At 63.7% G+C, this 102,702-nt stretch carries 87 protein-coding genes, 1 pseudogene and 1 riboswitch; of the genes and pseudogenes, 44 read left to right on the top strand and 44 right to left on the bottom strand.

Features of this window, described 5'->3' with window-relative positions; genetic code table 11:
* Positions 1–7: 7 nt before the first annotated feature.
* Entirely contained in the window at positions 8–1,747 is a 1,740-nt protein-coding gene (locus ET21_RS0109055) for an amidohydrolase family protein (protein ID WP_030539414.1), read from the bottom strand.
* Between the two features lie 193 nt (positions 1,748–1,940).
* Here ET21_RS0109055 and ET21_RS27625 point away from each other — a divergent pair, with 193 nt between their 5' ends.
* From ET21_RS27625 to ET21_RS0109085, 6 genes are all read left to right on the top strand, one after another.
* Complete coding sequence (locus ET21_RS27625) at positions 1,941–2,816, top strand: LysR substrate-binding domain-containing protein (protein WP_051585266.1); 876 nt, start codon at positions 1,941–1,943, stop codon at positions 2,814–2,816.
* Between the two features lie 105 nt (positions 2,817–2,921).
* Complete coding sequence (locus tag ET21_RS0109065) at positions 2,922–3,908, top strand: NADPH:quinone oxidoreductase family protein (protein WP_030539416.1); 987 nt, start codon at positions 2,922–2,924, stop codon at positions 3,906–3,908.
* Positions 3,909–3,926: 18 nt separating this feature from the next.
* On the top strand, positions 3,927–6,011 hold the full coding sequence (locus tag ET21_RS0109070; protein WP_030539417.1) for a 3-hydroxyacyl-CoA dehydrogenase NAD-binding domain-containing protein: 2,085 nt from the start codon (positions 3,927–3,929) through the stop codon (positions 6,009–6,011).
* On the top strand, positions 6,008–7,210 hold the full coding sequence (locus tag ET21_RS0109075) for an acyl-CoA dehydrogenase family protein (RefSeq protein WP_030539418.1): 1,203 nt from the start codon (positions 6,008–6,010) through the stop codon (positions 7,208–7,210). Before ET21_RS0109070 ends, ET21_RS0109075 begins: the two co-directional genes overlap by 4 nt.
* Complete coding sequence (locus tag ET21_RS0109080; RefSeq protein ID WP_030539419.1) at positions 7,203–8,246, top strand: phosphotransferase family protein; 1,044 nt, start codon at positions 7,203–7,205, stop codon at positions 8,244–8,246. The genes ET21_RS0109075 and ET21_RS0109080 overlap by 8 nt, the downstream gene beginning before the upstream one ends.
* Positions 8,233–9,132, top strand: coding sequence for a TIM barrel protein (locus ET21_RS0109085; RefSeq protein WP_051768077.1), 900 nt, complete (start codon positions 8,233–8,235; stop codon positions 9,130–9,132). The genes ET21_RS0109080 and ET21_RS0109085 overlap by 14 nt, the downstream gene beginning before the upstream one ends.
* Here the strand turns inward: ET21_RS0109085 and ET21_RS0109090 are convergent.
* On the bottom strand, positions 9,092–11,536 hold the full coding sequence (locus tag ET21_RS0109090; RefSeq protein WP_162180693.1) for an alpha-L-rhamnosidase C-terminal domain-containing protein: 2,445 nt from the start codon (positions 11,534–11,536) through the stop codon (positions 9,092–9,094). The two genes, ET21_RS0109085 and ET21_RS0109090, sit on opposite strands and share 41 nt — an antisense overlap.
* 102 nt (positions 11,537–11,638) lie before the next feature.
* Positions 11,639–12,802: a ThuA domain-containing protein gene (locus ET21_RS0109095; protein ID WP_237751529.1), complete on the bottom strand. Its 1,164-nt coding sequence runs from the start codon at positions 12,800–12,802 to the stop codon at positions 11,639–11,641.
* A gap of 135 nt (positions 12,803–12,937) precedes the next feature.
* On the opposite strand from ET21_RS0109095, the gene araD1 reads away from it, so the two are divergent.
* The 11 genes from araD1 (at position 12,938) to ET21_RS0109150 (ending at position 25,398) form a co-directional block, all read left to right on the top strand.
* A complete protein-coding gene (gene araD1, locus ET21_RS0109100) occupies positions 12,938–13,915 on the top strand; it encodes an AraD1 family protein (RefSeq protein ID WP_030539423.1) in 978 nt (325 codons plus the stop codon).
* Positions 13,916–14,033: 118 nt separating this feature from the next.
* A complete protein-coding gene (locus tag ET21_RS26525; protein WP_030539424.1) occupies positions 14,034–14,705 on the top strand; it encodes a TetR/AcrR family transcriptional regulator C-terminal domain-containing protein in 672 nt (223 codons plus the stop codon).
* A 223-nt stretch (positions 14,706–14,928) separates the two neighbouring features.
* Positions 14,929–17,421, top strand: a complete 2,493-nt coding sequence (locus tag ET21_RS0109110; protein WP_030539425.1) for a TonB-dependent receptor — start codon at positions 14,929–14,931, stop codon at positions 17,419–17,421.
* A 133-nt stretch (positions 17,422–17,554) separates the two neighbouring features.
* The gene (locus tag ET21_RS0109115; RefSeq protein ID WP_030539426.1) at positions 17,555–17,860 is read left to right on the top strand and encodes a high-potential iron-sulfur protein; all 306 of its coding nucleotides are present in this window, start codon (positions 17,555–17,557) and stop codon (positions 17,858–17,860) included.
* 1 nt (position 17,861) lies between these two features.
* Positions 17,862–19,007, top strand: coding sequence for a hypothetical protein (locus ET21_RS0109120; RefSeq protein WP_030539427.1), 1,146 nt, complete (start codon positions 17,862–17,864; stop codon positions 19,005–19,007).
* Positions 19,004–20,674 (top strand): DUF1592 domain-containing protein, encoded by a 1,671-nt coding sequence (locus ET21_RS0109125; protein ID WP_030539428.1) that lies wholly within the window; start codon positions 19,004–19,006, stop codon positions 20,672–20,674. The genes ET21_RS0109120 and ET21_RS0109125 overlap by 4 nt, the downstream gene beginning before the upstream one ends.
* Entirely contained in the window at positions 20,664–22,016 is a 1,353-nt protein-coding gene (locus ET21_RS0109130) for a DUF1552 domain-containing protein (protein ID WP_030539429.1), read from the top strand. The genes ET21_RS0109125 and ET21_RS0109130 overlap by 11 nt, the downstream gene beginning before the upstream one ends.
* Positions 22,013–23,248 carry a hypothetical protein gene (locus ET21_RS26530; protein WP_030539430.1) on the top strand — a complete coding sequence of 412 codons (1,236 nt, stop codon included), beginning with the start codon at positions 22,013–22,015 and terminating at the stop codon, positions 23,246–23,248. Before ET21_RS0109130 ends, ET21_RS26530 begins: the two co-directional genes overlap by 4 nt.
* Before the next feature lie 29 nt (positions 23,249–23,277).
* Entirely contained in the window at positions 23,278–23,736 is a 459-nt protein-coding gene (locus ET21_RS0109140; protein ID WP_030539431.1) for a cytochrome c, read from the top strand.
* Complete coding sequence (locus tag ET21_RS0109145) at positions 23,736–24,416, top strand: cytochrome b/b6 domain-containing protein (RefSeq protein WP_030539432.1); 681 nt, start codon at positions 23,736–23,738, stop codon at positions 24,414–24,416. The genes ET21_RS0109140 and ET21_RS0109145 overlap by 1 nt, the downstream gene beginning before the upstream one ends.
* 22 nt (positions 24,417–24,438) lie before the next feature.
* On the top strand, positions 24,439–25,398 hold the full coding sequence (locus tag ET21_RS0109150; protein WP_037470593.1) for an SDR family NAD(P)-dependent oxidoreductase: 960 nt from the start codon (positions 24,439–24,441) through the stop codon (positions 25,396–25,398).
* A gap of 43 nt (positions 25,399–25,441) precedes the next feature.
* Here ET21_RS0109150 and ET21_RS0109155 read toward each other — a convergent pair whose 3' ends face one another.
* Positions 25,442–26,863, bottom strand: coding sequence for an NAD(P)-dependent oxidoreductase (locus ET21_RS0109155; RefSeq protein ID WP_030539434.1), 1,422 nt, complete (start codon positions 26,861–26,863; stop codon positions 25,442–25,444).
* A 378-nt stretch (positions 26,864–27,241) separates the two neighbouring features.
* Here ET21_RS0109155 and ET21_RS0109160 point away from each other — a divergent pair, with 378 nt between their 5' ends.
* From ET21_RS0109160 to ET21_RS0109170, 3 genes are read left to right on the top strand one after another with little or no spacing between them, the layout of a single operon-like run.
* A complete protein-coding gene (locus ET21_RS0109160) occupies positions 27,242–28,096 on the top strand; it encodes an SDR family NAD(P)-dependent oxidoreductase (RefSeq protein WP_081796016.1) in 855 nt (284 codons plus the stop codon).
* 2 nt (positions 28,097–28,098) lie between these two features.
* Positions 28,099–28,554, top strand: coding sequence for a nuclear transport factor 2 family protein (locus ET21_RS0109165; protein WP_021237710.1), 456 nt, complete (start codon positions 28,099–28,101; stop codon positions 28,552–28,554).
* Entirely contained in the window at positions 28,551–29,366 is an 816-nt protein-coding gene (locus tag ET21_RS0109170) for an SDR family oxidoreductase (RefSeq protein WP_051768078.1), read from the top strand. The genes ET21_RS0109165 and ET21_RS0109170 overlap by 4 nt, the downstream gene beginning before the upstream one ends.
* A gap of 86 nt (positions 29,367–29,452) precedes the next feature.
* Here ET21_RS0109170 and ET21_RS25740 read toward each other — a convergent pair whose 3' ends face one another.
* From ET21_RS25740 to ET21_RS0109215, 8 genes are all read right to left on the bottom strand, one after another.
* Positions 29,453–30,745, bottom strand: coding sequence for a hypothetical protein (locus ET21_RS25740; RefSeq protein WP_051768079.1), 1,293 nt, complete (start codon positions 30,743–30,745; stop codon positions 29,453–29,455).
* 144 nt (positions 30,746–30,889) lie between these two features.
* Complete coding sequence (locus ET21_RS0109185) at positions 30,890–33,001, bottom strand: TonB-dependent siderophore receptor (RefSeq protein ID WP_081856659.1); 2,112 nt, start codon at positions 32,999–33,001, stop codon at positions 30,890–30,892.
* Between the two features lie 175 nt (positions 33,002–33,176).
* Positions 33,177–33,434: riboswitch (cobalamin riboswitch) on the bottom strand.
* Positions 33,435–33,633: 199 nt separating this feature from the next.
* Positions 33,634–33,819: a YdcH family protein gene (locus ET21_RS0109190; RefSeq protein ID WP_030539438.1), complete on the bottom strand. Its 186-nt coding sequence runs from the start codon at positions 33,817–33,819 to the stop codon at positions 33,634–33,636.
* A gap of 114 nt (positions 33,820–33,933) precedes the next feature.
* Positions 33,934–34,581 (bottom strand): HdeD family acid-resistance protein, encoded by a 648-nt coding sequence (locus ET21_RS0109195; RefSeq protein WP_051768089.1) that lies wholly within the window; start codon positions 34,579–34,581, stop codon positions 33,934–33,936.
* Between the two features lie 66 nt (positions 34,582–34,647).
* On the bottom strand, positions 34,648–35,148 hold the full coding sequence (locus ET21_RS0109200) for an Hsp20/alpha crystallin family protein (protein WP_030539440.1): 501 nt from the start codon (positions 35,146–35,148) through the stop codon (positions 34,648–34,650).
* A gap of 93 nt (positions 35,149–35,241) precedes the next feature.
* Complete coding sequence (locus tag ET21_RS0109205) at positions 35,242–35,712, bottom strand: Hsp20 family protein (protein ID WP_030539441.1); 471 nt, start codon at positions 35,710–35,712, stop codon at positions 35,242–35,244.
* 218 nt (positions 35,713–35,930) lie between these two features.
* Positions 35,931–38,825: a PAS domain S-box protein gene (locus ET21_RS25745; RefSeq protein WP_051768081.1), complete on the bottom strand. Its 2,895-nt coding sequence runs from the start codon at positions 38,823–38,825 to the stop codon at positions 35,931–35,933.
* 140 nt (positions 38,826–38,965) lie between these two features.
* On the bottom strand, positions 38,966–40,294 hold the full coding sequence (locus ET21_RS0109215; protein WP_030539443.1) for an MFS transporter: 1,329 nt from the start codon (positions 40,292–40,294) through the stop codon (positions 38,966–38,968).
* A gap of 171 nt (positions 40,295–40,465) precedes the next feature.
* Here ET21_RS0109215 and cyoA point away from each other — a divergent pair, with 171 nt between their 5' ends.
* The 4 genes from cyoA to cyoD are packed head-to-tail and all read left to right on the top strand — an operon-like array spanning position 40,466 to position 44,689.
* Positions 40,466–41,650 (top strand): ubiquinol oxidase subunit II, encoded by a 1,185-nt coding sequence (gene cyoA / locus ET21_RS0109220; protein WP_051768082.1) that lies wholly within the window; start codon positions 40,466–40,468, stop codon positions 41,648–41,650.
* A gap of 20 nt (positions 41,651–41,670) precedes the next feature.
* On the top strand, positions 41,671–43,671 hold the full coding sequence (gene cyoB / locus ET21_RS0109225) for a cytochrome o ubiquinol oxidase subunit I (RefSeq protein ID WP_030539445.1): 2,001 nt from the start codon (positions 41,671–41,673) through the stop codon (positions 43,669–43,671).
* A gap of 2 nt (positions 43,672–43,673) precedes the next feature.
* Positions 43,674–44,309 (top strand): cytochrome o ubiquinol oxidase subunit III, encoded by a 636-nt coding sequence (gene cyoC / locus ET21_RS0109230; protein WP_021238488.1) that lies wholly within the window; start codon positions 43,674–43,676, stop codon positions 44,307–44,309.
* Positions 44,306–44,689 carry a cytochrome o ubiquinol oxidase subunit IV gene (gene cyoD / locus ET21_RS0109235; RefSeq protein WP_021238489.1) on the top strand — a complete coding sequence of 128 codons (384 nt, stop codon included), beginning with the start codon at positions 44,306–44,308 and terminating at the stop codon, positions 44,687–44,689. Before cyoC ends, cyoD begins: the two co-directional genes overlap by 4 nt.
* 37 nt (positions 44,690–44,726) lie before the next feature.
* Here cyoD and ET21_RS0109240 read toward each other — a convergent pair whose 3' ends face one another.
* Positions 44,727–45,173 carry an Rrf2 family transcriptional regulator gene (locus ET21_RS0109240; protein WP_030539446.1) on the bottom strand — a complete coding sequence of 149 codons (447 nt, stop codon included), beginning with the start codon at positions 45,171–45,173 and terminating at the stop codon, positions 44,727–44,729.
* Between the two features lie 111 nt (positions 45,174–45,284).
* Here ET21_RS0109240 and hcp point away from each other — a divergent pair, with 111 nt between their 5' ends.
* On the top strand, positions 45,285–46,925 hold the full coding sequence (hcp, locus tag ET21_RS0109245) for a hydroxylamine reductase (RefSeq protein ID WP_030539447.1): 1,641 nt from the start codon (positions 45,285–45,287) through the stop codon (positions 46,923–46,925).
* A gap of 95 nt (positions 46,926–47,020) precedes the next feature.
* Here the strand turns inward: hcp and ET21_RS0109250 are convergent, their stop codons facing one another.
* Both ET21_RS0109250 and ET21_RS0109255 read right to left on the bottom strand, forming a co-directional pair.
* On the bottom strand, positions 47,021–47,470 hold the full coding sequence (locus ET21_RS0109250) for a universal stress protein (protein WP_030539448.1): 450 nt from the start codon (positions 47,468–47,470) through the stop codon (positions 47,021–47,023).
* Between the two features lie 183 nt (positions 47,471–47,653).
* Complete coding sequence (locus ET21_RS0109255) at positions 47,654–48,652, bottom strand: site-specific integrase (RefSeq protein ID WP_051768083.1); 999 nt, start codon at positions 48,650–48,652, stop codon at positions 47,654–47,656.
* Between the two features lie 335 nt (positions 48,653–48,987).
* Here ET21_RS0109255 and ET21_RS0109260 point away from each other — a divergent pair, with 335 nt between their 5' ends.
* Together ET21_RS0109260 and ET21_RS0109265 are read left to right on the top strand one after the other, a co-directional pair.
* Complete coding sequence (locus tag ET21_RS0109260) at positions 48,988–49,320, top strand: helix-turn-helix domain-containing protein (RefSeq protein WP_030539450.1); 333 nt, start codon at positions 48,988–48,990, stop codon at positions 49,318–49,320.
* Positions 49,310–51,010, top strand: coding sequence for a SulP family inorganic anion transporter (locus ET21_RS0109265; protein ID WP_030539451.1), 1,701 nt, complete (start codon positions 49,310–49,312; stop codon positions 51,008–51,010). Before ET21_RS0109260 ends, ET21_RS0109265 begins: the two co-directional genes overlap by 11 nt.
* 4 nt (positions 51,011–51,014) lie before the next feature.
* Here the strand turns inward: ET21_RS0109265 and ET21_RS0109270 are convergent, their stop codons facing one another.
* The 5 genes from ET21_RS0109270 to ET21_RS26535 all read right to left on the bottom strand — a co-directional run bounded on the left by ET21_RS0109270 (position 51,015) and on the right by ET21_RS26535 (position 55,200).
* Positions 51,015–51,707 (bottom strand): NAD(P)H-dependent oxidoreductase, encoded by a 693-nt coding sequence (locus ET21_RS0109270; protein WP_030539452.1) that lies wholly within the window; start codon positions 51,705–51,707, stop codon positions 51,015–51,017.
* Between the two features lie 42 nt (positions 51,708–51,749).
* On the bottom strand, positions 51,750–52,805 hold the full coding sequence (locus tag ET21_RS0109275) for a zinc-dependent alcohol dehydrogenase family protein (protein WP_030539453.1): 1,056 nt from the start codon (positions 52,803–52,805) through the stop codon (positions 51,750–51,752).
* Positions 52,806–52,853: 48 nt separating this feature from the next.
* A complete protein-coding gene (locus tag ET21_RS0109280) occupies positions 52,854–53,369 on the bottom strand; it encodes a GNAT family N-acetyltransferase (protein ID WP_030539454.1) in 516 nt (171 codons plus the stop codon).
* A 180-nt stretch (positions 53,370–53,549) separates the two neighbouring features.
* Positions 53,550–53,909, bottom strand: coding sequence for a response regulator (locus tag ET21_RS0109285; RefSeq protein ID WP_030539455.1), 360 nt, complete (start codon positions 53,907–53,909; stop codon positions 53,550–53,552).
* A gap of 4 nt (positions 53,910–53,913) precedes the next feature.
* Positions 53,914–55,200 carry a sensor histidine kinase gene (locus ET21_RS26535; protein WP_051768084.1) on the bottom strand — a complete coding sequence of 429 codons (1,287 nt, stop codon included), beginning with the start codon at positions 55,198–55,200 and terminating at the stop codon, positions 53,914–53,916.
* Positions 55,201–55,376: 176 nt separating this feature from the next.
* On the opposite strand from ET21_RS26535, the gene ET21_RS0109295 reads away from it, so the two are divergent.
* The 3 genes from ET21_RS0109295 to ET21_RS0109305 all read left to right on the top strand — a co-directional run bounded on the left by ET21_RS0109295 (position 55,377) and on the right by ET21_RS0109305 (position 56,809).
* Positions 55,377–55,625: a YdcH family protein gene (locus ET21_RS0109295; protein ID WP_030539457.1), complete on the top strand. Its 249-nt coding sequence runs from the start codon at positions 55,377–55,379 to the stop codon at positions 55,623–55,625.
* Complete coding sequence (locus tag ET21_RS0109300) at positions 55,625–55,957, top strand: TraR/DksA family transcriptional regulator (protein WP_030539458.1); 333 nt, start codon at positions 55,625–55,627, stop codon at positions 55,955–55,957. The genes ET21_RS0109295 and ET21_RS0109300 overlap by 1 nt, the downstream gene beginning before the upstream one ends.
* Before the next feature lie 99 nt (positions 55,958–56,056).
* On the top strand, positions 56,057–56,809 hold the full coding sequence (locus ET21_RS0109305; protein WP_030539459.1) for an SDR family oxidoreductase: 753 nt from the start codon (positions 56,057–56,059) through the stop codon (positions 56,807–56,809).
* Between the two features lie 64 nt (positions 56,810–56,873).
* On the opposite strand, the gene ET21_RS0109310 is transcribed toward ET21_RS0109305, so the two are convergent.
* Entirely contained in the window at positions 56,874–58,229 is a 1,356-nt protein-coding gene (locus tag ET21_RS0109310; RefSeq protein ID WP_030539460.1) for a glycoside hydrolase family 1 protein, read from the bottom strand.
* Positions 58,230–58,410: 181 nt separating this feature from the next.
* Here ET21_RS0109310 and ET21_RS0109315 point away from each other — a divergent pair, with 181 nt between their 5' ends.
* A complete protein-coding gene (locus tag ET21_RS0109315) occupies positions 58,411–60,750 on the top strand; it encodes a TonB-dependent receptor (protein ID WP_030539461.1) in 2,340 nt (779 codons plus the stop codon).
* Positions 60,751–61,008: 258 nt separating this feature from the next.
* Here the strand turns inward: ET21_RS0109315 and ET21_RS0109320 are convergent, their stop codons facing one another.
* The 4 genes from ET21_RS0109320 to ET21_RS0109335 form a co-directional block, all read right to left on the bottom strand.
* Entirely contained in the window at positions 61,009–63,291 is a 2,283-nt protein-coding gene (locus tag ET21_RS0109320; RefSeq protein ID WP_030539462.1) for an arylsulfatase, read from the bottom strand.
* Between the two features lie 80 nt (positions 63,292–63,371).
* Entirely contained in the window at positions 63,372–63,818 is a 447-nt protein-coding gene (locus ET21_RS0109325) for a nuclear transport factor 2 family protein (protein ID WP_030539463.1), read from the bottom strand.
* 32 nt (positions 63,819–63,850) lie between these two features.
* On the bottom strand, positions 63,851–65,329 hold the full coding sequence (locus ET21_RS0109330; protein ID WP_030539464.1) for an alpha/beta hydrolase domain-containing protein: 1,479 nt from the start codon (positions 65,327–65,329) through the stop codon (positions 63,851–63,853).
* Positions 65,330–65,342: 13 nt separating this feature from the next.
* The gene (locus ET21_RS0109335) at positions 65,343–67,478 is read right to left on the bottom strand and encodes a PQQ-binding-like beta-propeller repeat protein (RefSeq protein ID WP_030539465.1); all 2,136 of its coding nucleotides are present in this window, start codon (positions 67,476–67,478) and stop codon (positions 65,343–65,345) included.
* Between the two features lie 323 nt (positions 67,479–67,801).
* On the opposite strand from ET21_RS0109335, the gene ET21_RS26540 reads away from it, so the two are divergent.
* From ET21_RS26540 to ET21_RS0109355, 4 genes are all read left to right on the top strand, one after another.
* Entirely contained in the window at positions 67,802–68,449 is a 648-nt protein-coding gene (locus tag ET21_RS26540; protein WP_051768086.1) for a TetR/AcrR family transcriptional regulator, read from the top strand.
* Between the two features lie 136 nt (positions 68,450–68,585).
* Positions 68,586–68,906, top strand: a complete 321-nt coding sequence (locus tag ET21_RS0109345; RefSeq protein WP_030539467.1) for a hypothetical protein — start codon at positions 68,586–68,588, stop codon at positions 68,904–68,906.
* A gap of 251 nt (positions 68,907–69,157) precedes the next feature.
* Complete coding sequence (locus tag ET21_RS0109350; protein WP_162180695.1) at positions 69,158–69,394, top strand: hypothetical protein; 237 nt, start codon at positions 69,158–69,160, stop codon at positions 69,392–69,394.
* A gap of 21 nt (positions 69,395–69,415) precedes the next feature.
* The gene (locus tag ET21_RS0109355) at positions 69,416–71,779 is read left to right on the top strand and encodes a glycoside hydrolase family 3 N-terminal domain-containing protein (protein WP_030539468.1); all 2,364 of its coding nucleotides are present in this window, start codon (positions 69,416–69,418) and stop codon (positions 71,777–71,779) included.
* 115 nt (positions 71,780–71,894) lie between these two features.
* On the opposite strand, the gene ET21_RS0109360 is transcribed toward ET21_RS0109355, so the two are convergent.
* The gene (locus ET21_RS0109360; protein WP_030539469.1) at positions 71,895–72,899 is read right to left on the bottom strand and encodes a zinc-binding alcohol dehydrogenase family protein; all 1,005 of its coding nucleotides are present in this window, start codon (positions 72,897–72,899) and stop codon (positions 71,895–71,897) included.
* A gap of 77 nt (positions 72,900–72,976) precedes the next feature.
* Complete coding sequence (locus ET21_RS0109365) at positions 72,977–75,241, bottom strand: alpha-amylase family protein (protein WP_030539470.1); 2,265 nt, start codon at positions 75,239–75,241, stop codon at positions 72,977–72,979.
* Between the two features lie 300 nt (positions 75,242–75,541).
* Between ET21_RS0109365 and ET21_RS0109370 the strand changes: the two genes are divergently transcribed.
* Positions 75,542–76,615: a hypothetical protein gene (locus ET21_RS0109370; protein ID WP_030539471.1), complete on the top strand. Its 1,074-nt coding sequence runs from the start codon at positions 75,542–75,544 to the stop codon at positions 76,613–76,615.
* Between the two features lie 42 nt (positions 76,616–76,657).
* On the opposite strand, the gene ET21_RS0109375 is transcribed toward ET21_RS0109370, so the two are convergent.
* Both ET21_RS0109375 and ET21_RS0109380 read right to left on the bottom strand, forming a co-directional pair.
* Positions 76,658–76,999: a tRNA-binding protein gene (locus ET21_RS0109375; protein ID WP_030539472.1), complete on the bottom strand. Its 342-nt coding sequence runs from the start codon at positions 76,997–76,999 to the stop codon at positions 76,658–76,660.
* Positions 77,000–77,024: 25 nt separating this feature from the next.
* The gene (locus tag ET21_RS0109380; RefSeq protein WP_030539473.1) at positions 77,025–77,996 is read right to left on the bottom strand and encodes a DMT family transporter; all 972 of its coding nucleotides are present in this window, start codon (positions 77,994–77,996) and stop codon (positions 77,025–77,027) included.
* Between the two features lie 99 nt (positions 77,997–78,095).
* Between ET21_RS0109380 and ET21_RS0109385 the strand changes: the two genes are divergently transcribed.
* Positions 78,096–78,581, top strand: a complete 486-nt coding sequence (locus tag ET21_RS0109385; RefSeq protein WP_030539474.1) for an Lrp/AsnC family transcriptional regulator — start codon at positions 78,096–78,098, stop codon at positions 78,579–78,581.
* A 135-nt stretch (positions 78,582–78,716) separates the two neighbouring features.
* Here the strand turns inward: ET21_RS0109385 and ET21_RS0109390 are convergent, their stop codons facing one another.
* Genes ET21_RS0109390 through ET21_RS0109400 form a run of 3 tightly spaced genes read right to left on the bottom strand, consistent with a single transcriptional unit; the run spans position 78,717 to position 81,357 of the window.
* A complete protein-coding gene (locus tag ET21_RS0109390; protein WP_030539475.1) occupies positions 78,717–80,204 on the bottom strand; it encodes an aldehyde dehydrogenase in 1,488 nt (495 codons plus the stop codon).
* Positions 80,205–80,215: 11 nt separating this feature from the next.
* On the bottom strand, positions 80,216–80,806 hold the full coding sequence (locus tag ET21_RS0109395) for a thiamine pyrophosphate-dependent enzyme (protein WP_030539476.1): 591 nt from the start codon (positions 80,804–80,806) through the stop codon (positions 80,216–80,218).
* Positions 80,803–81,357 carry a thiamine pyrophosphate-binding protein gene (locus ET21_RS0109400; protein WP_030539477.1) on the bottom strand — a complete coding sequence of 185 codons (555 nt, stop codon included), beginning with the start codon at positions 81,355–81,357 and terminating at the stop codon, positions 80,803–80,805. Before ET21_RS0109400 ends, ET21_RS0109395 begins: the two co-directional genes overlap by 4 nt.
* A gap of 120 nt (positions 81,358–81,477) precedes the next feature.
* Between ET21_RS0109400 and ET21_RS0109405 the strand changes: the two genes are divergently transcribed.
* The gene (locus ET21_RS0109405) at positions 81,478–82,404 is read left to right on the top strand and encodes a LysR substrate-binding domain-containing protein (RefSeq protein WP_030539478.1); all 927 of its coding nucleotides are present in this window, start codon (positions 81,478–81,480) and stop codon (positions 82,402–82,404) included.
* A 14-nt stretch (positions 82,405–82,418) separates the two neighbouring features.
* Here ET21_RS0109405 and ET21_RS0109410 read toward each other — a convergent pair whose 3' ends face one another.
* From ET21_RS0109410 to ET21_RS27630, 5 genes are all read right to left on the bottom strand, one after another.
* Positions 82,419–83,540, bottom strand: coding sequence for a CaiB/BaiF CoA-transferase family protein (locus ET21_RS0109410; protein ID WP_030539479.1), 1,122 nt, complete (start codon positions 83,538–83,540; stop codon positions 82,419–82,421).
* A complete protein-coding gene (locus ET21_RS0109415) occupies positions 83,540–84,706 on the bottom strand; it encodes an acyl-CoA dehydrogenase family protein (protein WP_202807118.1) in 1,167 nt (388 codons plus the stop codon). Before ET21_RS0109415 ends, ET21_RS0109410 begins: the two co-directional genes overlap by 1 nt.
* A gap of 131 nt (positions 84,707–84,837) precedes the next feature.
* The gene (locus tag ET21_RS0109420) at positions 84,838–86,094 is read right to left on the bottom strand and encodes an alpha-hydroxy acid oxidase (RefSeq protein ID WP_202807119.1); all 1,257 of its coding nucleotides are present in this window, start codon (positions 86,092–86,094) and stop codon (positions 84,838–84,840) included.
* A gap of 97 nt (positions 86,095–86,191) precedes the next feature.
* Positions 86,192–87,196, bottom strand: a complete 1,005-nt coding sequence (locus ET21_RS0109425) for a 2-hydroxyacid dehydrogenase (protein WP_237751530.1) — start codon at positions 87,194–87,196, stop codon at positions 86,192–86,194.
* A complete protein-coding gene (locus ET21_RS27630) occupies positions 87,193–87,339 on the bottom strand; it encodes a hypothetical protein (protein ID WP_021236372.1) in 147 nt (48 codons plus the stop codon). Before ET21_RS27630 ends, ET21_RS0109425 begins: the two co-directional genes overlap by 4 nt.
* A gap of 121 nt (positions 87,340–87,460) precedes the next feature.
* Between ET21_RS27630 and ET21_RS0109435 the strand changes: the two genes are divergently transcribed.
* The 5 genes from ET21_RS0109435 (at position 87,461) to ET21_RS0109455 (ending at position 95,818) form a co-directional block, all read left to right on the top strand.
* Positions 87,461–89,341, top strand: coding sequence for a cellulase family glycosylhydrolase (locus tag ET21_RS0109435; protein ID WP_030539483.1), 1,881 nt, complete (start codon positions 87,461–87,463; stop codon positions 89,339–89,341).
* Between the two features lie 251 nt (positions 89,342–89,592).
* Positions 89,593–91,551 (top strand): NAD(P)/FAD-dependent oxidoreductase, encoded by a 1,959-nt coding sequence (locus ET21_RS0109440; RefSeq protein WP_237751531.1) that lies wholly within the window; start codon positions 89,593–89,595, stop codon positions 91,549–91,551.
* Between the two features lie 38 nt (positions 91,552–91,589).
* Positions 91,590–92,009 (top strand): nuclear transport factor 2 family protein, encoded by a 420-nt coding sequence (locus tag ET21_RS0109445; RefSeq protein WP_156029067.1) that lies wholly within the window; start codon positions 91,590–91,592, stop codon positions 92,007–92,009.
* A gap of 211 nt (positions 92,010–92,220) precedes the next feature.
* Complete coding sequence (locus ET21_RS0109450) at positions 92,221–94,581, top strand: TonB-dependent receptor (RefSeq protein ID WP_030539486.1); 2,361 nt, start codon at positions 92,221–92,223, stop codon at positions 94,579–94,581.
* Between the two features lie 103 nt (positions 94,582–94,684).
* On the top strand, positions 94,685–95,818 hold the full coding sequence (locus ET21_RS0109455; RefSeq protein ID WP_030539487.1) for a PD40 domain-containing protein: 1,134 nt from the start codon (positions 94,685–94,687) through the stop codon (positions 95,816–95,818).
* Positions 95,819–95,865: 47 nt separating this feature from the next.
* Here ET21_RS0109455 and ET21_RS0109460 read toward each other — a convergent pair whose 3' ends face one another.
* The 7 genes from ET21_RS0109460 to ET21_RS27635 form a co-directional block, all read right to left on the bottom strand.
* The gene (locus tag ET21_RS0109460; RefSeq protein ID WP_030539488.1) at positions 95,866–96,120 is read right to left on the bottom strand and encodes a Dabb family protein; all 255 of its coding nucleotides are present in this window, start codon (positions 96,118–96,120) and stop codon (positions 95,866–95,868) included.
* A gap of 4 nt (positions 96,121–96,124) precedes the next feature.
* Positions 96,125–98,275 carry a PQQ-binding-like beta-propeller repeat protein gene (locus tag ET21_RS0109465; protein WP_051768093.1) on the bottom strand — a complete coding sequence of 717 codons (2,151 nt, stop codon included), beginning with the start codon at positions 98,273–98,275 and terminating at the stop codon, positions 96,125–96,127.
* Positions 98,276–98,326: 51 nt separating this feature from the next.
* Positions 98,327–99,412: an alpha/beta hydrolase gene (locus ET21_RS0109470; protein ID WP_237751532.1), complete on the bottom strand. Its 1,086-nt coding sequence runs from the start codon at positions 99,410–99,412 to the stop codon at positions 98,327–98,329.
* A 23-nt stretch (positions 99,413–99,435) separates the two neighbouring features.
* Positions 99,436–100,350: a sugar phosphate isomerase/epimerase gene (locus ET21_RS26545; RefSeq protein ID WP_030539491.1), complete on the bottom strand. Its 915-nt coding sequence runs from the start codon at positions 100,348–100,350 to the stop codon at positions 99,436–99,438.
* 155 nt (positions 100,351–100,505) lie between these two features.
* Complete coding sequence (locus ET21_RS0109480; protein WP_030539492.1) at positions 100,506–100,817, bottom strand: NIPSNAP family protein; 312 nt, start codon at positions 100,815–100,817, stop codon at positions 100,506–100,508.
* A gap of 52 nt (positions 100,818–100,869) precedes the next feature.
* Entirely contained in the window at positions 100,870–101,958 is a 1,089-nt protein-coding gene (locus tag ET21_RS0109485) for an NADH:flavin oxidoreductase (protein WP_030539493.1), read from the bottom strand.
* Entirely contained in the window at positions 101,955–102,239 is a 285-nt protein-coding gene (locus tag ET21_RS27635) for a hypothetical protein (RefSeq protein WP_156029073.1), read from the bottom strand. Before ET21_RS27635 ends, ET21_RS0109485 begins: the two co-directional genes overlap by 4 nt.
* Positions 102,240–102,259: 20 nt before the next feature.
* Here ET21_RS27635 and ET21_RS0109500 point away from each other — a divergent pair.
* A pseudogene (locus ET21_RS0109500) lies at positions 102,260–102,655 on the top strand (SUMF1/EgtB/PvdO family nonheme iron enzyme); the annotation flags it as partial.
* Between the last annotated feature and the right edge of the window lie 47 nt (positions 102,656–102,702).

The raw sequence follows: 102,702 nt of genomic DNA on the forward strand, positions 1-102,702 counted from the left end.
CGCGCTGTCAGGCCGTAACGCTCACCGGCGCGGCCTGCGCCCCGCGCACCACCCGGCCGGGGCGTTCATCGGTCGGCGCATCGTCGCGGCGGATGACGCGGCCCGACACGATCGTCGCCACGAAACCTGTCGCCGCCTGATCGAGCCGCCGTCCGCCGCCGGGCAGGTCGTGCCGGACGTGCGGCGCATGCAGCCGCAGCGCGTCCAGGTCGATGACGTTGATGTCCGCCTTGTAACCCGGCGCGATGCGGCCCCGGTCATTCAGCCCCATGGTTTCCGCTGGCCTGGACGACAATGCCTGTACCGCCTGCGCGATGCCCAGCCTTGGTCCGTCCCGGTCCCGCGTCCAATAGGTCAGCAGGAAGGTCGGATAGCTGGCGTCGCAGATCGCGGCATAATGCGCGCCGCCGTCGCCCAGCCCCATCACCACGCCGGGATGGTTGATCAGGTCGTAAATCTCGCTCAGTTCGCCTTCGTAGAAATTGCCGAGCGTGTTGTAGAGCATGCCGTCGCCCGCGCCGCCATTCATCAGCAGTTCGCAGGCGACCTCCTCAGGGCGAACCCCGCTCGCCCGCGCCTGTGCCCCGATGCTCGTTTCAGCGGCCGGTTCATAGTTGGGCGGATCGGACAGGGGAAAGATCCAGTCCCAGTTGCGCGTCATCATTGCCAGCGGATGGCCTTCGTCCGGCGTCTCGCTGATCATGCGGTTGCGGAATTCCGGGTCGCGCAGGTACGCAAGCTGCCCGGAAAGCGGCAGCGAGGCGATGGCCTGATAGCTGGGGCACAGGCAGAAGGGATGGGTGGACAGTTCAAAGCCGCATATCATGCCGATCGGACGTGGCAGCACCTGCGGGCTGATCGACAGGCCGCGCGCATTCGCCTCGTCGCAGATGCGCAGCGCCTCGCGCCAGACGGGTTCGCCCTTGTTCGCCGTGCCCAGCGTGAAGGTGGCCGGACGGCCTGAAGCCTCCGCCACCGCCAGCAGGTGCGCCAGCTCGTCGGGCCAGCTTGCAAACGGCGCGTCCAGCACCATTTGCAGCACGCCGGTCCCTGCCTCGCCCATGACCCCGGCGATCGCCTTCAATTCCTCCACGTCGGCCTGATAGGTCGGGATATGCTCGCCCGCCTTGGTGCGGTGGATCAGCAGCCGCGACGTGGCGAAGCCGATCGCTCCGGCGTCCAGCGCCTCGCGCGTGATCGCCCGCATCTTCTCGCGATCCTGCGCCGTCGCCGCCTCGCGCCTTGCGCCCCGCTCGCCCATGACGAACACGCGCAGCGGACTGTGCGGCAGCAGCGCCGCGACGTCGATGTCGCGCGGCCGCGCCTCCAGCGCATCCAGATAGCCGGGGAAACTCTCCCAATCCCAGCTCAGCCCCTCGGCCATCACCACGCCGGGAATATCCTCCACCCCCTCCATCAGGCGGATCAGCCGGTCATGGTCCTCCGCGCGGCAGGGCGCGAATCCGACGCCGCAATTGCCCGTGACGACCGTGGTGACTCCGTGCGAGGAGGAGGGCGAAAGCCTGTCCGACCAGATCGCCTGCCCGTCATAATGGGTATGGATGTCGACAAAGCCCGGCGTCACCGTCAGGCCGGTGGCGTCGATCACCTCGTCCGCCGTGCCGTCGAAGCGGCCCACGGCAAGGATGCGCCCGTCCAGTATGGCGACATCGCCGGTAAAGGGTTCGCCGCCGCTGCCATCGACAATCGTGCCGCCACGGATCAGCAGGTCGCAACGCGCGCTCATGCCGCCGCTCCCATCTTCGCGATCATCGTCATCCGCACCTCTCCATCCTTCGTCGAACCGAACGGTATCCAACCGTTCGGTTCCGGTCAAGCCAGCAGCGGACGGAGCGCTTTCCCGTTTGCCCGCCGCAACGCTTGGGATTAGCACCTTTTCTCCAAGGTGGCGGCGTTGCGAGTGCCCGATGAAGATAACTTTGCGTCAGATTGCCGTGTTCGAAGCCGTCGCCCGGACCGGCAGCGTCGCGGGCGCGGCGGAGGAGATCGGGCTTAGCCCGTCCGCCGCCAGCATGTCGCTCAAGGATTTCGAAACCCATCTCGGCATCCGCCTTTTCGCCCGGTCAGGACGCCGTCTGCGGCTGACGGATCAGGGGCGCCCGATGCTGGAAATGGCGCGGCGGGTGCTGGTGCAGGTTTCCGATATGGAAGCGCTCTCTTTGCCGGAGGAGGTGCGCGGCCGCCTGCGGATCGGCGCGGTTGCGCCCGTCGCCAACTATGTGCTGCCGCGCCTGTGCGCCACATTCATGCGCCGTCATCCCGGCGTGCGGATGGAATTGCGCGTGCTGCCGTCGCAGGATGTGATGGAAGGCGTGCGCAACATGGCGCTCGACATCGGCATCGTCGGATCGCCCGTCAATTCCAGCTATCTGGAGGCGCAGCCCTGGATGCGGGATTCGCTCGCCGTGTGCGCCCCGCCGGGGCATCCGCTCGCGGAACAGGGGGAAACGCCGCTCGCCGCCCTGGCGGACGAAGCCTGGATTCTCGAAAAGACGCAATCGAGCGAGCGCATCTCCTTCACCGTTGAAGCGCTCAAATATCTGAACTCGCTCAACATCGTGCTGGAAGCGGACAGCGTGGAGGCGATCAAGCGCGCCGTGCGCGACGGCGCTGGCCTTGCCTGCCTGTCGCGTCTGGCGGTGGAGGAGGAAGCGGCGCGCGGCGAACTCAGCCTGCTCGACATTCCCGAACTGCGCTTCACCCGCATCGTCAGCCTGGTCAGCCGCCGCGACACGCAGCAGCCCGCCGCCGCCCGCGCGTTCCACGCCTTCGCTTCGCAACTGGCGGAAGTGTGATCGTCAGTTTTTCTGATGTATCGCGTCGAATATTCGAAATGGTGGAAATGACCGCAAGGGCCTAGTCCTTCTCCAGCACTGCCGCGCGCAGAAGAGGAGAGAGAAGTGAAGGCCGTCATCTGCCCCGACTTTGCGCCGGTCGACGCGCTGACCTGCGGTGATTTTCCCGCGCCGCAGGCCGGGCCGGGCGAGCTGGTCATCAATGTCGCCGCCGCAGGAGTCAATTATCCCGACGTGCTCATCGTCCAGGGCAAATATCAGACCAAGCCCGCTTTGCCATTCGTTCCGGGCAGCGAGGCGGCCGGGCATGTCGCCGCCGTTGGCGAAGGCGTGCAGGGCTTTGCCGCCGGTGACCGGGTGGCGGCATTCACAGGCAGCGGCAGCTTCGCCGAACAGGTCCGCGTCCCCGCGACGCAGGCATGGCCGGTGCCCGGCGCGGTTGACCTGCATGTCGCGGCGGGCATCTCCATCACCTATGGCACATCCTATCATGCGTTGAAGGATCGCGGCCAGTTGAAGCCGGGCGAGACTTTGCTGGTGCTGGGCGCTGGCGGCGGCGTGGGCCTGACGGCGGTGGAACTGGGCAAGCTGATGGGCGCGCGCGTCATCGCCGCCGCCTCCAGCGCCGAAAAGCTGGCGCTTGCCAAACAGCAGGGGGCCGACGAACTGATCGACTATGCGCGGGAGGATCTGCGCGAACGGGTGAAGGCGCTGACGGGCGGCCAGGGAGTGGACGTCGTCTATGACCCCGTGGGCGGCCCCATGAACCTGACCGCGATCAAGAGCCTCGCCTGGGGCGGGCGGCTTCTGGTCATCGGCTTTGCGGGCGGCGAAATCCCGTCCATCCCCGCCAACCTGCTGCTGCTGAAAAGCGCCTCGGCCGTCGGCGTCCTGTGGGGCAACACCGTCCGCGCCGATCCGGCACGGCAGGGGGCCAACATGCGCCAGCTTCTCGACTGGCTGGCGCAGGGCAAGCTGCGCCCGGTGATCGACAGGCGTTTCGCCATGCCGGACATCGTCGCGGCGCTCCAACATCTCGAAGCACGCAAGGTCAAGGGCAAGGTGCTGCTGACCATCGCGCCCGAAGCCTGACAAAGCAGGAAAATCATCATGTCCCAAACCGTGACCTACAGCGTTCAGGACGGCATCGCCGAAGCCCTGATCGACAATCCGCCGGTCAACGCCACCTCCGCCAGCGTGCGGCAGGGCCTTGCCGAAGCGATCCGGGCGATGGAGGCCGACCCCTCCGTCAAGGCGCTGGTCGTGCGTTGCGCGGGCAAGACCTTCATCGCGGGCGCGGACATCAAGGAATTCGGCAAGCCCATGGCCGATCCCGGCCTGCCCGAAGTCATGGCGATGATGGACAGGGCGTCCAAGCCGATCATCGCCGCCGTGCATGGAACGGTGCTTGGCGGCGGGTTCGAAGTCGCGCTCGCCTGCCACTATCGCATCGCGGACAAGGATACGCGGTTCGGCTTTCCCGAAGTCAAGCTTGGCCTCATGCCCGGCGGCGGCGGGACGCAGCGCACGCCCCGCCTCGCGGGCTTGGCGGCGGCGCTTCCCCTCCTGACCGAGGGCAATCAGATCGGCGCGGACAAGGCGCTGGCCTCCAACCTGATCGACGCCATCGCGCAGGGCGGCGATCTTGCCGCAGAGGCGCGCGCCTTCGCCGGACAGCTCGCCGCCCAGGGCAAGGGACCACGCAGCGCCGCCGCCTTGCCCATGCCCGCCGACGATCCGGCCCTGTTCAAGGAAACACGAAAGACACTGGCCCGGAAAATGCGCGGCCAGACGGCGCCGCTCCGCGCTCTGGAGGCCGTGCGCCTTGGCTATGAACTGCCTTTCGACGAAGCGGTGAAGCGCGAGCTGGCCATCTTCCGCGAGTGCATGGCAGGCCCGCAGTCCAAGGCCCTGCGCCACCTGTTCGCCGCCGAGCGGGAGGTCGCCCGCATCCCCGGCCTGCCAGCGGACACGCCCGTCCGCGACATAGAGCGCGCGGGCGTCATCGGACTTGGCGTGATGGGGCGCGGCATCATGATGGCGCTGGCCAGTGCCGGGCTGCCGGTCGTCGCCATCGGCCTTGACCAGAGCCATATCGACGCCGCGATGAAGGCGATCGCCAAAATCTGGTCCTCGTCGGTCGCCAAGGGCAGCATGACGCAGGAGGCGATGGACAAGCGGCTGGCGCTCATCACCACCAGCGACGATCCGCGCGACCTGTCCGCCACGCAACTGGTGATAGAGGCCGTGACCGAGGATCTGGAGATCAAGAAGGCGGTCTTCGCCACGCTGGGCCAGGTGACGCAGCCCGGCACCATATTGGCGTCCAACACCAGCTTCCTCAACATCGACACGCTGGCGCAGGCATCGGGCCGGGCGGAAGATGTGTGCGGCATGCACTTCTTCAACCCCGCCCATGTCATGCGCCTGCTGGAAAATGTCCGCGCGGGCCAGACCGCCCCCGAAATCGTGGCGACGATCATGGCGCTGGGCAAGCGCATCGGCAAGCTGCCGGTCCTGTCGGGCGTGTGCGACGGCTTCATCGTCAACCGCATGCTGTCGAAGCGTTCGCGCGAAGGCTTCTTCCTGGTCGAGGAGGGCGCGAAGCCCGCCGATATCGACAAGGTGCTTCTGTCCTACGGCTTTCCCATGGGCCCCTTCGCGCTGGGCGACCTTGCCGGGCTGGACGTGCAGGCCGCCGCGCGCAAGGCCCGCGCTGCGTCGGCGACGGAACGCGAACTGCGCGCCGATTTCGTGGAGCAGATGGTCGCCGAAGGGCGGCTGGGGCAGAAGACCGGATCGGGCTGGTACAGCTATGATGAAAATCGCAAGGCCAGCCCCAATCCGCTGACGGACCAGATGATCGCCGCCCATGCGCAGCGCCACGGCCTCACCCTGCGAGAGATTGGCGAGGAGGAGATCAGGGAAAGGCTGCTCTACGCCATGGTGAACGAAGGCGCGAAGCTGCTGGGCGAAGGCATCGTGCCGCGCCCGCAGGAAATCGACGTCGCCATGGTGAACGGTCTTGGCTGGCCCGGCTATACCGGCGGCCCGATGCACTGGGCGGACCAGATCGGGCTGGACAAAGTGCTGGCGACGATCGAGCGGTTTCGGGAGCAGCAGGGCGACGCCTATTGGACGCCCGCGCCCCTGCTCGCCCAATATGCGGGCGAGGGCAGGGGCTTCTACGCATGAGCTACGATCCCAACCCCCGGACCGCCGGTCTGCTGGCGCGGCTGCGCGCCTTCATGGACGAACATATCTATCCCAATGAGAAAGCCTATTATGACGAAGTCGCCACCGGCGACCGCTGGGCGCATGTCACGCTGATCGACCGGCTGAAGCCGCTGGCGAAGGAAGCAGGCCTGTGGAACCTCTTCCTGCCCGAAAGCACGCATGGCGCTGGCCTCACCAATCTGGAATATGCGCCGCTGTGCGAGGAAATGGGCCGCGTCCACTGGTGCCCCGCCGTGTTCAACTGCGCCGCGCCGGACACGGGCAATATGGAAACGCTCGAACGCTTCGGCACGGCCGAACATAAGGAACGCTGGCTGAAACCGATGCTGGCGGGCGAGATGCGCTCCGCCTTCGCGATGACGGAGCCGGGCGTCGCCTCTTCGGACGCGACCAATATCGAAAGCTCGATCGTGCGCGATGGCGGCGACTATGTCATCAACGGCCGCAAATGGTGGATTTCGGGCATGGGCGAAGCGGACTGCGCGTTCATGATTTTCATGGGCAAGACCGATCCGGCAGCGCCCAAGCACAAGCAGCAGTCGATGATCCTGGTGCCGCGCGATACGCCCGGCATCACCGTGGTCCGCCCGATGACCGTCCTGGGCTATGACGACGCGCCCCACGGCCATATGGAAATCATCTTCGACAATGTCCGTGTGCCCGCCTCCAACATGCTGCTGGGCGAAGGGCGCGGCTTCGAAATCGCGCAGGCGCGGCTTGGCCCCGGCCGCATCCATCACTGCATGCGCATGATCGGCATGGCGGAACGCGCGCTCGAAGCCATGTGCCGCCGGGTGAAAAGCCGCGTCGCCTTCGGCAAGCCGCTGGCCGAGCAGGGCGTCATCATCGAACGCATCGCCAACAGCCGCATCATGATCGATCAGGCGCGGCTGCTGACGCTTCACGCCGCGTACCGCATGGACACTGTGGGTAACAAGGAAGCAAAAGCGGAGATCGCGATGATCAAGGTCGCCGCGCCCAACATGGCCTGCCAGGTCATCGACTGGGCGATGCAGGCGCATGGCGCCGCGGGCATCAGTCAGGATTTCTTCCTCGCCAGCTACTATGCCCATGCCCGCAAGATCCGCTTCGCCGATGGCCCGGACGAGGTGCACCGCCACCAGCTTGGCCGCCTCGAACTTGCAAAATATGGCTGACGTCCGCGCGCTCGACACGGCGCGCCTTTCGCCCTGGCTGCGCGATCATGTGCCCGGCGCGGCGGGGACCATCAGCGCGGAGAAATTTCCCGGCGGCCAGTCCAACCCGACCTATCTGCTGTCGGTCGACGGCGCGCCGCGCTTCGTCCTGCGCCGCAAGCCGGACGGGGTGCTGCTGCCCTCGGCCCACGCCATCGAACGGGAATATCGCGTGACCGGCGCGCTCCAGCATATGGGAGTGCCCGTCGCCCGCCCGCTGGCCTTGTGCGATGATGGCGCGATCGTGGGCACGCCTTTCTTCATCATGGCCTATGTGGACGGCCGCAATTTCTGGGACGCGCGGCTGCCGGGTCTTTCGCCGGTCGATCGCGCCGCCATTTATGACGAGATGAACCGCGTCCTCGCCGTGCTCCATGCGATCGAACCGGCCGATGCCGGGCTTTCCGATTTCGGCCGCCCCGGCAATTATTTCGCGCGGCAGGTGGCGCGCTGGACCCGGCAATATCGCGCCACCCAGACGCAGCGGATCGATGCGATGGAGCGGCTGATCGACTGGCTGCCCGCCCATGATCCGGGGCTGGAGGCAAGCCGCATCGTCCATGGCGACTATCGCAACGACAATCTGATCTTCGCGCCGGACGCGCCCCGCATCGCCGCCGTGCTGGACTGGGAGCTTTCGACCCTTGGCCATCCCCTTGCCGACCTGGCCCAGCATCTCATGGCGTGGCGGGTGCCCGGCGAAGCTTATCGCGGCCTTTCGGACGCTGACCTTCCAGCGCTCGGCATCCCGTCCGAAGCCGACTATCTGCGTCGCTATGCCGAACGCGGCGGGGCGGGAGAGATCGATCCGCTGCACTGGCGCTATGCGCTCGCCTTTGCGCTGTTCCGCAATGCAGCCATCCGGCAGGGCGTCTACCGCCGGGCGATGGACGGCAACGCATCGAATGAGGCCGCCGCCCTCCACGGCGCGCGCGCGGCGGAGATTGCGGGTCTCGGCTGGCGCATCGCAAGCGGCGAAGACGATGCCCGGCTCTAGCGCACCCGGCCCGCCACGCCTCGGCGGCCATCTGGGGCTGAGCAGTCCCGACGCTCCGCTGCTCGTGCATCTTGGCTGCTCCCCCGCTCCGCTGGATCAGATCAATGCGCTGGCCGCGCATGGCTTTGCCGGGGTGCAGGACCTCTTCATGAAGATGCGCCCGCCGCAGGAGCAGGCGGCCATGGCGGCCCGCATGAAGCAGCACGGCCTGGTCCTGAGCAGCATCGGCGGCGACCCGTTCCATTGGAACACGCCGCTCTGGAGCCGCACCGATGACGCCGCCGTGCAGATGCAGGCGGACAGCATTCGTGAAAGCGCCGCCATCGCCCGCTGCTTCGGCGGGGCAGGGGCGGTCTGCGTCGCCGGGCTCGACCCCGATCGCGCCATGGCCAGCCAGTTGACGGCCATGGCGGAAAATCTGAAGCGCGCCGCTGTGCAGGCGGCAGAGGCGGGGCTGGTCCTGCTGATCGAACCGATCGCGCCCGCGCGCATCCCCGGCATGCTGCTGGACCGGATCGAACCGGCGATGGAGATCGTCCATGCCGTCGCCATGCCTTCGGTGCGGCTGCTGTTCGACATCGGCCATGTCGCGATGATGGGCCACGCCGTCGCCGATGCGCTGCGGCAATGCGCCAGCGCGATCGGCCTGATCCAGGCCGCCGACATCCCGGATCGCGTCGATATCGGCCTCGGCACGCTCGACTGGCAAGCGATCCTCGCCGCCATCCGGGCCATCGGCTATGCCGGAATCCTGGAACTTGAATATGAACCCGCCGATCAGACGGCGGCAGGGGAAGCCGCCATGCTGACGCGGCTAGGGGCAACGCTGGATATGTCCTGGCGCGTCAGCGCACCGGCACCGTCAGCTTCGTCGTCGTCCGGGTGAGCGGATAGCGCTTGCCGTTCCACAGGAAATCGCCCGGCAGGTCCTTGGGACGGCGTATCTCCACTTTCCACGTGCCGCCCGCCTTTTGGTAGCGGACGCTGACCGGGCCTGAGGGCGTTGCGGCGGTGGCGTGCAACTGGCGGAGCGAACCCGGCGCGGGTTCCACCTTCAACCGGGCATAGCCCGGCGCATCGGGTCCGATGCCCGCGACGATACCCAGCAGATCGGCGGTCGGATGCGCGCTCCACGCATGGCTGTCGGACCGGGTCGACATGGCCTGTCCCCCCTGTACCGAACCGTCCCGTTCCTCCGGCCAGGTTGTATAGTTCAGCTTCAAAAGGTCGCGCCATGTGTCGAGCAAGGCCAGATACCGGCGGCTTTCGCCCGCATGGACCAGCGCCTGCGCCAGATACCAGGCGAAATAATAGCTGACCTGCGTAATGCCCTCCGGCGCGTCGATCCCTTTCCCCGGCGCAACGATTTTATCGATGATCCCCCGCGCTTCTTCCCTGGACGCCACATCGTAGAGGATGGCGAGGGCGTTCATATGCTGGCTGAACCGGCCGCCGTCGGGATTGTCGGCGAACAGGCCGCGCGCCGGGACCCAGCAATGCTGGCGGATCGCCGCTTTCACCTGCTGGGCCATTCCGCCATATCGCTGCCCATTCGCCGCATCGCCGAACGCCGCCTCGATCGCCGCGCCCTGCTGCAACGCGCCCAGCCACAGCGCGCTCATCAGGCAGCTTTCCTGCCCTTCCTTGCTGTAGGAAGGGAAGATGTCCCGGTCGGTGGCGGGCTGGCCCACCCAATCGATGAAGTTCCATTGCGGGTTCTTCTTCAACAGCCCCGCAGACGTCTGATAGGGCTTGAACCAGTCGATGATCTGCCGCATCCGGCCGATATTGCGCACGATCGGCGCTGGATCGGGCTGGCGCATCCGCCAATCGTCCAGCATCCCGACCCACAAAAGCGCGAACGGCGCGATGACATTATTGCCGCGCGTCGGCCATGCGCCCTCGATCAGCCCGCCATCCACATTCGACGCGGCGAAAGCATCGATCGCCTGCTCCGCCAGCCGGGGATCGCCCGCCACGGCGTAGGAGATCAACATTTGCAGCCGCGTGTCCCCCGCATATTGCAGCTGCTCCCAATAGGCGGTGTCCATATAGGTTTCGTGTGCATCGATGCGGGCCGTGCGCCAGCCGATGTCGAAGATTTTCTGGAGCTGCGGATCATCGCTGGAAAACTGCCCCACCTGCTCGAAGGGATAGCCGGTTTCGAAAGCGCGCAATCCTTGCAGCGTCAGCGGTTGGTCCGCCGTCTCCACCGTGATTTCGGCAAAGCGCCATGTCCGCCACCAAAGCGGCGCGAAACGGCGCGGCTGGCCATCGGCGATGAATATGTCCCAAATGCCTATTGGCTTGCGGTCGCCGATCAGGTTGCGATCGCCCTTGCGCTTCTTCTCGTCATACAGCGCTTCGGCCCACAGCATCTTGATCCTGGCCCCGCGCCCGCCAGTGACGGACAGTTCGGGATAGGCCGCCACCATCGCGTCGCGCTGGATCAGCAGGGTCGCCTTGCTGTTGGCCGGGATCGTCACCGGCCTGCCGGGGAAAGCCATGGCGGCGGGCAGGCCGGTGCGCACGACCTTGCCCGCCGGGACCGGCACATGGCTTTGTTGCGGCAGCCGGTCAGCGACCAATGTGCGCCCGGCGGCTTGCGGAGCGGGAACGGCGTCCTGCCACCCACCCCCCTTTTCCTGCGCTCCGGCAAAGTCGAACTCCGCCTTCGATGCGTCGATGGTTTCGGGATTGCCGGCGACATAATACCAGTTCTTCACCTGCCGCCATCCATTGGCGAAACCGCGCCCCGCGTCGCGCTTGACGCGCCAGCCGGGCGTGCCGGTGCCGATGGCGGGCCCCTCCTGACCGGCGATCAGGCGAAAGCCGGTGGCGACGCTTTGCTGGAAAAGAGGCGCGGTGCTGGTGAAAAGGGATGCGCCCTGCGCCGCCGTGACTTGCGCCGGCGTCGCATCGCGGGGGAGGGAGAGCGGCTTGACCCCGTTCCATACCGTCGCGGCGATGACGTTGCCGCCGCGTTGCAGGAAGGGGGCAAGGTCGATGCTCTCTTCCCGCCAGTGATCGATGTCCCCCGCCGAAGGCCCGGACGCCACGCGGCGGCCGTTCACATACAGGATGAAGCGGTTGTCGGCGGTCACGCGCACGGGAAAGCTGGGGGGCCTGGCCTTGAGGTCAAAGGCGCGGCGGAAGTGAAGGACGATAGGGCGCGCCTCTGGCCCTGCCTCCGGATGACTGATCCAACCTTGCGCGCTATCCGCCTGGGCAAGGACCGGAGGCGCCGCCATCAGCAGCAGCGCCGCCGCGGCAAGGGCATGGAATTTCATCATCTTCTCCACTCAGGTCAGGATCGATCATCATTTTTGATTAGATGTGATCATTAGACCTGGATGGGAGCAGTTGTCACCCGAAAGTGGCGCGCATGGCCGTCAGTCTCGTCCCGTCGCGCCAGAAGCGCTGCTGGTGCAGCCATCCTGCCGCCCCTTCGCGCTCCAGCCCACGGCATTTTCCAGCATCTTCACATAGGCCGGGTCGGAATAGGCCTCCGGCCGGTGCCCGATGGCCGAATAGAAGACCCGGCCCCTGCCCATGCAGCGGGTCCAGGCGATCGGATGATCCCCGCCCATGCGCAGGTCCTGCCCGCCCATGCCTTTGGGGCTATAGCTCCGTTCGTCCAGCGTCGCGATAATGGCCGACCCGCTGGCGCGGGGATTGTTCTTGAAGGAATACCATTCGTCCTTCATCGTCCATTCCGGCGGAAGTCCCTGGCCGACCGGGCCTTCCCTGTCCTCCACGACGATGCGTGCGTCCTGGAACTGCGGGCCCATGGGATGTCCCGCAAAGCGCGCTCCGATCAGATCATCGGCATACCAGTCCCAAAAGGTCGCGGGATCACCGGCCGAACCATGGACGGCCACGAAGCCGCCGCCGCGCTTCAGGAAATGTTGGAGCGCCTTGCGCTGGGACAGCGTCAGCACGTCGCCGCTGACATTGTTCCAGATCACGGCATCGAATTGCGCAAGCGTCTTGGGATGGATCGCGCCGCCCTTGTCCGTCGCTGCGATGGCCCAGCCCTTGCGCTTCGCCATCGCGAAAAACGCCTCATGCGCGGCATCCACCGAAGGACCGTCGCGATAGCCCGTCATCTTCTCGAACAGCAGGATGCGGGGCTTGCCCCTGGGCAGGTCGAACACCGGCCGGTCATTGTCATAACGCGCGCAGCGGGCCTGCCGGTCGGAGGCGGTGACGGGCAGGAGCTTGAGCTTCCGGTCGATCGCCGCAAGCTGAGCGCCATTGAGGCGCAGGAAGCTCCCCGCATCCTTGAGCGTCAGGATGGAAGCGAAGCTGGGCGCGGTCGTGCCGCGGAACATGGGCGGCATCTTGGCGATCGCGCCGGGCGCTTCGCTTTCCACCACGGCGTGCGCGGCCGGGCTCAGCAATATGTCGATCAGCGGAGAGCCGAGGGAAAAGGGCATGTCGCGCAGCGGGCAGTCCGTCACCGCCGCCGCCGACGACGCCGCCGATGCAGGCGCCGGACCGAGCGTCAGCGCCATCAAGGCTGCTATGCCATGAATGATAGTTGATCTGCGCACAGGGCATCCTTGATTGCTTTTCTATTTGTACGAGTATATCCGCAACCAATGCTCGTCAACCTGGGACGTCCAGCGGGGCGGAAGCCCGCCTAAGAAAATCACCCGCCGTCCCCCCGGCAAGATGGAGAATGCCGCATGATCAGGTCGCTAGTTCAGTTCGTAGAAAATGGCACGCGCGGCGTCCTCGCGCTCGATGCCGAAGGCCAGGCGCGCCGGTTGCACTCGACGCCATCGGTCCGCGCGCTGGCGGACGATGCGATCGCCGCGAAAAGCACACTGGCCGCGCTGGCGGCCGATCGGCTTGGCGATCCGATGACGCTCGACGGCCTCGTCTTCCTGCCGCCGGTCGACCATGACGATCCTGCTCATCTGCTGATTTCCGGCACCGGCCTTACCCATCTCGGTTCCGCCGAAGGGCGCGACAAGATGCACAAGGCCGCCGCCGCGGGCCACGCCACCGACAGCATGCGCATGTTCCTGATGGGCGAGGAAGGCGGCAAGCCTGCGCCCGGCCAGGAAGGCGTACAGCCCGAATGGTTCTACAAGGGCGACGGGTCGATCCTGATCGGTTCCGAAACGCCGATCGCCATGCCCGGCTTCGCCACCGATGGCAGCGAGGAACCGGAAATCGCGGGCATCTATTATGTCGGGCCGGATGGTACGCCTTTCCGCCTGGGCTATGCCATCGGCAACGAATTTTCCGATCATGTGATGGAGCGGGTCAATTATCTCTTCCTCGCCCACAGCAAGCTGCGGCAGGCGGCGCTGGGGCCGGAACTTCTGCTGGGCGAACTGCCGGGCAACGTGCGGGGAAACAGCCGCATCCTGCGCGACGGCAAGACGCTCTGGGAAAAGCCGTTCCTGTCGGGCGAAAAGAATATGTCCCACAGCATCGCCAATCTGGAACATCATCATTTCAAATATGGGCAGTTCCGGCGGCCCGGCGACGTCCACATCCATTTCTTCGGCACCGCCACCCTGTCCTTCGCCGACCAGATCGAAACGCGGGAAGGCGATGTGTTCGAAATATCGGCCGACTGCTTTACCCTGCCGCTCCGCAACCAGCTTGTGCGCAAGCCCGGCGAGGGGCTGAGGGTGGTGAGCGTGCTCTGACCGGCCGTCACGGCAAGGCCGTGCGGCCTGGCAAGGTCCGCGCCTGCCGCCCCGTTCAGCGCGTGGGCGGATGGCGCTTTGCTTGACGGGGTTTCGGGGGCGTGGAAAACATGGCGCCATGAATGACCCCGTAAAAGCCGGAGAGCCGAAAACGCCTCGGCGTCCTGGGCGGCCGCGCAGCCTTGAAATAGATCAGATCATCGACGCTGCGTTGGATCTGGGGCTGGAATCGCTGACGATGGGCCGGGTGGCGGACAGGCTGGGCGTGGTGAAGGCGGCGCTCTACAATTATGTCGCCACCCGCGAAGAACTGGTGATGCTCGCCGCCGCCCGCGCGGCGGGGATGCACCCCTTCCCGGAAGATGAGGGACAGTCCTGGAAAGACTATGCGCTGGACCATGCGCGGGCCCTGTTCGAACTGCTGACCGGCGACGCTCAGCTGCTGATCTCCTACATGACGGGCGGGATGGGGCAGCTTGCCAGCGCCGACCGGACGGAAGCATGGTTGCGGGCCATGACGAAGCGCGGCTTTACCGCCGATGAGGCGATCCGTCTGCTGCAATCCATCGGCTATCTGGTGGTGGGCGCGGCGGCCAGCGCCCTGCACGCCAAGGCGGCTGCGACTCCAGAGGATGAGGCCCGCGCAATCCTGCGCAAGCGCGGCGCGCATGAATTGCCACTGCTGCGTGCCGCTCTTGAAAGCGCTTCGGAGCGATCAGCGCCGGGCAATTGGGAACGTGCGCTGATGATCATTCTGGACGGCAGCATGCCCAAAGCGGCGGCGGATTAGCGCCTGAGCGTTCAGTAAATCCGGGCCAAAGCGCTATGCTCAGACCTGCCGCGCCGGGCATAATCTGTCATTCCCAACCGGCATAGCATACGGCCAAACTTGCTCCTTTCATCGCCAGGAGCGCTCTGCCTATCCTGATCCAGACCCGGATTTGGATGCCTGACGGCAACTGGGAACAAGCCAAAAAGGCGGCAAATGATCCGGGCAACAGGGGAGAGGAACCATGAGCCTCAATCATCGGCAGGCCAGTCTGTTTTTGGGCGTCGCCGCCGCCGCCATTGCACCGGCATTCATTTCACCCGCCGCAGCGCAACAGCAGAGCGCAGCGGCGATCAAGGACGTCGACATCATCGTCACGGCGCAGCGCCGCGAGGAACGTGCGCAGGACGTGCCCATCGTCGTCAATGTGTTTTCGGCGCAGCGTCTGGAGGAACTGGACGTCAACGAACCGCAGGACCTTTACGGCACCGTTCCTTCGCTGGTTGTCGGAACGCAGGGCAATGCTTCCAGAGAGGCGCAGAATTTTGCCATTCGCGGACAGGCGACCGGCTATCAATCCTCGCCAGCGGTGATCATCTACATGAACGAAGTGCCTTTGCCTGCGGTTGGGGGAGGACTTCAAGGCGGGCCGGGCCTGATGGTCGACCTGGAAAATGTGCAAGTGCTGTCAGGGCCGCAGGGCACTTTGTTCGGCCGCAACACTACGGGCGGCGCTGTCCTCTACTCACCGCGCAAGCCCACCAATGCATTTGAAGGTTATCTGGAAGGAACAGCGGGCAATTATAACCTGTGGGGCGTGGAAGGCGCGCTCAACATCCCGGTGATCGACGACAAGCTGATGATCCGCGCCGTGGGCGCTTTCCAGGACCGTCGCGGTTTCACCAAGGACATCGTCTGGAACAAATGGCGCGACGATACGCACTGGTATTCGGGCCGGCTCGGCATAACGCTGAAACCCTTCGAAGGCGTCGAAAATTACCTGATGCTCTATGGGTCGAAGTCCTCCAACAATGGCACCGGGCACATTCATGAAGGCTTCAATATAGCCAGAATGCAGTCGCTGGGCCTTTGCTTCGAAGCGCCCGTTCCGGGCCTCAATTTCAGTTGCGGCGTCTATCAGGCGCAGTCTGATATTGCGGAAGATATCGGCCCGCGACGGACGCGGCTGAATGCCGATGTCTACAGCAGGATCAAATTGTGGGGCGCAATCAACACCACCACGATCGAGCTGAACGATGCTGTGACGCTGAAGAACATCTTCAGTTACCAACGGCAAATCGTGGACAATGCGTTCGATCAGGATGGAACGCCGATCCAGCAATATGGCGCGCAGCAGGATGCGGCTCTGCCTGACTTCCCCGTTCCGGGGCTGATCGAATATGGCGTTCCCTCCGCCTTTTTCGGGCTCAATCCGAACCAGATCTACCAAAATGGCGGCGATATCGTCAGGCCGGATGGCAATCGGCAGATCACCGAGGAGTTGCAGCTTCAAGGCCATTTGCTGGACAACAGGCTTCAATTCACGGCGGGCGCCTTTTACTTCGAAAACAAGAATGCCGGGCGCAGCCAGACGGCTGAGGTGCAATTCTGTCCCGCCGCGGCCACTGGCCTCAGCGCCATTTGCCCGGTCCGCGTCAGTGAAGGAGGCACGTTCAAGGAGCGGTCCAAGGCGATCTATGCTCAAACGACGCTGGACCTTGGCGCGCTGGCGCCGCAGATGGAAACTCTCCGCCTGACCACCGGCATCCGCTACACCTGGGATGACATCAGGGCGTCGGTGAACCGCGCCTTCGCCAGCAATGCGCGGCTGAAAACCGATGCGGCGACCTGGACCGTGGGGCTGGACTATCATCCGGTCGACAACCTCATGCTCTATGGGAAGGTCAGCCGGGGATATAAGGCGGGAGGCATTCTGGATGCAGCCGTCTTCGCCGAAAAGCTGACGTTCGCGCCGGAAAAGCTGATGACGTACGAAACCGGGTTCAAGTCCGACTGGCAGCTTGGCGGCATGCCGCTCCGGTTCAACGCCACTTATTATTTCTCGGACTATTCGAATATCCAGCGGCCAACCGGCGACTTCAATCCCGACGCGGACCCCTTGACGCCAGGCGATCAGGGCCTGCCCGGCGCCCAGGTGCTGGGCGCATCGGCACATATCCAGGGCCTGGAGATTGAAACGTCCATCCGGCCCGCCAAGGGCGTGGAGATTGGCGGAACGGTCAGCCATACCGACGCCGATTACACCAAGTTCGAATATCTGGTGACAGGCGGTCCGGGCGGCGGTCCGTTTCCCGGCTGCAACGGCACGGTTCTCCCCGGCCAGGTGGCTGACCTAAGCTGCCGTCCGTTTCAGTTCGTCACGAACTGGATCTACAACATCTCTGGCTCCGTCGAAATTCCGATGCCGGAAGATGCCGGCAAGCTGTCACTCTACATGAACTATTCGCATGTCAGCAGGCAGCCGACCTCGCCTCTGCATGACGACAGCACCGAACCGGGATCGATATTGGAACCATTTGGCCTTCTGAACGCGTCACTTAGCTGGCGCAATATCGGAAGGAGCGGATTGGACGCGACGCTGTTCGTCAACAATCTGCTGAACAAGCTTTACCGGGTCAGCAACTCCAACGTCTACAATGACTTGCTTGTCGCATCATCGCTTTATGGCGAACCGAGGATGTGGGGTTTGAAGCTGCGTTACAGCTTTGGCAAATGAAAGAAAGAGGGTGCCGCCAATAATAAATGACCAATGGTCAAAAACTATTGCGGCACCCCTTTTTCCTATGTAGGATCAGCTTAAAGCCCCCGGAATCATGAGGGGCTCCGCCATAGGAAGAGGAGCCTGGTGAATGGCATCCGCCGTCCATCTATCCACGCGCCGGCAATTTCTCCGCTGGTCGGCGCTGCTGCCCGCGATCAGCGTAGCCGGGCCGCTCGCGGCGCAGGAGGTCTGCGCCGACCCCAGGAAAAATCTCCAGCAGAGCCTGCGCAGGTCGCTCGGCTATCAGGAAATCTCCAATGATCCGAAGCGGGTCTGCGGAGGATGCGCCTTCTTCACGGCGGATGGCGCATCTTCCTGCGGGAAATGCCAGTTGCTGAGCGGCGGGATCGTCACCTCGCGCAGCGTTTGCACCAGCTGGGCCGGGAAGTCCTGATATGCGCAGCGGCGATCGGCCAGAAAGGCGGATCAGCCGCCTCCGCAACAGCAGGCTATATGGCGCCACGCTATGCCTGCTCATTCCGGTCGCGCCCGCGTTCAGCGCCTCGCCGGAAACCGGCGGCACCATCGGGCTTGTCCTGACCAGTTGGCGTCCTGCCCTTTATGAGACCCCCGGCGCGAAGGAGGAGTGCCCGTCGGGCCTGCAAGTGTCCGAGGACATTCAGAATGAGAAGACGCCCGGCGCGGCGGAGCGGCTGGCCAAATTCGGCTTCCCGCTCAATCGTGGCCCCAATGGCGAACTGGCCGCCTATGCGCCGATGAAGGTCGAAGACCCGATCCCCTTCCGCGAATTGCAGACGAAGAACGGCTTCGGCCTCAATCTGGACGGCACAAGCGACGGCCGCGCCACCGCCAAAAGCTGCACGCATGAGAAGTTCCGCACCCCGGAGGGCGTTGCGGCCGACAATCAGCTCGCCCGCGTGCTGGGCTGCACCATTGGCTGGCGCGCCAGCGGCTTCAACGTCGAATTTGCCGCGCGCGAATTTGCAAGCTCCTCGGTCAACCGCATCCTCGTCGAGATTTCGGGCGTCGATGACGAGCGCAACGACCCCGATGTCGAAATCAGGATCTACAAGGGGCTGGACGGACTGGTCGCGACCGGCGATGGCAAGTTCCTCCCCGGCACGAACCAGCGGATCGACAACCGCTTTCCGCGCTACATGCACCAGACGCGCGGCAAGATCGCCGATGGCGTCCTGACGAGTGACCCGATCCCATTGGCGAACCTGCCGCTCCTGTGGGTGGCGAACCCAGGCGAGCGGAAGTTCCGTGACCTCCAGTTGAAGCTGAAACTCACCGATATGGGAGCCGAGGGGATCGTCAGCGGCTATGAGGATCTGCGCATCTGGTGGAACAATTACAGCCGGGGCATGAATTCCCATGGCGGCATCGGCAACTATAGTTCCGCCCAGCTCTACCGCGCCGCCCACCGCCATGCCGATGGCTATCCCGATCCCAAGACCGGTCAATGCACCGCGATTTCCGCCGCTTACAGGGTGGAGGCGGCGCGCGCGATGATCGCGCATCCGGCGGTGACGCAGCCGTCCACCGTCACCGCATCCAATGACAGGACCAAACCATGAGCGCGCCCGTGAAAAACTGGTCGAGGCCCGTCCGTGCGGCACTGATCGCCTTTTCCTGTCTGGCGACGGTCGGGGCCACCGGCCCGTCCTCGACCTCCGGGGGAGCGGACCCCAGCCTGCGGCTGATCAGCGTCAGCCAATATCGCAACATCCTTCAATCCGTCTTCGGCGCGGATGTTCTGTCCAAGGTCCGCTTCGCCCCCGTCAAGCGCACCGATGGCCTGCTGGCCGTGGGCAGCAGCGCCGCCGTGGTGACGCCGGGCGTCCTCGACCCGCTCGACAGCGCCGCGCGTGCCGTTGCCGAACGGGTGGTCGATCCGCTGCACCGCGACACGCTGATCCCCTGCAAGCCCGCCTCGGCGAGCAGCGCGGACGAAGCCTGCGCCCAGCGCTTTCTCTCCCGCGTGGGCCTGATGCTCTACCGCCGCCCGATGACGCAGCAGGAATTGACCGGGAAGGTCATGCTGGCGGGACGGGCCGCTGCAAGGTCGAAGGATTTCTACTCCGGCCTCGCAACCGCTCTTTCGTCCATGCTGGTGTCGCCCAATTTCCTGTTCATCCGGGAAAATGCCGAACCCGATCCCGCGCGGCCCGGCCAATGGCGGCTGGACGGCTATTCCAAGGCTTCGCGGCTCAGCTTTTTCCTGTGGGACTCCGCGCCCGACGCGGAACTGCTCGCGGCGGCTGCGCGCGGCGACCTGCACACGCCCGAAGGGTTGAAGCGGCAGGTGGAGCGCATGACCGCATCGCCGCTGCTGACGCGGGGCGCGCGGGCCTTCTTCACCGATTTCCTTGCGCTGGAAGCCTATGACAATGTCGCCAAGGACCCTGTCATCTATCCGGCCTTCACGCAGAAGGTGGCGCAGGACGCGCGCGAGCAGATACTCCGGACGATCGAGGACCATCTGATCACGCGCGGCGAGGATTATCGCGACCTGTTCACCACCCGCCGCATCATGCTGAGCGCGCCGCTCGCGGGGATTTACGGCACGCCGCTGCTGGCGGGGCCGAGCGAGTGGAAGTCCTTTGACCTGCCCGCCGACAGTCCCCGCGCAGGGCTGCTGACCCAGATCGGTTTCCTGGCGCAATATGCGCATCCCGGCCGGTCCTCCCCCACGCGCCGCGGCAAGGGCATCCGCGAAGTGCTGCTGTGCCAGCATGTCCCCGACCCGCCGCCCAATGTCGATTTTTCCATCGTGGAAGACCCGAATGCTCATTTCAGCACGGCACGCCAGCGGCTGGTCGCGCACAATACCGACCCGACCTGCCGGGGCTGTCACATGATGACCGATCCCATCGGGCTGGGCCTCGAAAAATTCGACGGCGCTGGTCAGTTCCGCGCCACGGAAAAGGGCGCGGTGATCGACACCAATGGCAATCTGGACGGAGCGGCCTTCACCGATGCGATTGGTCTGGGACGGGCGCTGCGTGACAATCCGACGCTGAAATCCTGCATTTCCAACCGCCTCTACGCCTTTGGCGTGGGCCGCCCGCTGACCGAGCAGGAGAGCGAGGTTGTCGAGCAGTTCCCGGCGGTCCTCGACAAGAGCGGCTATCGTTTCAAGGACATGCTGCGCCTCGTCATTTTCAGCCCCTCCTTCTTCGCCATCAAGCCGCAAAAAGGCCCTGCGATGGCCCTTCTGACGGAGCAGAACCATGCTCATTAAAAGCAAAGACGCCACCCGGCGCGGCATATTGAAGGGCATGCTACGCGGCGGCGCTGTGGCGATGGCCCTGCCTCTGCTCGACATATTCCTCAACGATCATGGGACGGCGATGGCGGCAACCGGCGATCCGCTGCCCACGCGCTTCGGCACCTGGTTCTGGGGGCTGGGCGTCGATCACGAGATTTTCACGCCCAAGACGGTGGGCGCGAATTACGAATTGCCGCCGCAGATGGCGGCGCTGGAGAAGGTGAAGCAGCACATCAACGTCTTCACCAATTTCAACGTGTTGACGGATGGAAAGCCCAATCTGTGCCATTTCAGCGGCTGGGTCGCCCTGCGCTGCGGCGCTGCTCCCGGCGCGCGGGGCGAACTGCCCGCCGAAAGCCTGGACGTGCCGATCGCGGCGGCGATGGGCGGCGGCGTGCGCTTCCGCAGCCTGAACATGGCCGCCACCGGCGTGCCGCGCGACAGCTATTCCTTCCTGAGCGGCGACGCCATCAACCCGCCCGAAGTGTCGGTGGTCGAACTCTATCAGAAATTGTTCGGCGCTGAATTTCAGGACCCCAATTCGTCCAGCTTCACCCCCGATCCGCGCGTGCTGCTGCGCCAGAGCGCGCTGTCGAGCGTGAAGGATGAGGCGAAGGCGTTTGAAAATATGCTCGGCGCGAGCGACCGGCAGCGGCTCGACCAATATTTCACCTCCGTGCGGGAACTGGAAAAGCGCGTCGAACTGCAACTGCAAAAGCCGCCGCCAGCGCCTGCCTGCGTGGTTCCCAAGGCACCCGCTGCCGACTTGCCGGTGGGATTGGACATCGAACTGGTGACCGAGCGACACAAGGCGATGACTGACCTGCTGGTGATGGCGCTCGCCTGCAACCAGACGCGCGTGTTCAACATGGTGTTCAGCGACAGCTTCTCCGCCCTCGTCCGCAAGGGGAGCGAGCGCACGCACCACATATTGACGCATGAGGAGCCGATCGATCCGGCGACGCAGGTGCAGCCCAACGCTTCATGGTTCGTGGAGCGATCCATGGAAGCCTGGGCCTATTTCGTCGAGGCTCTGGCGAAAGTGCCGGAGGGTGACGGGACGCTGCTGGACCATAGTCTGGTCTATGCTCATTCCGACTGCGAATTCGCCAAGGTTCACTCGCTGGACGGGGTTCCCATGTTCACGGCGGGCAAGCTGGGCGGCAAGGTGAAGACCGGCATGCATATCGACGGCAATGGCGATCCCGGCACGCGGCTGGGCTATACGGTGCAGCGGCTGATGGGCGTGCCGATCGATAGCTGGGGCAACCAGTCGCTCAAGACATCACGCGAAATCGGCGAGATCGTGGCTTGATCTGGCGCGCTATCCTTTTGCTGGCCGGGGCATGGCTGGTGCCAAGCGGCGCCATCGCGGCAAAGCCCGACTTTGGCGGGGCCAATCCGCCGGTCCGGGTCCAAATGACGGAGGAAGGGCCGGTCTTCGCCACCAGGCAGGGGCGCACGCTCTATAGCTGGGCGCGGGATGATGGCACGCCGGGCAAGTCGCAATGCACGGACGAGCATTTCACCACCAACCGCATCATGGCCTTCGTCTTCCCTCTGCCTGTCGCGGCGAAGCGGCGCAGTTGCGCGGAAAAATGGCTGCCGCTCATTGCCGACAAGGGCGCGCGCACAGGCGGCGCATGGTCGCTGATCACGCGGGACGATGGGAAGCGGCAATGGGCCTATGCGGGCCATCCGCTCTATAGCTCTACCAAGGATCAGCGGCCCGGCGACGTCAACGGCAATATGGAGCGCAACGCCGATCAGGCATGGCGGCCCGCTCTCGCGCCCGCCGGATTGCCTGCGGGCCTCAAGCTGGTCCGGCGGGTCGAGGGGCTGGCGATCGCCACGGCTGACAACCGGCTGCTGTTCCGGGCGAAGGCGGGGCAGGGTGCGGCGCTCCCGCTGACGCCGTTCGCCGCGCCTGCCGTCGCGCAGAGCCGGGGGGACTGGACGGTGACCGATAGCGGCACGGGGCAGGCGCAATATGCGTTCAGGCGCGATCCGCTGTTTCTGGCTCCCGAAGGCATCAGCGACGACGCCGTGCTCCAAAGCGGCGAATGGCAGCTGGCTCTGTTCAAGGATGCCACGCCTGCCCCGCCGCACATCAGGACGGTCATGACCCTCGTCGGACAGGCTTATGCGGCTCCCAGCGGAAAGCTGCTCTACGCCTTCAACTGCAACTATGGCCCGGAGGATCTGGCATGCGACGATCCGGGCGATGCGGCGGTCTATTATTCCACCATCTGCGGATCGGGCGAGGAATGCGCGCGCCAGTGGCAGCCGCTGCTGGCGGACAAGGGCGCGCGGCCGGTGGGCGAATGGACGGTGAAGGACGTCGCCTATCCGCTGTTCACGGACGCCACTGACGTGACGTATCCGGCGGGCACGCCGCGTGTGAAGGCCTGGGCCTATAAGGGGCGGCCGGTCTACACCTTCGCCGATGAAGAGCCGGGCGAGATGCTGGGGCATGGCATGTGGTCGCTGGCGGGCTTCGGTTTCTACGCCGTCCAGGTTCCGGGCAATCATGAGACTGGCCGATGACAATGAAATTAAGGGAAGAGGGGAGCTTGATGCGATATTTCGCCAGGACTACGGCACTGTTGATAGTGGCGGTCGCGCCGGTGCTGGCCTATGCGCAACTCGCCCCGGCAGACGCCATCAAGGCGCGCATAAACGCCTATCGCGAGCTTGGCGCGTCCTTCAAGAACCTGAACGACCAGCTCAAGAGCGGCCAGCCCGCCAAGGTGATGCTGCGCCATTCCGCCAGGCAGATCCAGTCCGCGTCCAAGGCGCAATATGGCTGGTTCCCCGCAGGTTCCGGGCCAGCCACTGGCGTAAAGACCAAGGCCAAGGCCGCAATTTGGTCCGATATGGCCCTATTTCAGAGCTTGCAGAAGAAGTTCGAAAGCGAAGCCCGACTGATGGCAAAAGCGGTCGAGCAAGGTGATACTTCGCTCATTAGAAAACAGGCGGCGTCGCTGGGCCGCAGCTGCAAGGCATGCCACGACAAGTTCCGGGAGGAATCCTGATGACCGGTCATGACCTGCCCGACGCGAAGCCGGTGCGGCTGCGGATCTGGGACGCCCCCACGCGGCTGTTCCACTGGACGCTGGTGCTGCTGATCGCGGCGGCGTGGTGGACGGCGGAGGAACGGATGCTCGATTGGCACCGGCTGGCGGGCTATTGCATCGCCGCGCTGCTGCTCTTCCGCCTGATCTGGGGCTTGGTGGGCAGCGAGACCGCCCGTTTCTCCTCCTTTGTCCACGGGCCGATGGCCGTCGCCGCCTATGCGCGGGGGCGGCGTGCGCTGTCTCCGGGTCACAACCCGCTTGGCGGCTGGAGCGTGATCGCGCTGCTGGGCCTGCTCTGCATCCAACTCGTGCTGGGTACGCTGGCGGTGGACGTCGATGGCATCGAATCCGGACCCTTTTCCTATCTGGTGGACTTCGACACCGGCCGCGCGGCGGCGGAATGGCATGAATTGATCTTCAACATCTTGCTCGGCTTCATCGCCCTGCATGTGGCGGCGGTTTTCTTCTACCTTTTCTTCCGCCGCGAAAATCTGATCGGCGCAATGATATCGGGCTCGCGCAAATGGACGGGCGACCCGCCAGTGATCCGCTTTGCGCCTCTGCCCCTCGCCTTCGCCGTCATGCTGAGTTGCGCATTACTGGTGTGGATCATCATCAGCTGGTGGGGAAGGGCATGACATGGTTGGGGAGGAATTGAGCATGGACTTCAGATTTGACGGCCAGACCACCGCTGCCGAGATCGTGCGCGGCATGGACTTGGGCGGAAAGACCTTCGTCGTGACGGGCAGCTCGTCCGGCCTGGGCGTGGAAACGGCGCGCGTTCTGGCGGAGGCTGGCGCGACGGTCGTCATGGTCGGGCGTGATCCGGCGCGCAATGAACAGGCGGCCGAGCAAATCCGCGCTGAGCTTCCCGGCGCGGATCTGGCGACATTCATCGCCGACTTCGCCGATCTGGCGAGCGTGCGCTGCGTGGCGGATGAAATTCTTGCCGCCTTTCCGAAGATTGATTGCCTGATCAACAATGCGGGGTTCGTCGGCGGCCAGCTGGTGCTCACGGAGGAAGGGGTTGAGGCGCATTTCGCCATCAACCATCTCGCGCCTTTTCTCTTCACCAATCTGCTGCTGCCCGCATTGAAGGCCGCCGCGCCGTCCCGCATCGTTCTGGTCAGTTCCAACGCGCACCGCGCGCCCACTTTCGATCTTGATGACGTGAATTTTGAGCGTCGTCCTTATGATCACTGGTCCGCCTATGCGCAGTCGAAGCGCGCATCGGTGCTACATGCCGTGGCGCTCGCAAAGCGGCTGGAGGGAACCGGCGTCACCGCCTATGTCCTGCACCCCGGCGTCATCCACACCAATGTGTTCCGCCACATGCCATCAGAGGAAGCTGAAGCCGCGATAGAAGCGGCGAAGCAATATGGCACGGTCGTCAAGAATGTCGAACAGGGCGCCGCCACACAGATCTGGGCGGCCGTCGCACCGGAATTGGCAGACAAGTCGGGAGTCTATCTGGAGGACTGCCAGATCGCCCCGCACATCCCCTCTAACGTGCCGTCGAGCAGCGGGGTGGTCGAGGAAGCGCTTGACCCTGCGATGGCGGAACGGCTGTGGGCAGCATCCGAAGCGATGATCAACCGCAGCTTCGCGCCCGCCTTATGATCAAGGAGGAGAGCGCCGCTCTCGAACGGCGCTCTCCTTCCGTTCACCCCGCCGCTTCGCTCCAGACCTGGGCAAAGAAGGGATTGCGTTCCGCCTCGGCGTCATAGCTGTCCGTATCGACCATCGTCTGCGGGCACCAATGCCCGCCCTTCAGAAAAAGGCGCGGCGTCATGGTGAAGCGGTGCCCCGCCGCCGACTGCCATTCCACAGGCACATCGGGTCCATCGCAGGACGCCGCCAGACACTGGCCGCCGCGATATTCCGCTGCGCCTTTCAGATCGTCAATCCGCCAATCTTCCGGCGCGCGGCTTTCATCATAGCCGTGGTTCAGCAGGGCCGGCTCGCGCGAAGGATGGGCGAAGTTGAACTTGTCCCAGTCACGCGGAATGGCTTCCCACGCCGCGCGCGATCCGAAATAAGCCTTGATCTTGGCTTCGTCATTATGGGCGAACCAGTAGAGCGAACCCTCCGGCGCCTTTGCGAGCTTTTCGATCCGCTTCGACACCGCGCCCGGCATCAGCTTGGGAACGGTCCGCGCGATCCACGGCATGTGCTTGGGCGCTTCCTTGAAATAGTCCCACAGCGACTGTTCGCGGAAGGGCACCAGCGCTTCCAGGCGGTCGGAGTCGGAATACCATTGCCCATGGAAGTTGCGCGTCGCGAACCAGTGCGGCCGGAGTATCTTCTGATAGTTGGACATCTGCGCCGCCATGAACTCATGGTTCACGACCCGCGACGAAGCGCCGCCGCCCAGATTATAAAAGCCGCGCCAGAATTCCGCCGGAACATCGTCGCCGCACAGCGCCGCCATCAAACGGCCGCTGTCATTTGCGGTGGACCATTCGAACACGCCGTTCAGCGGATTGTGGAACATGATCGGGTCGAAGATCTTCCACATCTCATAATGCGCCATGCCGCTCTGCCGCACAGAGGCCCAATGGGTGATGCCGCTTTGCGCGACAATGGCTTCGGCCTGCGTCTTGGTGACGGCATAATGATCATAGACGCTGATCTTGATAGGGTCGCCGGTACGGCCCCATTGAACCGGCGCATTGCGGCTGCCCGTTTCAGCGACCGTGCCTATATAGATGAGGCGGGTGGTCTTCGGGTCGCCCACCGCGTGGATCGCATCGACGATATTCTGCGTGCCCCCGACATTCACCTTCGTCACCACGTCGAGCGGCATCCGGTCGCACAGCGGCGACACCAGCGCGCCGACATGCAGCACGACATCCGCGCCCTTCACGCCTTCGCGAATCGACGCAGCGTTGGTCAGGTCGCCCCAGACGATCTCCGCCGATCCGCGCCGCACGATGTTGCGCACCACCGGATGCGCCTTCTCCTCCGGCCGCACCAGCACGCGCAGGCGCAGCGTGTCGCTTTTCGCAGCGATGCGCTTCACGACTTCGCGCCCCATATTGCCGGTCGCGCCCGTCAGGAAAACCGTCTTGCGGCTGTCGGTCATGCTATTCTTCCCCAATCGTCGAAGGCGAATGATTTGGCGCTTTCGCTAGCGGCAACCCAGCCTCTTGTCCCTACGAAAATGCTCAACTGCCGGCACTTTTCGACCTCGCCCTTCGAACTCGAAAAAAAAGGCCGGTCGAACGACCAGCCTTGTGAGTAAGGAGAGATGCCTGGAAAGGCTGATATGTTTGTAGACCCTTTTAAAGCCCGCGCAAGCATTAAATAGACTATGCTTTATATTTTATCCTGCACCGGTGCAGCCATTCGGCAGCAAGACCCGGTTGCCGCGAATGAAAAATAGCGATAGCACGCTTTTTCGACGCATAAGGAGGGCTGTCACGCATTCGGGCGGCCACATGCGTAACCGATGGAGAGGAATATGGCGCGTTTGGCGGGTAAAATCGCGATCGTTACGGGTGGTTCCCGAGGAATGGGCGCGGCGACCGTGCGGCAGTTCGTGCGCGAAGGCGCGAAGGTGGTGATTGCCGATCTTCTGCCCGAGGGTGAGGAACTGGCGAGGGAACTCGGCCCGGCGGTGCTTTTCCACCGCACCGACATTTCCAGCGAAGCCGACTGGCAGGCGCTGCTCGCGGCGACAGAAGCGGCATTCGGCACGCCGGACGTCCTCGTCAACAATGCGGCCATGCAGCGTTTCCGCTCCATTCTGGAATGCGAGATCGATGATTTCCGCAAGGTGCTGGACGTCAATCTGATTGGCACCTTCATGGGGTTGAAGATCGTCGGCGGCGCGATGGTGCGGCAGCGGCGCGGCTCCATCATCAACATCTCGTCGGTGGACGGAATGCGTGGAGCCAACGGCTATGCCGCTTATTCATCCAGCAAATGGGCGGTACGCGGCCTGACGAAGGTAGCCGCGATGGAGTTCGGCCCGCGCGGCGTGCGCGTCAATTCGGTTCATCCCGGCGGCGTTCAGACGGTGATGGGCAACCCCACGGGCGCGGCGGCCGAAGATATCGACAAGGGGTTCGGCATGGTGCCCGCGCAGCGCAGCGGCCAGCCTGACGAAATCGCCGCTGCCACCCTCTTCCTGGCGAGCGATGAAGCGTCCTACATTATCGGCGCGGAACTGGCGGTCGATGGCGGCTGGGTCGCGGGCATCTATAACCACATGCTTTCCGGCGCGCCGGAAGATGCCGATTATGGCGCCCGCACGGCGACTCACGACACCAACAAGTTTCTGGATGACGCACTGCGCGCCAGGGAAGGGAATTGATCATGACCACGCTGCAAAGCCTGCTGGACGAGCGGGAAATCACCCGCGGACTTGGCCATTTTGCTCGCATCCTCGATCAGAAGCGCTGGGATGACCTGACCACGGTCTTCGCCCACGATCTGGCGTTCAACTATGGCGCGGGCGGCGAACAGGAAGGAATTGAGGCGCTGGAGGAACAGATGCGTCAATTTCTGGATGTCTGCGGCGGCACGCAGCATCTGATCGGCAGCATATTGGTGGATGTGGACGGCGACCGTGCCGAAAGCCGCGCCTATGTGCAGGCACGGCATCAGCGCCGGGACGATCCGGTGGGCGCGATCTTCGATTCGACCGGTGAATATCGGGACCAGTGGGAAAGGCGCGCTGACGGCTGGCGCATCGTTCGCCGTGACGCGATCTGGTTCCTCCATAGCGGCGATCCGGCCGTACTGGCGGCGGGGGAGGATCAGTTGGGATGAGCGGCGCGGCTACGCTTGCCGAACGCTATGGTCCGCGAGCGTTGATCCTGGGCGGTTCGGAAGGGATCGGCGCGGAATTCGCCGATCTGCTCGCCGGGGCTGGCCTCGATCTGACGCTCGTGGCCCGTTCGGCCGCTGCGCTGAACGAGACTGCCGGAAAGATCCGGCGGGTGCATGGGGTCGATGTCGAGACCATCGAACTTGACCTCACTGCTCCCGATATCCCGTCGAGGGCGACCGACATCATCGCGGCGCGGGACTATGGCCTTGTCATCTACAATGCGGGCGCGACCCATGGGGTGAGCCTCTTTTTGGACCAGCCGGTCGAGCGCGCGCTCAACCTGGTGGCGCTCAACTGCGCGTCGCCGGTGGCCTTTGCCCATGCCGCGCTCGGCAAGATGCGGGAGAAGGGACGGGGCGGCCTGATCCTGATCTCGTCCATGTCAGGACTGGTCGGCAGTGGCTATGTCGCCGCCTATGCGGCATCCAAGGCCTTCGAAATCGTGCTGGCGGAAGGATTGCATTGGGAATTGCAGCGTGACGGAGTGGACATTTTGTGCGCCGTCGCATCGCTTACCGACACGCCCGCCATGCAGCGTTCGGGGATGGTAGCGGTCGAAGGGCTGACGCCGATGGACGCCCGGACCTTCGCATCGGGCGCGCTCGGCGCGCTTGGAACCACGCCGGTCTGGTACGCCGTGGGGGACACGGCGGTCGAGGGCCTGCGGGCGATGCCGCGTCCCGCCGCCACGGCCAATGCTTCCGCCATATCGGCGCAGCTATGGGGTATAGAGGCCGATCGCGGCGGCTGATGAAGCTGGAAAATCCTGCGGCATTCAACGCGGCGCTGCTTGCCTTCAACGAGAGCGGCGAACCGGCCGATCCCGCCGCGATGGCGTCATTGGTCTCCCCCTGTCCTGTCGAAGCGCGGTGAAGTGCTTGCGATGCTGGTCCGCCCCATTGCTGTCCGTTCGCGCTTGGCGGCGCTGCGTCGATAGCTTTTGGCGAGATGCCGCCATCCGATCACGATGCCGGACAGCGACATGACGATGCCCAGCCCCGACAGCAGCCACATGAGCGGATCGCGCAGCATGCGGTTGGCCAGCAGGAAGGGCAGATCGAAATCATGAAGCGCGTTGAACAGCCAGCGATAGGTGCGCCCGCTGGCATTTTGCTGACTGAGCAGGGCCCCGCTTTGAGGATCGATGGTCACCCATGTCCGGTCGGCGTCAGCGAAGATGATGCGGAGCACCGGCAGCGGCCGATCATGCCCGTGCGAATACCAGTAGAGATCCGGCTCCGTCAGGAGGATGGTTTGCCGGATCGGCACGCCGGGCATCAGGCGCTGCGCTGCGGCGGCCAGTTCGGCCTGGGTGAACCGCAGCGGCTGTCCGCTGGGGCTGGCTATGACGGACGGCGTGTCACCTGTTGAGGCCAGTGTCACGACAGGACGGCCCCCGATCCACCCGAACCGCGCCTCACGGGCTTGCGCTGCGCGCGCGGCAAGGCTGGCCATGTCCAGCGCGGGAAAATCGGCGCCCGCATGCGCGGCATAGAGGGCAGGGCCGCCTGCCGGTCCGTTCCGCGCGAACCAGTCGAACGGATTGACCGACAGCCATCCGCTGAACATCCAGGTAATGGCGAAGAGGCCGCCGATCAGTCCGGTCAGATGGTGCCATTTCATCCAGCCGCGATAGGGTGTGACCGCTCCATTTTTGTAGCGCCGCCGCAGCCGCATGCGCAAAATACCGATCCACAGCCCCGTAATGCCGACGATGATGGCGGGGCCGGAGGTCCATAGCACCGCCTGCCGCCAGAATGCTCCGTCCCGCCGTAGCGCGCTGAGATAGAGCCAGTGCGGCACCGCGCCCGCCCAGTTCCACGCCCGCTCCCGCGCGTTCGTGTTCTGCACCACTTCGCCGGTGATGGAGGAGACGTAGAGCTGCGTCCCCGCATCGTCCGCCAGCGATATTTTCCAGAGCGGCCGCGCCCATTGGAACCCCTGCGCTATGGTCCACTGGTCGTCGTGTATCTTCTCGACATGGCGGATCGGCGCACCGTCCACGAAGCGCCTGGCGGCCGCCACCGCCGAAGCGGCATCGGGCGCGGAGAGTGGGCGGCCGTCGACGGCGGACAGGGCGACGCGGCCGTCCTTGCCCCTGATCCGCCAGGCCGGTTCGCCCGCCGCCATGTCCAGGCGAAGCTCGGCGGGTCATGACGATGCCCGACACGAACCAGAGCAGGAACAGCAGGCAGGCGGCGATGCCGATCCAGCGATGGACCCAATAGAGCCATCGCAGGCCGGTCTTGACCAGAGCCGGGCGGGCCATCGGCCTTACAAGCTCATGTCCAGCCTGACATCGAAGCGCCGTGGCGCTCCCAACAGCCATTGCGAAGAATTGCTGCCGGTGGAGTAGATTTTGTCGAAGACGTTGCTGACCCTGCCGTCGACCGCAACCTTGTCGCTGATCGTCCAGCGCAGGCCCACATCCACCACCTCATAGCCCGGAACGCGCAGGGTATTGGCGTTGTTCGACCAGCGCTTGTCAACGAAGCGGGCGGAGACGCGCGCCTGCAACGGTTCGATAAAGCGCCAGTTAGCGGAGATGTTGGCGGTCTTGGACGGAATGCCCGGCGGCGTGTTCCCGGCCCGGTCGATGATGGCGCCGCCGACGATCTCGCCAAATTCCTTGAACCTTGCCTTCAGCACAGTGCCGTTCGCCTCGATCCCGAAGGCGTCGGTCAATTGAAGCGCCAGCGTAGCCTCTATGCCCTTCGAGGTGCGCCTGCCGATCTGCTGCGTGATCAGCCGGTTATCAGGGTCGGGGGAGAGAAGGCGGCGCTTTTCGATGTCGAACAGCGCGATCGATGCTGATCCGCGGCCGTCCAGGAAGCGCTGTTTGATGCCCACTTCGAACTGGCGCGCGGGGGAGAGGCCGAAATCCTTTTGCGAGTTGGACGTGGTGATGAGCGTGCCGATCGGATCGGTCCCGACCGTGAAGGATCCGTAGAGCGACGTGTCCGGCGTTGGATTCAGCACCACCCCGATCCGGCCGGACGTGCTGTTATATTTGCGCTTGAACCCGTTCGCGGGCGTCCGCGCGTCGATGCGCTCCAGCTCATACCAGTCCTGCCGGAAGCCGCCGACCAGCGACATCCAGTCGCTGAGCTTCAACTGGTTTTCCATGAACAGCGAATATTGTGTGGTTAGCGTGCGAAAGCCGAGCGTCGTCGGAACCGGCGAGATGAAGCTGCCCGGATCGAAATCGAACGGGTCCACCACCGAGCTGCCGCCATAGGGCGAATTGTTGATGTGGCGGAATTTGATGCGATTGACGTCGAAGCCGACGAGCAGGCTGTTCTCCACCGATCCGCCCAATGGCGTGCGGATCGTGATGTCGCCATGATCCCCATATTGGTCCTGCCGGTGGATGATGTTGAGATAGTCGCCGCGCGTCACCAGCCCGGTCGCGGGGGAGAAGCGGTAATTCTCTGCATTGAGATAATCGCGGTTCGACTGGAGGTAGTAAGCGGCATTGCGCAGCGTCACTGTATCCGAAGCCTGCCATTCCGTGGACAGGCGCGTCCAGCTATCACGGAAATGATTCTCGCTGTCGGTGATGTTGAAGTTTATCTCGCGAAAACGCTTGTCGAACCGGCCATCATTCAGGGGCGTGCCGAAATAGGGCAGGATATGAACATTGCCATAGTCGGACGCCAGAGTGAAGCTGAGCGTGGGCGTGGCATCCCAGCGGAGCGCGCCTGAAATGGCGAGATTCTGGTTCTCGCTGTTGCGGTCGAGCCAGCCGTCCGATCGTGTGGCGCTGGCGGTCAGGCGGTAGGACAGACCGCCGCCGATAGGGCCGCCAATGTCTCCCGCGATCTGCACCGCATTGTCCGACCCATAGGCGACGCGGGCCTGCATGACCGTGCGATCCGTCACCGGCTTCTTCATGATGACGTTGATCGCGCCGCCGATCGCGCCTTCGCCCGAAATCACCGAGCTTGGGCCGCGCAGCACGTCGACACGCTCCACCGTCCACGGATCTACCGGGAAGGTGAGCGTGCCCGAAGCCACGAACAGGCGCATGCCGTCGACCAGCAACTGCACCGATCCGTGGCCCGAAAAGCCGCGCGCCGCCAGTGCCGTATTGCCGTTCCCTGGCGATCCCTGGAAGGTGATGCCGGTGGCGCGGCTCACCGCTTCCTGAATGGAGATGTCGCCCCGCGCCCGGATCGCGTCGCCGTCCAGCACCTCTATGCTGGCGGGCGTTTCGAAGACGGTAAGGCCCAGGCGGCTGCCGCTGCTAACGGTGTCCAGGCTGGTTTCGGCACGCAGGCCGGTGACCAGGATGGTGTCCGACGGTTCGGCCTCCGCGGCATGGGCAGCGGACGAAAGCGCAGCCAGGCTGGTGGCCGCGCACAGCGCAAATCTGGAAATAGTCATGATCAACAAACCCTGTCTGGCGTCATCGACGTCGAGCGAGGGCGTCCGCGCGAACGGCCGGCCCACGCGACAGCGCGACGCCCCCGGCGCCGTCGCTTGGGTCGATGCGGCCCCCGCCGCACATGCGTCGCTCAGACGGAATATCACCGTGCCTCGGCCATCCCCTGGACCAGGGCAAGAGCGACCAGACGCCGGCAGGTCTCCTGGCTCACGGGTCATCGCTTGATGCATGGCCTTCCCAGGCCTCGCAGGATTTAGCGTCCGGCCCAGTGGCTGCGGATGGGACATATGCCCAGCCGCGATATGCATCGCGCTCACCGCTTACAGTTGCAGGGACAGCCCCGGATTTGGGCCAGCCAGAACAGGTCTGGACAGCCCGCACCGCGTTCCCATTTTAAGCTCCTCTCGGAGCACCGGCGCGATCAATGTCCGGCAGGCGAGGCCTGTCGAACGGCGGCACAGATATCGCCAGTGATTGTTGAGGGCAAGCCCGTGATGGAAGCGATGATGAAAATGCGCATGGTGGAGGATGCGGACTGGCCGCTATCTCCCGATCGCCTCCAGCAGAAGCGGGGCGATCTGCTCGCCTATGGGGCAAGTGAGGGCGGGGCGTTTCTCCCCGCCCAGCACCTTCAGGCGACCCGGCTGCCGCCGGTGATGTTGCAAAGCCCTTCCATTTGGTCCTTGAGCGCGAGCTTCAGTTTCTTGAGCCGGGCGATGTGCAGCTCATCGGGATAGGGGCGGGCCGCCTCCTTCTGGATTTCGCTGTCGAGGCGGGCATGCTCTCGCCGCAAATAGCTCACATGATAATCGGACATCGTCATCTCCATGCCAAGTTGAGGATGTTCGCGCCGCTCCGGGCGCATCGTTGAGACGGGAAGGAAGTTCACGCCGTTTCCATTATTCTGGCGCGTCCTTCCTCCCCGCCATCATCAGACCGCCGCCTGGGCCGGGACATCGGCCGGGCCCGCGTCGTCCGCGCGCTCCCGGTCCTTGCGCCGCAGCCGCAGCGCCAGCCCGATCAGCACGAACCCGGCGATCAGCGCCCACCCCGCGATCAGCCAGGCGACCGACAGGATGGTCGGAACCGGCTCAAGATAGAGCAGGGCGATGATCATCATGCCAAGGACGACGGAAAGCAGTCCCGACAGGGCCATGAGCCATTCTCCCTTGATCGATTTGCGCAGGCGGTAGGCCGCTGCGATCTCGAACAGGCCGGTGATGATCGCCCAGGCGCTGAGGATGACCAGCGTCGCCAGCGCGTAGCTTACCGTAGCGGTCAGCGGCATGAGCACGAACAGCACCGCGGCCGCGACACCCAGCACGCCGCGCACGATCAGGACCGGCCACCGGTCGATCTTGCGCACCGCGCCGCGCAGTCCGGCGGCGAGCGAAAGAAGGCCGTCCGCGCCCGCATAGGCCGCGAAGATCATGGTGAAGGCGAAGAGCGCGCTTACCGGCATCAGCAAGGCGGCGATGCCCAGCGCTAGGGCAAGGACGCCGCGCAGCAGCAGCCAGCTCCAATTGCGCTGGGGCAGGCACGGTTCGCTGGCGGCATGGTCTTTCACGGGTGCGTTCATGAATATCATCTCCATCGGATGCGCGAAGGAGGCGTGCGGCCGCGCATGGCGGCCGCACGGTCTCTGTCAATGCGCGTTGATCGGAATGCGCCGGCGGCTCTCGATCGCCGTCGCGGATCGCGGCAGCACGACAGTCAGGACGCCCTTCTTGAAACTGGCGCTCACCTTGTCCTCCTCGATACCGGGCGGCAGGCTGACATGCCTTTCGAACCGGCCATAGCTGCGCTCGGAATAGCCGCGCTCCTTGTCCTCGATTTCCGATTTCTTCTCGCCATGAATCGAAAGAACGCCATTTTCGATGCACAGATCGACGTCATTCTCGTCCAGGCCGGGAAGTTCGGCGGTCACGCGAACCTCTTTTTCGGTTTCGGACAGTTCGATGCTGGGCCATTCCAGACTCGCGCCCTGGCTGCCCAGAGACGGTACGCCGATGCCGCGAAAAAGATCGTCGAAAAGCCGGTTCACTTCCCGATGAAGAGAGAAGAGAGGATGATCGCCGGGCGTGTTCACCCGCACCGGCACCTGGCTTTCCTGCTTGCCCCAGGGGATCAGATCACGAAGTGCCATGGTAGCTTTTACCTCCTTTCCATCAGCTGTCTGCCATGGCCTGCCGGATACCCATGTAAAGCGGCGGTCCGGCAGGACTTCTTGTCGCGTGGCTCAGGCCGCCTTGCGATCGTCCTCGGGCGGCTCGCCCGATGGCTGGGCGGCCGAGGGAGCGATCTCGATGCGGCGCGGCTTCATCGCCTCTGGCACCACGCGCTGGAGCTGGATGGTCAGCAGGCCATGCTCGAAGCTCGCGGACCGCACCTCGACGAAATCGGCCAGTTGGAAGCGCCGTTCAAAGGAACGGGTCGCAATGCCGCGATGGAGATAGTGGCGGCCGTCATCCTCATCGGTCTTGCGGCCTGCCACGGTCAGCAGGTTCTGCTGCGCGACGATTTCGATCTCATCGGGGCGAAAACCCGCCACGGCCAGCATGATCCGGTAATTGTCGTCGCCTTCCCTGACGATGTCGAACGGCGGATAGCCGTCGCCGTCACCGCGCGCGCTCGTCTCAAGCAGGTCGAAAAGACGATCGAAACCGACGGTGGAACGCCGGTAGGGTGTGAAGTCGAAGTTCGTTCTCATCTCCAAATCCTCCAACAGAAGCAATTTGGGCATGAGCTGCGCCGGAAAAGAGAGCGGCGCCCTCTATGTCCCGCCGGATCCTAAAAGCGGCATCCGGCGCATTCGAGTTAGGATCGGGATAAATCTGTTCAAGAGGGTCAACGGCAAAATTTCATCATTGATCTTCAATCGGTTGAAAGCGGAAGCGTACAAGCATGGACAAGGTCGTGGCTCGCTCCCTATTCCATGTCAGGCCGCAGCGTCAGCTTGGCCGCAAGGTCCGAAGCCGTATAGGGTTTGTTGATCTGGATCGATCTTGCCAGCACCTCGTCCGGCGCATCCCCGTCCGTGAGCGGCCGCCCGGACGCGAAGATGATTGCTATCTCCGGCCGGAGCCGCAAGGCATGGCCCGCAAGCTCGCCACCGCCCATTCCGGGAAGTCCCAGATCGGTGAAAAGCACATCATACCGCTCGGCTCCAAGCAGGCGCAGCGCATCTTCCGCATTGGCCGCTTCGAACACCTCATGCCCCATTTCCTCCAGCATGTCGGTGGCCAGCAAGCGGACCAGTCCTTCATCCTCGACCACCAGGATGCGCAGCCTAGGCGGCGGACCGTCCGCTGTCGGACTGGCGGCACGTTTCGCGCCATCCTCATCCTGCGGGCGCGGGGCCGGTCTGCCGTCGAGCAGCTGCCGCAACTTCCGCGCCAGTGCATCGCGCGTATAGGGCTTGCTGATGAGGCTCACGCCCTCGTCCAGCCTCCCGCCGTGGACAATAGCATTTTCCGTGTAGCCTGACGTGAACAGGACGGCGATCCGGGGCAACCGGTCCTTGGCCTTGCGCGCGAGTTCGGGGCTGCGCAGCGGTCCGGGCATCACCACATCGGTGAAAAGCAGGTCGATGGAAGCGCCGCTTTCGATGACGGCAAGCGCGCTCGCCGCGTCGCCCGCCTTCAGCACATGATATCCCAGGCCGGACAGCATATCGACCACGGTCGATCGTACGCTTTCATTATCCTCGACGACCAATATGGTTTCCCGCCCGCCGACCAGCGGCGCGTCGTCGCGGACCACGGGCGCATCCTCGCGCTGGGTGGAGCGGGGAAGATACATCTTGACCGAGGTTCCCTGCGCCACCTCGCTATAGATCTTCACATGGCCGTGGCTCTGCTTGGCAAAGCCGTAGACCATGGACAGGCCCAGGCCCGTCCCTTGACCTTCGGGCTTGGTGGAGAAGAAGGGTTCGAACACCTGATCGATCAGATCGGGGGAGATGCCGGTGCCTGTGTCGGTTACCGCGATCATGACATATTGGCCTGCGCTGACATCCGAATGCAGGCGGGCATAATCATCGTCCAGAAAGGCGTTGCCGACCTCGATCGTCAGCTTGCCGCTGCCGTTCATCGCGTCGCGCGCGTTGATCGCCAGGTTGAGGATCGCATTTTCGAGCTGCATCGGGTCCGCATGCGTGTTCCAGAGGCCGCCCGAAATGGTGGTCTCCACCTCGATCTCGTCACCCAGCGTTCGCCGCAGCATGTCGTCCAGGCCGCGCACCAGCTTGCCCGCATTGATGACCTTGGGCTCCAGCGGAGTCCGCCGTCCGAACGCCAGCAACTGCCCCGCCAGCTTGGCGCCGCGCCTGACGGCATCCTGCGCATGATCCAGCCGCCGCCGGGCGCGCGGGTCATCGATGCTGTCGGCCAGAAGTTCAAGGTTTCCGGCAATGACCTGTAGCAAGTTGTTGAAATCATGGGCGACACCGCCGGTCAGCTTGCCGATCGCTTCCAGCTTCTGCGACTGCCTCAACGCTTCTTCGGCTTGCCGTTTCTCGTCGATGGCGCGCGCGACCCGCGTCTCCAGCCGCTGGTTCAGGTCCTGAAGTTCAGCCTCAGTCTTCTTGCGCGCGGTGATGTCGATCGCGGTGCCGATGACACGGGTGCACCGGCCTTGCGCATCGAACAGGCCGCGCCCTTTGGCCGCGACCCACCGCTCCACGCCGTCTTCCTTCCCGATGGTGCGATATTCGACATCGTACAAGGCGCGCTGCCGGGGATCGCAGGCGGCCTGGAGAGCCGTGGTCGTCGGCTCCAGATCTTCGGGATGCAGGCCCCTGCTGAAATCGTCCATGGACACCGGCACGTCCGCTGAAATGCCGAACATGGCCTTGACGATCGGGGGCCAGACGAGGACGTCATTCAACAGGTCCAGGTCCCAGAAGCCCACCTCGGCCGCCTCCGTCGCCAGGCGCAGCCGTTCCTCCGCTTCTTTCAGCCGGTCTTCGGTCTCGTGCCGCTCCTCAATGTCCAGGACCGATCCGATATAGCCGCAAAAGCTCCCATCGTCGGAAAATCGGGGCGCCGCGGCATCGATGGCCCAGCGATAGCTGCCGTCGCTCCGCCGCAGGCGGTATTCCATGCGGAACGGCTCCCGCCGGGCATTGGCCGCCAGGAAGGTGCGCTCCGCCTCCGGCCGGTCGTCGGGATGAGTCGCCTCCAGCCAGCCAAGCCCCAGCGCCTCCTGCGCCGTCTGCCCGGTGAATTCGAACCATTCGCGGTTGAGGTAGGTGCAGGCGCCGCTCGCATCGGTCACCCACATCATCACGGGCGCATTGTCCGCCATGTTGCGGAAACGGGCCTCGCTCTCGCGCAGCGCTGCCTCGACCCGGATTTGCGCCGACACGTCCGAATTCTTGCCCAGCCAGCGCACGACCTTGCCCGACGCGTCCAGCACCGGCGCGGCACGGGCCAGGAACGGGCGGTACACGCCGTCCGCGCCCCGAAGCGGATAGATCATCTCGAACGGCGATCCCTCGCCGATCGAGCGCCGCCATCGTTCAAGGACGCCGGGCAGCACGTCGGGGTGATGCACCTTCTGCCAGCCCCAGCCTTCCATCTGATCCGGCGTGGTGCCGCAATAGTCGTGCCAGCGGCGGTTGAACCAGACGATATAGCCGTCGCCATTGGCGATCCAGGCAAGGGTGGGCAGATTGTCGGCCAGCAGGCGGAAGCTCGCATCATCGATGCCGCCGGGCGGAAGGTCGGGAAGGCTCTGGTCAAGCCGGGTCGCGGAATTGAGGCTCGCCCAAAGCTGTCCGGCGGGGTTGGACAAACCGGATTGTTCCTCGCCTGCGGCCATAGACTTCGCCTGATCCTTCAAAGATGAACCTGTCCGGTGCGTTGCCAGCAGGCGTATAGATCAGTCGATAGCAGAGTTGGGCAGGCTCGGCCATGGCCAAGCCCGCGGCGTACGCGCGCCGGTGTGTGGCGGCGCTTCCCTCAGCTCGCCTTGCGGCCCCACTCGCGGTTGAGGCCGAGCGCGGCCAGCGTGCCGACGACGCCTGACAAAAGATAAGCGCCGACCGACAGCAGCCCGAAATGGCTCGCGAGGAACAGCGCCGCGAGCGGAGCGAAGGCAGCGCCGATGAACCAGGAAGCCGTCGCCGTCGTGCCCGCCCCGGTATAGCGGTGCTTCGAGGAAAAGCTGCCGTTCACCACACCGGAAGATTGGCCGAAGGCAAGCCCCAGCAAGATGAAGCCCAGGATCATGTAGATCCACTCGCCCGCCGGTCCCTGCCCCAATAGCTGAGGCGCAAAGCCGCTATAGGCGCCGATCGCCGCTGCCGACAGGCCCAGCAGCGTCCGCCGTCCCACCCGGTCGGCGATCAGCCCGGACAGCATGACCGCGACGATGCCGATCCCCGCGCAGACGATTTCGATGACCAGGAAGCGGACCGGGCTCTCGTCGGTCGTCAGCATCACCCAGGACAGGGGAAAGACGGTGACGAGGTGGAACAGGGCAAAGCTCGCCAGCGGCGCGAAGGCGCCCAGCAGGACGACGCGCCATTCCTCGCGAAAAAGGGCGGTCACGGGAGAGGGCTGAAGCTCCCGGCTTTCATAGAGCTTCTCGAACTCCGGCGTCGTGATCAGCCGCAGCCGCGCGAACAGCGCGACGACATTGATGACGAACGCCACGAAAAAGGGGTAGCGCCAGCCCCATTCAAGGAAATCCTGAGGGTTCAGCGTCGTTAGCAGATAGGCGAATACGGCCGCCGCGACCAGCAGGCCCACCGGCGCGCCAAGCTGCGGGATCATCGCGAACCAGCCCCGGCGTTCGGGCGGGGCATTGAGCGAGAGGAGCGCGGGAAGGCCGTCCCAGGTGCCGCCTTGCGCGAAGCCCTGGCCCAGCCGGAACAGGGCGAGCAACAGGACGGCGGCATGACCCGCCTGATCATAGCCGGGCAGGAAGGCGATGGCGGCGGTCGATCCGCCCAGCAGGAACATGGCGATGGTCAGCTTGACCCCCCGCCCATGCTTGCGATCGATCCACAGGAACAGCATCGCGCCGAACGGGCGCGCCACGAAGGCGAGGGCGAAGATGGCGAAGGAATAAAGCGTGCCCATCAGCGGATCGACATAAGGGAAGATCAGCGAGGGAAAGACGAGGACAGACGCGATCGCATAGACGAAAAAGTCGAAAAACTCGGTGGACCGCCCGATGATGACTCCCACCGCGATGTCGCCGGGCCGGACCTTGTGATCGCGCGCGTTGATCAGGCGCGCGTCCCGTTCGAGCGGGGCGGAACTGCTGGCTGGACCCGTGGTCATGCTCACCATTGCTTTTGCTCCCTCCCGGCCTGACGATGTCAAACGAACATAATTGACACGATCATGCAACGAATTCGGCTAAGGATAGTTTCCCAGTAGCGCACGACTATGTACAGTCGGTTTGACGGTGGTCAAAGTTTAGCTGTTCAGGGAGGGCTAGCGGGGGCCAGCATGAGCACGAAACCCTTGAATGCCGCTCGCCTCGCAACGGGCCTGCCGCTCATCGCGGCGCTTGGGTTGCTGGGCGGCTGCGCCGACATGGTCGTGATGAACCCGACCGGCGATATCGCCATGCAGCAGCGCAACCTCATCCTATTCGCGACGGGCGTGATGCTGCTCATCATCGTGCCGGTGATCGCGCTGACGGTCTGGTTCGCCTGGAAATACCGGCGCGGCAATCCCGACAAGGTCTATGATCCCAGTTTCGATCATTCCACCACTCTGGAACTGGTGATCTGGTCCTGTCCGCTGCTCATCATCATCGCCCTTTCGGCGGTTACCTGGACCAGCACCCATCTTCTCGACCCCTTCCGCCCGATCGAGCGGATCGCGCCGGGCAGGCCGGTGACGCCGGACATGAAGACGCTCGACGTGCAGGTCGTCGCGCTCGACTGGAAATGGCTGTTCATCTATCCCGAACAGGGGATCGCGACGGTCAATGAACTGGCGCTGCCGGTTGATGTGCCGGTGCGCTTCTCCATCACCTCGACAAGCCAGTTCAACACATTCTACGCGCCGACGCTCGCAGGCATGATCTATGCAATGCCGGGCATGGATTCGAAGCTCCATGCGGTGCTCAACAAACCCGGCGAAAGCTCGGGCTATTCGGGCAACTATACCGGCCGGGGCTATGCCGACATGCGCTTCAAGCTGCGCGGAATGCCCCAGGCCGATTTCGACGCCTGGGTGGCAGGCATCAAGGGAAGGGGCGGCGCGTCGCTAGAGACGGCCAGCTATCTCGCGCTGGAAAAGCCGAGTGAGAAGTCCCCCGTCATGTATTTCGCGAATGTGATGCCGGGGCTGTTCGACCGCGCGGTCAATATGTGCGTCGATCCGCGCAAGACCTGCATGGCCGAAACAATGCGGCGCGACATGGAGCGGGCAGGGGGGCATCCCCATAATCGCGAGATCGGGTCGGGCACCGCGCCCGGACGCGGGTCCATGCCTCATCATGGAGAAAAGCCGGTGCCCGCGCTGGAGAAGGAGCCGGACGAAAAAGGCTCCGGCCCCAACGTCACCAAGCCTGCTCAACCCGGAACGCCTGGAGGAAGGAAGCCGGGCGACCAGCGCAATCGCGATATGTCCGCCAATGATCTGCCGCCCATGCCTGCCGCACCGCGCGCCGGTCTGGGCTGAACTTTGCTGCCGGGATAGCCATGACCGACCACAGCCTCGCCAAGACGATCTTCGGCCGCCTGACCTGGGAATCCTTCCCCGTCCATGAGCCGATCCTGCTCACCACCTTCGTTGTGGTCCTGCTGCTGGGGCTGGGGATTATCGGCGCGGTCACGCGATACCGGCTGTGGGGCTATTTGTGGAAGGAATGGTTCACGACCGTCGATCACAAGAAGATCGGCATCATGTACATGATCCTGGGCATCATCATGCTGCTGCGCGGCTTTGCCGACGCCCTGATGATGCGCCTCCAGCAGGCGATCGCCTTCGCGCCGAACGAAGGCTATCTGCCCGCGCATCATTACGACCAGATCTTCACCGCGCACGGCACGATCATGATCTTCTTCGTGGCGATCCCGCTGATCGTGGGGATCGTCAATTTCGTGATGCCGTTGCAGATCGGCGCGCGCGACGTCGCCTTTCCCTTCCTCAATTCCTTGAGCTTCTGGCTCACGGCCGCGGGCGCGATACTGGTGATGACATCGCTGTTCGTGGGCGAATTCGCGCGGACGGGCTGGCTGTCCTATGCGCCGCTGGCGGAGCTTGATTATAGCCCCGACGCGGGCGTCGACTATTATCTATGGGCGTTGCAGATAGCAGGCGTCGGCACCACCCTGTCGGCGATCAACATGGTCGCCACCATCATCAAGATGCGCGCGCCGGGCATGACGATGATGAAGATGCCGGTCTTCTGCTGGACCGCGCTCTGCTCCAACGTGCTGGCGATCGCCATATTCCCGGCACTGACGGCCGCGTTCTTCCTGCTGATGCTCGACCGTTATGTGGGCACCAACTTCTTCACCAACGACCTCGGCGGCGCGCCGATGATGTATTGGAACATGGTGTGGATCTGGGGCCATCCAGAAGTCTATGTGCTGGTCCTGCCCGCCTTCGGTATCTATTCCGAAATCGTTTCGACCTTCACGGGCAAGCGGCTGTTCGGCTATTCCTCCATGGTCTACGCGACCGTGGTCATCACCATCCTGTCCTATCTCGTCTGGCTGCACCATTTCTTCACCATGGGGGCGGGGCCCAGCGTCAACAGCTTCTTCGGCATCGCGACGATGGTGATTTCGATTCCGACCGGGGCGAAGATCTTCAACTGGCTTTTCACCATGTATCGCGGCGACATCCGGTTCGAATTGCCGATGATGTGGGTCGTCGCCTTCATGATCACCTTCGTCATCGGCGGCATGACCGGCGTGCTGCTGGCGATCCCGCCGGCGGACTTCGTGCTGCACAACTCGCTGTTTCTGGTCACTCATTTCCACAATGTGATCATCGGCGGCGTGGTCTTCGGCCTGTTCGCGGCGATGGTCTACTGGTTCCCCAAGGCTTTCGGTTTCAAGCTAGACCCCTTCTGGGGCAAGGTGGCGTTCTGGGGCTGGGTGATCGGCTATTGGGTCGCCTGGATGCCGCTCTATTTTCCGGGGCTCATGGGCGTGACCCGGCGGGTGCGCTACTTCCATGATCCCGCGCTCCAGCCCTGGTTCGTCGTCGCATTCATCGGCGCGCTCATCATCCTCGTGGGCATATTGGGCTTCGTCATGAGCATCGTCATGGGCTTCGTGAAGCGGCGGCAGCTTGCCGACACGACCGGCGATCCCTGGGACGGCCGGACGCTGGAATGGTCGACCAGTTCGCCGCCGCCGCCCTATAATTTCGCCTTCACGCCGATGGTTCATGACCTCGACGCCTGGTATGACATGAAGGCGCGCGGCTATGAACGGCCTGCCCAGGGTTTCCGGCCGATCCACATGCCGCGCAATACAGGGGCAGGGGTGATCCTGTCTGGCCTCGCGCTCGTCCTCGGCTTCGCGATGGTCTGGTATATGTGGTGGCTTGCGGTGCTGAGCTTTGCCGGCCTGCTGGCCGTCGCCATCGGGCATACCTTCAACATGAAGCGCGACTATTACATCCCGGCCGAGGAGGTCGCGCGGACGGAAAGCAAGCGCCTGCCGCTTGCGGCGGCGGAGGCCTGACGATGACCGACCATGCGCTCCAGAGCAATGGCGAGGCTGTGACCTGGCATCTGGCCGAAGCGGAGGATCACGACCACGGCGGCAATGGCGCGACGATCCTGGGCTTCTGGATCTATCTGATGAGCGACGCGCTCATCTTCGCCTCGCTGTTCGCGATGTTCGGCGTGGTGAGCACCAGCTATGCGGGCGGGCCCGTCCCGCGCGAGATATTCGACCTTGAACTTGTCGCGCTGAACACCGCGCTGCTGCTCGCCTCGTCCATCACTTTCGGGGAAGCGATGCCGCATATGGAGGCGGGACGGGTAGGGCCGACGCGCTTCTGGCTGGCGATCACCGGGCTTCTGGGCGCTGGCTTCATCGCTATCGAGCTTTACGAGTTCGCCCATCTGATCGCGGAAGGCGCGGGGCCGCAGCGCAGCGCGTTCCTCTCCGCCTTCTTCACGCTGGTGGGCACGCATGGCGCGCATGTGACGGTGGGCCTGATCTGGATCGTGGTCATGCTGATCCAGCTTGGGCGGCATGGTCTGTCCCTGCCGATGAAGCGCCGCCTCATATGCCTGTCCATGTTCTGGCACTTCCTCGACATCATCTGGATCGGCGTCTTCACCTTCGTCTATTTGTACGGAGTTCTCCGTTGAGCAGCACCGACACCCATATGGACCCGGCCCTTCACAGCCATGGCGACACCCATGGGCATGGCAGCCGCCGCGGCTACCGCATCGGCACTGTGCTGGCGATCCTGCTCACATTCCTGCCCTTCTGGCTGGTCATGAGCGGCGTGTTGCAGGACCGGCAGACGACCGCGATCCTGATCTTCGCCATGGCGCTGATCCAGATCGTCGTCCATGTCGTCTGCTTCCTGCATCTCGACACCCGGTCGGAAGGGGGGTGGACGCTGCTGGCCTTCCTGTTCACCGCCGTGATCGTCGTCCTGACGATCGGCGGATCGATCTGGATCATGTATCACCTGAACACAAACATGATGCCGATGCCGGACATGGGGGCGCCGCCGCAATAGGTCCGCGCTCCTCCCGCAGCAGTAAAGCGCAATTATCCTAAAGATTGGCTCGAAGCGCCGCCGGTCCAGCCGTTCGGGGAGGCGAAGCCCTTTCCTGCGCGGGAGGCAGGATATCCGCCAGGGTGAAGCGCGCCAGGGTCGTGATGAAGGCGTCGGCCGCCCGGTCGAGTACGGCCGGAAGCCTGCACCGCCGCGCCAGCTTGCAACCACCGCAATCGACCATCGGGCATCGCGGCTCTGTCGTGCGGACAATGTCGGCAAGGTTGATGTCGTGCGGATCGCGCGCCAGGCGAATGCCGCCTCCACGTCCTCTTGCCGCATCGACGATGCCCGCATGTACCAGCCGGTTCACGACCTTCATCAAATGACTGTGCGAAATGTCCTGCGCCGCAGCTACCTGCGCGATCTGCGTGCGTTCCCCGCCCCGCGCGGCGAGGTCGATGAGCAGGCGGAATGCGTAGTCGGTGTGACGGGTGAGCTGCATGACGCAAGCTATGTCACGCCTCATGCTCTGCCGATTTGATTCCAATCAAATGCTTCTTTGAGAATCAGGCCTAAGTGGAATTTCATATTCAACTTTAGGAAGGCTTGCAGAATGTACTGCGTGCAATGCGAACAAAGCAACAAGGGCGGTTGCGCCGTCAAAGCCGGGTCTTGCGGCAAGACCGCCGAGGTTGCGGACATGCAGGACGTGCTGCTGCGCGTAATGCAGGGGGTTTCGGTTTATGCCGACCGTGCGGCGCGCAAGGGCGGCAGGGACGCGGCGGTCGACGCTTTCACTCCGCATGCCTGGTTCACCACGCTCACCAATGTCAATTTCGACGCGGACCGCTTCGCCGCGCTGATCGCCGAAGCGCTGGCCATGCGCGACCGGGCGAAAGAATGCGCGCTCAAGGCCGGGGCAGACCTGAACGGCCTTCCCGAACCAGCGGCATGGAACCCCGGAACGACCCCCAGCGAGCTGGCCGCCGCAGCTCCCTTCGCAGCCATTCAGCGGTTCATGGACCGTGACGGTCCTTCGATCGTCGGCCTGCGCAACCTCATCCTCTATGGTCTCAAGGGCACTGCCGCCTATTCGGAACATGCCCGCGTGCTTGGGACGGAGGAAGACGCGGTATCCGCCGAATTTCACCGTGTCGCTGCGTTCCTGGCGAGCGACCCCGCCGATGCCGATGCGCTGATTGCTGAGGCGCTGGCGGTGGGTGCGCTCAACCTCAAGGTCATGGAATTGCTCGATGCAGCCAACACCGGACGCTTCGGCCATCCCGAGGTCACGATGGTGCGGATGAGCCCGGTGAAGGGCAAGGCGCTTCTGGTTTCGGGTCACGACATGGGCGATCTCGAAGCGATTCTGGAGCAGACCCAGGGTAGTGGCATCAATGTCTATACCCATGGTGAGCTGCTCCCCGCGAACAGCTATCCCGGCCTGAAGAAATATCCGCACCTCGCGGGCAATTATGGTGGCGCGTGGCAGGATCAGCAGAAGGATTTCGCAGCCTTTCCGGGCGCGATCATCATGACGTCGAACTGCCTGATCAATCCTGAGATCAAAGGCTATGCCGACCGGCTGTTCACCGCCGGACCGGTAGGCTGGAATGGCGTGCGCCATATCGAGAATCACGATTTCCGCCCCGCCATCGAATGCGCGCTCAGCCTGCCGGGCTTTATGGAAGACGCGCCGGAGCGCCGCATCGCGGCGGGATTTGCCCGCAATACGGTGATGGGAGTCGCCGATACGCTGCTGGGCATGATCAAGGCGGGGGATGTCAAGAATCTGTTCCTGATCGGCGGTTGCGACGGCGCACGGCCGGGCCGCAACTATTTCCATGACCTTGCCGTGGCGGCGCCCAAGGACAGCCTGCTGCTGACGCTGGGTTGCGGCAAGTTCCGCTTCAACCAGGAGGAACTGGGCGACATCAACGGCATTCCGCGGGTTCTCGACATGGGTCAGTGCAACGATGCCTATTCGGCGATCCAGGTCGCCATCGCGGTTGCCGGAGCGCTTGGATGCGGGATCAACGACTTGCCGCTCCATTATGCGATCAGCTGGTTCGAGCAGAAGGCCACCGCCGTGCTGCTGACCATGCTTCACCTGGGCATCAAGCGCATTCACCTGGGGCCGACGCTGCCTCAATTCCTGACGCCAGAGGTGCTCGCCGTGCTGGTGGAGAAGTTCGACATCCGCCCCACCGGCGATGTTCAGGAAGACCTCTCCCGCATGCTGAAAGCAGCCTGACGGCCAAGCCTGATTTGCGAAGCTCTCCCTTCGCGCCCGGTTCACTGACGCTGGAGAACGCGGCGTCCCGCGATCGTGCGGGACGCCAGTCGCGTTCAGGGCACGACGAGCACGGGAATCCGGCTGTTGTTAAGCACCTCCGACGTCTTGCTGCCGAGCATGAGACGCTTGATCCCCCGCCGTCCGTGCGAGGCCATGACGATCAGGCCGCACCCGCGCGCCTGCGCTTGCCCGATGATAGCATCGGCGACCTGGGAGTCGGGTACATGCACCGTTTCCACCTCGATCCCGGTCTGCGCCGCCGCCTGCCTGGCGGCATCTAGTATCGCGGTGGCCGAACTTTTCTGGCCTGCGGCATATTCGGCAAGCAGTTCATTGCTCAGCGCATAGTCGAAGCCGACGCCGCCGGCGTAGACAGGAAAGGGTTCGGTCACCGTGATTACGGTCGCCTTCGCGCCCAAGGCTTTTGCAAGCTCCAGACCTTGCAGCAATCCCTTGTGCGACACTTCCGACCCGTCGGTGGAAATGAGAATATGACTGTACATGGCCGATCCTCCATCCTTCTGCTGTAGCCGGGCCTTCAGTTCACCAATCCGTACGCGCCCCGTCAAGGGTGAGGCGTGTGCTGGGACAAAAGGGGTAGCGGCGTCCTGCCGGGCTTCCTTGAGGAAGAAGAAGGCGATAGAGCAATTTGCCCACCGTTTTAAGCGTCTGTCCTTAGCGTCGTGCTACAGGAACCTCTCTCCCGCATGGTCGCGGAAAAGTTCGGCGTCGCGGACATAGTCAGACAGCACCTGCACCGATTTGTGGCGGCTGACATCCCGCATCTTGAAGATGCTCGCGCCTTGCCGGGCCGCTTCGGTCAGGAAACCGGACCGAAGGGAATGACCGGCGAACTCGGAAGGGTCAAGGCCGGCATCCGCGGCGCAGCGTTGAACCAGACGCGCGACGGCACGGTCGGACATCGGATCACTGGTCAATTCGCCAGCGCGGGTCAGGCGGCGGAAGAGGGGGCCTTCCTTATGCCCGGCGGACGCCATCCATTCCAGCAGCAGGGCTTTTGGCCGGATGCGGCGGCCTTCCGGGATCGCGATCACCGTGCCTTCTCCCGCCTGATCCGTCTTTGACCGGCCGATCAGCAGGCGCAGCCCTTCGGGCGGCAGTTCGACGTCGCTGACATCCAGAGCCACCAGTTCCGACCGGCGCAGGGCAGCCGCCATGCCGATCGCCAGCAGGGCCCGGTCGCGCAGCGCGCGCAGGTCATCGCCCTTGATCGTTTGCAGCATATCGCGCAGCGCATCGGCATCGGCGGGTTTCTTGCGCGTCTTGCGCGTGCCCATGGAGCTTCTTATGCCCGCCAGCACTTCCCGGATGACGCCTGATCCGGGCTGCTCCTGTGGCGGATCGAAACCGGCCTGGCGATGATGATAGCCGATCGCGGCGAGCCTGCGGCCGATGGTATTCGCCTTCGTGCCGGTATCGGCTTCCGAAGCGAGAAAGGTCGCGACCACTGGCGGCGTCGCGGGCAGGCTCTCCAATCCGCGCGCTTCGCACCAGGCGGTAAAGATCTTCCAGTCGGACGCATAGGCCCGCCGGGTTGCGGCCGACCGGGATGCACGGGCATAGTCCGCCGCGCGCGCGGCTTCGGCATGCAGGATGTCGGGCAGCACCGGCTGCGGCACGGTGGCCGGAAGATTGTCGCCGTCGCGAGGATCGCCAATGCCCATTGCCGGACACTCTAGACCTCACTCATTATACCGTCAATCTTATGTCCGAGAATCACACTTATCGGACATAAGGGCAGGGTCCTCCGATCTTCATCGCGAGATCAGTCCTTCAAGAGTCGGCCCAGCATGGACCGAGAATCGCAGTGACATCCGTCTCTCTGCCTGGCTTGTGCCACCGCGTCGGCCAATCGAGCGCGTCCGCAAGCGGAGAAGCTCATGGAGCAGCCGTGTTGCGAGAACTGCGAGCTGTCTCGGCCCCTTAACTCCGATCTGGCATATTGCTGTTTAGCATGATAATATCCCTAAATTGATGTATTAAACATCATTGAGGCGCTATGATCACATCTCAGCAAATGCGCGCTGCGCGGGCGCTTCTTGGTATCGACCAGCGGCGGCTGGCGGAGCTTGCGGGGGTTTCGCTGCCCACGATCCAGCGCATGGAAGCGTCCGGCGGTCAGGTGCGCAGCGTCGTCGACACGCTGGTCAAAGTGATCAACGCGCTCGAAGCAGCGGGGATCGAAATCATCGGCGAAAATGCGCCAAGCAACGGCGCCGGGCGCGGCGTGCGCCTGAAAGAAAGCGCAAGCGGGAAGCAGGCGGGGCGCGTGGCGTCGTTCCTGTACGACCAGGCGGAGCAACCGGTGGCGGGCGATGGCGATGCGAACTGACCTTCGCCTGGCAGCCTTCACGCCCAAGCTGATCACCGTCCTGGGCGAAGGCTATTCGCTCGACCGGTTGCGGCGCGATGCCGTCGCCGGTCTGACGGTCGCGATCGTAGCGCTTCCGCTTGCCATGGCGCTTGCGATCGCGAGTGGAGCATCGCCCGACAAGGGCCTCATTACCGCGATCGTCGCGGGTTTCCTCATTTCCGGGCTGGGTGGATCGCGCGTTCAGGTCGGCGGGCCGACCGGCGCTTTTGTCGTCGTCGTGTTCAACGTCATCGCGCAGCATGGCTATGACGGACTGTTGCTCGCGACATTGATCGCGGGCGGCATGCTGATCGTCGCGGGCTATGCGAAGCTGGGCAGTCTGATCCGCTTCATCCCGCATCCGGTCGTGACCGGCTTTACCGCTGGCATCGCCGTCATCATCGCGACCAGTCAGGTGAAGGATTTTCTGGGCTTGCCGATCGATCAGGTTCCGGCGGACTTCATCGAAAAATGGCGGGCCTATTTCGCTGCGCTGGTCAGCGTGCAATGGACGGCGCTCGCCATCGGCGCGGGATCGCTGGCTCTGATCGCGGCGCTGCGCCGGTGGGCGCCACGATTGCCGGGCTTTCTGATCGCGATCATTATCGCGTCGGCCGCTGCCGCCCTGCTCCATCTGCCAGTGGAAACGATCGGATCGCGCTACCCGGACATTGCCTCCGGCCTGCCCGCCCCAGCCCTGCCGGACGTCAGCTTCGCCAAGATCCAGGCGATCCTGCCGAGCGCCTTCACCATCGCCTTTCTCGCCGGGATCGAGGCGCTGCTGTCGGCGGTGGTCGCGGATGGGATGATCGGCTCACGCCATCGCTCCAATCAGGAACTGGTCGGCCAGGGCGTCGCAAACATCGCGTCCGCCTTGTTCGGCGGCCTGCCAGCCACAGGGGCGATCGCGCGCACCGCCACCAATATCAAAGCCGGGGCGACGACCCCGGTGGCGGGGATGCTGCACGCCGCCTTCCTGCTCCTGTTCGTCCTGCTCGCCTCCGGGCTCATGGCCTATGTGCCCCTGGCGGCCCTTGCGGCGATCCTGTTCGTGGTCGCGTGGAGCATGAGCGAGCAGGACAGGTTCCTGCTGCTGCTCCGCATGCCCGGCAGTGACCGGGTCCTGTTGCTCCTTACCTTCGCTTTGACGGTGCTGGTCGACCTGACCGTGGCGATCGGCGTCGGCGTGACGCTCGCCTCGCTGTTGTTCATGATGCGGATGAGCAGGACGGTGGATATCGCCACCGGCCTGGACGATGTGCGGAGCGACGATCAGGATGGTGGGGAGGAAATCGATCAGCGCGCGGCCTTGCCGGACGGTGTCGAGGTCTTCCGTATCGAAGGGCCGGTCTTCTTCGGCGTCGCTAACGAACTGCTCGATACGCTGCGCCGCATCGGCCGCCGCCCGAAAGTCATGATCCTGCGAATGCGGCGGGTTCCCTTTCTCGACGCCAGCGGCGCGGCCGCCATCGATCAGATCGTCAGGCAGGCGGCGGCTGGCGGCACCAGCGTCATCCTGTCGGGCGTTCAGCCCCAGCCGCTTGCCATGCTGGAGCATACTGGCCTCGGCCCGTCCGGCGGACGCGTGAGCCATAGCCCCGATCTGGCTACCGCCCTGCATATGGCCGCCGCCATCGCCGCTGCGCCAGAATCCGCCAGCGCCGGGTGATGGCTCAGCTATCCGCCTTGCGCGCCCGCCTCGCCGTCTCCGCCTCCCACTCGCTGCGATAGCGGCCCGAAGCCAGCATGCCGCACGCCTGTTCGGCCTGTTGCCGCACCCGGTCGAGCTGCGCGGCGGCATAAGCGGGGTCCATGCCGGGCATGATCCTGTCGATCCTGACATGGTCGACCCGGCTCATCGCCAGCCCGCGCCACAGATAGATGTCGAACACTTCCTTGAGCGCTGCCATCTGCCCCTGATCCTGCAACCATGGCAGCGGCGCGCCGGATGTGGAGAAGCAGATGAGCGGCTTGCCTTCGACCGCGGACTGGCCGCTCGCCTGCTGCATGTCCTGAAAGGCGTAGCCCGCGCCCATCACGCGATCGACATAGCCCTTGAGGATGGCGGGCGGCAGTCCGAACCAGATGGGATAGATGAAGACGATTACGCTTGCCGCCGCAAGCTGCTCAAGCTCGCTGGCGACATCCGGCGCGGGCCGCCAGTCCTCGCCGCCGGGCCGCTCCTCGGCCTTCAGCAGCGGGTCGAAGCCCAGGGCGTAAAGATCGCGCAGGACCACCTCCTGCCCCTTGTCCCGCACGGCCTGCGCATAGGTCTGCGCCATGGCGTGATTGAAGCTGTCCGGCGACGGATTGGCGAGCACCAGCAGATGGCGTAATGGGGCTTCGCCGGTCTTGTTATCCGTCAACGTCACCTCCACAGTCATACACGCCCAACTTGGCGCAGGGCATCACGGTTTCAAAGCCTGACCCGCGCGAATTATCACCTTGAGCGCTTCGGTCTGCGCCGCCCTTGAGAAAGTGTCATAGGCATCCAGAATGTCATCAAGGTCGAAATGATGCGTGATCAGCGCGCCGGGGTCGAGCTTATGGCTCGTCACGGTCTTCATCAGCATCGGCGTGCTGACCGTGTCGACCAGCCGGGTCGTGATGGTGATGTTCTTCGACCAGAGTTCTTCAAGGTGAAGGTCGACCTTGGTCCCATGCACGCCGACATTGGCGACCACGCCTCCCGGCGCCACCAGACGGGTGCAGAGTTCGAAGGTCGCGGGCACGCCCACGGCCTCGATCGCGGTATCGACGCCCTGTGCCCCGGTAAGCCGCAGGATCGCGTCGGCCACATCTTCCTTGCCGCTGTTGATCACGCCGGTCGCGCCGAACCGCTCCGCAACCGCCAGCCGATGGTCATCCAGGTCGATCATGATGATATGGGCTGGCGAGAAGAATTGCGCCGTCAGCAGCGTGGCGAGCCCGATGGGGCCCGCGCCGACGATCGCGACGCTGCTCCCCGGCATGATCTTGCCGTTTAGCACCCCGCACTCATAGCCTGTCGGCAATATGTCGCTCAGCATCACCAGCGCCTCTTCCTCGGCACCCGCCGGAATGGGGTGAAGGCTGTTGTCGGCATGGGGGATGCGCACATATTCGGCCTGCGTGCCATCGATGACATTGCCCAATATCCAGCCGCCGTCGGCGCAGTGCGAATAGAGGCCGCGCCGGCAATAGCCGCACCGCGCGCAGGAGGTGATGCAGGATATGAGGACATGGTCGCCGGGGCGGACGCTGCTGACGGCATCGCCCACTTCCTCGACGATGCCCACGCCTTCGTGCCCCAATATGCGTCCCGGCTCGCAGCTTGGCACATCGCCCTTGAGGATATGGAGGTCGGTTCCGCAGATGGTGGTGCGGGTGACCCGGACCACTGCATCCGTCGCGCGGCTGATCCGGGGCTTGGGCCGCTCCTCAAGGCTTTTCTGTCCCGGTCCATGATAGACAAGCGCTTTCATCGGCTCTCCTCCGTCAAGGGGCTGTGCGTCACTCCTGCATCTTCATGCTCAGCCCAATTTGCGGGACACGAGCACAAGGGTGGAATCGCCGGGATAGGGCTTCACGTCGAAACCGGAGTCCCGCTCGACCTCGATAGCGGCCTGGTTCTGGCGGCTTTCCAGCGCTTCGAGCGTCTCCACGCCGCATGCCTTCGCATAGTCTGCCGCATGGTTCAGCATGGTCCAGCCAATGCCCTTATGCTTCATGTCCTTGCGTACGACGATGGCGACCTCGGCGCGCTTTCCTCCGGCATCCTTGGCGATCATCGCGGTGGCGGCCAGCGTGCCGTCATCCAGAAAGGCCAGGAAATCTTCCGTCTGCTTGTGATCGACATCGACCATCATCGCGATCTGGTCTTCCGACACCTCGTTTATCCCGGCAAGAAAGCGGAAGCGAAGGTCGTCCGCCGTCACTTGCGAGAAGAAGGAACGAAGAAGATCGCCGTCCGTGTTCTGCACAGCGCGAATGCCCAGCCGCACGCCCTGATTGGTGGTTGCGAATTCAAGCTGTGCGGCGTCAGTCATGAAAAGACCCTCTTCGTTGGACGCGTCCGGCAACCCGGCCGCTGCTGCATCCAGTCTATCCCGGCTGCATGAGTCGCGCCACCCGCTGCGGCACCGGTCTCCTGCTTATATCTGCCCTGAATGCCCGGCATCTGCTTGGAAAGTCATCCTTCTCTTGCCCCATTAAATGCCTGAACCTTGTCAGGCGGATGACAAAAGGGCCTTGAGCGCCTGGGCGAGATGTATTTCCTGCAATGGCTTCGGGAGTATGGCCGTCCCGTCCAGATCGTCCGGCCGGGACGCGTGCAGTTCGATATAGCCCGTTGCGAACAGGAAGGGGATGCCCCTGTCCCGCAAGGCGCGTGCAACCGGCCAGCTGCGTTCGCCCGCCAGGTTGACGTCCAGCAGCGCGGCGTCGATCGGCTCGCCCGAATGGACGAGTTTCAGCGCGTCCTCCAGACGGGAGACCGGCCCCACGACCTTATAGCCAAGGTCAACGAGCATGTCTTCGATATGCATGGCGACAAGGAATTCATCCTCGACCAGAAGAACCCTGCACATGGGCTTAGTGGACGCAGCCGTGCGCGCAGTGCGGCCGCTTGGCCAGTATCTCCTTGGCCGGAAGGTCCAGCGTGCAGGCAAGGCCCGCCGGATCAAGCGCGATCTCACATTGCCCGCGCAGATTGTGCGTGACGAGCTGCCGGATGAGTTTGGTGCCGAAACCTTCGGCGGCCACAGGCTGCACAGGCGGGCCGCCCCTTTCCTTCCAGCAGATCCGCACGCCGCCTCCTCCGCCGCCAATCTCGACCGCCACCTCGACGTGGCCCTTGGGGGATGCGAGCGCGCCATATTTCACGGCGTTGGTCGCCAACTCGTTGAAAATGAGGGCAAGGTCCATCGCGGCCCGTGGATTGAGCGTCCGGCTGCTGGCGGCGAAACTGGTCTGGTCGCCGAAGGGCCGCAGTACGGCGCCCAGCACATCGTCCAGGCCCACGCCCTTCCATTCGACCGCCGCCAGTTGATCGTGGATGTGCGACAGCGCGCCCAGCCTTCCACGCAGGGCGATCCGGGCCCCATCCATCGACTGCGCGCCCCGCAGCGTCTTTTCCACCAGCGCCTGCACCGTCGCGATCGAATTCTTGACCCGGTGGCTGAGTTCGGCGGTCAGCAGCCGTTGATGCTCCAGCGCCTCGGCCAGTTCGCCGGTGCGGTCGGCGATCCGCTGCTCCAGTTCGGCATTGAGCTGGACAAGCGCCTCCCGGCTGCGCCTGACCGAAGCGCTTTCCACCATTTCCCAGCCGCCGCGCCGCCGCGCCAGGGCGAAATCATGCGCCTGCACCACGTCGAGAACCGCGTTGGAATCGCAATCGACCGCATTGTAGCTGCAAAGCGCCAATATCGGCCGGTTGGCGAAGGCGTCGCGCAGGCAATGCTCATAATCCATGAAGTCATCCCACATATCCTCTTCAAGGAATGCGGTGTTGCCGGTGAGCCGGAGACCCCGGTAACCACTTTGCAGCGCTTCCTGAACGGAATCGATCCAGGCCCCGGCGACATCGCGCGCCGAACGGCCGCCATAGCGGGTATACCATTCCTCATGGCCGTATATGGCGATCTGCTTGTTCGCGATGCGCTGGTCGAGTCCGTCGACATGGCTGTTGAGCGCGGACCATGCCTGCTCGGCCGGGAATGGCGCAGCCGTGACCCACAGGCCTGCCTCGCCCTGCTCCAGCCCTGTCTTGAAGAAGGGGATGAGCGTTTCGCCAAGGTCCTCGGCATCACGATAGAAATGGCAGAAATGCGTTCCCCATTCGACGTCGCCTATGGGACCGATCCCGGTCTGTACCTGCAAAGCCCCCTCCTCCGCCACGCATGAATATGCGTGAACGTTTGCCGGACGGCTTCGGTTCCGTGGCTCGGCCGTAGCGGCGGCGGTAAATCGTGCCGAATGCGGAACATTGCGTAGCGACAGGGGTGCAGGGTGCTGCCAGCTTGATCCCCGAAGACAACAGGAAAGGGGTTTGACGAATGAGTGAAAATGGCCACGATCTTCATGCCGAATTCCCGCAGCACCGCGCCGTGCTGCACGATCTGAAGGTTGAGAACGCCAGCTTCCGCGAACTGTCGGCGCGCTATCATGAGACCGCGCAGGAAATTTCGCGCATCGAGGCTGGCATCGAACCGGCGTCGGACCAGCGGCTTGAGGACCTCAAGAAGCATCGCCTCCAGATGCTCGACCAGGTGTCGGCGATGATCGCGGAAAAGCAGGCCGCCTGATGCGTGACGAGGCGAAGATACGCCAGCAGTTGGAAAGCCGCCTTGACGAACTGCGCCTTCGGGTCAGCGCGATCGAGGCGGAACTCCGGCAGCCGCTGGACGATGATTTCGGCGAACAGGCGGTCGACCGGGAAGATGATGAGACGCTCGACGCGGTCGAACTGGCCGCCATCGCCGAAATTGAGCTTATCGAGGACGCGCTGACACGGCTACGCGGCGGAACCTACGGGCTGTGCGTCTCTTGCGGAGACGAGATCGCGCCCAAACGCCTCGAAGCGCTCCCGGCGTGCCGTCTCTGCATCACCTGCGCGCAAGCGGCGGAAAAGGCCTGACGCGCATCCGCCGGACGGAAATGCGTTTGCCAGCAAGAAACGAGACGCGCGCTGCGGCGAAAGTCCATAGCTGGACGGCTCCATTGAAGGAGCCGGGAAATGAAACTGCTGGAAGGCAAAACCGCCATCATCACAGGCGCAAGTTCGGGCATCGGGAAAGCGGCCGCGACATTGTTCGCTGCCAATGGCGCTGCCGTGGTGCTCGTCGCCCGCCGTCAGGCCCTGCTCGATCAGCTTGCGGCCGGGATCAGGCAAGCTGGAGGGCGGGCGATCGCCATTGCCGGAGACGTGACGCAGGAGCAGACCCACGAGCAAGCCGTTGCTGCCGCGCAAAAGGCGTTTGGCGGCTTGCACATCGCCTTCAACAATGCCGGCCTGACCGGGCATGCAAAGCCGCTGGCCGACATCGACCCTGAACAATGGTCGCAGGTGCTCGCGGTGAACCTGACCGCCGCCTTTCTTGGAGCGCGGTCGCAGATTCCCGCGATGCTGGATCAGGGATCGGGCGCGCTTATCTTCACCGGCAGCTTCGTCGGCAACAGCGTGGGCCTGCCGGGCATGGGCCCCTATGCGGCGGCCAAGGCGGGATTGATGGGTCTGGTCCGCAGCATAGCGGCGGATTATGGCGCGGCGGGCATCCGCGCGAACGCGCTCCTGCCGGGCGGCACCGCGACAGACATGGCTGGCGATGAGGGTCAGCGCGCGTGGGCCGCGAGCCTCCACGCCATGAAACGCATCGCCGAGCCGGAGGAGATCGCTCAGGCCGCGCTGTTCCTTACCAGCGATATGTCGAGCTTCGTCACGGGATCGGCGCTTTGGGCCGATGGCGGCAACGCGGCGGTGAAGATCTAGGCCGGTTCGGAAGGGGAAAGCCCCTCGCCTGCCTGAGCTGGACGAGGGGCTTTCCCTTTTGCTCCTAGATCGCGTTGCGCTTTGCGATCGTGCCAAGATGACGGCCGCTGGGCTTGATCGTGCGCTTGAAGTTGGTGCGATCGACGTCGACCAGGCCGAAGCGCTGGTGGAAGCCTTCATTCCACTCCCAATTGTCGAGCAGCGTCCAATGGAAATAGCCGCGCACGTCCGCGCCCTCATCCATGGCACTCTTCAAACCGGCCAGCGCGCCGTTGATATAGGCGATACGCTGCGCGTCATCATCGGTCGAAATGCCGTTCTCGGTGACATAGATCGGCACCTTCACCTGCGACGCGGCGTAGCGCACGATATTGCCGATGGCGGCGGGATAATATTCCCACTTGCTCTTGGTGAACTGGGCATCCTTGCCCGCCTTGCGCGGTCCTTCGGGGCCGATCAGATAACGGGTATAGCCCTGCGCGCCCAGAAAGTCGCTGCGGCCAGCGGCTTCAAGCCACTGCGCATAGACTTCCTGGCGCTTCTGCGCGACCTTTGCCTCGCCGCCGTCCACCGCCTGATCATCGCCGATGGAAACGATCGCACCGACCGGGAACTTGCCCGGACCAGCCTTCAGCGCGGCCATGGCGAGTTCGTGCGCGCGGATCATCGCAGGCACCGCCACCTTGGGATCGCTGAACAGGAAGGAGGAGAATTCGTCGCTGCCCACCTTTTTCGCGGCCAGCTTCATCAGCGGAGCCGACATGGACGCGATGTCCATCGGCTGGCCGGTCGCGCTCTGCATGTCCGGCGACCATTTAACGACCAGCGGTGCATTGGGCTCATTGAAGGGCACCGCCATGCCGATAAGGTCGCCCATATGCTTGGACACGCGATCGGCATAGCGCGCGAACAGTTCCGGCGCGTCCGGCTTGTTCCATGCGCCACGGGCAGCGAACCAGCGCGGTGACGAGAAATGGTTGAGCGTCACGTTGGGGAAGATGCCCGCATCGCGGCACGCGGCGATACAGCGACGGTAATGGTCCAGTTCGGCGAGCGAAAAATGCCCTTCTTCCGGCTCGATACGGGACCATTCTATCGAAAAACGATAGGCGTTGAGGCCCAGCGCCTTCACCAGGGCGACGTCTTCGTCCCAGCGGTGATAGCTGTCGCAGGCATCGCCTGATCGCTCCCTAAAGGGAGAAGGCTTCATATTTTCCACGACCCACAGGTCGGAACTGACATTATTGCCCTCGGTCTGATGACCCGCGCTGGAAGCGCCCCACAGGAAACCCTTGGGGAAGCTTCCCTTCGCCGCCCCGCGCGCCGGAGCAGCGGCGGCAGCCGGAGTTGCGAGCAGCGCCGAGCCCGCTGCCATGCTCATTAGAATCGACCGCCGGTCGAGCGCGTCATCGAAATCCATGAAATATCCTCTTCATCCTTTTTGGACCACGCCGCGGTCTCTGGATGGCCCGGCGCTGTAAGCGATAGTGATTAAAAAGAATAGGGGTTGTCAATTAAATCCGCCTGTCATAACGGTCCGCCCGATTTTCAAATCACTTTTAGATGCAGCAGCATCAGCCATGTACATGGGGAGGAATGTTATGCGATTTTGGCACTTTACGCGCGCCGCGTTGATGGCCGGTTCGGCCCTCGCGGGACTTGCGCCTGCCGCCTATGCCCAGCAAGCCACCGAAGCGCAGAGCGACGTCAGCGCGGCCGACCCGGCATCGGGCGACATCATCGTCACGGCGACTCGCCGCAACCAGAGCCTTCAGGATGTTCCCGTGGTCGTCACCGCCGTTTCGGGCGAGCAGATCAAGGAACTGAACTTCACCACCTTCACGGACATTCAGGCGCTCTCGCCCGGTCTGTCCTTCACGCCGCGCGGCTCGGCGGGCACGGTGACGGCGCTTCGCGGCGTCAGCACCAGCAACACGACGGGCGCGCCCCCGGCCGTCGTCATCTACTTCAATGAAGTGCCGATCAACGACGCCATTGCCTTCCAGAGCCTCTATGATATCGGCCAGATCGAAGTCGTGCGCGGGCCGCAGGGCACGCTGCGCGGCGCCCCCGCCCCTGCTGGTTCGATCACCCTTGCGACCAGACGTCCCGACCTTCATGAGGTGGGCGGATATGTTCAGGGTATCGCGACCGACCAGCTTGGCCTCAACGGGCAGTTCGCGGTCAACTTCCCGATCGTTCAGGACCAGCTCGCCTTGCGTGTGGCGGGTCTTTACGACCGCAATGAAAATGGTGACGTCCACAGCCTGACGACCGGCGTGGAATCAGGCGCGAAGACCAAGAGCATCCGTGCCTCGCTGCTGTGGGAGCCGATGCCCCAGCTGTCCATTCTGGCCACCTACCAATATCTTCGTAACGCCGGCCGGTCGCTGGCGACTGTGGAAGGTTCGGGCCTGGGCTATAATGGCCCGGTCATCCGCGATCCCAAGCAGCGCGTGGCGGTTCAGGAGGATCTGTCCTACCGCCGCCTGACTGCGCATTATGCATCGCTTTCGGCGAAATATGACCTTGGCGACGCGTCGATCAACTATATCGGCGGCTACAACAAGTTCCGCAGCGTCACTCCGATCGGCGTTGGCGACAATGATCCGGGCAATGCCATCCCCGGCTATTCGGAACCGCAGAATTTCGACAATCCCGTCGAAAGCTGGTCCCACGAACTGCGGCTGGATGGCAAGACTCCAGGCGGTTTCCTCGACTATACGGTCGGCGGCTTCTACTCCAAGGGCACGTCCGACGTTACCCGCCTGAACATCTTCACCTATCTGCCGGGCGCTTTTGGCGGCGGCGCCGTTCCTGTGCCGGGCGCTCCGGCGGCCGGCGGGGTGCTGGTCGGCGACATCACGCTGCCGATCAAGGATGTGAACAAGTCGCTCTTTGCCAGCGGCACCTTCCATCTGCCGACGAATACCGAAATATTCCTGGGCGCCCGCCACATCTGGTCCGACATCACCAAGGGCTTCAACCTCGACTTCAACTCGCCGTTCATTCCGGTGATTACCGAGCCGCAGCCGCGCCGCAAGTTCAAGGCGTGGGTGTATGACGCCAAAATCGTCCAGCATCTGAACGAAGACCTGCTGGTCTATGCGGCCTATGGCCATGGCTGGCGTGGGCCGGGCTCCAACCAGGCGACGCCGGTGCCCAACAGTGTCCGCACCGTGTCCGACGAAAAGTCCGATAATTTCGAAATCGGCTTCAAGGGCGAGTTCCTGGACAAGCGGCTGCGTTTCAACGCCGCCATCTTCCAGCAGAATTTCGATGGCTATATCGCGCGCGCCCGGTCCATTCCGAACGTGAACGAAGGCGGCCTGGCGGTGACGGCGAACGACATCACCTTCAATGGCGATGCCCGTGTCCGCGGCGCGGAAGCCGAACTCTATTTCTCGCCCAGCGACCGCTTCTATGTCCAGGGTTCGGTCGGCTACGCAAACGGCAAGTTCAAGAACGCGTCGATCCCCTGCCGCGACACCAATTTCGACGGTGTTCCCGACAGCGGCGCTACGCCGACCTCGCCGTCTGCTTTCCCGGCCGGTACGCCGGTGGCCTTCTGCCGCTCCAACGGCGCGCTGTCGGACGTGCCCAAGTGGAACACGACCCTGCTGTCGGAATATAACGCGCCTCTCGGTCAGGCCACGGCCTATCTGCGCGGCCTGTTCACCTGGCAGAGCAAGACGACCGACATCGCCACCGGCAATAATTACGGCAGCTACGGCATCGTGAACCTGTTCCTGGGCGCTCGCGAGATCGTGCCGGGTCTGGACGTCAACATCTTCGCGAAGAACATCTTCAATGTTCAGAAGGTCACCTTCCGCGACGCTGAATATGTCCTTGGCGGCTATCGTTCGGGTTACAACAATGTGAACTTCACCCCGCCCCGCGAAGTCGGCGTCACCGCCCGCTTCTCCTTCGGCGGCGGTTAAGGGAAAGGGCTTTGCCGGGCGGCTATTCCGCCCGGCAGGAGGCGACAGGAAAAAGGGGCATGATCCGGCCTGGATCATGCCCCTTTTCCTTTCGGTCAATCCGGTGGTTGCCTTCAGCCCTATCTGGCGCAGGAACTCGTCCTGATCGAACCCTTCACAGACTTCCGGGCACCCGCCTGTCTTTGGCAGGCGTACAGAACAGACTGCGGCATTCAGACCTGCACGAACGACCCGAACGGATTGGCGACGACAGCTATCCTATCGCTGTTCGACGGTAACGCTGTCGATCGTCATGCCGCTCGCAGGATTGCCGACCGGAGCATCTTTCGGGTAATCGCCTGCGGGCGACCCCGTGTCCACGCCCACGTCGAAACTGCCGGTGATCGAATAGAAGATGGGCGGGCTCGCCGGAACCCTGCCGGACGCCACTTCCGCGCCATTGACGATCAGGCCCAGCCGCGCGCCCTTCGCCATGCCCTTGCCGTCATAGTCGAAATTCATGCGGACGGCATTCTGTCCCACCGGCAGAGGCTTCCTGCCCTTGAGCGTCAGTGTGGCGATATTGTACAGGCGGTACGTGAAGACCGGATAGCGTTTTGCGTCCAGATAGAGCGCCCAGCCCGCATCCGTGCTTCCCAGCGTCGCGACCACGCCGTGCGCCTGCTTGCCGGCGCCAAGCTTCGCTTCCACGCCCCATGACCGGCCGACCAGCCTGGGCAAGGCCGCTTCCGGCACGCCGACCGCGCCTTCATAATAGGTCCGGCTTTTCGCGCCCGTCTGCAAGCTTGGCAGCCCGGCATCGCCGAACTGCTGACCCTTTAGCGGCAGCACCTGGTTTGCGGCGGCTTCGCGGGTGAACAGGGCCTGCAATTCCTTGAGCTTCGCCGGTTGGCTGGCCGCCAGATCATGGGCTTGCGAAAAGTCGCTGTTGAGGTCGTACAGTTCCCAGCGGTCCTGTTCGAACGGCTTCGCGCCAGCGCCCAGCGCCGCGCCCCATGGCAGGCGGGTGTGGAAGGCGGATGCCATCCAGCCGTCATGATAAATGGCGCGATGGCCGAATATCTCGAAATATTGGGTCTTGTGGCGCTCCGGTGCGTTCGCGTTATTGAAGGTATAGAGCAGGCTCGTGCCATCCATCGGCACCTGCTTCACGCCGTCGACCTCTGCGGGCGCGGGGATGCCGGTCGCCTCCAATATGGTCGGCACGACGTCATTCACATGGCCAAACTGGCTGCGCAGTCCGCCCGGCTGACTGATCTTCCTGGGCCAGCTGATCACCAGTCCGTTGCGGGTGCCGCCCAGATGGGACGCCACCGCCTTGGTCCACTGAAATGGCGTGCCCGCGGCCCACGCCCAGGCGGCATTGATATGCGCGCTCGCCTTTGGCCCGCCGATAGTGTCCATATGGGCCAGCTTGGATTCCAGCGTTTCAGGCATGCCTTGCAGCGCGCCGAGGTAATTGAGGCTGCCGCCCAGCCCGCCTTCCGCGCTCGCGCCATTGTCGCCCACGACATAGATGAACAGCGTGTTGTCGAACTCGCCCGCATCCTTGAGCGATTGGACAAGCCTGCCCATTTCCGCGTCCGTATGCGCCATGAAGCCCGCATAGGTTTCCATCAGGCGCGATGCGAACCGCTTTTCATCGGGGGACAGGCTGTCCCATGCGGGCATCCCTTCCGGGCGCGGAGTCAACTGCGTGTTGGGCGGTATGATCCCCAGCCGCTTCTGACGGGCGAAGGTCTCTTCCCGCAGCTTGTCCCATCCCTGATCGAACTTGCCGCGATATTGGTCGATCCACTGCTGCCGCACCTGGAGCGGTGCGTGGATCGCGCCGGGGGCCATGTAAAGGAAGAAGGGCTTTTTCGGATTGATCGCGCGCTGGCCGCGGAACCAGTTGATGCTCTGCGTCACAAGATCATCGGTCAGGTGATAGTCCTTGCCCGCCGGACGCCGCACCGGGGTCGTGCCGTCGAACAGCGACGGTTCGAACTGGTCGGTCTCGCCCCCTTCGAACCCGTAGAATTTCTCGAAGCCCTCGCCGGTCGGCCAGCGGTCGAACGGGCCGCTTGGCGATGTTTCCCACGCCGCCGTAGTATGCCACTTGCCAAAGGCTGCGGTGCTGTATCCGTTTTCGCGCAGCACCTCCGCGATCATGGCGCTGTCCTTCGTATGGAAGCCGCTATAGCCGGGGCGGCTGTCCGCGATCACCGCGCCCACCCCTGTCCGGTGCGCGTTCCGTCCAGTGAGGAGCGAAGCGCGCGTCGGCGAGCACATCGCCGTCGTATGAAAGCGGTTATAGGTCAGGCCCTGCCGGGCGAGCGCGCTCAGGGCAGGCGTGTCGACCGGCCCGCCAAAGGTGGAGGTGGTGCCAAAGCCGACATCGTCCAGCAGCACCAGCACGATGTTGGGCGCGCCCGCAGGAGCCTGCCGCACATATTGGGGCGCCTTGACCGGCGGCGCTGCTTCCTGCGCGAGGGCGGGCGAGAGGATGAGAGCGGAACAGGCCGTTCCAGCAAGTAATTTCAAAAGTCTGGCCGTCATCTTGTCTCTCTTCCCTGTTGTGCTGCTGCGGCGGAGCGCGGCCGTTCCTTCCGGCCGCGCTCCGCATGTTCCGGTTTGAATCAGCCCACGTCCACGCGGATGCGCGACAGGCGGATTTCCTGAATGCGCCATTCGCTGCCGATACGGACATAGCGTTCATGATAATGGCCGTAGCCGTGCATCCATTTGAAGGGCAGCGGCGAGCCTTCCTGAACCCACAGCTTGTCCTCCATCGCCCAGATGCCAGTCGCGCGGTCCGGGCTTTCGATGGTGATTTCCGGCATGTGGCCGTGATGGACAGTCTGGATATGCTCCAAAATGGGCGCGAGCTTGGCCACATAGGGGGCGGCCCCATGGGTCAGCTGGCTTTCGTCCGGCTCGCCCGTCGATTCCCGGAAATCGGCGATCAGGTCGGGCGCGAAGGTCGCTTCCAATCCGACCCAATCCTTCATGTCCATCGTGCGGAAATAGCGCGCCTTGAGCGCATGGATTTCCAATGTGGCGGCGATTTTTTCTGCTTCGGTCACAATCTCGTTCCTCGTCCTGAAGGCTGGCGCGGTTACCAGCTCACCTTGTTCGCGGCTTCGATCGCCGCCTGCATGTCCGGTGGCAACAGCACGCCGCGCTTCTCGGCCGCCTTGGCCGCTTCGGCGAAACGCTTATGATAGACGTCCGGCGTTCCATAAAGCGCCTTCAACTGCTCCGTGGTGAAGGGAAAGGTGCGCCCCGACCCGCCGATGCATTCGCCGCGCCAGTCATAGCGGGCGACGGGAACATCCACCCATGGCGTGCGCAGGCCGCCCTTCACATTGCCGTTCGCGTCGAAATAGCTGGCGGGCTCAAGCACCGGCTGCTTTGGCCCTTCGAAGGAGGCAAGCTGCGGGAAACTGGGCGCTGCCTTGCCGCTCTTGATCCACCGGTCGATGGCGACGATGGCCGCGCCGGAGACATATTGCACCGGGAAAGTGTTGGCATAGTCGGCCGGGCAATTGCCGCCGTCCAGGCCCAGGTCGCGCTGGTTCGCCTTGCCGACGCGGGCCATATAGGGGCCGGTCGTGTGCGAGCTGCCAGCAGGCGCCCAGAAGCGCAGCATCCTGCCTTCCTCACGCGGGCCGCGCTCGGCCGATGCGGTGGTGGTGTTGAGCACGATCACCGGCACGCCGACATCGGTTCGCACGGTCGGCAAGGGCGTGTCGGCGCCCGATAGCTTCAGCTTCGCGCCGGTATGCAGGTCTTGCAGGAAAAAGCCGTCGAACACTTTGGCCTGCGGCTGGACGGCGTTGATGTAGATCGCCAGCCTTTCGCCCGCGATCGTGTTGCCCACGCCGATCACGGCCTTGGGGTTCAGGCCAGCGAAGGGATCGGGACCGCCCGCCGCCTTCTTGTCTTTCAGGGCAGCGGCGATCTGGGTCAGCATGTCATAGGACATGTCGCTCGACGGCACGGACAGGCTGCCGTAGCGCTGCGGGTCCCAGCGGGCGAGCGTGGTGCCGATGGGGATCTGCTTTCCGGCATAGGTGATCGTCTGCGGGGGCTTTGTATCGTCAATGCCTTCATGATGCATCGATACCCCTACCCAGCCGAAGCCGTTGCGCAGCAGCGTCTCGGCGTTCCAGCGGTAATTGGTGTCCCGCTCCGTGCCGAAATATTCCTGCATATATTCGATGACGATGGTGCCGTTGAACTTGTCCGCGGGCGGCTTGCGGACGAGGATACGGGTTTTGTACGGCACGTCCTCCCCTGCCACGACCTGCCATCGGCCATCCGCGCCCAGCGTGGTGCCCGGCGCGACATGATAGGCATGGGCCTTGCCGGAAACGAAATATTCGCTTTCCGTATAGCCGTAGGGCGCCAGGTCGACGATGGAGGCGGAATAGGGAAAGCCGCGCGTGCCCCCGGTAACCGGCCCTTCGAAGGTGACAGCGCCCACGGCGGCGGGCTGCGCCTTCACCTGCCCGGGCGGAGAGACGGCGCATCCCGGCTGAACCAGCATCGTTGCCGCAAGCAGGGGCATCAACCACAATGTGTTGGGCTTCATCTCTTTTCTCCGGTTATTTCTTGGGCAGGGCGAAGGCGACGATGCTGTTGCGGCCTTCGGACATGACGGAACTCATCTTGGCGATCGCCGGATCGTAGGACCCGGCCATCAGGGCGATGAACTGGCGGCCGCCCGACTTGTAAACGGCTGGAACGCCGCCGGGGACGGACGGCAGCGGCGCTTGCCAGATCAGTTTCCCGTCGGCCATGCTCCACGCCCGCAGCTTGCGGTCCTGCGTCCCGGCAAAGATCAGGTCGCCCGCCGTCGCGACGATGGTGCCGCGCGGGAACAGCGTGCCGGAATCCTTAAGGCCCGGAAGCTCGCCGAAGGGAACCTGCCACAGCTTCTTGCCGCTGTTCATGTCATAGGCGGTCATGGTCGACCATGGCGTCGCGCTGGCGGGCAGCATCGTCTTGCTGAACAGGAAATTGTAACCGGTCTTGAGCTTGATCGGCCCGCTCTTTGCGGCTGCTCCCTCCCCGCCCTGACCGTCCGGCCCGGCGGCAACGGCAGGGCTGCTGACCTTGCCCGCCTGTTCCTGGCTGAAGCCCAGGAACAGCAGCAGGTCCTTCATCTCCTGCGGTTTCAGGTTGAATGCGGGCATCACCGCCCGGCCGCGCGTCACGATTTCGCTCACCTGGCCCGCCGTCCGGCGCGACGCGATGCCGGTCAGCGCGGGAATGGCTGGCGGCTGGCCAGCGCGCTTTTCGCCATGGCAGGACGCACAATTCTGCGCATAGACCGCCTCGCCGGGATTGCCTGCGCTTTGTCCCAGGAACATGGTGCGCGGCTTGTCGGACGGCGGCTCCATCCGCAGGATCGCGGGGATGTCCATCCCCACCACGAAGAAGCGGCCCGTGCGCGGATCGACTGCGCCATTGCCCCAATTGGTGCCGCCCGAACTGCCGGGAATCTGCAATGTCCCCTGCCTGCTCGGCGGCGTGAAAATGCCTTCATTGCGAAGGCCCGCGATCATGGCGGCGATCTGTTTCCGCTCCGCCGGATCGAGATAGGGGCTCAGGTCCTCCGCCGTCATGCGCTGACGCACGAAGGGTTCGGGCGCAGTCGGGAACGGCTGGGTGGGCGATGCCTCCTCGCCCGGAATGTCGCTCTTGGGAACCGGCCGCTCCTCGATCGGGAAAACGGGTTTTCCGGTGCGCCGTTCGAACGTGTAGATGAAGCCCGTCTTGCCCGCGACAGCCACCGCCTCGACCCGCTTGCCGTTGCGGTTGAGCGTCAGCAGCTTGGGCGCTTGCGGCAGGTCATAGTCCCACAGGTCGTGATGGACGGTCTGGAAGTGCCACAGCCTCTTGCCCGTCCGCGCGTCCAGCGCCACCAGAGAATTGGCGTAGAGATTGCTGCCCTTACGATTGACGCCGTAGAAATTATAGTCGGCCGACGCGAGCGGCACGAACAGGATGCCGTTCGCGGTGTCGAGCGTCATCTCGCTCCAGTTGTTGACGCCGCCGACCTGCTTCCACGCATCCTTGGGCCATGTCTCATAACCGGCCTCGCCGGGGTGCGGAATGCTGTGGAAGGTCCAGCGCAGCTTTCCGGTACGCACATCGAAGGCGCGGATATATCCCGGCGGGCCGTTCCATTCGTCGCCGCCTGTCGTGCCGACGATGATCAGGTCGTCGAAGATGCGGCCCGGCGACTGGGATTCGATCCGCCTGATCGTGGCGGGGTCGCGGCCCAGCCCCTGCTTGAGGTCGATCGAGCCATTGTCGCCGAAGCTCGTCACCGGCTTTCCGGTCGCGGCTTCGATTGCGTAGAGGCGATCCTGGTGGTTGTAGAACAGCCTGCGCGGCTCGCCGCGTCCGCCGTCCCAACTGCTGAGGCCCCGCATGCGCACGCCTTCCGCATCGAGCCGCCACAGCTCTCGCCCGGTCGCCGGGTCCAGCGCCAATATGCCGCCGCTATAGGGCACGAACATGCGCCCGTCGATCACCAGCGGGTTGCCGTTGGACTGGCCGTTATTCGGCAGCGGAACGCTCCAGGCGACCTGAAGATGGCCGACATTGCCGCTGTTGATATCGCTCAGCGGCGAAAATTGCGCCGAATCGGCCCCGCCCAGATAATCGGCCCACTCGCCCGTCAATTCCGGTGCGCCGGATGACGAGCATCCGCCAAGCAGTGCCGCAGCCATGGCAAGGCCGCAAATCGCGCCAAAAGGCCGTCCGCCGTACATCAACAATCCCCTCCCAGGATTTACGCTCGCAAAAAATAACGGCGGTTCGCGCCTGCAAGCGGGAACCACACGCCTCTTCAACAGCATCCGATGCGAAGAATGCGATGGAACGACCCTTCATCGAATAAAATAGAGTTAGCTTCCCATATTATCGATGGCAAGGTTGCATGAACCATCTGGCCATGACATTTTCGTTTCACTGAATTTTGCGGCTCACTTTACGGCTGGCGCGCGGGCGGGCAAATGCGTCACCATAGGACCGTGTTTGAAGGGATCGGGAATTGCCACAGGCGGTGAAGCAGGTGCGGACGGCGGGCCGGAGGGGACGGCCTTCGCGGGAGGAGGAGCGGGAGATTACCCTTGCCATCCTTGATGCCGCGCTTCGCCTTTTTCTGAACGACGGCTATGGCGCTACGTCGATGAAGCGCATCGGCGAGGAAGCGGGCGTCGCCCCCAACACGCTTTATGCCCGCTTCCCTGACAAGGCGACGCTTTTCCGCGCGATCGTCGAATGGAAGGCCGCCTTGTGGAAGGTCACCAATCCGCCCCGCTATGCCAAGCCAGGGTCGCCCATGATGGAGGTGATCGAAGTCGCCCTCACCGCCGTCTTCGACGCGATGGAGCGCGAGGACATCAGCGCGATCGGCCGCCTTCTGGCTCAGGAAACCGAGCGCTTTCCCGAACTGGCCCAGATATATCATGAAAATGCGACGCGTGTCGGCCAGGATGGGCTGGTCGAATCCATCCGCCAGAGCAGCGACTGCACATTGACGGAAGAGGAAATGTACGACCTGGCGAAAACCATGCTGGAATGCGCGTCGGGCCATATGAATCTGCGCATGTTCAACGGCGGCAGCGGGCAGGAGACGCACAGGCGCGCGGCAAAGCGCATCGCGACCCTGCTGTCGCGCGGGTCTGTCTGGCGGTAAGGCGCGGCAGGGCCGCCCTTGCGAGGTGCGGTAAAATGATAAATTGGCTCTTGTTAAATGCCTCGCTTCGTTTCATGCTGCTGCGCCTTCAAGCGTCCCGCGCCGGAGCGGAGCGCAGCTTTAGGAGATGATTGACATGACCAAGTTCCTTATCCCGGCTCTGCTGGGCCTGACCGCCGCCACCGCCGCTTATGCCCAGGCTCCCGCAGCCGCTCCGGCCGCTGCCGCCGCCGCGCAGTTCTCGACCGAGAATACCGATGTCGGCACGCTGATCGATAACCCGCAGACCAAGGCGATCGTCGACAAGCATATCCCCGGTTTCAGCAGCAATCCGCAGATCGAAATGGCGCGCGGCATGACCCTGCGGGCGATCCAGCCCTATGCCGGTGATCAGGTCACCGACGCCGCGCTTGCCGCGATCGACGCCGACTTCGCCAAGCTGCCTGCCAAGAAGTAAATATCAGGGCGCCGGAATAGGAATATACGCTGACCGGCGCCCTGCTGGACTGGGTGCCGGCCGGTGCTCCTTTCAGGCGCGGCGGCTTGTGCCTGTGCGTTGCCCGGATGGCCCGGCGACCGGTTTGCCCCGACCTGATCTTGCTTATTAAAATATAGAATAATAGTCATTTTATTATTTGCTCAGGCGGAGCCTCGGTCTAGCCGGACCCGATGGCGGCCGGACCTGTGACGCCGGGGAGGACAAGGGTTGTGAAACATCCACTCAGACTTTTGCTGTTGGCTGGCGCGGCGCTCGTGAGCATGCCCGCCATGTCGCAGGACCGTCTGGAGGAAGGCTTTCCCAATTCCCCGCAGCAGGCGCTGCCCCGCATCTATGTTGACAGCCGCGTGATCCCCTGCCGCGCGCCCGCTTATTTTGCAGGGGCGCCCCTCCTGCCGTCCGGCCTGATGGGACCTGTCACGCTTATCGAAATCCGCGATCGTTAAGAAAAGGGGGAGGAATACCGCATGTCCACCATGATGATGATTTCACGCCGAACGCTTCTCGCCTCCAGCGCTTTGCTCGCATTTTCGCCCGTCCGCGCTGCAACCGGAGGTCCGGTCTATCGCGACGCCCGCGCGCCTGTCGCCGACCGCGTCAAGGACCTGCTCTCCCGCATGACGCTGGAGGAAAAGGTCGCCCAGATGTGCAGCATGTGGACCAGCAAGGGCAAGATACTGAACGAGGATGGCAGCTTCTCGCCCGAAAAGGCCGCCACGGCGCTGCCCCATGGCCTGGGGCAGATCGGGCGTCCGGCCGACACGTTCGGCAACAAGCGCTTCTTCAAGGGCGACTGGTTCCGCGACGTCGAGGAGACCGCGCCCCTCGTCAACGCGATGCAGCGCTATTTTGTAGAGAAGACGCGGCTGGGGATTCCGGCGCTGGTCCATGAAGAAACGGCGCATGGCTATCAGGCGCGCGGCGCGACCATCTTCCCCATCCCTCCCGCGCTGGGCAGCACATGGGATCCCGAACTGGTCGAGCAGGTCTTCTCGACCGTTGCGAAGGAAGCCCGCGTGCGCGGCGTCAATGTCGCGCTCAGCCCCGTGGTCGACCTTATGCGCGAACCGCGCTGGGGCCGCATGGAGGAATTTTTCGGCGAAGACCCCTATCTCGTGGCGCAGATGGGCGCTGCCGCCGTGCGCGGTCAGCAGGGACCCCGGCCGCTGGGCAAGGACAAGGTTTTCGTCACGCTCAAGCATTTCGTGCATGGATCGCCCGAAGGCGGGCTCAACAAGGCCCCCGCCGATTTCAACGAGCGAACGCTGCGTGAAAACTACCTCGTGCCCTTCGCCCATATCATCAAGACGAGCGATCCGGCCGTCATCATGCCCGCCTATAATGAGGTGGAGGGCGTGCCAGCCCATGCGTCCAGGCAGTTGCTGGAAAAGACGGGCCGCGAACGGCTGGGCTTCAAGGGCGCCTATTTCAGCGACTATGGCGGCATAGAGGAGCTGGCGAAGGCGCATCATGTCGCCGCCGACATGGATGAAGCGGCGATACTGGCGCTCAATGCCGGGGTCGATGCGGACCTGCCCGATGGCACGGTCTATGCCCGCCTGCCTGCGCTTGTGCGCAGCGGCCGCGTGTCCGAAGCTAAGATCGACGCCGCCGTGGCCCGCATCCTGGCGATGAAGTTCGAAGCGGGCCTGTTCGAAAATCCCTATGTCGACCCGCGCCGCGTCAAGCGCGAAACCAACACGCCCGCCGCGATCGCGCTCGCCCGCAAGTCGGCGGAAAAGGCGCTCATCCTGCTCAGGAATGACGGCATCCTGCCGCTCGATCCCAATGCGAAGATGAAGCTTGCCGTCATCGGCCCCAATTCGGTGGAAGCGATGATTGGCGGCTATTCGGGTGAGAATGACCGCAAGGTCGGCGTGCTGGCGGGCCTGCGCGCGGCCGCTGGCCCCAACCTGACCATCGAGCAGTCGGACGGCGTATGGATCAGCCAGCCCGATGCGAAGGGCGAACATGGCATGATGGCGATCATGAAGCCTGTTCCCGACGAGGAAAATCGCGCGCGCATCGCGCAGGCGGTGGAGGTCGCCAAACGGTCCGACGCCGTGCTGCTGGTGATCGGCGACAATCCGCAGATCACGCGCGAAGCCGTGGCGGGACCGGGCGACCGCAACTCGCTGGACCTGTTCGGCCTGCAAAATGACCTGGTCGATGCCATCCTCGCCACGGGCAAGCCGGTCGTCACCCTGTTGCTCAATGGGCGGCCCATATCGGTCAACCGTCTGGCCGAAAAAGCCAATGCGCTGCTGGAAGGCTGGTATCTGGGCGAAGAGGGCGGCAATGCGGTCGCCAATATCGTCTTTGGCAAGGCCAATCCGGGCGGCAAGCTGCCCGTGTCGATCCCCCGCTCGGTCGGGGAGCTTCCCGCCTTCTACAATCGCCATCCCTCATCGGCGGGCAGCTATGTGGAAGGGAAGCGCGGACCGCTCTATCCGTTCGGCCATGGCCTCAGCTACACCAGCTTCGACATCTCCGCCCCCCGCCTTTCCGCGCCGGAGATCGGCCGGACCGATGCCTTCTGGGTTGAGGTGGACGTTACCAACACTGGCAAGCGCGAAGGCGACGAGGTGGTGCAGATCTATATCCGTGACGAGGTAAGCTCGGTCCCCCGCCCCGTGCTGGAACTCAAGGCGTTCCGCCGCATCACGCTCAAGCCGGGCGAGAAGCGGACCGTGCGGTTCGACCTCACGCCCGACGCGCTCGCTTTCTGGAACATCGACATGGAATGGACGGTCGAACCGGGCGCCTTCACCATCTCGGCAGGCCCAAGCTCGGCCGTGCTGAAAAGCAGCAAGCTGACCGTGCGCGCCTGACGCGACATGATTTTACCGGACCGCTCAGCGCGAACGGAAAGGCGCGGCATGTAGCAGGAAGCGAGTTCGCCGCGATACGCCTCAGGAGTCGATCGCGGCGAACGGACGGGCAAGATCAAAACCCCGTCAACACAGTCTTGCCGATCGCGGTCCGGCTTTCCGCAACCTCGTGGGCGGCTTTCAGATTGGCCGCATTGATCGGCCCAAGGTCCTGCGTCATTGTCGACCGCAAGACGCCTTCATCGATCAGGCGTGAGACTTCTTCCAATATATTGTGCTGCTCGATCATCTCGGCCATCTGGAACATCGACCGGGTGAACATATTCTGCAACGCCACGGTGATCGACTTGGTATGGAACTCGCCAATGTCGAAGCTGGGCGAATGATCGATCTTCGCCAGCGCGCCGCGCGGAGCGATGATCTTGGGGAAGTAGGACAGGTTCGCATCGCTGCCGCCAAGGCTGGCGACGTAATTGACTTCATGGAAGCCGATGGCGGCCAGTTCCTCGTCCAGCGGCTTGCTATGGTCGATCACATGATGCGCGCCCATCTCCCGCGCCCAGGCGGCGCTTTCGGGACGGCTGGCGGTCGCGATCACCGTCAGCCCGGTCAGCTTGCGCGCTAGCTGGATCAGGATGGACCCGGCCCCGCCAGCGCCATTGATGACAAGGATCGAACCCTGCTGATCCTTGGTGAGGCGCAGCTTGTCGAACAGCAATTCCCATGAGGTAATCGCGGTCAGCGGCAGCGCGGCGGCCTCGCCCCAGTTCAGCGAGCGCGGCTTGTGTCCAACAATGCGCTCATCGACTGTATGAAGCTCCGCATTGGCGCCCGGACGCATGATTGATCCGGCATAATAGACCTCGTCGCCAACCTTGAACATCTCCACATTGGGGCCGATGGCCTCCACCACGCCCGCCGCGTCATAGCCCAGCACATTGGGATGGCCTTCATGCGACGGAGCGAAGGATCGCATCTGCGTGTCGACGGGATTGACCGACACCGCCCGCACCCGCACCAGCAGGTCGCGCCCGTGCGGGACGGGATCGGGCAGTTCCAGGTCCAGCAGCGCCTCTTCGCGGTCGATCGGGCCTGCCTCGTAAAATCCTATCGCCTTCATCGTCTTCCTTCTTTCTCCAGGTGCGCGGCGCACCAACATCATCGTTAAAACTCAGACATGATTGGCCGGGCCGTAGCTCAATATTCGAGCGCAGCCACCTCATAATCAACCAGATCGGGGATGCTGAACTCCACCAGATTCCCTTGTTGCCGTAACGGCAACGGCTTGGCCGACCGGAGCAGGCTGGCCTGCCGGAGGGGCTTTGCGCTGTTCAGCTTCATCCGCACCTTCTGCGTCCCCACCGGATAGGAGCGCCGCAGCGTTCCGCTGCGGAATTCGGGGTTGGTATAGTTGAGCAGATGGACCGCATAACCGGGCTCCGTCTGCCAGCCATAGATTTCGATCAGCCCCGCGCCATCCACCGTCAGCGTCCGATCATCGCCGCTGATCCAGCGGATCGCGTTCACCAGCAGATCGCCCAGATCGGCCGATCCGGTTCGCCAATATGTGCCCTCTACTTCACCCGATAGATAGACCAGCCGCGACGCCCCCGCTTCCCGCGCCACCAGCGTCGGCTCATCGGTGCGCAACGTGCGCGGATAGACTGCCTCCGTCGGATAGCTCGGATAAGGCGGCACGAACGTCATCAGCGGATCATCCTGCGCCAGGATCGGGACGCGCAGGGCGGTCCCATGTATCCAGTTGGTGTCGCGAAAAGACGCGGTCAACGGATGGCTCCGCTCGATCCGCTGGAGCGTGCTTGCCCCCGGCGGATAGGTGAAGAGCCCGTCGGTATAGGAAGTCCGATCGCCCGTCTTGCGCATCCCGTAAAGGCGGCCCAGCGCGAAGTCCGCCCGCTTCTTCCCCTTCTCATCATAAAGGCCGGTCTCGAATGTGGACAGCAGCGATCCACCCTGCGCGACATAAGCCGCGATCTGCCGCGCCTGCCCATCGCTCAGCGCTGCGAGGTTGGGCAGGATCAGCGCCTTGTACCGGCCGATCCGGGCGAGCGACAGGTCGGCATCCAGCAGCAGGTCGAACGGCATGCGCGCATCGATCAGGGCGCGGTACATGCCCTGGATCGAATCCAGCTTATTGGTGCCCGCGGGAGCCTGATACACGCGGTTGGACCGAAGGGAGATGACCATCGCCACATCGGCCAGCGACCCCACATTATGGAAATGCCGGTCATTGTCCGCCTGCCAGGAAAGCACCTCCCGCGTGACCGCCTGCCAGCGCCGGTCCTCGACGAAGCCCTGCTGATAGCCCAGCCAATGCGCATAGACCGTGCCGCCGGTCGCAGCCGTTTGGAACAGGCGGCTGCGTATCTCCTCCGGGCTGCCCGACGCGTTGCGCCACATGCCGCCGATGCCCAGCGAATAGCTGGCGGTGGCGAGCGGCACCGGACGATTATCGACCAGCGCCTTGCCCAGGCGGATCTGCTGACTGGCGGTCCATGCGGGGTCGCCCAGCGCATAGCGCCCTTGCGTATCGGCGAAGTAGAAGGGCGCCTGCTTCATCAGCCCTTCGAAATCCAGCTCTCCGGCCTCGAAGCCGCCGCCTAGATTGCCGGTATAGATGGCGTCGGGATTGGCCCGCCGCACCACCCCGTCATAGAGCTGCCACAGCTCGATCGCGCGCTTTTCATAAGCGGCGCGATAGGCTTCCGTCCCCGGCTCACCTATGGCCCGGCAGGTCTGGCAATAGCAAGGCGGCACCGTCAGCCCGCGCCCGCCATTGGGCCAGCCATTGGTGTAGATGCCATCGATGCCGTAGCGGGTCATGACTTCGGTCATCACCGCCGGAATGAGATCCGAATAATAGGATGTGAACTGGCAGGTCAGCGCAAATTCCTGCGGCCCCGCTTCGGGCGGCGCGCCGGTGACGAGCCGACCATCCTTGTCGCGGCGGAACCATTCGGGATGCTCCTGCGAAACCGAAGCCTTGGCGAGATCGGGGCTCAGCCTGCCCAATATGTGGATGTTGCGCTTGCGCAGGGCGCGGACGCATTCGCCGAAGATATCGCGCTCGCCAAGGAAAGCGGATCGCGGAAGGCCGGAAATGTTGGACGGGTAGAAGGCCGTGACGTTGGTGATGCTGAGCCAGGTCGCCTGCGCCCTGCACGCCGCCAGATGATCGGCATATTTTTCCGCATCGAAGCCTTCGGGATCCTTCTCGTTGAAATTGACCTGCATGACCCGCTTCAACCGCTGGTGCCATGCCTTGGGATCATAGGTCCGGGGCGCGAGCGCCGCCGCTGCGGATGCGCCCGGCATGGCCGCCGCCGTCAGCGCCGCGAAGCCGGACAGCCCGCCAATCCAGGCAGCGCCTCCCCCAGCCGCCAGAGCCAGCATGTCCCGCCGGCCAACGCCGTCCGTCAAACGATGGTCTGCACTCTCCATCGCTGCGAAATCCCCTCCTGCCAATCATGTTGATGTGGAAAGTAGGCAGGCGATGAGCGGGAAAGGCATAACAATATCGTTCCGAAATATGCGCATGGCGTCCCCATTCCCTGCGAACCACGCCACTTTCCCTGCGCATCGCTGCCTTCTTCGCGTCGGCCGCGCCATTTTTACTACGCATGCTGTCATTGCGCCCTTGTCCCCTGCCGATGGCGCGGGGTATAAAGTATGGTGAGATGCCCGCGCTCGAATCCTGCGCGCGGGCGGTGATGACCAGCAATGCTGGAGAGGTGAAAAATCATGATGAGCGAACAAAGGCGGCAAGAACTTTCGGACATCCTCCGCCCGGTCGCGCCGCCGCGCGAACTGCACGATGTCTATACCGATGATCAACGCGAGCGGCTGCTGAACGTCGTGCGCGAATATGGTCCGTGGAAGACCATCATCGCGCAGGAATTCGCCTCCTTCGAAGAGTTGATCGCGACCATGTCGGGTTCCGCGCCCGAAGGAACCGACTTTTCCTCCTTCGTATCACCGACCTTCCGGGGCTATCTCGCCAATTATTCGGCGACGCTCTATCCCGACATTCACGACTGCTTCTATAATGAGAAGTTCCTGGATCTCGCCAAGTCCTACTGGAACGCGGACTATGCCAAGCCGCAGATGATGTTGTTCAACATCAACGGCCCCTGCTGCAATTTCGATCCCGGCCATCTCGACACTCCCAGCTTCCGTGGCGTGCGCTATGAAAATTCGCCGACATGGCTCTGCGCCACCATGGCGAAATCGGGCCTTTTCAAGGATTATCTGATCAAGATGGCGCAGGTCATCACCTGGTTCAGCCGCGATGAGGGCAGCGGCTTCACCTATTGGCCCGATGGCCCCTTGAAGGAACCCAAGCGGCTGATGCCGCCCGTCTATAATCGCGGCGTGCTGGTGCAGAATGAGTTGCTGATGCATCGTGGCGAGGCCAATGGCCCTGTCGATCAGCAACGCCCGGCTGGCCTGACCTTCGATACCCGTTTTGCGGGCGATCCGGCCGATCGCGACTATTGGCTGCTCAAGAATGACGATCAGGTCATCGCCCGCCACCACACGGATGAACTGCGCTTCCTCGTCCACTGGTCGGCCGAAGTCTTCTCCGACTATGCCGAACTCAAGCAGAATATGGAGGGTCGCGACAACCTGACCCATGAGCAGGCGATCGACATGCTGATCAAGGATGTCCGGTCCAAGGGCATCGAGATCGAACCCCCCACCGATCCGCTGCGTGACGGCGTCTTCATCCAGACGTTGAGCGCGGCCTATGATATCGGCCGCCCCGCCATCTATCCAGAGGACGCGCCGGTTTCGGCCTTCAGCCAGGCGGCATGATCGCGGAACGGGACCGTTCGCCCGAACGGTCCCGGCCGCTCGTCAGAACATGCGGACGCCGTTGGGCACCGGACGTTCGGGTCCCATCAGGACGACGCGGCCATTCTCATCGGGAAAGCCCAGCGTCAAAACCTCCGACACGAATGGCCCGATACGGCGCGGCCCCAGATTGACGGCGCAGGCCACCTGCCGCCCGACAAGAGCGTTTGCCTCATACAGGTCCACGATTTGCGCGCTGGAGCGCTTCGTTCCGATGTCCGGTCCAAGATCGATCGTCAGCTTCCATGCTGGCTTGCGCGCTTCGGGAAAGGCATCGACGGCTATGATCGTGCCCACCCTGACATCGACGGCCTGAAATTGGTCGAAAGTGATCGTATCGGTCATCTGGTCCTCTTGAGCTTGGGTCAGTTCATGCATGCGCCGCCAGCGTCCCGCCGCCGCCTTTCTTCCGATGCGCGGCGATGCAACTGGTGACGCTCGCCACGACGCAGATGAAGGCTGCGACTTCCAAATGCGTCGGCAGGCGCTGTTCCCAGGCGAAGCCGTAGAGCAGCGCGAACAGCGTTTCGAACAGGATCATCTGCCCCACCAGCGTCAGCGGCAACAAGCGGCTCATGCGGTTCCACAGCGCATTGCCCATCACCGACGCCAGCACCGCCACGCCGATCGACACGGCGGCAAGATGCGCCCAGGCCGCGCCATCGTGGCGCAGATCGGTGAACAGCAGCGCAAGGGGGATCAGCGCGATCGTCTGAATGCCTGTCACGATCCCGGTCAGCATGTTCCAGTCATGCACGGACACCGCATGCAGCCGCACCAGGCACCGGCTGTTGCCGACCGCATAGATGGTCCATGAAATCAGCGCGCCGATCGCGCAAAGCAGCCCGGCAAGCCGTGTCCCGGACGCCGCTGATGCGGACGCTCCCAACGCTTGCCAACCGACGCAGACAGCGCCCGCCGCGCATAGCAGAAGCGAAGGGGCCAGCTTGCTCAGCGGCACCGCGCCATGGTCCCGGCTGCCGACGATGGTTACGGCCACCGGCAGGAAACCGATGACCAGCGACGTCAGGGCGATCCCGCCCATCTGCACCGCGCTCGACAGCAGCAGATAGTAGAGCGTGTTGCCGGTCAGCGCGAGCCACCCCAGCGCCACCCATTCCCGCCGCGTCAGATTGGCGGCGATCATGCGCATCCGGGGGGCGATCAGCACGGCCGAAATCAGGCCAAAGGCAAGATAACGGCCGATGGTCAGCAGCAGCGGATCGAAATCGCGGACCAGTTCCGGCGCCAGAAATACAAGGCCCCACAGCGCGCCCGCTCCGGCTCCGCAGGCAATGCCCAGCAAAGTTGACTTGCCGCCATGCTGTGCTGCATCGATCATGAGTTCCTGCTTCTCCGCTATGGATGAGCGGGATATATCATCATGGGAATGAGACAGGGGCTCTGAATTGGCCAGCCAAATGCAACAAATACTCGCCGGATGACGAAAATCGCGCCCCCCGCGCGTCAACTGGACGCCTTCGACCGCGCTATCCTGCGCATCGTTCAGCGGGATAACAGGACGCCCCAGCGCAAGATCGCCGAGGCGGTGAACCTGTCCACCGCCGCCGTCCAGCGCCGGATCGCGGCAATGGAAGCGGCCGGGATCATCGCCGCCAATGTGGCGATCGTCGAACCCGCCGCGCTATCGCTGGCCATCACCTCGATCGTGGAGGTGCTGCTGCGCGACGAGCGCGCCGATACGGTGGACGCCGCCAAGTCCCTGTTCCGCGGCACGCCCGAAGTGCAGCAATGCTTCTATGTCACGGGCGGCGTCAGCTTCATGCTGGTGATCATCACCCCGGACATGCGCGCCTATGAAGCCCTGACGCGGCGGCTGTTCGCCGAAAATGATCTGGTCGCCAGCTATCGTTCGCTGATCGCCCTGGATCGCGTGAAGGCAGGAACGGAAATCATTATACCTTAGGACAGGCGTGCAGAGCGCTGCAAATATTCGCCTTAACCCGCCCCGTTCGCCCTGAGCTTGTCGAAGCCCTCTATTTCTTTCTGAAAGGTGGCCGATGCTCTCGACAAATCAGGGCGAACGGGAGCCCGGTCCATCCTACCGAATGATAAACGGATTAACAGGCGCCGATCCCGTATCGATCCACACCGTCTTGTCCTGCAAATATTCATCCAGCGCGACCTGGCCGCTTTCCCGCCCGATCCCGCTCCGCTTGAACCCGCCGAACGGCGCCATGAAGCTCACCGCCCGATAAGTGTTCACCCACACGGTGCCCGCCTCCAGCCGTTCCGACATGCGCAGCGCGCGGCCGACATCCTGAGTCCACACGCCTGCCGCCAGTCCATAGGGGCTGTCGTTGGCGATGGAGACCGCCTCCTCCTCATCGTCAAAGGGTATGACCGCCAGCACCGGGCCGAACACTTCCTCGCGCGCGATCGGCATGCCATTGTTGACGCCGGTAAAAATCGTCGGCTCCACGAACCAGCCATCCTCCCGGCCTTCGATCACCGGAACGCCGCCGCCCGCGACACACTCCGCGCCCGCCTCACGCGCCCGCGCGATATGGTCCAATATCTTCGCGCGCTGATCCTGTGTCGTGACCGGACCGACCTGCGTCTCGGCCAGCGCAGGGTCGCCGATGCGGGCACCCTTAGCGATGTCGAGAAGCCTGTCGACCACCTGATCATGCACGCTGCGCTGGACGAGCAGGCGCGACCCCGCGATGCAGGTCTGGCCGGACGCTGCGAAGATACCCGAAATCGCGCCCAGCACCGCACGATCGAAGTCAGCCTCCGCGAATATGATGTTCGGCGACTTGCCGCCCAGTTCCAGCGTGACCTTCTTCAGATTTTCCGCCGCCGCGCGATAGACGGCGATGCCGCCCGCCTCGCCTCCGGTAAAGGCGATCTTCGCCACGTCCGGGTGATTGACCAGCGGCGCGCCGGTTTCCATCGGCGTGCCCGTCACCGTGTTGACGACCCCCGCCGGGAACCCTGCGCGGGCGAACAGTTCGGCAAAGGCCAGCGTCGAACAGGATGCATGTTCCGATGGCTTGATCACCGCCGTATTCCCGGCCGCCAGCAGCGGCGCGAGCTTCCACGCCAGCAGCAATAGCGGCGAGTTCCAGGGCGTGATGCAGGCCACGACGCCGATCGGCTCGCGCCGTGTGAAGGCATGCACTGCTGGCTTGTCGATAGGCAGCACCCGGCCTTCGATCTTGTCCGCCAGCCCCGCGAAATAGCGGTAATAGGATGGCAGATAGGCGAGTTGCGCCGTCATCTCCGCCAGCAGCTTGCCATTGTCCTGCGTCTCGATCTGCGCCAGCCGCTTGCCCTCGCTTTCGAGCAGGTCGGCAAGGCGGTAGAGCAGCGTGCCGCGCGCCGTGGCCGTCAGGTTGCGCCATTCGGGCGACCGGAACGCCGTGCGCGCGGCGGCGACGGCGGCGTCCACATCGGCGGCGGCGCAGCGGGGCACCATTGCCCATGGCTTTCCTGTCGACGGATCATAGGAAACCAGCGTTGCGCCGCTCAGGGCATCGGCCGCCTGCCCGGCGATGATGTTGCGAAATTCACGCTGATCTTCCATCGCCTGTTCCCCTATTGAGGCACGAAGCCCAGATGCGCCCGGAACCGGCTCTTGATCCACGCGCCGTCGCGCGACGGCAGCGCGCGGGGCGTATGTTCATGCGCGATGCGGACGACGATCAGGCGCGGGCCGCTGCCCGGCGTGGCGATGGCGGATCGCGCTTCGATCAGCCCCTCATGGGTGCTGACGTCCATCACCTCTGGAAAACCGGCGGCCTTCGCCACCGCGGCCAGATCGACGCCCGCACCCGAATGGCTAAGCTGCCCGCCGGTCTCGCCATAATGACCGTTGTCGAGCACGACGATCGACAGGTTCCTAGGCGCCCTGACCGCAATGGTGGCAAGCCCGCCCAAACCCATGAGCAATTCACCATCGCCGGTGAAAACGGCGACAGGTCGTTCCGGCTGCGCAACGGCAAGTCCAAGTCCGGTCAGCGCCGCCCCGCCCATCGCGCCCCACAGATAAAAATTGGCGTCATGATCGCCAGCAGCGAACACATCATAGGATGGCGATCCCAGGCCCGTTATGATCAGCATCTCGCCCCGGTCCTTCAGCAATTCCGCAACGGCCGCGCGGCGTTCCAGCCGGTATTCCCTCATCATTTCACCCATTTCTTCGCCCCCAGCAGCCGCTGCGACAGCAGCACAGCCACCGCTTGATCTCCATCAAAGGCCATGGCCGCCGCCGACCGCACCAGGCTGTCCAGATCCTCCAGACGATCGATTCTGGTGACTATTACATTCATGAGTTCAAGCGCCTGCTGCGTCGCCTGCCCCATCGGAACCTGCCACGGATTGAACTCCTGATATTCGCCCCGCATGGTGACGATGGTCAGGAACGGCATCCTGCAACTGGCCAGCAGCGACAGCATGTTGACGCAATTGCCAACGCCGCTCGACTGCATCAGCATGGCGGAACGCTGGCCGCCCAGCCACGCGCCCGCCGCAACGGCGATCCCCTCCTCTTCGGTCGTCAGCACCATCGCATCCATCTCCGGCGCATCGGAACACATGCTGATCAACCGCGTATGCCCGGCATCGGGAACATAGGTGACCTGTTTGACGTCAGCATCTTTCAGCGCTTCGAAAATGATGGGCGCCCAGGGCGATCCCGCATCCTCCCCAACGGCCTCTGTGGGCCTTGCGATTTCCATTACCGTGCTATCCTGTTGTTCCCGTTCGCAATTGCAATCTAGGGCGGCATCCCTATAGCAATACTTCCAATTCGGCCTTGAGGTATGTGCCTCGGGCATAGGTTCGGGGGCTTGCCACAGATGGATTTGAAGCGGCTGGAAAATTTCCTGCGGGTCGCCGAACTTGGCTCGCTAAGCCGCGCGGCGGACAGGTTGCGGGTGGCCCAACCCGCCCTCAGCAGGCAGATGCGCATGCTGGAAGTGGAACTGGGCACGCAATTATTCGCCCGTCACCGCCGCGGCATGGGCCTGACCCCCGCAGGGGAGGAATTGCGCCTCAAACTGGCCGGTCCGCTACGGCAAATCCGGCAGACGCTGGACGATGCGCAAAATCGCGCGGCGGAAGCGGGCGGGCTTGTCGCGCTCGGACTGCCTCCGACCGTCAGCTATATCCTGGCTGGACGGTTGATGAGCCGCGTGGCGCGCCATTCGCCCAATATTTCGCTGCGGATCGTGGAAGGTTATGCGGGGCACCTGATCGACTGGTTGCAGCGGGGCGAAATCGACACCGCCCTTCTTTACGGCCCAGCCTCCGATTTTCAGATGAAGGTGGAGGATCTGCTGTTCGAACAGCTGATGCTGGTCGGGTCGGGCAGTTGTGATCTTGATCCGGCGCGTCCCGTGCCTGTCCGTGCACTGTCAGACTTGCCGCTCGCGCTTCCCAGCCAGCCCCATGGGCTGCGCATGGTCATAGAAAATGCCGCGAACAAAGCGAAGGCTACGCTGAAGGTGAAGTTCGAGGCGGACTCATTTCTGGTGCTCAAGGAGATAGCGGAGCTTGGCCTTGGCTATACGACCCTGCCCTTCTCAGCGGTCCGCCATGAAGTCGAAGCGGGCCGCCTGAAATATGCGCCGCTGGCGGAGCCTACGATCATGCGCCAACTGGTGCTGGGGTCTTCCGACCAGCACCAGCTTTCGCGCGCCGCTCAGACGGTGATACGCCTGCTGCGCGAAGAGATACGCGACCTTGTCCAGCAGGGACTGTGGCGCGCGCAACTGCAATATTGATCGTCACGCATCGTTCAGCGGAATTCCGCCCTGACCGTCTCGTCATGCTCGCCCAAGGCCGGGACGGAGCGTGTTACCGGCCGTTCATCATTCCACCGGATAGGCGGAGCAGGCAGGGATACAGGGCCGCTTGGCGTCTGCCCTTCGACCCGGCGAAGCTGGCTGTGGCGTGAAAGGCCGTCGACGCCGTTCAGGCGTGCCCATGCCGTACCCGCGGCCTCGAACCGCGTGATGATCGTTTCGGCGGGCAAAGAGGCAAACAGCGCGGAGATATGCTGCTCAAGCGCGCCGCGATTTTCGCAGCGCAGACTGTTGCTGGCGAAGCGCGGATCGCGGGCAAGATCGGGATGCTCCAGCACCAGCGCGCAGAATTTCGCCCACTCCCGCTCATTCTGTATCGAGATGACGAGTTCCACTCCGTCGCCTGCCCGGAAGGCCCCATAGGGAGCGATGGAAGGATGGCGCAGTCCCACGCGGCCGGGCGCCTTGCCTGCATAGTCGTGATGGAGCAGCGGAACGGCCATCCAGTCTGCCAGGGAATCGAACAGCGACACGGCAACGCCGCGTCCGGTGCCCGATCGCTCCCGCTCGATCAGCGCCTGGAGGATGGCGGCGTGCGCGTTCATTCCACAGGCGATGTCGGCGACGGAGACCCCGACGCGGGCAGCGCCCGCCTCATTGCCCGTTATGCTGGCAAGTCCGGCCTCGCACTGAATGAGGAAGTCATAGGCCTTCATCCCCGCCGCAGGCCCGTGGTCGCCATAGCCGGTAATGTCGCAGGTGATCAGACGCGGATAGCGCGCGCGCAGTTCGGACGAACCCAGCCCCAGCCGCGCCGCAGCTCCCGGAGCGAGATTCTGAACGAATATATCAGCGCGCGCGAGCATCTTCTCGATCAAGTGCCGGTCGGCGGGGTCCTTCACATCGACCCGCACGGACTCCTTGCCCCGATTCAGCCACACGAAATAGGCGCTCTCGCCATGGACGGCATGGTCATAGCCGCGCGCGAAATCGCCCTCCGCCCGCTCCAACTTGATGACACGCGCGCCCGCTTCCGCAAGCCGGGAGGTGCAGAGGGGAGCGGCGACCGCCTGCTCCAGCGAAATGACGAGAATGCCCTTGAGCGAGTCCGGCATCAGAAGCTCTTGGGCAGGCCAAGGACGTGGGTGGCGACATGGCTGAGGATCAGGTTGGTGGAAATCGGCGCCACCTGATATAGCCGGGTTTCGCGGAATTTACGCTCTATATCATATTCTTCCGCGAAGCCGAACCCGCCATGGGTCTGGACGCACATATCGGCCGCGAACCAGGATGCTTCGGACGCCAGCATTTTGGCCATGTTCGCTTCCGTGCCCGGTTGCTGCCCGGTGTCGTAGAGAAGCGCCGCATGGTCAACCATCTTCGCCGCTGCCGTCATCTGCACATAGGCCCGCGCGATGGGAAACTGGATGCCCTGATTCTGTCCGATCGGACGGCCGAACACCGATCGTTCCTTCGCATAGGCGCTGGCGCGATCGATGAAGAAGCGCGCGTCACCAATGCATTCGGCGGCGATCAGGATACGCTCCGCATTCATGCCGGACAGGATGTAGCGGAAGCCCTTTCCTTCCTCCCCGATCAGATTTTCCGCCGGGACCTTGAGGTCGTCGAAGAAGAGTTCGGTCGTGGCATGGTTCAGCATCGTGCGGATCGGGCGGATCGTGAGCCCATTGCCCACCGCTTCGCGCATGTCGACCAGCAGCACGCTGATGCCGTCGGACGGCTTGGCGCATTCTTCCCTGGGCGTGGTGCGGACGAGCAGCACCATCAGGTCGGAATGTTCGGCGCGGCTGATCCAGATCTTCTGGCCGTTGACGAGATAATGATCGCCGTCTCGGCGGGCGAAGGTGCGGATACGCGTCGTGTCGGTGCCGCTGGTCGGCTCCGTCACGCCGAACGCCTGCAACCGCAGGTCGCCGCTGGCGATGGAGGGCAGATATTTCGCCTTCTGACCGGGGGAGCCATGGCGCAGCAAAGTGCCCATCGTATACATTTGCGCATGGGCCGCGCCGCCGTTGCAGCCGGAACGATGAACTTCCTCCAGCACCGCCGCCGCCGCGCTCAGGCCCAGCCCGGAGCCGCCAAATTCTTCCGGGATGAGGACCGACAGCCAGCCTTCGCTGGCAAGGGTGGAGACGAATTCGGACGGATAACGGCGATCACGGTCCAGTTCCTGCCAGTAGCTGCCAGGGAACTGCGCGCACAATCGGCGCACCCCTTCGCGCAGGTCGGGGAAGCTGGCTTCGTTAGCGGTCATATCCATGAAAATCGTCTCTTCTGCGTGACCCGGATGAGGCGGCACTAACCCGCCTGGCGATTGCCGTATATTAACAGGAAGCTGGTTCTATCATGCCATGGAGGCATAGCTTGCCACAGCGGCGGCATCGGCTCCCGCTAGACCGCCGCGTGAAGAAAGTCCCGGTTCAACTCGCCGATGGTGCTGACGCCCATCATCGCCATGTTCCGGTCGATCTCCGCCTTCACCAGCCGGATTGCATGAGCCACGCCCTCTTCGCCGCCAACCGCCGCCGCATAGAGGAAGGGGCGGCCGATGAAGACCATCTGCGCGCCGAGCGCCAGCGCCTTCATGACCTCGCTCCCCCGGCGGAAACCGCCATCTATCATGACCGGCATCGTCCCGGCCGCGTCCAGTACGCGCGGCAGCGCATCGGGCGAGGCGATCGCGCTGTCCAACTGCCGCCCGCCATGGTTGGAAACGATGATGCCCTCGACTCCGGCGGCGCGCGCCAGCTTCGCGTCTTCGGGGTGCAATATGCCCTTGATGACCAGATTGCCCTTCCAGCGGCGGCGGATTTCGGCGACGCTGCCCCATGTCAGCCGGTCGCGCTGCCCGAATTCACGATCCACATGGCGGGACAATATGGGCTCGCCGCCGCTTGGCTTGGCATTGACGAAGCGCGGCATGCCATGGCGCAGCAAGGTGCGGGCGAAGACTTTGGTCAGCCAGACCGGATGGCTGATGCCGTCAAAGGCCAGGCGCAAGGAAGGGCGCAGCGGAATGGTGAAGCCGCATTTCACGAGATTTTCGCGATTGGCGTTCACCGGCACATCGACGGTCAGCACCAGCGTTTCATAGCCCGCGCGGCTGATGCGGTCGACCATCGGCTCTATCCAGTCATGGTCGGCGGGCAGATAGGCCTGATACCATGATCCGGGCGCCGCGCTCGCGACTTCCTCCAGCGGGACGAGCGAGGTCGAACTCATGATCATCGGTATCCGTTCGGCGCGGGCGGCGCGGGCGAGCATCGTGTCGCCGCGATAGGCCATCATCGCCGACAGGCCCATTGGCGCGATGCCGAACGGCGCTGCCCACGTCCTGCCGAACAGCGTCCGGGAAAAGTCGCGGGACGACACGTCGCGGAGCACGCGCGTCACCAGCGAAAGCCGTTGCAGCGCGGCGCGATTGCCGGTCATGCAGCGGTTGTCTTCGCACGCGCCCGATATATAGCCGAACAGCGCGCGCGGCAGGCGCCGCCGGGCGAGCGGTTCATAATCCTTCAGCGAAAGGGGCAGTCCGGGCGCTGCCGGAGCGCCCAGCGTTGCTGATAGCGGCGGTGGAGAAGTGGCCGATGGCGTCGCGCTGCCAACGACTTCCACGGGCTGGTCATGGTGCGCCATTACGGTCGTCAAGGACTTGCCTCTCCTGAGTGTTCTATATGCTTTGCGCCCGTATCAAATCGGATTAAAGCTCGACGGGCAATATCTCAATTTAAATATTAAACTATTGTCATTTTATCAGATTGGAGTGCGTCATTCCCTCCAGGACGGCGCGTGATTCCGGGACCGGGGTCAGCGGACCTTTGCCGCCAAACCAGCTGAGCAGATTGTCCGCCACCAGCCTGGCCATGGCGTTGCGCGTATGCACGGTCGCGGAGCCGACATGCGGCAGCAGGACGAGCTGGTCCATTGCCAGCAGCCGGGCGGGGACATTCGGTTCATCCTGATAGACGTCGAGTCCCGCAGCCAATATCCGCCCTTCCTCAAGCGCTTCGACAAGGGCCGCTTCGTCCATGACGCTGCCGCGCGCGACGTTGATCAGGACGCCCTGAGGCCCCAGCGCGTTCAACACTTGCATATCGACCAGATGCCGCGTGGCGGCTCCCCCCGGCACGATGACGACCAGAAGATCGGATGCGGCGGCCAGCGCCACGGCGCTGTCGTGATAGGCGTAGCCCAGCCCGTCCTGCCGGTGACGGGCATGATAGGCGATGTCCACGCCGAACCCTTCGAACCGCCGCGCGATCGCCTTGCCGATGCGCCCCATGCCAAGGATGCCGACGGTGCGTCCGCGCAGCGTCGGGGTGAGCGGATATGGGCCCGAAAGCCAGCGCCCGCTGCGAACATGACGATCGGCCTGCGGGATCTGCCGCAGCGTGGCCAAGGTCAGGGCAAGCGCGAGATCGGCGACATCATCGTCGAGCACATCGGGCGTGTTGGTGACCACTATGCCCCGCCGCGCGGCATCTTCGGCATCGATATGTTCATAGCCCACGCCAAAGCTGGATATGATCCGGGCATTGGGAAGCTGGTCGAGAATCCTGTTCACCGCCCCGAACTGATGGGTCGTCGCAATCCCCCTGATCCCAGGCCCGATCTCCTCCAGATAGCGGGCGGCGTCCTCCTGCTCCCACAGGCGATGAACAGTGAACCTGTCCTTCAGCAGCGCGTCGGCGATGGGCAGCAACGGCGTGGTCTGAAGAATATGGACAGGAACTCCGGCCGCTTCATTCACATCATTCTCCTGACAGTCCGGTTCGCGCCAAAGGGCATCATGCCTGAATCGAAGTCCGCTTCATGATGGCGCGTATCTTCGCAATCCGGAAATATTTTTGCCAAGACAGTCGTGGCAAGCATAGCAGAAAACAGGAATTTCATTTCTCTTTGCCTGCCCGCGCCAGCAAAGTGACGATCGATCCTCCGGCAGCATGCCGGGGATGGCCGGGCGATCTTCGTCGCCGCACCAAGCAATGGCCAAGACAAGCATATAGGGGAAGTGATGCGAAAATTGCTGACTGCACTGGCAACCGTCTGTCTGTCCGCTGGCCTGTCGTCCGCACTGGCCGCCAACGCCGTTCGCACGGAGGGCACCGCGTTCAAGGATCCGCAGGGCCGCACGCTCATGCTGCGGGGGGTGAATCTGGGCGGTTCCAGCAAAGTGCCCTACAGGAAATCGGAAGACCCCCGCACCGTTTCCTATGTCGGCCGCCCCTTCCCGCTGGCGGACGCGGACGAGCATTTCCGGCGGCTGCAAGGCTGGGGCCTCACGACCATCCGGCTGATCATCATGTGGGAAGCCGTCGAGCATGAAGGACCGGGCAAATACGACCAGGCCTATCTCGACTATCTGCGTGAAGTGGTGAAGCGGGGCCAGCAATATGGCATGAACTTCATCATCGACCTTCACCAGGATTTCTATTCCCGCGCGACCGGCGGGGACGGCGCGCCCTATTGGACGGTGACCAAGCTGGGCCTGGGGCCCGACCGGACAAACGAACCCGGCGCGCCGCACAAGCAGCCTCCACGCGGGCCGGGTTACTGGCCGCCCACCGCGGCGCGCTTTTCGGTCAACATGATGGATACGCTTTTCTGGGCGGGCAATGATTTCGCGCCGGGGTTGAAGGTGGATGGCGTGCCCGTGCAGCAATGGTTGCAGAGCCATTATGTCGGCGCGATCAAGCAGGTGGCGCTGACTATGCGCGGCCTGCCCAATGTCATTGCCTACGACACCTATAATGAGCCCAATCACGGCTATATCGGCGTCAAGGATCTGCGTGAGCCTGAATTCTTCATGGCCTTCGTCGGCAAGCATTCCGCCCCGGACAAGCTGGTGCCCAGCTATTGGGACCTGATGCTCGCCGCATCGGGCTATGCGCCGGAAAAGCCGAGCGTGCCGGTCAATCGCCTGTGGACGAAGGGCGTCACCGACATCTGGCGGAGCTATGGCGTGTGGGACGTGGTGAACGGCAAGCCCAGGCTGCTGAAACCGGATTATTTTGCCACGGTGAACGGGAAGCCTGCCGATCATGTGCCCTATGTCGCCGCGCTCCAGCGCCGGATCGCCATGGAAGTGCGGGAAGTGGCGCCCGATACGCTGATCCTCCAGCAACCCGCCGTGGGCAAGCTTTCCGACCTGACGCTCAACCTGCCGGGCATGGTCAGCCAGCCGCACTGGTATGATGGCGTGGTGCTGATGAGCAAGCGCTACGAGCCCAACGTCACCTACGCCATGCAGGGCTGGCCAAGCCCGAAGGAAGTGCGTCTGGAGGGGCGGGAGGCCGTGCTGGGCGATTACCGCGCCAGGGTGGGCAGCCTGATCGACCTGGCCAAGCAATATGGCGATCTGCCCACGCTGATCGGCGAAACCGGCATCCCCTATGATCTGAACGGCAAGCATGCCTACAAGACGGGGGATTTCAGCGCGCAGGAAACGCTGACCGGCCTGATGTACCAGACGCTGGACGAAAAGCTCGTCTCCTACCTCATCTGGAATTATACGGCCGACAATAATAATGCCGAAGGGGACGGGTGGAGCGAGGAAGACCTTTCCATCTACAGCCTGGACCAGCGGCATGATCCGGCCGACATCAATTCGGGCGGCCGCGCGCTGAAACAGGTCGTCCGCCCCTATCCTGCCGCCACGGCGGGTACGCCGGTGTCGATCCGCTTCGATCCGGCATCGGGCGACTTCGAATATCGGTTCAAGGCGGACCCGAGCATTCAGGCCCCCACGGAAATCTTCGTGCCGCAACTCCATTATCCCAAGGGCTATGATGTCGAGGTCGCAAATGCCCGTTATGAGACGAAGCCGGGCTCATCCCGCCTGCTCGTCAGCGGCGCGCAGGGCGATGTCGTCGTGAAGATCAGGCGCAAGGCGTAGCGCTGACCGGCGGACACGGTTACAGACAGCATTGCCGCCCGCGCCATGACCTATGCTTAACGGGCATAGGTCATGGCTGGCATTTGCAATGATCGCACCGGTCGCCAGCGATATTACAACGGCTGTTGCGTTCGCGGGACGAGTTTCATGACTCGCGCCTGCCGCAATGGGATTTGAGATTACCGGCATGCTGCTGCTCCCTTGCATGGGGCGCGGACCTCCGGCGACGTTGAAGTGAAAGGATATTGGACTTGGCTACATCTGCTCCCTCGCGCGACATCAGCGCCAGCGATGCTCCGCACCTTCCGTTGCAGGATAGCCCTGAACTTCGCCGCGCGCTGGCCGCGGTCGATCTTCCGGTTTTGCTGATGACCTATGTCCATCTGAGCCATGACGAGGCGATGCTGGACAAGTTCGCGCCGCACATTCCGCCGCTCAGCACCGGGCAGCAGCCGACTGCTCCTGAAGATCTGGTGGCGGAACTGCGCGAGAAGATGCGCCACGTGCTGACGACGCCGGGCGCTGGCGAGGAGGCGGAACTGACGCCTGCCCTTTATGCGAAGATCATGAGCGTCGGCATGGGCGAGCCGATCGAGGCCGAGTTCGTGCCGCTGCTGCTGGAGCAGAGCGGCCTTGGCCCGCAGCCGGATTATTCCGCCAAGCCAGCGCGGAACAAGATTCCGGCCGATTTCAGGATGCTGATCATCGGCGCGGGCCTTAGCGGCATGGCGGCGGCGATCAAGCTGCGCGAGGCCGGTTACGACTATGTGGTGGTCGACAAGAATCCCGAAGTCGGCGGCACCTGGTATCTTGCCCGCTATCCCGGTGCGGGTGTCGACACGCCAAGCTATTTCTACAGCTACTCGTTCGAACTCAACCGCGAATGGACCACCTATTCGCCGCTCGGCCACGAGATGCAGGACTATCTGGTCGGAGTCTCCCACAAATATGGCATTCGCGACAAGATCCGCTTCGAAACGAAGGTCACGACGCTGCGCTGGGATGACGCCGCGAAGCTGTGGCATGTCACGCTGATCGGCAAGGATGGCGTCGAGCAAACCGAATCCTTCAATGCCATCCTCACCGCGCATGGCCCGCTGCATCGTTGGGAATGGCCCAAGATTCCCGGCCTGCACGACTTCAAGGGCAAGCTGATGCACAGCGCGGCCTGGGACGTCGATTTCGATGTTACGGGCAAGAAGGTCGCGATGATCGGCACTGGCGCCAGCGGCGCGCAGATCGGCCCGTCGATCGCTCCGCAGGTCGATGAACTGACCGTCTATATGCGTTCGCGCCACTGGGTGCTGCCCGCCCCGCTGGCTGGCGCGGTCAAGGTGCCGGAGGATGTACGGTGGGCCGTTCGCCATATTCCGCGCTTTACCGAATATATGCGTTTTTATGTCTATTGGACGGCATCGGACGGCCTGTGGCCGGGGCTTGTCATGGACCCGGAATGGGAAGGCAATCCAACCGCGATATCGTTCGCCAACGACATGGCGCGCCAGTGGGCGCAGGGTCATCTTGAGGCGAAGCTCGCCGGGCGTCCCGACCTTATCGAAAAGCTGACGCCGGACTCTCCGGTCTTTTCGAAGCGTCCGATCATGGACGCTGGCTGGTTCGATATGTTCATGCGCGACAATGTCAAGCTGGAGGACCGCCAGATCGAACGCATCACGCCGCGCGGCATTCGCACCGCCGATGGCGAGGAGCAGGAATATGACGTGATCATCACCGCGACCGGCTATACGCTCAAGAAGCTCGCCGGCGACCTGGAGATAATCGGCCTTAATGGCCGCAATCTTGGTGAAGAATGGGGTGATGAGGACCCGGTGGGCTATTTCGGCACGATGGCGCCTGGATTTCCCAACTATTTCCAGATCCATGGCCCGAACAGTGGCCCCAACCATGGCGCGGGCATCAACCTGCTCGCCGAAGCGCAGATTCACTATATCATCGAATGCCTGGACGAGATGGTGGAACGCGGCGCATCGGCCATGGAGCCGTTGCAGGAAGCAACCGACCAGTTCAACGAAGTGGTGCAGGCGCAGGCGCAGCGGATGGTCTGGGCGCATCCCAAGGCGAAGAATAATTTCAAGAACAGCAAGGGACGGATCGTGATTTCATGGCCGTTCCGCCTGCTTGACTTCTGGACACGCTCGCGCAAGCCGGAGTTCGACCATTTCCGCTTTACCGGCAGCAAGGATGGCTGAAAAGAACGGTGGTTCACAACATCAATGAAAGAGGCATCATGATCACGATCGAAGACAAGATTGCAATTCAGGAGCTGCTCGCGCGCTTCGCCCATTATTCGGACTATGGCAATTGGGCGGAACTGGAAAAGCTCTATCTGCCCGAAGTCGTGACCGAGACTGCTGGCATGGACATGACCTACAAGGGCATCGGCCCGCAGATCGAACATGCCAAGGAGTCGGACCGCCAGACCGAAGGCAAGAACCGCCACCTCTATTATAACCTCTATATCGAGGAACAAGGCGGCGAGATATTCGCCAACTATTATGTGACCAACGTCAATGCCGGGGCCACGCCCATGGCGTCGAAGATCGTCGTGTCCGGCCGCCACCGCGACAAGGTCGTCAAGACGGCGGACGGATGGAAGTTCGCGCACCGTCTCGTCACTTTCGACCAGAGCTTCTCTCTGGATTTCTGAATGGCTGCGGGCGGGCCTTTGCGGTCCGCCCTTCTTTGCCGCGCAAGAGTGGCCGGTCGCATCGCGGAAATGCCGATCAGCTATTCCAGATGTGACTATTTCAGGCAGAAACATTGTAATTCTACAGGGCCCGGAATCTCCTTATTTGTACGACAAATAGCCCAAGCGCTGCTGACGGGGCTATATCACAAGAGGGGGAGGATTGAGGACCATGGCCTTATCGTCATTGCCGGCGCGATTGCTGGCAGGCATTGCGCTGAGCGGTATCAGCGTCGCTGCACATGCACAGGATGCGCAACCCGCAGGTGAGCAGCAAGCCACCGCGCCAAGCGACATCATCGTTACCGCGACCCGCCGCAACGAGCGGCTTCAGGACGTGCCGGTGACGGTCACCGCCGTTACCAACGAGCAGCTCCAGGACTTGAACATCACCCAGTTCAGGGATGTGCAGGTCCTGTCGCCTGGCCTGGTGATCGAGGATCGCGGTGCGCAGGGCAATGTGACGGCGCTGCGCGGCATCAGCACGACGGTCAACAGCGGCTCGCCGCAAGCTGTCATCATCTATTTCAACGAAGCGCCGATCCAGGATACGCTGGCATTCCAGAGCATCTATGACATCGGCCAGATCGAAGTGCTGCGCGGCCCGCAGGGCACGTTGCGCGGCGTTGCCGCGCCTGCCGGGTCCATCACCATCACCACGCGCCGCCCGGATCTCAACAACTTCGGCGCGACGATCGACGGCACCTTTACCGATCAGGCGAACATCAATGGCCAGTTCGGCATCGGCGTGCCCTTGATCAAGGATATGCTGGCCGTGCGCGTTGCGGGCCTTTACGATCGCAACACCAATGGCGATATCCGCAGCCTCAATTCCGATGCCAAGTCGCGTTCGGAAACCAAGAGCATCCGTGCGTCGGCCCTGTTCCATCCGATCGAGCCGCTCACGATCTTCGGTTCCTACCAGTATCTGCGCAACGAGACCGACAATCTGACGATCGTCGAAGGGAATGGGCGCGGCTATAACGGGCCTGTCTTGCCTGAAGGCTCCGGCCGCAGAGGCATCGCCGTGCAGGAAGAAACCAGCCCGCGCCGCGTCACCGGACATCTGGCGTCGCTGAGCGCCAAGCTCGACATCGGTGACGAAGCCGCGCTGAGCTATATCGGCGGCTATTCCAAATATAGCGCCCTTACGCGGGCTGACGAAGGCGACGGCGACAGCGGCAACGCCATCCCGAACTTCAGCCAGCACGCCCTGTTCGACGTTTCCGTCACCGACTGGTCGCACGAACTGCGGCTGGACTCCCAAGGGCCGGGGCGTTTCTGGGACTATACGGTGGGCGCCTTCTTCCGGCGGACGACATCCAACACCAATGTCGCGCAGCAGGTTTTCGGAGTGCCCAGCTTCACCCCCACCTTCGACCCGATCGGTCCGGTCGACACGTTCGGCTTTATCCGCGCGCAGTCGCAAGGAAAGCTCAAGGACAAATCGGTCTTCGCGAGCAGCACCTTCCACCTGCCTACGAAAACCGATATCACGCTCGGCGCGCGCAGGCTGTGGAGCAAGAACAATGCGCCGACGAGCCTCACGTTCGTGACCAGCGTCTTCGGGACGGAATTTCCTGGTACTCCCTCCATTATTCCTGACACGGTCGATGAAAAGGCCTGGGTCTATGACGCCAAGATCGTGCAGCATATCGGGGAGGACAGCATCGTTTACGCTTCTTACGGGCGTGGCTTCCGGGGGCCGGGCAATAATAAATATGTCGCTCTGCCCGCGTCATTCCCGCGCGTAAGCTCCGAAAAGCAGGATTCCTACGAACTCGGTTTCAAGGGCAGCTTCCTCGATCGGAGGCTCCGCGTCGATTTCGCCGTCTTCCAGCAGGATATCAAGGGCTTCATCACCACGGTCGCCGATGTTCCCTATTGCAGCTTCGGCAATGACGCGCCCTGTCCTCCAGTGGGAGGGCAGAACCGGGTCACCTCGTCGTCAATCGCTTTCAACGGCGACGCACGAGTGCGCGGCTTCGATCTGGATATTTCGGGCAAGATCACCGACCGGTGGACGGCGCAGGGAACGGTCAGCTACGCCAAGGCGAACTTCAAGAATGCGCAGGTGCCCTGCCGTCCTGACCTGGATGGCGATGGCCAGCCGGACACGGATGACGAATTTGGCGCCAACGCCACTCAACCCATCTATTTCTGCTCGTCCAACGGGGCGATCGCGGATGTGCCCAAGTGGAACTTCACGCTTCAGTCCGAATATACCGTGCCGCTGGCCCAGGCCGAGGCATTCGTCCGGGCGTTGTTCGTCTACAAGGGCAAGCGTGCGGAAGTGTCAGGGCTCAACAGCTATGAAGCTCAGCCGATCCTGAACCTGTATCTGGGCGCGCGTGAAATCGTGCCGGGTCTTGAAGTGACGATGTTCGCCAAGAACATCTTCAATACGCGCAAGCTGACATACACCAGCAGCGACCTTGTGACCTTCGGTTTCCCCAGCGGCTACCATCAGGTGACCTACACTCCGCAGCGGGAAGTCGGCATCACCGCGCGCATGCGTTTCGGCAGCGACTGATCCCCTCTCTAAAATCAGTTGCCATTCTATAGCCGGGGGGAAACTCCCGGCATTTTTTTGGAAGCGATTGGCCGAAGCGCCGAACATGAAGGAGCCAAATCCGATGAACTGGAAGCGCCTTTTCCAGCCCCTTTGCGTCCTGGCCAGCATCGCAGGCGGCAGCATGAGCGTCTATGCCGCTCCAGCGCCGGTCGATTACTTCACCGCGCCGGTCAAGATGGAGCGGCTGCTTGGCTGGGGCGAGCGGCCGGACTGGTCGCCGGACGGAACGAAGGTTGTCTTCACCGATGCGCAGAATGACGGGCAGCTTGCCTATGCATTCGAGATGGACCTGAAAACGCGCAAGGTCCGGTGCCTGACCTGCCATCTGGGGCCGGATGCGGGGAAGGTCGTGCGCATCTATTATCTGCCAGACGGCAATTTCCTGGTGACGCGCGGTCAGGACCCGCAATCTTCGTCGCCCTTAAATGCGGGCATCTATTGGCTTTCGGCGGCGGCCGATACGCCGCCTGTCTATTTGAAGGCGGGCGCGATGGGCGACATTGCGATCGCGCGCCGCGCCAAGGCCGGAGGGGGCGTTTCCATCGCCTGGGGATCGCGCAGGGAGGATGGAAACTGGGATCTGACCACCGGCACGCTGACCGGAGAGGGTAGCGCGCCCACGCTTGGCGAGCGGCGCACCGTCTATCATTATGATCCGTCAAAGCCCGGCAAGATCAGCTTTGCGGAAGCCTATGACTTTGTCGATGAGGACCGGTCCGTCGCCTTCTTCACGATCGAGCGGCCCACGCCCAATGGCGAGATGTACAAGATCAATCTTACGACCGGAGCCATGACCAACCTTTCGCAAAGCCCGCAGCACAATGAGGCGCATGCCTTTCCCGATGACCGCTTCGTGCTGGAGGAATCCAACCGCGCGTCCGACCCTGACGGCCCGATGCGGGGCATCAGCGGCTTTCCGCCGCAGATCACGCCCTGGCTGCTGGATGCGGCCGGGATAGCCCTGCCGCCCGGCGCCATCGATACGAAAGCGCCGCCGCGTTATTTCGATCTGCATGTCGTTGCCTATGACGGCACCGGGCGCGTCCGCCGCCTGACCCATGTGAGCGACAAGGGCGGCGACGCGCATCAGTCCGCGCCTTCACCGGATGGGAAGCAGATCATCTTCTGCCTGGAAGAGCATGAAAGCGCCGCGCTCAAGGGACAGCGAGGGCTTTACCTGATGACCTTCCAGTGATGCGGCGCGTGGCGATCAGACGGTGAAGTCGATCTCCACGGCCTCGATCAGCGGCACGAGCCAGCCGAGCAGCGCCTGATGCTGTGGCGGTCATTATAGGCTTCGAACGCCGCCTGATCCGTGAACTTCATGACGCCGCCCAGTTCATAGCCGCCGCCGCGCGCGGACTGGTTCACGCCCACGGCGGTTTCGGCCAGTCCGGCGATTTGCCCCTGAAAGGCGCGGATCTCCGCCGCTGCGCGATCCTTCTGCGCCTGGGTGGCTTCCGGCTTCCAGCGGAAGGCGAACATATGGATGAACATGGGATCAGTTCCTTTTTCCCGGCAGGGCGAAGGCGACATAGGCGGAACCCTGCTTCGCCTTGGCGTTGCGCAGGTTGCTGGTGGCGATCACGATATATTGACGCCCCTTCACCATGTAGGTGATGGGCGACGCCGTGCCTGCGAAGGGCAGCGCGCCCTGCCACAGGAGCTTGCCCGTGGCGCTATCGAAGGCGCGCAGCCTGCTGTCGTAAATGGTCGCGCCGATCACGACCAAGCCACCAGCCGTGACCAGCGGCCCGCCATAATTTTCGGTCCCGGTGCCGGTTATGCCCTTCGCCGCCAGTTCGGGATATTCGCCCAGCGGTATCTTCCACAGATATTCGCCGCTGTTGAGGTCGATGGCGTTCAGCGTGCCCCATGGCGGCGCGACCGCGGGATAGCCGTCAGCATCCAGCAGCTTCTTATATCCGGTGAACGCATAGCGGGCCTTTGGTTCGGGGGCCTTGGGCGCACCCGGACGCTGCGCCGGGGCGCGCGCTTCCTGCTTTTGCGCATCGGCGCCCATGAGATAGCCGGTCAACTGCGCGATTTCGCCGTCCTGTAGCTGGGTAAAGGGCGGCATGCGCCCCTTCCCCTTCTTGATCGTCATGAAGATTTCGCCCGGATTGAGGCGGGCTGCGATGCCGCTGAGGCGGGGGAAGGATGGCGGCGAACCCTCGCGATTGAGGCCGTGGCAGACCGAGCAATGCTGCTGGTAAAGCTGCTCGCCCTGGTTTGCGACGTCGGCGAGCGTGCCAAGGCCGCCTTCCCAGGCGATGTCATTGCTGTTGATGTAGAGCACGCCCTTTTTGCGATCGATCGCCGCCCCGCCCCATTCTGCACCGCCGTCAAAGCCGGGGAAGACGACCGAACGCTGCTTGAGCGAGAGCGGCGTGAAGGGGCCGTCGCTGCGCATCGCTGAAAATGCCTTGAGCGCCGCCGCCCGCGCCTCCGGCGTCCGGCTGGTGAGCATGTCCGCCGTCAGCCGCTGGCGCGCATAGGGCGCTGGCTTGACCGGAAAGGGCTGCGTCGGAGAGCTTCTCTCGCCCGGCACATCGCTTTGCGGAACCGGCCGTTCCTCGATCGGGAAAAGCGGCTTGCCGTTCTGGCGGTCGAACAGGAACAGAAAGCCGTGCTTGGTGGGCTGCGCGACCGCATCGACCCGCTTGCCGCCATGATCGACCGTCAGCAGCACGGGAGGCGACGCCAGGTCGCGGTCCAGAATGTCATGATGAACGGCCTGAAAATGCCAGAGCCGCTTGCCCGTGCGCGCATCCAGCGCCAGCAGCGAATTGGCGAAGAGATTGTCGCCGATACGGTCAGCACCGTAGAAATCCTCTACCGCCGAGCCGGTGGGCGCATAGACGATGCCGCGCTTCTCATCGACCACCATGCCAGCCCAGGCATTTGCCCCGCCCGCGTTTTTCCAGGCGTCCCTGGGCCAGCTGTCATAGCCCGGCTCTCCGGGGCGGGGAATGGCCGAGAAGGTCCATCTGAGCGCGCCGGTCCGCACATCATAGGCGCGGATCGCGCCGGGCGCGGCGGGCGGCGCTTCGGTCGTGCGGAAACCCGTGATGATCAGGTCGCCAAACAGCACGCCCGGCGAGGTCATGACCGCGCCTATGCTCTGCGGATCGCGGCCAAGGCCCTTGCGCAGGTCGATCCGGCCTCCCTCGCCGAAGCTGGTCACCGGCTTTCCATTACGCGGATCGACGGCGATCAGGTAATTTCCGGCTGCGGAGAAAAGCCGCTGCTCGCCCCGGTTCGACCAGTAAGTAAGGCCGCGCACCGGCTGGTCGATGGCATCGGGCGGCGCATATTCCCACAGGCGCGCGCCCGTGGCGGCGTCGAGAGCGAACAGCTTCTGCCCCGGCGTTACGCCATAAAGTATGCCGTCAATCACCAATGGCGAGGTCTGGAGGCCGCCCTCTCCGGTATCGAAGCGCCATGCCTCCTGCAAAGTCCCTACATTGGCGCTGTTGATCTGGGCGAGGCCGGAATAGCGGTCGCCCTCGGCGCTGCCGCCATAAACTTTCCAGTCGCCTGCCGAAGCGCTTTGCCGGTTATCGCCCGCGCCGCAACTGGCGAGAAGCGGCAGGAGAGCGAGAGACGCCGCAGCGCGCAGGCGGAAGGACCGCACTGAAGAGTTGTTCATCATGTGCCCGCTATTGTTTCGAAATCTGGCGATGACCGGCGTCCCGGTGCGTCAGCCGTTGGTGGAAATCCCCAGACCCAGGCGCAGGGCATTCACCTTCGCTTCGTTGAACCATGTGCCAACGCGGGTCTTGACGGGCATGCTGTCGAACCCGTGGAAGCAGCCCGGCACGACCAGCAGTTCCGCCGTCACCCCCGCATCGTTCAATCGCCGCGCATATTCGATATCCTCGTCAAGGAAGAGGTCGATCGATCCGACGCCGATGAAAGCGGGCGGAAGGCCGCGCAGATTGGTCTGGCGCGCCGGAACCGCGCGCACGGGCACCTTGCTCGTGCCCGGCTCCATGCCGAGGAAGCTCTGCCAGCCGAAGCGATTGTCGCCCCGGCCCCACATGAAGGGCGCGATGTGCGGCGGCACCGCCCGCGTCGTCCCGGTGCGGTCGTCGAGCATCGGGTAGATGAGGCATTGGAAGGCGACCGGCACCTCGCCCCGGTCGCGCGCGGTGATGGCGAGCAGCGCGGCATGGCCGCCTCCCGCACTTTCGCCCATCACGGCAATGCGGCGGGGATCCACGCCAAGTTGCGCGGCGTTGCCGTGCACCCATTTGAGCGCCGCATAATTATCCTCGATCGACCCCGCATAGGTGGTTTCCGGGGCAAGCCGGTATTCGACCGACACGGCGGCGCAATCCAGTTCCTTGCAGAGGTCCTGGACGTTGCGCACGAAGCCTTCGGCCGTGCCGGACACGAAGCCGCCCCCATGGGTGTGGACGATGGCCGGGCGCTGCCCTTCCTTGCCTGCGTTGATCAGGAAGACAGTGACGTCCGGCTGGCCCTTCATGCCCGGAATGACGCGTTTTTCCACCGGCACGTCGTCGCGCCGGGGACTGGCGAACTGCTTCATCATGGCGCGGCTTTTAGGCAGAGTCTGCATCGACATCGGCCCGTCCTTCTGCTTGTCGAGCTGGGCGAGCATCTGCTTTGCGAAGGCGCGATATTCGGGATGGACGTTGGCCAGCCTGGGATCTTCCGCCACCGCCGCGAGCAACTGCGCGGGCGACAGGAAGGACAGCGCGCCGCCAGCGGCGAAGGCGCTTTTCAGAAGGGTCCGGCGGTGCATCATCTCCATTGTCTTCATTCCTGTCCTCTTGTCGTTGCCCTTCATTTGCCGATGCTGGCGAGATAGGTCAGAGATTGCGGAAGCTGGGTGTCGGGATCGCCGCTTTCATCTTCGATGATATAGTGCCGCACACCCGCCGCCTGCGCGGCCTTCATGATGGCGGGCAGGTTGAGGTCGCCCTTGCCGAGTGGCGGGAAGGGAAGCGCAGTCCCCTGCGCCGGCTTCCAGTCCTTCAGATGGAGCGAGGTCACCTTCGCCCCATATTTGTTGATGAACGCCACGGGATCGACGCCCGCCGAACGTATCCAGTAGATGTCCGCCTCTATATCGAAGCAGCCGCCTGCCTTGTCGATGATCCGGTCCAGCGCGGTCTTGCCGTCCAGCATGTGCAGGTCGTTGCCGTGGATGTGCAGGAACGTGCGCATGCCCGCAGCCTGCGCGCTGGCGCAGGCCTTCGCAAGCACCTCTCCCGCCTCCTCCGTGTCGGCGGTGTTCAGCAGGTGATAGCCTTGCGGACCGAAGATCTTGATCGCGGAAATGCCGACTTGGCTGACGCCCAGAGCCTTTGCCGCGGCGATCGCGCCGGGCAGGTCGTCGCGCATGCGGTCATAGTCCATCTGTACGCTGACGGCGCGCATGCCCGCCTTGTCGAGCGCCGTGCGCATCTGCGCCGCCGAATAGCCCGGCACGTGCATTACCTCCACCTGATCCACGCCCATCGCCTTGATCCGCGACAAGGCCGAGGGCACGTCGATCTTCGGCACCGGCGAAGGCGCATCCTTGTTCTTCAGCGCATCATTATAAGCCCAGATCTGGATAGCCAGACCGTCCCGCCAGTGCGGAGCGGCTGCGGGTCTGGACGGCGATGCGGCCGCCGCCGCTCCCGCGACCGCCAGCGTTCCCAAGGCCGCCCAAAATCGCCAGCCATGACGGCCGCCTTTCCCGCTCTGCTGCATTCTGGCATTCCTTTCCCTGAACGTTCTTTCAGCCCGGCAACGCTTGGTTCACGCATAGCAAGGCCAGACTGTTCTACAAACGAGCATGACCATAGAATTCAGGCATAGGAATATGCCTGATCATGCTGTCACCCGCCGGGAGGACGTCCCCCCGATCAGGAAGAAGGCAGGAGCGGGCGGAAGAAGCTGCGTTCGTGACGGATGATGCAGCCGGACGCGCGCGCATGGGCGTGCGCCTCGGCCACTTCCTCATCCTGCATCATCGCGGCGCGGTAGGTTTCATATTCCGCGAGGCTGGGGAAATCGAACAGGAACAGGGCGATATCGTTCGCCCCCTCGGCGGGCAGGAAATAGCCATGCGGCTTGCCGCCGAAGCGCGGCATCATCCTGAGCCACATGCGGGCATAATGTTCGAAGGCTTCGACCTTGTCAGGATCGATCCTATATTCGATGACGCATGTGATCATGGCCGCTCCTCAGCTTGTTGCCGTCGCTCTCCATGGACGAAGGGACGGCGGGTCAGGCGTTCGCCCCTTCCTCCGCGATGAAGCCGGGCCAGGTCTTCAAATAGGTGAGGAAAGTTTCCGTAAGCCCCTCCTCCAGCAGATGCTCGGCGGTGACCGGCAGCGGCGGGGACGTGTAATCCGGGTCGCGCCGCACCCGCTCCGCAAAGTCATGGCGGAGGATGGCGGCGCGGCCGATCACGGCGAAGTCGCACCCGGCCTCGACCACGCCAGCGGCCGCCTTCCCGCTCATGATCTTGCCCGCCGCGCCCAGCCGGACGTTGCCGCGCGGAAGTTCGGTAAAGTAGCTGAGCAGCGTTCGCCCCTTGAACCGCTCGTCCTCAGGCTCCTTGGTGACGTCCCAGAGCGAGAGGTCGAGATAATCGATCTTGTCCTGGCGCATCAGTTCTCCGGCGACGGCTACGATCTCGTCCAGCTTCTGGGCATAGCGTTCCGGCGACAGGCGCACGCCGACCTGGAAGCCGGAGCGGCATTGGGCGCGAATGCCATCGACGATCTCGAACAGCAGGCGGGCGCGGTTTTCGGGGTTGCCGCCATAGCGATCCTCCCGAAGATTGACTTCGGGCGAGAGGAATTCGCCGATGATATAGCCATGGGCCGCATGCACTTCGATCCCGTCGAAGCCCGCCTTTTCGGCGCGGCGGGCAGCGGCGATGAAATCGTCCCGCAGCTTTTCCACCTCATCCAGCGTCAGTCCGCGCGCGCCGGTTTCGGCATGATCGGACGGGCAAACCGGCGCGCTGACCAGATCCCTGGGCGCACGGTAACCGGCATGGTGAAGCTGAACCGATGAAATCGCGCCCTCCGCCTTGATACCGGCGGCCAGCCGCGTCAGCCCTTCCAGATGCTCGTCGCCGAAGATGCCGAGCTGGCCCGGAAAGCCCTGGCCATTGGCCTGAACATGCGCGGCGGCCGTCATCACCAGCCCGAATCCACCGGCGGCGCGCTTCGTCAGCCAATGATATTCCCCGTCCGACAGGCGTCCGTCGGCATGGCTCTGCTGATTGGTCATCGGCGCCAGCATGAGGCGGTTCTTCATCGCGGGCCCGCGCGTGAAAGTCAGGGGGGAGAAGAGATCGGTCATGGCATCCGCTCATTTGGAAGGAGGAATCGGCCCCCTCCTATTCCCGATGATGGGCAGGGAGAAGTCAAAAATGGCGTATCTGGTCTACTTAATGGTGATGGAAAGGCGGGCTGCGCCGCCGCAAAGCCCTTGATTTCCGGCTTCTTGACGCCGCCGGTCAGGCCGCCGATAACCGGCATGTCATCATGGGCTGGAGCGATCGGCCAGCCGGACATTATGTGGAATATCGATGCGTCAGCTTTCGACAGCCAGACATAGGACAGCACGGCCGTCGCGGTCATCCCGGCCGGACACCAGCGGCATGCGCTGGCTGGACGGCGGCGTCTTCGCCATGGGGTCGGAAAATTTCTATCCCGAAGAAGCGCCGGTGCGGCAGGTGCGTGTCGACGGATTCTGGATTGACGAAACCCCCGTCACCAACCGGGAGTTCGCCCGCTTCGTCGAGGCGACCGGATACCGGACGCTGGCGGAGACCGCGCCCGATCCGAGGGATTATCCCGGCATGCCGCCGGAAATGGCACAGGCCGGATCATTGCTGTTCCAGCGGACGGCCACGCCGGTCGATCTACATGATCACGGCCAATGGTGGACATTCGCCTTTGGCGCTGATTGGCGGCATCCTTTGGGGCCGGACAGCGGTTTGGAGGGGCTGGAGGATCACCCGGTCGTGCATGTCGCGTTCGAGGATGCGCGTGCCGGCTCTGTTGCAAAGATTGGCGGCAGTCAGAGGTAGGCTGTCGCTCT

Source organism: Sphingobium sp. DC-2, from assembly GCF_000722555.1.
In the GTDB taxonomy this organism is placed as follows: Bacteria; Pseudomonadota; Alphaproteobacteria; order Sphingomonadales; family Sphingomonadaceae; genus Sphingobium; species Sphingobium quisquiliarum.

What these genes read in the sequence shown, in the direction of transcription:
- ET21_RS0109415 (WP_202807118.1), bottom strand. Translation starts at nt 84,706, where the DNA reads ATGGATATGACCGCTAACGAAGCCAGCTTCCCCGACCTGCGCGAAGGG.
- ET21_RS26525 (WP_030539424.1), top strand. Translation starts at nt 14,034, where the DNA reads ATGAATGACCCCGTAAAAGCCGGAGAGCCGAAAACGCCTCGGCGTCCT.
- ET21_RS0109295 (WP_030539457.1), top strand. Translation starts at nt 55,377, where the DNA reads ATGAGTGAAAATGGCCACGATCTTCATGCCGAATTCCCGCAGCACCGC.
- cyoC (WP_021238488.1), top strand. Translation starts at nt 43,674, where the DNA reads ATGACCGACCATGCGCTCCAGAGCAATGGCGAGGCTGTGACCTGGCAT.
- ET21_RS26545 (WP_030539491.1), bottom strand. Translation starts at nt 100,350, where the DNA reads ATGCAGCAGAGCGGGAAAGGCGGCCGTCATGGCTGGCGATTTTGGGCG.
- ET21_RS0109250 (WP_030539448.1), bottom strand. Translation starts at nt 47,470, where the DNA reads ATGTACAGTCATATTCTCATTTCCACCGACGGGTCGGAAGTGTCGCAC.
- ET21_RS0109200 (WP_030539440.1), bottom strand. Translation starts at nt 35,148, where the DNA reads ATGGCACTTCGTGATCTGATCCCCTGGGGCAAGCAGGAAAGCCAGGTG.
- ET21_RS0109125 (WP_030539428.1), top strand. Translation starts at nt 19,004, where the DNA reads ATGAGCGCGCCCGTGAAAAACTGGTCGAGGCCCGTCCGTGCGGCACTG.
- ET21_RS0109170 (WP_051768078.1), top strand. Translation starts at nt 28,551, where the DNA reads ATGAGCGGCGCGGCTACGCTTGCCGAACGCTATGGTCCGCGAGCGTTG.
- ET21_RS0109445 (WP_156029067.1), top strand. Translation starts at nt 91,590, where the DNA reads ATGATCACGATCGAAGACAAGATTGCAATTCAGGAGCTGCTCGCGCGC.
- ET21_RS0109435 (WP_030539483.1), top strand. Translation starts at nt 87,461, where the DNA reads ATGCGAAAATTGCTGACTGCACTGGCAACCGTCTGTCTGTCCGCTGGC.
- ET21_RS0109380 (WP_030539473.1), bottom strand. Translation starts at nt 77,996, where the DNA reads ATGATCGATGCAGCACAGCATGGCGGCAAGTCAACTTTGCTGGGCATT.
- ET21_RS0109315 (WP_030539461.1), top strand. Translation starts at nt 58,411, where the DNA reads ATGCGATTTTGGCACTTTACGCGCGCCGCGTTGATGGCCGGTTCGGCC.
- ET21_RS0109310 (WP_030539460.1), bottom strand. Translation starts at nt 58,229, where the DNA reads ATGGATTTCGATGACGCGCTCGACCGGCGGTCGATTCTAATGAGCATG.
- ET21_RS0109450 (WP_030539486.1), top strand. Translation starts at nt 92,221, where the DNA reads ATGGCCTTATCGTCATTGCCGGCGCGATTGCTGGCAGGCATTGCGCTG.
- ET21_RS0109130 (WP_030539429.1), top strand. Translation starts at nt 20,664, where the DNA reads ATGCTCATTAAAAGCAAAGACGCCACCCGGCGCGGCATATTGAAGGGC.
- ET21_RS0109305 (WP_030539459.1), top strand. Translation starts at nt 56,057, where the DNA reads ATGAAACTGCTGGAAGGCAAAACCGCCATCATCACAGGCGCAAGTTCG.
- ET21_RS0109385 (WP_030539474.1), top strand. Translation starts at nt 78,096, where the DNA reads ATGACGAAAATCGCGCCCCCCGCGCGTCAACTGGACGCCTTCGACCGC.
- ET21_RS0109260 (WP_030539450.1), top strand. Translation starts at nt 48,988, where the DNA reads ATGATCACATCTCAGCAAATGCGCGCTGCGCGGGCGCTTCTTGGTATC.
- ET21_RS0109120 (WP_030539427.1), top strand. Translation starts at nt 17,862, where the DNA reads ATGCGCAGCGGCGATCGGCCAGAAAGGCGGATCAGCCGCCTCCGCAAC.
- ET21_RS0109055 (WP_030539414.1), bottom strand. Translation starts at nt 1,747, where the DNA reads ATGAGCGCGCGTTGCGACCTGCTGATCCGTGGCGGCACGATTGTCGAT.
- ET21_RS0109285 (WP_030539455.1), bottom strand. Translation starts at nt 53,909, where the DNA reads ATGTGCAGGGTTCTTCTGGTCGAGGATGAATTCCTTGTCGCCATGCAT.
- ET21_RS27635 (WP_156029073.1), bottom strand. Translation starts at nt 102,239, where the DNA reads ATGACCGCGACGGCCGTGCTGTCCTATGTCTGGCTGTCGAAAGCTGAC.
- ET21_RS0109195 (WP_051768089.1), bottom strand. Translation starts at nt 34,581, where the DNA reads ATGAACGCACCCGTGAAAGACCATGCCGCCAGCGAACCGTGCCTGCCC.
- hcp (WP_030539447.1), top strand. Translation starts at nt 45,285, where the DNA reads ATGTACTGCGTGCAATGCGAACAAAGCAACAAGGGCGGTTGCGCCGTC.
- ET21_RS0109360 (WP_030539469.1), bottom strand. Translation starts at nt 72,899, where the DNA reads ATGAAGGCGATAGGATTTTACGAGGCAGGCCCGATCGACCGCGAAGAG.
- ET21_RS0109280 (WP_030539454.1), bottom strand. Translation starts at nt 53,369, where the DNA reads ATGACTGACGCCGCACAGCTTGAATTCGCAACCACCAATCAGGGCGTG.
- ET21_RS0109240 (WP_030539446.1), bottom strand. Translation starts at nt 45,173, where the DNA reads ATGCAGCTCACCCGTCACACCGACTACGCATTCCGCCTGCTCATCGAC.
- ET21_RS0109395 (WP_030539476.1), bottom strand. Translation starts at nt 80,806, where the DNA reads ATGATGAGGGAATACCGGCTGGAACGCCGCGCGGCCGTTGCGGAATTG.
- ET21_RS0109110 (WP_030539425.1), top strand. Translation starts at nt 14,929, where the DNA reads ATGAGCCTCAATCATCGGCAGGCCAGTCTGTTTTTGGGCGTCGCCGCC.
- ET21_RS25740 (WP_051768079.1), bottom strand. Translation starts at nt 30,745, where the DNA reads ATGGCGGCGGGCGAACCGGCCTGGCGGATCAGGGGCAAGGACGGCCGC.
- ET21_RS0109140 (WP_030539431.1), top strand. Translation starts at nt 23,278, where the DNA reads ATGCGATATTTCGCCAGGACTACGGCACTGTTGATAGTGGCGGTCGCG.
- ET21_RS0109080 (WP_030539419.1), top strand. Translation starts at nt 7,203, where the DNA reads ATGGCTGACGTCCGCGCGCTCGACACGGCGCGCCTTTCGCCCTGGCTG.
- ET21_RS0109370 (WP_030539471.1), top strand. Translation starts at nt 75,542, where the DNA reads ATGATGAGCGAACAAAGGCGGCAAGAACTTTCGGACATCCTCCGCCCG.
- ET21_RS0109320 (WP_030539462.1), bottom strand. Translation starts at nt 63,291, where the DNA reads ATGACGGCCAGACTTTTGAAATTACTTGCTGGAACGGCCTGTTCCGCT.
- ET21_RS0109390 (WP_030539475.1), bottom strand. Translation starts at nt 80,204, where the DNA reads ATGGAAGATCAGCGTGAATTTCGCAACATCATCGCCGGGCAGGCGGCC.
- cyoA (WP_051768082.1), top strand. Translation starts at nt 40,466, where the DNA reads ATGAGCACGAAACCCTTGAATGCCGCTCGCCTCGCAACGGGCCTGCCG.
- ET21_RS0109480 (WP_030539492.1), bottom strand. Translation starts at nt 100,817, where the DNA reads ATGATCACATGCGTCATCGAATATAGGATCGATCCTGACAAGGTCGAA.
- ET21_RS25745 (WP_051768081.1), bottom strand. Translation starts at nt 38,825, where the DNA reads ATGGCCGCAGGCGAGGAACAATCCGGTTTGTCCAACCCCGCCGGACAG.
- ET21_RS27630 (WP_021236372.1), bottom strand. Translation starts at nt 87,339, where the DNA reads ATGAAATTCCTGTTTTCTGCTATGCTTGCCACGACTGTCTTGGCAAAA.
- ET21_RS0109275 (WP_030539453.1), bottom strand. Translation starts at nt 52,805, where the DNA reads ATGAAAGCGCTTGTCTATCATGGACCGGGACAGAAAAGCCTTGAGGAG.
- ET21_RS0109085 (WP_051768077.1), top strand. Translation starts at nt 8,233, where the DNA reads ATGCCCGGCTCTAGCGCACCCGGCCCGCCACGCCTCGGCGGCCATCTG.
- ET21_RS0109185 (WP_081856659.1), bottom strand. Translation starts at nt 33,001, where the DNA reads ATGACTATTTCCAGATTTGCGCTGTGCGCGGCCACCAGCCTGGCTGCG.
- ET21_RS0109160 (WP_081796016.1), top strand. Translation starts at nt 27,242, where the DNA reads ATGGCGCGTTTGGCGGGTAAAATCGCGATCGTTACGGGTGGTTCCCGA.
- ET21_RS0109145 (WP_030539432.1), top strand. Translation starts at nt 23,736, where the DNA reads ATGACCGGTCATGACCTGCCCGACGCGAAGCCGGTGCGGCTGCGGATC.
- ET21_RS0109215 (WP_030539443.1), bottom strand. Translation starts at nt 40,294, where the DNA reads ATGACCACGGGTCCAGCCAGCAGTTCCGCCCCGCTCGAACGGGACGCG.
- ET21_RS0109265 (WP_030539451.1), top strand. Translation starts at nt 49,310, where the DNA reads ATGCGAACTGACCTTCGCCTGGCAGCCTTCACGCCCAAGCTGATCACC.
- ET21_RS0109405 (WP_030539478.1), top strand. Translation starts at nt 81,478, where the DNA reads ATGGATTTGAAGCGGCTGGAAAATTTCCTGCGGGTCGCCGAACTTGGC.
- ET21_RS0109455 (WP_030539487.1), top strand. Translation starts at nt 94,685, where the DNA reads ATGAACTGGAAGCGCCTTTTCCAGCCCCTTTGCGTCCTGGCCAGCATC.
- ET21_RS0109345 (WP_030539467.1), top strand. Translation starts at nt 68,586, where the DNA reads ATGACCAAGTTCCTTATCCCGGCTCTGCTGGGCCTGACCGCCGCCACC.
- ET21_RS0109355 (WP_030539468.1), top strand. Translation starts at nt 69,416, where the DNA reads ATGTCCACCATGATGATGATTTCACGCCGAACGCTTCTCGCCTCCAGC.
- araD1 (WP_030539423.1), top strand. Translation starts at nt 12,938, where the DNA reads ATGATCAGGTCGCTAGTTCAGTTCGTAGAAAATGGCACGCGCGGCGTC.
- ET21_RS0109190 (WP_030539438.1), bottom strand. Translation starts at nt 33,819, where the DNA reads ATGTCCGATTATCATGTGAGCTATTTGCGGCGAGAGCATGCCCGCCTC.
- ET21_RS0109090 (WP_162180693.1), bottom strand. Translation starts at nt 11,536, where the DNA reads ATGAAATTCCATGCCCTTGCCGCGGCGGCGCTGCTGCTGATGGCGGCG.
- ET21_RS0109205 (WP_030539441.1), bottom strand. Translation starts at nt 35,712, where the DNA reads ATGAGAACGAACTTCGACTTCACACCCTACCGGCGTTCCACCGTCGGT.
- ET21_RS0109070 (WP_030539417.1), top strand. Translation starts at nt 3,927, where the DNA reads ATGTCCCAAACCGTGACCTACAGCGTTCAGGACGGCATCGCCGAAGCC.
- ET21_RS0109165 (WP_021237710.1), top strand. Translation starts at nt 28,099, where the DNA reads ATGACCACGCTGCAAAGCCTGCTGGACGAGCGGGAAATCACCCGCGGA.
- ET21_RS0109470 (WP_237751532.1), bottom strand. Translation starts at nt 99,412, where the DNA reads ATGAAGACAATGGAGATGATGCACCGCCGGACCCTTCTGAAAAGCGCC.
- ET21_RS0109410 (WP_030539479.1), bottom strand. Translation starts at nt 83,540, where the DNA reads ATGCCGGACTCGCTCAAGGGCATTCTCGTCATTTCGCTGGAGCAGGCG.
- ET21_RS0109300 (WP_030539458.1), top strand. Translation starts at nt 55,625, where the DNA reads ATGCGTGACGAGGCGAAGATACGCCAGCAGTTGGAAAGCCGCCTTGAC.
- ET21_RS0109460 (WP_030539488.1), bottom strand. Translation starts at nt 96,120, where the DNA reads ATGTTCATCCATATGTTCGCCTTCCGCTGGAAGCCGGAAGCCACCCAG.
- ET21_RS0109150 (WP_037470593.1), top strand. Translation starts at nt 24,439, where the DNA reads ATGGACTTCAGATTTGACGGCCAGACCACCGCTGCCGAGATCGTGCGC.
- ET21_RS0109400 (WP_030539477.1), bottom strand. Translation starts at nt 81,357, where the DNA reads ATGGAAATCGCAAGGCCCACAGAGGCCGTTGGGGAGGATGCGGGATCG.
- ET21_RS0109485 (WP_030539493.1), bottom strand. Translation starts at nt 101,958, where the DNA reads ATGACCGATCTCTTCTCCCCCCTGACTTTCACGCGCGGGCCCGCGATG.
- ET21_RS0109155 (WP_030539434.1), bottom strand. Translation starts at nt 26,863, where the DNA reads ATGACCGACAGCCGCAAGACGGTTTTCCTGACGGGCGCGACCGGCAAT.
- ET21_RS0109335 (WP_030539465.1), bottom strand. Translation starts at nt 67,478, where the DNA reads ATGGCTGCGGCACTGCTTGGCGGATGCTCGTCATCCGGCGCACCGGAA.
- ET21_RS0109465 (WP_051768093.1), bottom strand. Translation starts at nt 98,275, where the DNA reads ATGAACAACTCTTCAGTGCGGTCCTTCCGCCTGCGCGCTGCGGCGTCT.
- ET21_RS0109330 (WP_030539464.1), bottom strand. Translation starts at nt 65,329, where the DNA reads ATGAAGCCCAACACATTGTGGTTGATGCCCCTGCTTGCGGCAACGATG.
- ET21_RS0109365 (WP_030539470.1), bottom strand. Translation starts at nt 75,241, where the DNA reads ATGGAGAGTGCAGACCATCGTTTGACGGACGGCGTTGGCCGGCGGGAC.
- ET21_RS0109115 (WP_030539426.1), top strand. Translation starts at nt 17,555, where the DNA reads ATGGCATCCGCCGTCCATCTATCCACGCGCCGGCAATTTCTCCGCTGG.
- ET21_RS0109375 (WP_030539472.1), bottom strand. Translation starts at nt 76,999, where the DNA reads ATGACCGATACGATCACTTTCGACCAATTTCAGGCCGTCGATGTCAGG.
- ET21_RS0109075 (WP_030539418.1), top strand. Translation starts at nt 6,008, where the DNA reads ATGAGCTACGATCCCAACCCCCGGACCGCCGGTCTGCTGGCGCGGCTG.
- cyoB (WP_030539445.1), top strand. Translation starts at nt 41,671, where the DNA reads ATGACCGACCACAGCCTCGCCAAGACGATCTTCGGCCGCCTGACCTGG.
- ET21_RS0109255 (WP_051768083.1), bottom strand. Translation starts at nt 48,652, where the DNA reads ATGGGCATTGGCGATCCTCGCGACGGCGACAATCTTCCGGCCACCGTG.